The following is a 113,654-nucleotide window of genomic DNA, read 5'->3' as shown; positions in this document are numbered from 1 at the left end:
GCAGCCAGCCAGAGGAGGCAACCATGGGCGACAAGGATCGTTTCGGCGTCAGCATGGAAGAGCAGCTCGCTGCCTACAAGGCCAAAATCGAGGATGCCCGCGTGCAGGCCAAGGACAAAGGCCCGGATTTTTTTGACCGCTGGTCCGGCGACCTGGAACAACTCCTCGAAACCTATGACAAAGCTCGGTACAAGGTCACCCTTTTGCGCAAAGGCAGCGGCGACGCCCTGGTCGAACTGCGCCAGGGCGTGGAACACGCCCTGGCTGAACTGAAAACCGCTTTTGCCAAAGCCAAAGGGAAATTCTAGGTTCCCCGATAGTTTTGCCCCGCCCTGCCCCGCCGCCGCAGCGGGCGCTGCCCCCCGCCGGAGCGCGCCACCGCACCCGCAGTCTTTTGACGCGGACAGGCTGTGCGTTCTGCTGTCCCTGCCCTTTTGGCAGGCCTGGGCCTGTCGGGCCTCGGGACCACGAAAATTATTTGTGGGGGCCGTCCCTCCCCAGGGCCACGCCCGCGCCTGCCGGCCTGCCCGGGGTCTTGGCCCTGTGGCCCGACTGCGCTCCAGTCCCGCCCGCGCCTGCGGGTCTGCCCATGCTCGGCCACAAAAACATATCGACCACCCAAGTCCCGCCCGCGCCTGCGGGTCTGCCCTCCTCAAATAACGAAAAGGCGGTCCAGGGACCGCCTTTCTGCCAACATCGCATGTCTCACCAAGTCGCGCTAGGCTTCCACAGAAACGCTGCTGCTTTGCCCGGACGACTCGCTTAAAGCTTGTTGGGCAGCATAGCGGCTGGTTCCGTACCGATTGGCCGCATACTGGTCAATGACCCCCGTCAACCCCTCTTGGCTGCCCTGGGTGGCCCCGTAGGACTGGCTGTCGGCGGTGGCGGAAAACGGGATTTCCTTGGTATTCTGGCTGACGATCTTGCCGTCGGCGTCGGTGACGGTGGTGGTCTGCGTGATGCCTTCGGACGTAAACAGCGAGGTGACGGTGGTGGTGGTGTCACTGTCCTCCGAGGACGAGGAGCTGCTGTCGGAACTGCCGGACGCGGCAGCAGACGACGCACTCGTGCTGCTGGCCGCAGCAGTGCCGGAAGCGGACGCAGTCGTGGACGTGCCGGTGACAGAGGATGTGCTGGAAATGAGATTGCCGTCGGCGTCAAAGGATTCCGAATCAGACAGCGTTTGCCCGTCCGGCGTGGTGCGGGTCAGGCTGCGGGTGACGGACCCGTCGGCGGCGGTCAGCTCAGTCCCGGTCTCCAAGACAGTACCGTCGGCGGCGGTCAGGGTGTTTGTCACCGAAAACCCACCATCGCTGGTGTTTTCGCCAGTAACGGTCCGGGTGCTGGTCTTGCCGTCCGGGCCGGTCATGGTGGCGACGGAGGTAAACGATCCGTCGGCGTTTTGCGTGGTCTTTTCCGTACCGACCACGTTGCCGTCAGCGTCGGTGACCGTGACGGAGCGCGACAGACTGCCGTCGGCATTTTCTGTCTCGGTCATTTCCCGGGTCAGGCCGTCGCTATCCGCGACCGTGTCTGACGCCGATGCGTCCCCGGTGGCAGCCAGGTTGGTCAGCGTCCCGGTCTGCATGTCGTAGCCCAGCGCGCCGTTGCCGGAGAGAAGCGCGGCCAGGATGTCGTTAAAACTGCCAACACTTGACCCGCTGCTGGTTGACCCGGAAGAAGTTGCCGATGCCGCAGTGCCCGACGTGTCGCTTGCCACCTCGGTGAGACCGAACAAGCTGGACGCGCTTGTCTGGCTCGTGGTGGATTGCGCCTGCATGTTGGCTAAGAGTTGGGTCAGCCAGCTCGTGCTGCTGCTATCTTGCCCTATGGATTGGACGCTCATGCCCAGACCTCCTGGGGGCGGAAAATTTTGCCGGGCGAATCGCTCCCCTGCCCTTTTCTCGCAAGAGCCATGCCGGGTCCGGGGGGTTGCGCCGCGCGCAACCAGGAAATTTTCGCCGACGAAATGGGGCGGTCCAAGGTTACATGCAAGGGCCGGGCCTTGCCCGTGTACTCGGCCTGCAACAGCTCACGGACCAAGCCGGAATAACAGCTAGGCCACCTGCCGGTGGTGTGACGACAGACGGCCTGCAACCCCAGGAAGATCAAGCCTGAATCACGTCTCGGCCACGCCCTGGAAACACCAAACCGCCGGCCGGGAAGACTCCCGGCCGGCGGTTTGGTGTTTCCATACCTCGGGGCTTTCAAAACCCGAGGATTTTCATAATCCAGGGCGCGTCAGCCGCCCAGATAGGCCTTTTTCACTTCGGGATCGTGCTTGAGTTCCTCAGCCGTGCCCGAGGTTTTGATCTCCCCGGTGTCCAGGACATAGCCCCGGTGGGCGAAATTGAGCGCGATCTTGGCGTTTTGCTCAATAAGCAAAATCGTCAGGCCCAGCTCATTGAGCTTTTTGAGCGTGCGAAACATTTCATACATCAGAAGCGGGGCCAACCCCATGCTCGGTTCATCCAGCAGGATGAAATCGCACCCGGTCATAATCGCCCGGCCCACGGCCAGCATCTGCTGCTCGCCGCCCGAGAGCGATTCGCTGCGCTGCTTGCGCCGCTCGGACAGGCGCGGAAACAACGACAGCACCCGGTCCAGATCGCGGGAGATGACCTCCTGCCCGTCTTTGCGGGCGTAGGTGGCCAGCACCAGATTTTCCATGACGGTCAGGTTGCCGAAAATCCGCCGGCCCTCGGGGGAGAGATCCATGTGGAGCTTGCGCACCACATCGTGGGGCTCCATGCCGAGGATGGATTTGCCTTCATAGATGATGTCGCCTTCCACCACTTTGGGGGCTTCGGGCGGCGGCAGACGCATGATGGATAACAGCGTGGTGGTCTTGCCTGCGCCGTTGGACCCGATAAGGGCCACGATCTCCCCACGATTGACGTGAAAGGAGATGCCATGCAGCGCCTCGATGTTGCCGTATTTGACCCGGAGGTTTTTTACTTCGAGCAGCATCAGATTGTATCGTCTCCCAGGTAGGCTTTGATGACCTCGGGGCTGTTCTGGATGGCCGCAGGCCCTCCCTCGGCAATGGTGGCCCCGAAATCGATGACCTTGATCCACGAACACAGCGTCATGACCACGTCCATCTGGTGTTCGATCATCCAGACGGTGAGGCCAAAGTCCTTGTGGATGTCGCCGATGAGCTTGATAAGCCCCTCCACGTCCGACGAATTCAGGCCAGCGGCCGGCTCGTCGAGCATGAGCAGCGCCGGCCGGATGGACAAGGCCCGGGCGATCTCCACCATCCGCTGCACACCGTAGGGCAGGTTCTTGGGATATTCATGGGCCACCTCGCGCAGTCCCAGGCGGGTCAGCACGTCCATGGCGTGGTCCTCGATGGCCCGCTCGCTTTGCATGTAGCGCGGCGTGCGCAAAAAGCAGTCCCACAGCCCATAGCCCAGGGCGTGGTGCTGGGCGATGCGGATGTTGTCCAGCACCGTCATTTCGAACCACAGCCGGATGTTTTGGAAGGTGCGCGCAATGCCGCGCCCGGTCACCTGATGCGGTTTCAAGCCCTTGATGGACTCCCCTTTAAAAAGGATGTCGCCGCGGGTGGGTTTGTAAAAGCCGCTGATGAGGTTGAATACCGTGGTCTTGCCCGCGCCGTTGGGACCGATCAGGGCCACCATCTGGCCCGGCTCCAGGGACACGGAGAACTCCGACACGGCGCACAGCCCGCCGAAGTACTGGGTCATTTCCTTTACGTCCAAAAGCGCCACGGCCTACCCCTTGAACTTGTAGAATTTACGAAGCCCCGGGAACACGTCGGCCAGTTCGCGGCGTCCCATGATACCTTCGGGGCGAAACTGCATCAAAAGGACCAGCAGCAGCGGAATAAGCACCCACTTCCAGACTTGCGTCACCTCGTAGGAATCGGGGATGACGGAAATGTAGTGCAAAAAGGTGTTGATAAAGCCGAACGCGTCGCGCAGGTATTCAATGAGCAGCGTCATGAGGATGGCCGCCAGCACCGAGCCGGACAGCGAACCCATGCCGCCAAGATAGACCATGACCATGATCTCGGTGGATTTTAAGATGGTGAAGGTGCCCGGATTGACGTAGCCGAGAATGTGGGCAAACAGCCCCCCGGCCAGACCGGCCAACCCGCACGACACCATAAAGGCCACCAGTTTGACCCGGTCGGTATTCACGCTCATGATTTCGGCCGCAATCTCGTCCTGGCAGATGGCGTCCACGCCCTTGCCAAAGGTCGAATAGATGAAGCGGCGGATGACGCACACGGAAAAGACCGTGCCCAGAAACACCCAAATCAAAATCCAGGGCAGCTTGGCCGTGTCGTTCATGGCGTTCATGACCCCGGTCATGCCCATAAAGCCTCTGGCCCCGCCAATCACACCGATGTTTTCGATGGTGGATTTGACGATATAGCTGGCGGCAATGGTGATGATGGCCAGATAGTCGCCCCGGGTTTTAAAGGACGGGATGGCGACCAGCAGGCCCACCACCGAGGCGGCCAGGGAGCCGGCCAAAAGGACCAGCGGGAAAAGCCATACGGCCAGATCCGGCGAGAGGAGCGGGTCGCCGAACACCGCGCTTTTGGCGAACAGCGCCACAGAAAGCAGCGAGGACACATAGGCCCCGACGGCCATGAAGCCGGCGTGGCCGCAGGAGAACTCGCCCATGTTGCCGTTGATGATATTGAGGCTCGTGGCCAGGATGACGTTAACACCCATGAACATGATGACGGACTGCCAGTAGGCGTTTAAGACACCCGTCATGGTGGCCCATAAAAGCACCGCGAAAATGGCGGCCAGCAGGGCGGGAACAGTCAGGCGCTTCATGCGATATCCCCCTGTCTGGCCTTAAATTTTTGTCCGCCGGGCCACGCCGAAAAGGCCTGTGGGGCGGATGGACAGGATGAGCAGCAAAATGGAGAAGGCGATCAGATCGCGGAAGGTGGACGGGAAAAAGGCCACCACCATAATCTCCACAAATCCCAGTAAAAAACCACCGGCAAAGGCCCCGGGAATGGAGCCGATGCCACCGACCACGGCCGCGATAAAGGCCTTCCAGCCGATCAGTGCGCCCATGTAGGGATCAATGACCGGATAGGTCATGGCGAAAAAAAGCCCGGCCAGTCCGGCGAAACCCGAACCCAGGACAAAGGTGAAAACAATGATCGTGTCCGCCGGGATGCCCATGAGCGGCACGGCGAAGCGGTCGTAGGAAATGGCCCGCATGGCCATGCCGATCTTGGTCCGGGTGACGATGAAATGGAGCAGCAGGAAGGACAGAAAGGCCACACCAATGACCATGAGCTTGATGTTGGTCACGGTGATGCCGAAAAAGGTATAGACCTGGACCGGGATCAGGGTGGGAAAACTTTTGCGGCTGGCACCGAGCAGGGCCAGATTGCCGTTTTCGAGGATCAAACCGCACATGAGCGCCGTAATGACGACGTAGAGGCGGTTGACGCCCTTGCGGCGAAGCGGGCGGTAGGCAATGCGCTCAAGGGTCACGCCGACCACGGCGGTGAGGATCATGGTCAGCGGCACGGCCAGGGTCAGCACCAGCCAGCCCGGCAGGCCGGCCATGGCACCGTACTTGCCTAAAAGCACCATGCTGACGAAAAAGGCGATATAGGCCCCGACCATGAAGATGTCGCCGTGGGCGAAGTTGATCAGTAACAAAACGCCGTAGACCAGGCAGTAGCCAAGAGCGATAAGGGAGTAAAAGCTCCCCCATTGCAGGGCGTTTAAGATGTTTTGCAAGAAACTCTGCAGCAACGCGGACCCCCTTTGAGCGCAACGTTGGGGGCGTGCGGCCCGGGGAGTATCCCCGGACCGCACGCTTCTCAGGATCAGGCCCGATGGCTTACGGGCACACGGACTTGTAGAAACCGAACTTGCCGGCGTCGTCGATTTTAACGATCACGGCGCACTTGATGGGATCGTGGGGGCCGGAAGCCGGATAGGACATGTCGCCGGTGATGCCTTCAAACTTCTTGATGCCGGCCATGGCCTTCATGAGGGCCTCGCGGTCTTTGGCCATGTCGCCGGAGAGCGCGCCCATGGACTGGACAGCGGCGAGCATCAGGTTGGCGCTGTCCCAGGTCAGGGCGGCCACGTCGTCGGGGGTCTTTTTGTACTGGGCGGTGTAGGCGTCGATGAAATCCTTGGTCGCGCCCTTGGCACCGGCGGCGGCGTAGTGGGTGACGAAGAAATTGCCCTTGCAGTCGTCGCCGCAAAGGCCCATCAGATCGCCGGAACCCCAGGAGTCGCTGCCCAGCACGGGCTTGTTAAAGCCCATGGACTTGGCCTGCTTCACGATCAGCGGCACTTCATTATAATACTGGGGCACAAACAAAACATCGGCACCGGACTTGGCGATGTTGGTCAGCTGGGCCGAGAAGTCCACGTCTTTGGTGGTAAAGGTCTCAAAGGCCACCACGGAACCGGGGCCGTTGATCTTTTCAAAGCCGGCCTTGAAGTCTTCGGCCAGTCCCTTGGGATAATCGGAAGCGATGTCGTACAGGACGGCGGCCTTTTTGGCCTTGAATTCCTCGGAGGCGAACTTGGCGGCCGTGGGGCCCTGGAAGGTGTCGAGGAAGCAGCCGCGGAACACGAAGGGGCGTTCCTTGGTGGTGTTGGGGTTGGTGGACCAGGGGGCCATCATGGGGGTCTTTAACTCATTGGCGGCTTCGCCAGCGGGCACGGCCTGCTTGCTGGACTGGGGACCGACCATGCCCAGGACGTTATCCTGGGTGATGAGCTTGCGCGCGGCAGACAGGGCGGATTCCGCCTTGGACTCGTTGTCCTCGTAGATGAATTCGACTTTGTAGCTCTTGTCGCCGACTTTGAGTCCGCCGGCATCGTTGATCTTTTTCTTGAGCATCTCGGCGGCATTCTTCGAGGACTCGCCCACATCCGGGATGTCGCCGGTCAGCGGGATGTTAAAGCCCAGTTTGATGGTGTCGGCCGCCAGAGCCGGCGTTGCCAGCCCAAGAACGCAAAAAAGGGCAATGAGCCAAGACCTTTTCATGCACGCCTCCTGTTTGTAGTCAATTTCAGGTACTTACCGTGTGGTTCCAAGTGCTTTGCCAATACATGAACTTGGCCTCGAAGGGAATCCCCCGCGCGAGGTTAGGCAACATTTTTGTGAAATAGCCCAACCCGCCCCAGGGGCCGGCCCCTGGACCGACCCCCAAAACCATTGGCTATTTACGCCAAAACAGCCGAGCACGGCGTCAGATCGAGGCCGAACGCCTCGGCCACGCCGGCATAGGTCAACTTGCCGTCGATGGTATTAAGCCCCGCCGCCAGGGAGGCGTCTTCGCGCAACGCACCCAACCCTTTGGCCGCAAGCTTAAGGGCATAGGGCAGGGTCTGGTTGCACAGGGCATAGGTGGAGGTGCGCGGCACAGCCCCCGGCATGTTGGCCACGCCGTAATGCACCACGCCGTCGATGACGTAGGTCGGGTCGGCATGAGTGGTGGCCTTGATCGTCTCCACGCAGCCGCCCTGGTCCACGGCCACGTCCACGATGACCGAGCCTTCCTTCATGGTGGGCAGCATGTCCCGGGTGACCAGATGCGGGGCCTTGGCACCGGGGATGAGCACTGCGCCGATGACCAGATCGGCATAGGTGACGGCCTTGCGGATATTGGCCTCGTTGCTGGCCGAGGTGACGATGCGGCCCTGGTAGATGTCGTCGAGATACTGGAGCCGGGCATGGTTGACGTCCAGGACCGTCACCTGGGCACCCATGCCCACGGCGATCTTGGCCGCGTTGGAACCGACCACGCCGGCCCCGACAACCACCACCGAGGCCTGGGGCACGCCGGGCACGCCGCCGAGCAGCACGCCGCGTCCGCCCTGGGATTTTTCCAGGGCATGGGCCCCCACCTGCGGGGCCATGCGGCCGGCCACTTCGCTCATGGGAATCAAAAGCGGCAGCGCGCCATCGGGCATCTGCACCGTTTCATAGGCCACGCCCGTGACCCCGGAGGCCAGCAAGGCATCCGTCAGCGCCCGGTCGGCGGCCAGATGGAGATAGGTGAAAAGCAGCAGGCCTTTACGCAGATACTGGTACTCGCAGGCAATGGGCTCTTTGACCTTGATGACCATGTCCGCGCCCCAGGCCTCGGCGGCCCCAACAATTTTGGCCCCGGCCGCTGCGTACTGGGCATCGGGCAGGCCCGAACCCTGGCCGGCTGCGGCCTCCACCAGCACGGTATGGCCCCGGCGGACCAGCGTTTCCACGGCTCCGGGAGTCATGGACACTCGATTTTCCAGCGTTTTGATTTCTTTTGGAATTCCGATGATCATGGCGGTGCCTCACGGTATGGGGTTTTGCTCGTTTTACTGCTCGCTTCGGCCCGAACGCGCTTGCAACACGGGCGCGCTCGGTCAGGCGGCCAATCCATAAAATAATTTGCGGATTTTGACAATATTGTCCGAATAATATTTGGCAACACCCGACTGGCGTCCGCAACCGTTCTGCGGTAAGGGCTTTTTCCCGGTTTTCTCCGGACAAACGCTGCAAAAGGACCAAATTCCATGGCTGCAACCGCCCGCCTGCGCATCACCTGCCCGGACCGCCCCGGCATTGTTTCCGCTGTCACCACCTTTCTCTACACCCACGGGGCCAACATCATTGACCTCGACCAGCACTCCACCGACCCCGAGGGCGGCACGTTTTTCCTGCGCCTGGAATTTTATACGCCCTATATGGATGTGTCCCGCAGCGCCCTGGAAGCCGCCTTTGGCGAGGTGGTGGGCAACCGCTTCGCCATGGACTGGCGGCTGTCCTATTCCGACGAGCCCAAGCGCACGGCCATTCTGGTCTCGCGCCACGACCACTGCCTGATGGAACTGCTGTGGCGCTACACCCGCCAGGAGCTGCCCTGTGAACTGACCATGGTCCTTGGCAACCACGAAGAGCCGCGCGAGGCCGTGGAGCGTTTCGGCGTGCCGTATCACTGCGTGCCGGTGGGCGACGGCGGCATGGCCGAGGCCGAAGCCCGCATGACCGAACTGCTCGGCCCGGATGTCGATTTGCTGATCCTCGCCCGCTATATGCGGGTGGTTTCAGCAGAGTTCCTTGCGCCCTACGACACCCGCGTCATCAATATCCACCACTCCTTTCTGCCGGCCTTTGTCGGGGCCGATCCCTACCGCCAGGCCCATGAAAAGGGCGTCAAGCTGATTGGAGCCACGGCCCACTACGTCACGGCCGAACTCGATGCCGGTCCCATCATCGAACAGGACACGGCGCGGGTGACCCACCGCCACAGCGTGGCCGATCTCAAAGCCATGGGCAGCGAACTGGAACGCACCGTCCTGGCCCGGGCCGTGACCTGGCACCTCCAGGACCGGGTCATCGTATTTGGCAATAAAACGGTTGTTTTTCGCTAGGATAGAGAGAAGAGAAGGCAGAAGAGGCCTCCGGCGGCCGGGGGGGATAATCCCCCCCGGACCCCCTTGATGGGAAAAGTTTTCAGTGGGTTAACGTCGGTGGCTGGCAATTCTATCGGCTCACGACTGGGACAGCCGACAGAAGCGCTTGGCCGGGAACCGCCGTTGCACCGGCAGCCGGGAACAGGACGGCAACACCCGGCACTTTCCAGAGATTCTTGGCCGCTGCCGCAGCGGTCGCACCAAAATCAAAGCGCCCGGGGACGGCAATCCCCGGGCGCTTTGGCGTGGCGCATACAGATATTTGGCGTCAGGCAAACAGCCCGGCGATCTGGTAGATGGCCACGGCCACCACAAAGGCGAAGGTCATGGAGCCAAAGACCGAGAAGGTGGCCCATTTCCAGTTGGTTTCTTTGGCAATGGCCACCACCGTGACCATGCAGGGCGTGTAGAGCAGCATGAAGGCGAAGACGCTTAAGATGGCCGGCAGGCTCCAGGCCGGGTCGGCGGCCAGACGCTGGCTGAGCGACTCCGGGTCTTCCGGGTCCACCTCGCCCATGGAATAGGCCGTGGCCATGGTGGAGACAAAGACTTCCTTGGCGGCAAACGCGCCAAGCAGCGCCACGTTGGCCTGCCAGGGAAAGCCGGCCAGATCGGTGACCGGTCGCACGAACTGGCTGATGCGGCCGCCGACGGAATGGAGCAGGGCCGCTTCGTTCTGGTCGTCGTCAACACCCTTGGCGGCTTCCTTGGTCAGCTCGGCCAGTTCCGCTTCGCTGGCAGCGGGGTTGTCGGCCGCGACCTTCGCCGTCACCTCCTGGCGCTGGGCTTCAAACCCGGCCACGGTGTCTTCGGGCAACTTGGGATAGGTCATAACGGCCCACATGAGGATGGACACGGCCAGGATCACGGTGCCGGCCTTTTTCACATACTGCCAGACCCGCTCCAGGGTGTGGTCGACCACGCCGCGAAACGTGGGCAGGCGGTACGGCGGAATTTCCATGACAAAGGGGGTGGACTCGCCCTTGACCACCGTCCAGCGCAACAGCCGGGACACGATAAGGACAAATCCCCAAGCGGAAAGGACCACGAAAAACATGGCCTGGGTGGGATTTTCCGGGAAAAAAGCGGCCACCAGCATGAGATAGGCCGTGGTCTTGGCCCCGCAAACCATAAACGGTGCGGTGAGAATGGTGGCCAGGCGCTCCTTGGGACTGCGCAGGGTGCGCGCGCTCATGACGCCGGGTACGGCACAGCCGCCGGGGATGCCGCCGGACATGATCAGCGGCATGACCGACATGCCGTGCAGGCCAAAGATGCGCAGCACCCGGTCCATCATATAGGCCACCCGGGCCATGTAGCCGAGGTCTTCCAGAAAAACGAGCATGGCGAACATGATGCAGATCAGCGGAGTAAACCCCATGACCGCCCCCACGCCGCCGATAATGCCCGAGACGACCAGGGATTGCAGATTGCCTTCGGGAATGGTGGCCGTGCCGAGTTCCGCCAGCCAGGCAAAGCCGGCTTCGACCCAGCCCTGCGGGTAGGCCCCCAAAGAGAAGGTCACCTGAAACATGAGCCACAGCACGGACAGCATGATGACCGGGCCAAGAATTTTGTGGGTGACGATGCGGTCGAGGGAATCGGAAAAGGTGCGGCGCAGTTCATCACCACCGGTAACGATCCCCTGGCGCAGCACGCCTTGAATAAAACCGTAGCGCCAGTCGGCAATGACGGCGTCGGGGGTTGCGGCGCTGTGCTGGCGGGTATGTGCTTCGGCTTCCCGGCAAATGGCCTCCAGCCGGTCGGCAACAGTGGCAGCGGCAGCCCGGCCCTCGGTCATGACCTGCTCGTCGCTTTCCAGATATTTAATCGCCACCCAGCGGGGATCGCGGCGGTCCGTCAAAAATCCGGCCTCCTCGATGACTTCGGTCATGCGCGCGATGACCGGATCGAGTTCCGGGCCGTAGGACAGGCGGATGGGCTTCCAGACGCCACCGGTCTGTTTGTAGGTTTCGACCACGGCGGCCATGAGCGCCTCCCGGCCCTGGCCCACCCGGGCAACGCAGGGGACGACCGGCACGCCAAGCAGCTTGCCAAGCTTGGCCACGTCAAGGGTCACCCCGTTTCGCCGCACTTCGTCCATCATATTGAGGCCCAAAACCATGGGCGCGCCGATCTCCATGAACTGCACGGCCAGATACAGGCTGCGCTCCAGGGCGGTGGCGTCGATCATGTTGATGACCACGTCGGGATGCTCGTCCAAAATGACGTTTCGGGCCACCAGCTCTTCCATGGAATAGGAGGTCAGGGAATAGGTGCCGGGCAGATCCACCAGCCGGATGTCGGTGCCGCCGGCGTGATAGCTGCCTTCCAGGCGATCCACGGTGATGCCGGGATAGTTGCCCACCCGGGCCGAGCCGCCGGTTATGGCGTTAAACATCGTGGACTTGCCGCAGTTGGGCTGGCCGGAAACGGCCACGCGGATGGGTGACGCCATCTTAAAGGGCCTCCACCGTGATATAATCGGCTTCGCTGTTGCGCAGCGACAAGGTAAAACCCCGCATACGCAGGGCCACCGGATCGGCCAGCGGGGCCCGGCCGACGAGCATAATCCGGGTTCCGGGCACAAGGCCCATATCGCGGATGCGCCGCCCCATCTCGCCGCTGGCCGTGACCGCCTTGATGCACCCTTCCTGATTGACTCCCATCCTGCGTAAAGACATCGTCATACACATTCTCCTTTGCAAGGCCCCGCCGCTTGTTACGACCCGGCGGCCCGATAGCGTGAACCCCTGCCCGCCGGACCACGCTCCTGGCCGGCGTCCTGGCCGGCGTGGGCCGTTGCGTCCAAAGCAGTGCGCCCCACGTCGCACCCGTCGCCCCGTGGGCCTTGTCGCGCGTGCCGGGACTGTGTAATTGATTTTCAATATCAATGTCAACCGAGATTGAACACCTTTCCGCCCAAATGTGGCGGGGTGCCAACGCCCCAGGCTGGGGAAGGCCAGCACACCCCGTGCCGGACCGGGGCAGCGCGAAAAACAGTTGGCTCCGGCCTTGGGCCATAGGCACAAAAGTACCAGGATCGCCGGTCTCACGCGACAGAAAAAGACCGACCACCCAGGAGCAGCGGCCAAAAACAGGAGGTGCGACGCAGGGGGAAAAACAAAGCAGACGTGCCACGCCGTATTCGCGGCCTGCGTCGGTCAAGGCCAAGTGCGGCGGAGACGGGAAAACGGATCAGACGAGAGGGCAGTACGCTCCGGTGGCCATGTGCTCGGCCATGGAGGCCTCACCCGATTCCGGGTTGGCGGAAGATCGCGGCCCCTTGGTCTGGCGCAGGCGGTCGCGCAAGACACCGGCGTTGGACCGGGCGATGCCCTGGGCGTTCATCATATCTGTGAGATCATGCCGCCGGGAAAACCCCAGCCGGACATTGCCGCCGAAGTCGAGGGACACGCTGCAGCAGAGCTGCTCCACCAAGTAAGCAAGCGGATCGTGACACACTTCCATCATGACTGCCATCCACCCCTGGTTGCGGTTTGAAAGACAGAGGCAACAGTCGGATTCTGTTTTTTGGCTTTATGCCAAAGCTAGCATGGGCGCAAATGAAAAGAGTGTCATCTTTGACTGTCCGGGTGGCGTTCACAAAAAACATTTATGTTTTTTTAAAAAAAACCAATAAGTTCAGCATACTGATTCCAGACAAACCACAACAGCGATTACCGAACGCGACACGAGGTGGCCAGGGCGGCCAGCAAGGCCTCGACATCCCGGAAAATCCTAGCGCAGGAGCACTCGATCATGCAGTTGACCAGGGATTGGGCCGTGTCCCCGGCGCTGCGAAAATCCGTGCGCAGCCCCCACACTGGCAGCCCCCGGGCATAGGCATAGCCGGCTTCCCAGGCCGTGCCGTCGTCCACCGACGGGCCATCCAGCACCGCCACCACCAGATCGCAGCCGAGAAGCGCCGTCAGGCAGCCTTGAAAGATATGGCTCTTGGCCGCAGGCCCCAGGCCGGCCAGATCGTCGTTGACAAAAAGATCGCCCGGCCACAGGGGCGAAACCCCGGGCAAGGCTCCCGCGAGATCGCGCAGATGGGCCATGAAGCGCCGCTCGGCCAAGGTGAACAGCGGTCCGGCGAGATAGACGCGCATGGGTGGACTCCTCGGGGACTGGAATTGACGCGGGACAGCCGCGCCGGGTTCCCTATAGCCGAGGACAGGCCCGCCGGACAACTCCCACCTTGACCGCAAGCCCGGTATGGACTAATCAGGCAAATGACTGTGTCTGTATGACTTCCACGACCACTTGGCGGCCGCGTCCTTCCAGGACGGGGCCGCTGTCGTTGGTGCCCCGACACTCCAACATCCCGCGATTGCAAGGTATGACGATGGAAAGCATTCCTATCACTGTTGAAGGCTTCAGACGGCTCGAACGCGAGCTGGAACGGCTCAAAAAAGAGCGCCCGGGCGTTATCCTGGCCATCAAGGAAGCGCGCGAGGAAGGCGATCTGCGCGAAAACGCCGGCTACGAGGCCGCGCGCGAACGCCAGGGCATGCTTGAAGCCCGTATCAATTACATCGAATCCCGCATGGCGCGGTTTAACGTCATTGATCTCGCAACCCTTGGCGGTGACCAGGTCATCTTCGGGGCCACGGTGGAAATCGAAGACGTGGATACCGGCGACATCAAAAAGTACACCCTGCTCGGCCCTGACGAAGCCGTGCCGAGCAAGGGGTCCATCTCCTTGCTCTCCCCGGTGGGACTGGCCCTTTTGGGCAAAAGCGTGGGTGATGACATCGTGGTCGATGCCCCGCGCGGCAAGATCAACTACGAAATCGTCTCCATCGTCTTTAACGGCGTCGGCGTCGTCTACGACGACTGATTCCGCGCCCCGCACCAGAATAAGGCCCTGCCGCCACCCCGCCAGGGCCTTTCCCGACTTCCCGCCGCAGTTGCTGGAACATATCCCGGCATCCCTGCCGCTTGGCCGCCGTTTCGGCGACGGCCGGCCGCGCTGTGGGCCTGTGGACCGGTTGCAGCGCCCCCGCTGTCAACGCTTCCCCCCGGTCCGGCTTCCGGCCAACAGCCAGCCACGGCGTCATGCCTCCGTCGCCATCGGCCATCCGCTCCCATACGGTGCCGGCAGGCACGCTTGAACGCCACAGCGCCCCGCCATATCGGCGCATAAAAAGCCCCGCCGGTTTCCCGACGGGGCTTTTCCGCATTGCGGCAGGAATCGGTTAGGACGCAGCCTTGACCGCGTCCAGAGCGGCCTGCAACTTGGTCTCGTCGTCGTGGGACAGCGAGGTCTGGATCACCTTGCCGCCTGAGCCTTTGAGCTCGTCGAGCACCTTGTCCGCAGTCATCTTGCGGATGAGCACGAACAGCACCGAGGTGTCGGGCTGGAGCTGCTCGGCCACTTTCTTCATGAAATCGTCGTTGATGCCGACATCCGACAAGGCCCCGGCCGTTGCCCCGGCCCCGGCTCCGACCACGGCACCCAGGATGGGATTTAAAAACATCAAACCGATCAGCATGCCCCAGAAACCGCCGCCAACAGCCCCGGAGGCCGCCAGATGGTACATCTGGTTCAATTTGACCTTGCCGTCGGCCTTTTTCACGGCAACCACCGCGTCTTCCAGATCAACCAGATACTCTTTCTGCATTTTAAGCAATTTGAGCCGAACTTCTTCGGCCTTGAACATATCATCGTAGCCGACAACAATAAGATCGCTCATCGGGGATTCTCCTTGGATGGCAGTTTACGACAGACCGGGTAGCGGGTCGTTCGAGTCTTGCTTGTGACCCAATTCGACCGTTTAGGCAACCGTGAAACGGCGCAGGCGGCGGTGCCGTCAGCCTGTCTGCACAGTCGGCCTAAGCCATCGGCCTGCACTGTCGGCTTGCCACTGTCGGCCTGCGCCGACAGTATGCGCCGCCGGCCTTGACGCCAGCGTGGCAAACTCGCATAGTTTGGACGAAAATAACTGAACGAGGAAAGCATGAAACCAGTCGATCTGCTGTACATGGGCCTTGGCGCGGCTTTTTTGGCCAAAGACAAGTTTGGCGAAGCCCTTAATGACCTGGAAAAACGCGGCCAACTCTCCCGGGAGGAAGCCCAGGGCTTTTTAAACGACGCCAAAGCCCGGGCGAAACAGGAAGAGGAAGCCCTGGCTGCCCGCATCCGTGACGAGGTCAAAAAAGTCCTGACCGATATGGGTCTGGCCACCAAGGACGACATCGCGGAATTAAAGGCCCTGCTGGCGCAAAAATCCGCCTGATGTCGCCCCTTGCGGCCCCGCGCCGCCTCTGGCTGGCCTTTCGCTTCCTGCACACCGTCTTTGTGCTGGTGCGGCGAAAGGACAGCTTCCTCTTCCTTGCGCCCCTGCCGCCGCAAGGCCTCAAAGACGCCGTCCTTACCCTGGGCGTCTGTTTTATCAAACTGGGGCAGGTGCTGGCCACCCGGGCCGACTTTTTCACCGAAGACTACCTGAGCCAACTGCGCGCCATCCACGACGAAGTCGCCCCCATGCCCGAGGCCGACTTTACCGCCGCCTATGCCCTGGCCTTTGGCGACACGCCGCCCTTTGCCGAGTTTGACCCCATCCCCCTGGCCAGCGCCTCCATCGGCCAGGTCCACGCCGCCGTCCTGCCCGACGGCACCAAGGTCGCTGTCAAACTGCGACGCCTGGGCGTAGCAAAGCGCGTGCGCGCCGACATCGCCCTGGTGCGGGCCATGCTCGGCGTCTTCACGCCCTTTTTCTCCAGCGCCACCAAAAATTCCGTCGAAGCCGTGCTGGCCGAATTTTCCGCCATGATCGTCAAAGAAGCCGATCTGTCCGTGGAACTGGCCAATCTGGGCAAATTCACCGAGGCCTACAGCCACAGCCCGGTGCGCTTCCCCACCCCCTTCCCGGAACTTTCCAACGCCCACGCCCTGGTCATGAGCTTTGAAACCGGCTGGCGCATCGACGACAAGGCCGCCCTGGCCGCTGCCGCCATCCCCTTCCCCACCGTCCTTTATGCCCTCATCGACTTTTACATCGAACAAATGCTCGTACGCGGCTACTTCCACGCCGATCCCCACCCGGGCAACATCCTGGTGCGCGAGGGCGGCGGCCTGACGCTGCTTGACTTCGGCATGGTCAAACGCCTGCCCGCCGATACCCGGGTGGCCATGATCGAAGTGGCCAAATCCGCACACGACCGCGATTATGAGGGCTTCATCGCCGCCTGCAAGCGCCTGGGCATCGTCGCCGCCGGAGCCGACCCCACCGAGATGATGGAATTTGCCGAACGCATGTTCGACATCTTCGGCGACGCCAGCCTCACTGCCGCCTCCATGCAGGAACTCGCCTTCTCGGTCCTGGCCTCCATGAAAGACCTGCCCTTTAAAGTGCCCCAGGACGTCGTCTACGTCATGCGCGCCAGCACACTCATCGAGGGCCTGGGCACCTGCTCCATCGAAAACTTCAACGGCGTCAAAGATATCCTCCCCCGGCTGCGCCACAATATGTCCCGGGCACTCGGTGCCGAAGCCGGCCTGTTCCCCACCCTGCGCTCGGAACTGACCAGCCTGCCGCTGACACTTCGCCGGGCCAAAACCGTGCTCAACGATCTGAGCGAATCCAACCTGCGCGTCAAAGTCTCCCCCGAAACCCTGGAATACGTCGGGCAACGCCTGGGCCAACGGCTGCGGCCCGTGGCCACCGGGCTACTGCTGCTCGCCGCCGCCTTTCTGGCCGCGCTGACCGCCGGCGAATACGCCGGGCCACTCGCCTGGGGGTTGTTCGGACTCGGCGCACTGCGGGTGTGGACGGGGCTGAAGTAAGGGTGGAGGAGGAGTAGAGACGAAGGCGAAGGCGAAGAGAATCGGGGCTTTGCCCCGAACCCCACCGGGGGGTCCGGGGGGATCATCCCCCCGGCGGGTCCAGGGCAGAGCCCTGGCAGGGTCCGGGACAGCGTCCCGGCGGGGTCCGGGGCAGCGCCCTGGCAGGGTCCGGGACAGCGTCCCGGCGGGGTCCGGGGCAGCGCCCCGATTCTTCCGGCATCGCATCGCGTCGCGTTGCGCCCCGTCGCGTCGTACTTACTCCCCGCCCTGTCCCAGCCATTGCACCCAGATTTTGCGCGTGCGCGGTCCATCCCATTCGCACAGGTAGACGCCTTGCCAGGTGCCGAGTTGGATGCGCCCACCGGCAACGATCAGCGTGAGCGACGGGCCGACCAGGGTCGTCTTGACGTGGGCGTCGCTGTTGCCTTCGGCGTGGCGGTAGTCCGGGTCGCGGGGGACGAGTCGCCCCAGGATGGCGACCATATCGGTAGCCACGTCGGGATCGGCGTCTTCGTTGACGGTGAGTCCGGCGGTGGTGTGGGGGCAAAAGACCACCATGGCTCCGTCGCGCCAGCCTTTGGCCGTGACGAGTTCGGTGAGCGCCGGGGTGATCCGCACCAGGGCTTCGCGGCGGGGGGTGCGCTGTTCAAGGATTTCCATGGGCGTCGTCCTCTGGGGTGCTGCGGCCGGTGCGGCAGGCGTGGGTGAAGGCGGGGTCGTAGAGCTTGGAGGCGGTGGCGTGGCCCAGGCCCGGCAGGACCAAAAAGACGGTCTGGCGGTCGATGTTTTCGCGGCGCACGGTTTCGGCCAGGGCGGCTATCGTGGTCCAGAGGCGTTTTTCGCCGGGCCAGCCCAGACGGTGGGCCAGGGCGACCGGGGTTTCGGGCGGGTAGCCACCGGCCAGGAGTGCGGCAGCCACGCCTTCGGGATCGCCGGCCGAGAGATAGACGGCCATGGCGGCTTGGTGTCGGGCCAGATCGGCCAGCCCTTCGCCGGGCGGCATGGGGGTGCGGCCGGCCAAGCGGGTGAGGATCAGCGTCTGGGTGATTTCGGGTACGGTAAAGGAGACGGCGAAGGCGGCGGCGGCGGCCGAAGCCGAGGTGACACCCGGGATGATTTCGTAGGCGATGCCGTCGGCGGTCAAAAGGGCCGCTTGTTCGGCGATGGCTCCATAAAGGGCGGGATCGCCGGTGTGGACCCGGGCGACACGCTCCCCGCGCCGGGCGGCGGCGGCCATGAGGGCGTGGGTTTCATCCAAGGCCAGCGGCGCGGAATCGACGACCCGGGCACCGACTTTGGCCAGAGCCACGATGCCGGGGGAAACCAGCGACCCGGCATAGAGCACGAGGTCGGCGGCGGCGATGGCGCGGCTGGCCTTGACCGTGAGCAAGTCGGGATCGCCGGGACCGGCCCCGATAAACGAGACACGCGGGGCAACGGCTGGCGCGCAAGCGTCAGGCATGGGCAGGCTCCTTGGACGCAGTGATGATAAAGACGGGATTGTCGGCGGCCAGCCGCAGATCGTTGGCAAGCGGCGAAGACTGGCCCGCTTGCAACTGGGTCAGCGCAAAAGGGAGGCCCAGGGTCGTCAGCGTAGCCATGGCCCCGGTCAGGGAGCCGAGCAGCACGGCGTTTATGACCAGCCGGCCGCCGGGAAGGAGGCGCCGGCAGAGTGTTGGCAGCAGTTCGGGTCGGCTGGACAGGCCGCCGCCAACGAAGATGCGGTGGGGATCGGGCAGCGCCTCCAGACCGTCCGGGGCCTCGGCGCACAGGGGGGTTACAGTCAGCGCGCCGGTGCGCTGGATGTTTGCGATAAGGAGCGCATGGCGTTTGGGGTCACGCTCCAGGGCCAAGACCGGGCCGCCGGTGTTTAACAGCGAAGCTTCCAGGGCCACCGAACCGGTACCGGCACCAATATCCCAAACGACCTCGCCGGGCCGCACGGCCAGGGCGGCCAGAGAGACGGCGCGCACCGGGGCTTTGGTAAAAACGGCGTCGTGGCGCAGGAGCGCGTCGTCGGGCAGCCCCAGATGCAGCGGCACGGCCGGTGGCGTGGTGCGGTCGAGGATGACAAGGGTGAGCGCCGAGGCCGAAGCGGTGACCGCTTCGGCCAGGGGCAGCTGGCGGATGCGCTCGTCAGGCAAATCAAGGTCTTCGCAGATGGTCATGGTGAAGCCGTCGCCGCCGCGCGAAAGGACGCGGGCGGCGATGGCGGCCGGGGTGTTGGTGGCGTCGGTATAAACGGCCACAGCCCCCTGCCTGGCCAGGGCGGCGAACAGCGGGGTCATGTCGGTGCGGCCATGCAGCGACACGGCCGTTACAGCGTGCCAGGGCCGGCCGAGCCGGGAGCAGGCCAGGGCCACGGTGGTGACGTTGGGATAAAACGCCAGCGCCTCCCGACCGAAGCGAGCTAGCAGCGTGGCCCCGATGCCGAAATAGAGGCCGTCGCCGTCGGCCAGAACGGCCACAGACTGGCCGGCTTGGCGGGCCGCTTCGATGGCGTCCAGGATGCCGGCCAGGGGACCGCTGATGGGAATGCGGCGGCCGGGATGGTCCGGGAAGGCGGCGAGCAGGCGTTTCCCGCCAACGACAACCGCGGCGGCGTCCAGGCAGGCAGCGGCGGCCGGGGTGAGACAGGGGCGGCCCAGGCCGCAGCCGATAACGGCGAGGGGTGGGAGCGGGAACGTTTTTTGCGGCGTCATGGCTGTATGTGTACCCAGCGGCGGCCCGGCGGTCAAAAGGGCGCTTGCCCTTTTGGTCGGACTGGGTCAGGAAATAGCTTTGATAATACAGGGGGGGCGGCATGGAAGCACGACAGACAGGTGTGACGTTTACGGGCGGGGCGCTGGCCTCGTTTGGCTATTCCTTTCTTTTTCTGTTTTTGTTTCTGCTCATCCTGCCCGGTGCCTGGGGGGCTGTGCCGTTTGCGGTCTGGTGGACAGCCAATCTGGCCTTTGACGACGGAACCCAGGCCGAGTTTACGGGCCGGGCCGCAGATGTCTGGGTGCTGTTTGCCGTGCTGGCGCTTCTGGCCTGGCTGCCGGGCATTGCTGCGGTCGTTGGGGGCAAAAGCGACAAATCGAATCTGATGCAGTTTGTGCTCGCGGTGGCCCTTTTCCCCCTGGATGCAGCCGTCAAGCTGGCGCTGTATCGCTGGTTTTTTGGAAATGTCCGGCTGACGCCCGGCGGCAGTCCGCACTTTACCGCCACCTATCTCGGCTACCTGGGCTGGATTGTGCTGCTCGGACTCTCTTTCCTGACCATCATCGGCTGGGCCTGGGCCGCCGTGGCCATGGTGCGGTGGTTTTGCCGCCACATCGAATCCGACGCCTATAGCGTCAGTTTCGTTGGCACGGGCTGGGGCCTTTTGTGGCGCAGTTTCGTGTGGCTTCTCGGCACAGTCTGCATCATTCCAATACCCTGGGTGTATCGGTCGATGTTTGCCTGGGGGGCGGGCAATCTGGTCCTGACACATACCGCCCCGGCAGCCGTCGAGGACGATTTCCCGGTCGCCGGCACCGCTTGAACGGCCGGCCAGCGCCCGGGCCGGTGTCCGGGCGCTGGCCTGCTGCGGCCGGCTCGGCTACCATGGGGCCATGACGCACACCTTCCCGCCGGCCCTGGTGGTGGCCGGGACCAAAAGCGGCTGCGGCAAGACCTCGGTGGCTCTGGGCCTCATGCGGGCGCTGACCCGGCGCGGCCTGACGGTTGCGGCCTTTAAGGCCGGGCCGGATTTCATCGATCCCGGCCACCACGCCCTGGCAACCGGCCGGCCCAGCCACAATCTCGACGACTGGATGTGCGGCGAGGACGGCGTGCGGGCCATCTTTGCCCGCTTTGCCGCCGGGGCCGATGTGGCCGTTATTGAAGGTGTCATGGGCCTTTACGACGGACTCTCGGCCACGGAGGAAACCGGCAGCACGGCCCGGCTGGCCAAGCTGCTCGGGCTGCCGGTGCTGCTCGTCGTGGATGCGTCCTCCATGGCCCGGTCGGTGGCGGCCATGACGCTGGGCTATCTGGAATTTGATCCCGACCTTAGTTTTTGCGGCGTGCTCCTCAACAACGCCGGCAGCCCGTCCCACGCGGCCTTGCTGGCCGAGGCTCTGGCAGCAGCCGTACCCGACGTGCCGTTGTGGGGCGTGTTGCTGCGCCGGCCCGAGATCGCCACGCCCTCGCGCCATCTGGGGCTGGTCACGGCTGAGGATATGCCTGAGGCCGGGCCGCGCCTGGACGCCCTGGCCGACTGGATCGAGGCGGCCGTCGATCTGCCGGCCCGCCTGGCCGCCCTGCCCCGGTCAGCCGTCCCGGCTCCCCCAAAGCCCCTTTCCGACACTTCTCCCGGCTTTTCTCCCGACCCCTTTCCCGCGCCGTTCCAGCCTCCCGCCCTCTCGTCCCCACCCCAGCCCACCCTTCCAGGGGGTCCGGGGGGGATGATCCCCCCCGGCGGGGTGCAGGGGCAGCGCCCCTGCCGGGAAAGTCCAGAAGGGGCAGCGCCCCTTTTGGCCCCCGGAGGGGGGGAACCCCTCCTGGGAATCGCGCGGGATCGGGCGTTTTGTTTTTATTATGCCGAGAACTGCCGGTTGCTGGAGGCGGCCGGGGTGCGGCTGGTGGCCTTTTCGCCGCTGACCGACACGGCGCTGCCGCCGGGGCTGGGCGGGCTGTATCTGGGCGGCGGCTACCCGGAATTGTACGCCAAGCAGTTGGCCGGCAATGCGGCCATGCGCCGGGCGGTGCGGGCATTTTGCGCTTCCGGCCGGCCGGTCTATGCCGAATGCGGCGGGTTTATGTACCTTATGGAGTCGCTGACCGATCTGGACGGCCGGCAGTGGCCCATGGCCGGGTTTTTTCCCCTGCGGGCCGCCATGGGGCAGCGCTTTGCCGCTCTGGGCTACCGCGAGGTGGTCACCCGGGCCGACACCCTGCTGGGACCGGCCGGAACCACGGCGCGCGGCCATGAATTCCATTATTCGCGTCTGGTCGGCATCCCGCCCGGCATTTCGGCCGTATACGGCCTGACCGGGCGCAAGGGCGCAATTGATGCGCCCGAGGGCTTTACGGCCGGGGCGACCCTTGGCAGCTACGTGCATCTGCATTTCGGCAGCAATCCCGGTCTGGCAGCCCACTTTGCCGCTACCTGTGCGAGGCGCTCATGAAACGCGACGGCCCCTTGCGGGAAGGCTTTACCACCGGCACGGCAGCGGCCGGTGCGGCCAAGGCCGCAACCCTGCTGTTCTTAACCGGCCTCGCCCCGGCCACGGTGGACGTACCGCTGCCCGGCGGCGCGCGCATGATTCTGCCTGTGGCCGCCGCGCGCCTGGACGGCGACGGGGCGACGGCGAGCATCATCAAGGATGCCGGCGACGACCCGGATGTGACCCACGGCGCGGCCATCGGCTGTCGGGTGACGCGGCTGGCTGGTGCTGCGGCCGGGACGGTGTTGGTGGACGGCGGCGAAGGCGTGGGGCGCGTCACCTTGCCGGGCCTGCCGGTGGCGGTGGGTCTGGCGGCGATCAATCCCGCCCCGAAGGCGCAAATTGCGGCGGCCGTGGCCGAGGCGGCAACGGCGTGTGGCTATGCTGGTGGATTAGCGGCGGTGGTGACGGTGGCCGGCGGTGCGGAGCTGGCCCGAAAGACGCTCAATCCGCGCCTGGGCATCATCGGCGGTCTTTCGATCCTTGGCGCGTCGGGCATCGTGCGGCCTTTCAGCCACGATGCCTGGCAGACCTCCATTACCGAGGCCCTGGACGTGGCCCGGGCGCTTTGCCACGACACGGTGGGCTTTTCCACGGGCCGGCGCAGCGAGGCGCTGTTACGCATGGCCGAACCCGGCTTGCCGGAAACGGCGCTCATGCAGGCAGCGGATTTTTTTGCTTTTGCCCTGGCCGAAGCGGCAAAACGGCATTTTGGCCGCATCGTCTGGGCGGCCTTTGGCGGCAAACTGGTCAAGATGGCCCAGGGCCTGGAAAACACCCACGCCCACCGGGGCGACACGGATTTTTCAGCCCTGGCCGGCTGGTGCGCTGCGGCCGGCTGGCCGGCCGAACTGGCCCAAGCGGCGGCAGGTGCCAACACCGCCCGCCACGCCCTGGAAATGGCCCCGTCGCCCGCAGCCAAAACGGCCCTGGTCGACGTCCTGGCCGGGGAGGCCCTGGCCCACATGCGCCGTTTCGCCGGGCCTGGCCCTGCCCTCACCCTGCTGGTCTTCGACTTCGACGGCGCGTTGCTCGCCAGCCGTTCAAACGATTCTATTCGTCCTTGAGATCCCGGGTCATGAGATCGAGAACAGCCTGGGCCGGCTCCTTGTCCTTGTAAAGGATGGCGTAGACCTGCTCGGTCAGCGGCATCTCGACCCCCACTTTCTGGCGCAGGGCATGGACCGCCTCGGTGGTCTTGACACCCTCGGCCACCATCTTCATCTCGGCCAGTATGTCGAGGAGCTTTTGCCCCTTGGCCAGACGCAACCCGACCTGCCGGTTGCGCGACAGATCGCCGGTGCAGGTCAGCACCAGATCGCCCATGCCCGACAGGCCCATAAAGGTCTGGCGCTCTGCGCCCATGGCCTTGCCCAGCCGGCTCATCTCATGCAGGCCCCGGGTGATGAGTGCAGCCCGGGCATCGCCGCCAAAGCCCAGCCCGTCGGCCACGCCGGCCGCAATGGCGATAATATTTTTGATCGCCCCGCCAAGCTCCACCCCGCGCACATCCGTGGTCGTGTAGACCCGCAGATACGGCGTGGACAGGGCTTCCTGCACGTCCTTGCCGACCTTTTTGTCCTTGCAGCCAAGCGTCACGGCTGTGGGCATCTCGCGGATGACCTCGTAGGCGAACGACGGCCCGGACAGCATGGCGAAGCGCGGCTTGACCGCGGCCAACGCGTCGTCGCACACCTGGGACATGGTCATGAGGGTATCGAGTTCGATGCCCTTGCTGGCGCAGATGATGACCGGATTTTTCGGAAAATATTTGATGAAACGCTGATAGGCGTTTCGGATGAACTGGCAGGGCACGGCGAAAATGTAATGCTGTGCGCCGTTGGCCACGGTGGCCGCGTCGGTGCTGACTTCCAGCTTGTCGGAAAGCTTGCGGCCGGGCAGATACCAGGAATTTTCCCGGGTGGTACGGATTTCGTTCATCACCGTCTGTTCACGAACCCAAAGCCGGGACTCATGCCCCTTTTTTGCCAACAGATCGGCCAATGTGGTGCCCCAACTGCCGCCGCCTATCACCGCGATTTTCATAATGCTCCCTTTGGGCGCTGCCCCAACGCCGCGCCCATGCCGCCTGATGCGGCCGTTTGGCGATCACCCGCGACAGTTGCCTCTAGCACACAAAGCCGCTAAGGACAAAGGCTTTCCAGATGTGCCAACCAGGAGGCGACATGGCCGACGAATCGGGAATCACCCCGCTGACTGACCTTGACCGGGAAATACTCAGGCGCGTGCAGGGCACGCTGCCCGACTCGGCCACGCCCTATGCCGACATCGCCGCTGCGGTTGGAACCGACGAGGCCCATGTGCTTTCGCTGCTCACCCGTATGGCGGCCAGCGGCGAAATCCGCCGTTTCGGGGCCACGCTCAAACACCAAAAGGCCGGCTACGGGGCCAACGTCATGGTGGCCTGGTTCGTGCCGGAAGAGGACGTGGACCGGGTGGGGGCGCTCATGTCCAAGCGGACGGAAATCAGCCACTGCTACCACCGCGTCACCTGCATGGACTGGCCGTACAACCTCTACACCATGATCCACGGCCGCTCCCCCGAGGACTGTCAGGCCGTGGTGGCCGCCGCCGCCAAGGAAACCGGCCTGGATGATTATGCCATGCTTTTCAGCCTCAAAGAGCTTAAAAAAGTCAGCATGCGCTACTTTTAACCCGGCACTCCGGCGGCCGGCCGCCCCTCCCGGAGGCTGCGCTCCCGGATTGCCCGATCCCGGACTTGCCCAAGGGGCTGCGGCGTGCCATGGTCGCTGCAACGGTTTTTCCCTTGTTGCCACGGAGCCCTGCGACATGCCGACACGCCTCCCCTGCGTCACCGCCCTTTTTCCCTGGCCGCAGCCATGCCGGTGCAGCGCCACCGCCTGAACACCGACCCGTCCCATGCCCCGACACGACGCTTTGTGTGCGCTGTCGGCGGCAGCCTCATTGTGCTGTGCCTGTTGCTTGCGGCCACCCAGGTCGCCCGGACGACGCCTGCGCTCCTGCAACCAACCATCGTTTCCCTGGCCGCCCTGGACGATCCCCAGGGAACCGGGACAATAGCCTGGGCCATGGACCAGGAGCAGGCCGGCCGGTTTACAACGTTGCCGGCCAAGGCCTTCACAGCCCCGGGAGCCGCTGTCCATTGGCTGCGCCTGGTCGTGTCCGTGCCCCCCGGCGTCGATTCCAGCGACTGGACCCTTGACCTCAACTGGCCGTTTCTGCGCTGCCGCGACTGGCATATCCCCGGCTACGCGGCCTTCATCGCCCGGACCCACGGCGAATATAATCTCTACCTGTCCGCCCCCCTGGCCCTGCCGCCAGGGCTCACCGGAGACGCGACGGTCTATGTCCGCCTGGCCGGCTACGGCAGCGTCAATATCAATCCGGTCATCACCCCCGCCCTCGATGCGCAGGTCCAGACAGCCCTGCGGCCCTGGGTGCTCGGCTTTTTTTTCGGCACCATGGGGTCGATGCTGGCCTACAACCTGTTTCTCTTTTTGTCGCTGCGCGACGCCAGTTACGGCTATTACGTGGCCAACGTCGCCCTGCTCATCCTCTATTACGCCTTTTCCACCGGAATCATCGATGGGCTCATCCCGGCAAACTCCCGGGACGCCCACGGACTGCTGCTCCAGGGTTTTCATGGTGTAGCGGCCCTGCTCTTTGCCAATATGGGCCTTTTCACCCGCTCCTTTCTCCTCACCCGCAGTGCCAGCCCTGGCATCGACCGAATCCTCATCGGACAAATTCTGCTGGCGTCGTTGCTCGTGCCGATGGGCTTGTTCTTCTCTTCCGACGCCAGCCTTTTGTTTGGCCCACCCGTCGGCATGCTGACCGCCGCCGTCATCCTCCTGGCCGCCGTGGTCCGCTGGCGGCAAGGCTTTCGACCGGCCGCGATCTTTGCCGTCGGCTGGGGGTTTTACGTCCTGTGCGGGGCGACGCATTCCATGACCTGGGCCGGGCTTCTCCCGGCCACGCCCATCACCATCCACGCCCCGATGCTGGGCACTGTCGTGGAAATCTTTGTCATGTCCCTGGCCCTGGTCTACCGGGTGAAGCTGTTGCGCGAACACGCCCAACTGGCCGAAACCGAACGCTGCCGCCTGTCCCTGGAAAAAGCCCGCTCCGACGCAGCCCGGGAGGATCTGGCCCGGGAAAACACCCTGCTCGCCATGATCCTCGATGACCACCGCTTCGGTATCGGTGTGGTGCGGGATGGCCGGTTTCAGTTCGCCAACCGCCAACTCGCCCGGCACTTCGGCTGCGAGACATTGGCCGGGCAAATCCTGGCTGAGGTGCCCCACGCCCTGCGCTTTTTGGGCAACACGGCGGCCACGCCACCCCTCGACCGGGACAGCGAACGGGAAATGGTGATCGGCGACAACGGCAGCGGCCGGTCGCTGCGGGCCGTGGGCCGACTGCTCGACCCGGCCCGCCCGGACCAGGGGACCGTCTACATTGTGGAAGATGTCAGCGAAGCGAGACGGCTGGAAAAACTCAAAAACGACATCGATCAGGTCATGCGCCACGACCTCAAAAGCCCGCTGGCCACCATCGCCGGCATCCAGGAAGCCCTGGAACTGGCCGGACCGCTGACCGAGCGGCAACGCAGCCTGACCGGCATGCTGGAACGCACCGTGGCCGCCATGACCTCGCGCCTCAATCTGTCCCTGTACCTCTACAAAATCGAGGCCGGCAGCCTGCACCTGACGCCGCAACCCCTGCTCCTGGCCCGACTGCTGGAGGAAGCCCGGCTGGAACTGGCCCTGTTTCTGACGGCCGGCAACCGCCTCGACATCGTCTACGAGGTACCGCCCGGGACCTTTACCGTGCTGGGCGAACGGGTGCTCTTCGTGTCGCTGTGGGTCAATCTGCTGCGAAACGCCCTGGAAGCGGCCAAAGGCCTGGGGCCGGTCGTCGTGACCGTCTCCACCCCCGACGCCCCGCGCGTGGCCATCACCAATCCCGGCGAAGTGCCGGCCGGCATCCGCGACCGCTTCTTCGAGAAATACGTGACCGCCGGCAAATCAGGCGGCACCGGCCTTGGCACCTACTCCGCCCGACTCATCGCCCGGACCTTCGGCGGCGACATAACCCTCGACGCCTCGCGCCCAGGCTACACCACCGTCACCGTCACCGGCCTGCGCCCGGGCTGACGACGACAAAAGGCAGAAGATAAAGATGCCTCCGGCGGCCGGGGGGGATAATCCCCCCCGGACCCCCTTGATAGGAGAAGTTTTTTACGGGGTTATTGGGGTGGCGCAAGGCGGTTGGCTGGGGACCCGAACAGCGACGCAGATTGCCCGCCAGCGCCAAAACCCCTTGAACAACTTTTCCCGGTGGGGGGTCCGGGGGCCTCAGGCCCCCGGCCGCCGGAGGCACTCTTCTGCCTTCTGCCGCGTCGCTATGCCCCCTTGGGGTGGGTGGCACGGCGGGCTTCCAGGGCGGTGCGAAAGGCCGGGGAATTGACGCGGTTAAGGAGCAACATATCTTCGATTTCCAGGGACCGGCGCAGTTCGTTGAGATCGCTTTTGAGCAGTTTGCGCAGGGCCAGCATGGTTGCCACCTGCGGTTCCTGGTAATAATCGGCGATGGTCAGCGCGGCTTCTTCGAGTTTGGCCTGGGGCACGATCTTGTCCACGATGCCCAGGGTAAGCGCCTCTTCGGCGGAAAAGCGCGGCCATTGCAGCACCTCGGCCGCCTTGCCTGATCCGAGCATACGCGACAGAAAATAGCCGCCGCCGCCCTTGGGGATGGTGCCGAGTTCGGCAAAGGTGTTTTCAAAGACTGTGTTCTCGGACACGATGCGGTAGTCGCAGGCCAGGGCCATGCTGAGGTGAAAAAGCGAGATGCGCCCGGTGTCGGCGTTGATGGTCACTTTGTTCAGGCCCGCCATGGTGATGGCATAGCTGTTGACCAGATTGAGCAGCCGCTGGAGCAGATAGTCCTCGCGGCGGGAACACACCAGGGACTCAAAAAATTCCATGGTGTCGTCGCCGCCGGATTTTTCCGGCGATCCGATAAACGTCACCACATTGACTTCGTCGGTGCGGGCGATGATCTCCAGATGATCGAAAAAGGTGTCGATCTTTTTCAGATCCCCGGCGTGGCGCGTGAAATGCGGCTTGCCGCGAACGATAAGCATGCTGTCGCGGCGCTGGGCGGTAAAGAACTCGTTGTCCGTAACCAGGCTCGTAGTGGATTCCATGATCCCCTCCTGACGGCATCCCAGCCGATGCATCAAACCGTGCCAGTCGCGATACTTCCTGTCAACACGGCCGGCTGCGCCTCTCGTCGTGACCTGGGCCGGGACATGGGCCGGGACGCAAAACCCCTTGCGTTGGCCCCAAGAGGCCTCTATCCTTTGTCCAAACCGTCACGAAGGACAGGGGGGACTATCGCCTTGAGCGCCCGAAGCCTGGATGCCTTGTTTCGACCCAATTCCGTGGCCGTTGTCGGCGTATGCGCCGACCCCGGCCATGTTGGTTCGGTTCTCTTGCGAAACCTGCTTGGCGGCAAGTTCCTGGGACCGGTCATGCCCGTGGCCCCGGATCTGGCCGAGATCGACGGGCTGACCTGCTACAAGTCCGTGGACACCCTGCCGTTGACCCCGGATCTGGCGGTCATCTGCACCGGTCCCGAGGCTGTGCCGGACACCCTGCGGGAACTTGGCCGGCGCGGTGTCGGGGCGGCGGTGGTCCTGCCACCGGGCTACGCCAAGCTGACGCGCGAGGTAAAAAGCGAATTGCAAGGCCGTATGCTGGAAGCGGCTGCGCCCTCGGGCATTCGCATCCTCGGGCCTTCGGGCATGGGCCTGCTCGTCCCGGGCATTGGGCTGAACTGCTCCCTGGCCAACCGCGACGCCCGGCCCGGCCGCATGGCCTTTATTTCCCAGTCCGCCTCGCTTTTTACCGCCGTCCTCGACTGGGCGCACACCAAGGGCATCGGCTTTTCCCACATCCTGTCCCTGGGCGACCGGGTCGATCTCAAGTACGCCGACATCCTCGACTATATGGCCTCTGACCCCAACACGCGCTCCATTCTTCTCTATGTCGAGACGGTCACCGACGCCCGGTCGTTTATGAGCGCCTCCCGGGCGGCGGCCCGCAACAAGCCGTTGCTGGTGGTGCGGCCCGGCCACAAGCTCTGGACGCTCTTTCCGCCGGGACCGGACGAGGGCCGCGACGAGGTGTATGACGAGGCTTTTCGCCGGGCCGGTATGCTGCGGGTGGGGGCCATCGACACGCTTTTTGACGCCGCCCAGACCCTGGCCCGGGCCAGGCCGCTTTCCGGCGACAATCTGGCCATTTTGACCAACGGCGGCTCCATGGGCATCATGGCTGCCGACGCGTTGCTGGAAGGTGGTGGCCGGCTGGCCCCGTTCGATACCGAAAGCGCCGAGGCCCTTTCCGGTCTCCTTGGCCCCAACTGGCAGCGCCAGGGCGTGGTGGACATGGGCGTGGACATGGCCCCGGGCCTGTATGCCGAGGCCTTGCGCGCGCTGTTGCGCGCGCCCGGAGCCAACGCCGTGCTGGTGATCCATGTGCCCTTTCCCGGGGTGTCGCCCGAGGAGACGGCCCGGGCTGTGGCCGGGGTTGCCGCCAAAACCAGCCGCACGGTGCTGGCCTGTTTTATGGGCTATGATCCAGCCGGGGGCGACGCCCTTAAAATCTTAAACGAGGCCGGGGTTCCGACCTACGCCACGCCGGATCAGGCCGTCTCGGCCTTTGTCCAGTTGGCCCGCTACCGCAAAAACCAGGAACTCCTCATGGAGATGCCGGCCAGCCTGCCCGAGGCCTACGCCCCGGACCCCGAGGCGGCCCGGGCCGTGGTGGAACGGGCTTTTGCCGAAGGACGGCTCACGCTGACCGACCCGGAAGCCAAGGAAGTGCTCGGCTATTACGGCGTGGTGGCCGTGCCTTCCCACATCACCGAGGACATCGACGACGCCGTGGCCGCGGCCGAGGCCCTGGGCTATCCCGTGGCCGTCAAGATCATCTCCCCGGACATTCCCCAGCCCTTTGACGTGGGCGGGCTTGTGCTCGACGTCCCCGGCCCCGATGCCGTGCGCGAGGCCGTGGCCGCCGCCTCCCAGCGCGCTCTGGACAACATGCCCGGGGCGCGCATCGAGGGCTACGTGATCCAGGCCATGAGCCGCCGGGCCGGTGCTCACGAACTGACCATCCAGGCCCGGGTGGACCCGGTGTTCGGCCCCTACATCATCTTCGGCCAGGGCGGGCTGGCCGCCAGGGTCACCCAGGATAAGGCCGTGGCGCTCACGCCACTCAATATGTCCCTGGCCCGCGATCTCGTGAACCGCACCCGGGTGTCGGCCGCCCTGGCCGGCGGCGGCGGCCAGCCGGCGGCTGATCTCGACGCCCTGGGCCTGACGCTCAATCAGATTTCCCAGTGCGTGGCCGATCTGGAGCGCATCGCCGCCATCGATATCAACCCCGTGCTGGCCCATCCCGACGGGGTCACGGTCATAAGCGCCACCATCCGGCTTTCCCCCGAGGCCCAGCCCGATCCGCACCGTCTGGCCATCCGGCCCTACCCGCGCGAACTGGAAGAGAAAGTCGTGCTGCGAAACGGCCGGGAAGTGCTCTTGCGCCCCATCCGCCCCGAAGACGAGCCGGCCCATTTCGAATTTTTCAAAGGCCTGTCGGCCGAAGATCTGCGTTTCCGGTTTTTCGGCGTGGTGCGCGACCTGTCCCATGCCGAAATGGCCAAACTCACCCAGATCGACTACGAGCGCGAAATGGCCTTTATCGCCACCGCTCCCGGCCCTGACGGCCGCCCCGAGACCCTTGGCGTGGTGCGGGCCTCGACGAGGCCGGACAATGCCACAGCGGAATTTGCCGTCATCGTGCGCTCCAATCTCAAAGGCACCGGCCTTGGCCGGCTGCTCATGGAAAAAATCATCCGCTACTGTCGCGAACGCGGCACGAAGGAACTGACCGGACAGGCGCTTATGGAAAACGGCGGGATGCAGGGACTGGCTGAAAAGCTCGGTTTTTCAGTGGTGCGCAACTACGACGACGAAGTGGCGGAAATGCGCCTGCCGCTCCAGGAACAATCGACCGGCGAGGCAACCCGGCCATGACAAGCATGCCCGACGCCATAACGGCCCTGGAACTCAAAGCCTACTCCCCGATCAAGACCGCCTGCCTGCGACCCTGGGGCACGGGTCGATTTTCCCTGTACGTGCGCAAGGGCCAGGGGCTGGTCCTGTACGCCTCGCGCGGGGCGGCCTTTACCCAGGAGCAGGTGCGCCGGCTCAAGGCCGCAAACATCGAAACCGTCTACATCCACGCGGGCGAACTGCGCCATTTCGAGAATTACCTGCGTGACAACCTCGGCGAAATACTCCTCGACGAATCGATTCCGCTGACTGACCGGGCCGATGCCTGGCATGCCAGCGCCACCACGCAGGTGCGCGGGGTGCTGGAGGAAAAGCTGCCCCATTCCATCAGCCGCGCCCGGTTCGACCAGGTGGGCAAGCTCGTGCGCCAGTCCATCGGCTTTCTGCAAGCGCCCGGGGCCATGCAAAACGTGGCCCCGCTTATCAGCAAAGGCTACCAGGACTATCAGCACGGGCTGGCCTCCATGGTGCTCACTTCCATCATGCTCATGGATCACAAAGGCATGACCGAGGAACTGCTGGTCAAGATCGGGGTGGGGGCACTGTTGCACGACGTGGGCAAGACCGGGCTGCCCGAGGGGCTGATGGATCGCCGCCCGGATGCCTGGACGCCGGAGGAAGCAGCGCTGTTCCGGTCCCATCCGGCCATGGGGGTGGGGCTGCTTGTCAATCTGCCCTTGCCCACGGAAACGCTGCATTGCATCCTGTTTCACCATGAGCAGGAGGATGGCAAAGGTTTTCCGGCCGGGATGCCGGCGGCCGGCATCCCGTTTTTCGTCAAGGCGCTGATCGTGTGCAACACCTACGACGCCCTGACCCGGGCCTGCGTGTGGCGGCCGGCCTATCCGCCCTTTGAGGCGCTGCGCAAGATGGAAGCCAAAAAAGAGACCTTTGACCGGGCCATGTTCAAGCGACTGATCATGATCCTGGCCGACGCCGAGTTGCTCAAAAACGGCGGCACAGCGGCCCAAAAAGGGGAATTGCCGCCGCAAGAGCCGGGCACCGGCGCACAGAGCGCGTAGGGGAGACGAGAAGATAGGAGAAGAGAAGTCGGAAGAGGCCTCCGGCGGCCAAAGGGCTGAGCCCTTTGGAATCCCACCTGGAGGCAAAGGGTAAAGGGGGACGGCATTGCCGTGATGGGGGGATGGGAGGCACGCCTGCACGCCCTCCCCGCCGCCAGTCGCCCGGCCAGGCCCGGCGGCGGGATGTCGCGCGTGCCGGCCCGGCACACCGCACAAGAAAATCCACGGCGGCCTAGGCCGAAGTCGAATCAGTCCCGGACAGGGCATCGGAAATGATGCTGTCCATCTGGGACATGGGATTGCTGCCGCTGTTCTGGGTGTACTTCATGGCCGCCTGCCCCTGGGCTCCGGCCGCGCCAGTGGGCGGCTCGGGCGGGGTCAGCGAATCCATGCTGCCGGACGTGGCGGCCGAAGCGAATTTCCCCGCCATTTCCGTCAACATCTTGCTGGAATTGGAATCCGTGCTGTTTTTGGCAGCCTCGGTGAGCTTGTCGGAAATCTGCTGGGACACTTCCTTAAACTTCTCGGGGTCCGAAGAGGCCATATCGCTCAATTTCTGCATGGTCTGGGCACCCTTGGACACAGCGGTGGCATCGGAGCCCTGGGTATTGAGCGCTGCCGCCATGGTCGCGGAGGCCGAGGTCGAGGAACTGGTGCTGCCCGAGGTGAGGCTGGACAAGGCGGTGGAACTGGTGCCGTAGGACAGGCTGATCAAATCCGTGGACATGGTTGCTCTCCTTTTTCGTGGTTGCCGTCTGCGGGCTTATCGGCCGTCCTGGAAAGAAGTTTACATAGAAATTAATTATTTTCAGACGTAACCTTTTAAAAAAATATGCGTCATGGCGGGGAAACGCCAAATTATTCCCACAAATCTGGCAATGCAATCTTTCCCTGTAACGACCACGCCCACAATCCGTCAGCATTGGCGCAGGCTGAAATTCATTCCTATCATCGCATGATATTGCAAAGTGCATTCTCAAAGGCCAGCTTTCCGCGTTTTATTTCAGTACTGCAATAGATTTTTATCTGATACGCTGGCTGCACAGTCTTCAAACAATTCGGCGACAGCCCCGGGCGAAAGAGAGGAGAAGGCAGAAGATGCCTCCGGCGGCCAAAGGGCTGAACCCTTTGGAATCCCACTTGAAGACAAGGGGTTAAGGGGGAACGGCGTCGCCGCGCAGGGAGGCGGAGAAGCGGGAGAAGGCAGAAGATGCCTCCGGCGGCCGGGGGGATGATCCCCCCGGACCCCCCGACTGGAGAAGTTTTTAGGGGGTTCTTGGCGTTGGCGGGATACCGGCCTGGACAGCCGACGAAGGTGTTTGACGTAAGCCACCGTTGCTCGGGCGGCCAATCCGGGCCAACCGGGCCAAAGACAGGCCTGCCCCAGGCAAAACGCCGCCGCCAAAGGAGTCTCCCTGGCGGCGGCGTCAAATAACGGAGCGGCAAAAGCAGCGCAACGGCCTAGAACATCTGCTTGAGCAGATCCTCGCTCTTGCCCAGCGGCGCGTTGGGATCGGTCAAAAAGGCTTTTTCCTGCTCCTCGTCCATGATGGCCATGGAGCCCTTCTCGGTGCCTTCCTTAAAGGCCATGGGGACGCCGTCCACAGTGCCCATAAAGATGCCCGGCGGCCGCGAAAAGTCTTCCACCGGGTAGTCCTCTTCCACGGCCTTGCGGTAGGAAAGCCAGATGGGCAGCGAGGCCCGACCGCCGGTTTCGCCCTTGCCCATGGACTTGGGCTGATCGTAGCCGACATAACAACCGGTCAGCAGATAGGGCGTAAAGCCCATGAACCAGGCGTCCTGGAAATCGTTGGTGGTGCCGGTTTTGCCGGCAATGGGCCGGTTTAGGACCTTGGCCGCCGTGGCTGTGCCGGCCCGCACCACTTCTTTGAGCAGGGAGTCCATGACGTAGGCGGTCTGTGGGGAGATGACCTGCTTGATTTCAGGCTTGTTCACCCAGACTTCCTCGCCCCAGGGGCTTTTGACGTCCAGGACAAACCGGGGGTTTATGGTGGAACCGTCCCGGGCAAAGGCGGAATAGGCCCGGATCATGTCCAGGATGTTGACGGCCACAGCCCCCAGGCTCACCGGCAAAAACGGCACGAACTCGCCGCGAAGCCCCAAGGCCTGGGCCCGCTCCACGATCTTTTTCATGCCCACCTGCTGGGCCACGCGCACGGTGACGAGGTTTTTGGATTTGGCCAGGGCGGCCCGGATGCTCATGGGGCCGTCGTGCCCGCCCTCATAGTTGCCCGGACTCCAGACCTGCTTGCTCCAGGGATCGACGTAGGAAAACGGACCGTCCACCACCACCGTGGCCGGGGTCATGCCGTTGTCCATGGCCACGGAATACACGATAGGCTTAAACGACGAACCGGGCTGGCGAAAAGACTGGGTGGCCCGGTTGAACTGGCTTTTTTCAAAGGAGAAGCCGCCGACGCAGGCCAGCACCTCGCCGGTGCGCGGGTCCATGGACACGATGGCCCCTTCGATATGCGGCTCCAGCTGCATGGCCAGACGCCACATGGGCCGGCCGGCTTTGGCCGGGGCGGCTGGTGCGGCCGGCGGGGGCGTCGGGGCGGCCTTGGTCTTCTTGCCGGCCTGGGCCTCGGCTGGCTTGGCGGCGGCGGGTTTTTCCGCACCGCCCTTGTCCGGTATGGCGGTGACCGACGCCCAGACCAGATCGCCCGCCTCCACCTTGCCCTTGGCCCAGCTCATGTCCTCGGCCGGGATCAGGCCGTACTTGTCGCCAAAGCGCACGACGGCACCTGCCGGCCCGACTTCCTGCACCAGGGCCTTGAGCCAGCGGCCCGGAACCAACAGCGCCTCCGGCACGTTGGAACGCTCGTAAAATTCCTCGTACTTGTCCTTGTCCAGCTTCTCCAGGCTCGGCTTGAAGCCGCGCCGCTTCTCCGAGGCCACCAGCCCTTCGCGCAAGGCCCGCTCGGCCGCCTCCTGGTGCTTGAGGTCAACAGCCGAATGGACGTGCAGGCCGCCGTTATAGACCTGATCTTCGCCAAAACGGTCGATCAGTTCCCGGCGCACCTCTTCCAGGTAAAACGGAGCCACTTCCCAGGACGGATCGGCCATGCTCTTAAAGACCAGCGGTTCGGCCACGGCGGCGTCGTGTTGGGCTTGGGTGATCCAGTTCTGGGCCAGCATGCGGCCCAGGACGTATTTTTGCCGGCTCTTGGAGGAATCGAAATCGCGAAACGGGCTGTAGCGGCTGGGGGCCTGGGGCAGGCCGGCGAGCAAGGCCGCCTGGGCAATGGTCAGGTCGCCGACGTGGACGCCGAAATAGGTGCGCGCCGCCGCCTCGACCCCGTAGGCCCGGGAGCCCAGATAGATCTGATTGAGGTAGATGGTGAGGATTTCGTCCTTGGTCAGGTACTTTTCCAGGCGGTAGGCCAAGATGGCCTCTTTGATCTTTCGGGTATAGCTTTTTTCCGAGGACAACAGCAGGCGCTTTATGATCTGCTGGGTGATGGTGGAGCCGCCCTGCTTGCGGCTGCCCTTTTGCAGATTTTTAAACATGGCCCGGACAATGGCCGAAGGGTCCACGCCTTCATGTTGGTAAAAGGTGGCATCTTCGGCGGCCAGAAAGGCTTTGGGCAAAAAATCGGGCATTTCCGAAAGCGTCACCAGGAAGCGCTTTTCGGAATAGAGGTAGCCGAGCACCTTGTTGTCGCGGGTGTAGATGGTAGTGACCAGGGGCGGACGGTAGTCGGTGATCTTGCGAAAGCTCGGCAGATCGTTGGAGGCCCAGTAATACAGGCCCACGCCGCCGGCCAGACCGCAGATAAGGCCAACGAAAACCAAAATCGCCGAAAGGATGAGGAACTTTTTCACGGGCGAAATCTCACAAGGGAGGGAGTGACAAAGGGCATGCCTTCCTTCGGGGGCAGCCCCCAGGCCAGGCGTAATCGGCCATGCAGCTCGCGCACGCCGGCCTCGGAGTAGTCCAGCAGGGCCAGCATTCGGTGCACGGTGCGGCCCTGGCGGTGGATCAGGCAATCCGGGGAGGCAAACGCCGTCACCCGTGCCCCGGCCAGCCAGAACGGGAAGAGGCGGCAATAATACGGACGCACCGGGCTTGGCAAGCTGCATCCATCAGCCCGCAAAAACACGCAATTTCCAGCGCTATCCACGGACAGGCGCAGATGCTGCCCGCCATCGGGAAAAAGCCGGGCCAGCGTGTCCCGGTCGCGGGGGAAAAGCCGGGCCAGATTGGCCACAAAAGCCCTGGAATTGGCCTGGGGCGTAAACGCGCCGCGGACCAGGCCCACCTGCTCGACAATGCGGGTGCGCTCCATGTCAGAGACAGGGAAGCACAGTTCCTCCTGCCCCGGCGAGAGCGTGCAGCAGGTGGGACCGGCGGCGGCGCATTGGCCGCACAGCGCCCCACCAGACGGCAAACCGCCCGGCAGTGTCAACAGATCGGCATTCACGGCGACCTCCCGGGCCGCCGAAACCACCAGGGGTACATGCCCCTGGCCAGCCGGCCTCCCATCGCACCATAGTCCGGCCCGGGGCGGGCGTAAAGGGCCGCGCCCGCCCCGGGACCGGTCCTGCGTAAGAACGCGGTGGCGACAACCGGCTGCAACCGGACACGTTCGCCCGGGACCAGTCCGGCTCAAGAGCGCGGTGGAGCCAACCGGCTGCACGCAGGCCGCGCCCGCCCGGAATCGGTCCCGCTTGAGACGCGGCCGGCCAGCAGCGGGCGCGGCGACTTAGCGGGCCAGTTTTTCCCGGCCGTAGTCGGTCACGGCCAGACGGCCGTTGCAATCTTCCAGCAGGCCCAGGTTGACCAGATCGCGCACCATGGGCTGGACCTGGGAAAAATGCCGTACCACGGCCCGACTGATGTCTTCCTCGGTGGCCGGCGGATCGCAGACCCGCAGGATGTCCTTGGCAGACTGGGTGAGCGATCCGTCGGGCTTGACCTGGGGGGTGGCTTCGGCGGCGTCGTACATGTCGGCAGTCATGACAGCTCTCTTTTGCAAAAATACCAATCCGGGCAGTTCGGACCGGCGGCCTGGGCCTGTTCTTCGGCCATGGCCTGGGTTCGCGGCGGCGGCGCCAGCACGCCGTCACCGGGTTTCCAGCCGGCGGGGGTGGCCACGCCATGGGCGTCGGTGGCCTGAAGCGCCGCGACAAGGCGCACGATTTCCGCAACGTTGCGTCCCGTGGTCATGGGATAGGCCATAAACGCCCGGACAAACTGCCGGTCGTCGATGACAAAAACCATTCGGGCAGGCTCGGTGGGCGATTCGGCCGGCATGGTCATGCCGTAGCGTCTGGCCATCTCGCCGGTGGTGTCGGCGATAAGGGGAAAATCGATGGCAACATCGAATTTCTCCCGAAGCGAGCGCACCCAGGCGATGTGCGAGAAGATGGAATCGACCGAAAGGCCGAGCAACTCACAGTGCATGGCCCGCAGCGTCTCGCGCACCCCGGCAAAGGCCACCAGTTCCGAGGCGCAGACCGGCGTAAAATCCGCCGGATGGGAAAAAAGCACCAGCCAGCTTCCCCGGAAGTCTTCCAACCGCAGGATGCCGTGGGTGGTTTCGGCCTCAAAATCCGGGGCCGGATCGCCGATGCGCGGAACGCTAACGCAAGCGTGGTCGGTCATGCAGGCTCCTTGTCGGCTGCGGCACACTGCCGCAGCCCGGCTCTCACAACCCTTTTATTGCCGCTTCGACGCGGCGCGTCAAGCACCGCCACCACGACGCGTCGGTTAAAAACAGAAGATTGCGGCCCATTTGCGGAAACTAGCCCGTGGCGCACAAGGGCTCGGCCAGGCGGTGCAGCAAGGCCGCCTTGATCTCGTCGGCCTGCTCCTGGTCTTCAATGCGCCGCCCGTTAAGACCACGCACGTAAAACACGTCGCGCACCCGGCCGGCCGGGGTCATGACCTTGGCCAGATGCGTCTCCAGATGCAGTTCGGCCAGGGTTCGCGCGATGTCGTATAAAAGCCCCACCCGGTCGTCGCAGGAGATGTCGATAATCGTGTAGAGATCGGACGCCTTATTATTGAGGGCAACCGTAGGCGGCGATTTGGGACCGGCCGGAACCGTGGCCGATGCAAACGAAGCACGCTTCTGGGCCAGCCGGTAGGCCAGAAAAAGCTTGCCCGAGAGGGCGTAGCGCACGGCCCGGGCGACCCGGGCAAAAACCTCGTCGCTATACAGCACATCCGGCGGATTGCCGGTGCGAAGGGCCAGGATGCTCACACCATCCTCCCATTGAAAGATATCGGCGTCATGGATGGAGAGGTCGTGCAGGGCCAGGACGCCGGTGACGGTGGGAAACAGTTCGCGCACCCGCCGGGCCGCCACGGTGACGGCAAAGCCCTCGCCGCTCGGCAGGGGCTGTTGGGTCAACGCGGCCACATCCCGCCCGGCCCGCTCAACCGGCCGCATGCGCCGGTCCTCGGCGACGGTGGCGTCAAGCTCGGCCAGCAGATCGAGATGGCCGAGAATCGCCTCCACCGGCTGGCTGACCAGATAGCGCGGCGGCATGGCCAACAGCATCTGCTCCAGGGCCTCGGGGGTAAAGCGGTCCCGGGCCATTTCCCGCAGCCGGTCGCGGGTGGCCAGCATGACCCGGGCATCCCCGGCGTCGAAAAGCCGCCCCTGCTCGATGGCAGCGCGCACCTTGGCGGCCAGATCGTAGACCAGGCTTTCCTTCCAGCCCGTCCAGGCCTGGGGACCGGTGGCCAACCCGTCGCAGCGGGCAATAAGGACCAGCATGTCGAGGGTTTCCACGGTGGCGATGCGGCCCGCCGCCCGGGCCACGATGTCCCGGTCGGCCAGATCGCGGCCGGTGGCGGTTTCCGGCAGGATAAGATGCTCGCGCACCAAGGCGGCAATGGCATGGCGGGCTTCAGCCGGGGCCGAGAGCCGGGCCAGCATGTCCTCGGCCAGTTGCGCCCCTTTTTCGGCGTGCCCGCCCCCCAGCCCCTTGCCCACATCGTGGAGCAACAGCCCCCAGTAGAGCAGTTCCGGCCGGGCCAGACCGGCGAGCAGATCCCTGGCCCGGTCCGGGCCGCCAACACGGATTTCGGTTAAAAGGCGCACCGCCTCCAGGCTGTGCCGGCCCACGGGATGGACGTGGTAGACATCATAGGCCACCAAATCCTCGACCCGGGCGAATTCCGGCAGCACGGCCCGCAGGATGCCGGTGGCCATGACCGCGTCCATGGCCACGCCGGACACGTCGGCGGCCATGATCTCTCCCAGGCTGTCATAGATGAGACGTCCGGTACGCGGCGACACCCCGGCCAGCCGGCCAAGTTCCGGTGCCATGGCCCGCAGCCGGCGCAGGGTGTCGTGGGAGGGCGGCCGGCCGGTTGTGGCGCAGGCCGCAAACAGCGGGAAAATCAGTTCCCTGGCGGCCGTATCCGAGACGTGCGCCGCAAAACGCAGGCCCTCGGGCGCTTCTTCGATACCCGGGGCGAGGAGCTTGGCCGGGGCGGCCAGATCGATGGCCCCCACCCCGCCGGCCAGCAGCGGCCAGACCGACAGGCGCAGGGCCTTGATATCGGCCATGCGCCGCAGCAACTGGGCCAAAAAGCGTTCCACGCCCGCCCGGTCGCCCTTGGGGCCAAACCCCATGGCCTCGGCCACGCGCTCCTGAAATTCAAAATACAATTTGTCGTTTTTGCGACCGCAAAAGCGGTGCAGATGCATCCGGGCCGTGAGCACGAACCGGGCGTCAGCGTCAAGCGCCGCCAGATCGTCGGCCAGCACCCGGCAATCCTCGTCGCCGCACGGGTCCAGGCGCAGCAGCCATCGGACCTGCTGCCAGTCGCGAAGTCCGCCCAGGCCGTTTTTCAGATTGGGTTCGAGCATGCCGCCGGCATCGCCGTAGGAGCGGCCCCGGGCCGCGTTGCCCGTGGCCAGCCAGTCGGCCAAGCCGGCAGCGTGGACCGGGAAGACCTCGCGGGCAAGCCGCTCGGCCAGGAGTTGCGTCACCGCTGCATCGCCGGCCAGAAAGCGCAGATCAATCAGGGAAGCCAGCACCTTGGGGTCTTGGCCGGCCAGATCGAGGCATTGGCCGACGGTGCGCACGCCATGGCCGAGTTCCACGCCCAGATCCCACAAGGGGAAAAAAAGGAACCGGGCCAGTTCCGGGGCCGTCTGCGGCGCTGTTTCGCCGTAGAGCACCAGCACATCGATGTCCGAGGCCGGGCACAATTCCCGGCGGCCGTAGCCGCCAACTGCGGCCAGGGCGAAATCGGCCGGGTTGCCTGTCTCAGCCTGATATTCGGCCAGCCGTTCCCGGAAATACCGGTCGTAGACGTCGGCCAGGGCGGCCACATAGGCCACGTCCACCTGCCCGGCGGCCAGGGCGGCGTCGCACAGGGCCTTGCCCTCGACCAGCATGGCAGCGCTTGGCGGCCTGTCGCTAACGGACTGCATGGGGCGTACTCCCGGACAATTAAACAACCGGGAAGGAGGCTTCCCCCCTTCCCGGTTGTTCTGAGCGTTTGCTGCGCGCGGGGACACCGCGCCACATATTAGACAGCGGCGTTGCCGGTCTCGCCAGTGCGGATGCGGATGACCTCGTCAATGGTGGAGACGAAGATCTTGCCGTCACCGACTTCACCGGTCTGGGCAGCGGCCTGGATGCCCTTGATGACCTCGGCGGCCACGGCGTCCTCGACCACCAGTTCCATCTTGACCTTGGGCACGAAATCGACCTGATATTCGGCGCCCCGGTAGACTTCGGTATGCCCGCGCTGGCGGCCAAAGCCCTTGACCTCGGAGACGGTCATGCCCTTGATGCCCAGCGTGGTCAGTTTTTCCTTGATCTCGTCAAGCTTATACGGACGGGTGATAACTTCGATCTTTTTCATGATGACGCGCTCCTTTCCTACCCTAGAGCTGGTAGCCGACTTCGCTGTGCTGGCTGACATCCAGCCCCTTGTTCTCGTCTTCCTGGCTTACCCGAATACCGACCAGCACGTCCACGACTTTGAAAAGGATCAGCGTCATGACGAAGCAGAAGGCCCAGGTGGCGACCACGGAGACAAACTGGATCCACAGCTGCTCGGGATTGCCGTAGAGCAGGCCGTCGTTGCCCAGCTCATTGACGGCCTTGGTGGCGAAAAGGCCGGTGGCCAGCGCGCCGAAGGTGCCGCCAAGGCCGTGGATACCCACCACGTCCAGGGCGTCGTCATACTTGAAGATATTTTTGGCGAGCACGCCACCGTAGCACAACCCGCCGGCGATAAGGCCGATGAGGATGGCCGGCATGGGCTCGACAAAGCCGGCGGCCGGGGTGATGGCGACCAGACCGGCCACGGCACCGGAGGCCATGCCCAGCGTCGTGGGCTTGCCGCGATGGAACCACTCCACCACGATCCAGCTGATGGCGGCAGCAGCGGCGGCCAGATGGGTGGTCACAAAGGCCGAGGCGGCCAGGCCGTTGGCGGCCAGGGCGCTACCGGCGTTAAAGCCGAACCAGCCAAACCAGAGGATGCCGGCACCAAGGACGGTCAGCGGCAGGTTATGCGGAATAAAGGACTGCTTGCCGTAGCCGTGGCGGCGTCCCAGATAGAGGACGGCGGCCAGGGCCGAGGCACCGGAGCTCATGTGGACGACAGCTCCGCCGGCAAAATCCAAGGCACCCATCTTGGCCATCCAGCCGCCGCCCCAGACCCAGTGGGCCATGGGACAGTAGACCAGGAGCAGCCACAGGGTGGTAAAGAGCAGGAAGCCGGAAAATTTGATACGCTCGGCAAAGGCACCGGAGATGAGCGCCGGGGTGATCACAGCAAACATGCACTGAAAGATCATGAAGGCCGAGTGCGGGATGTTGTCAATGCCCTCTTTGGCCGCAGTGCCCACGCCCTTTAAGAACATGAAATCCAGGTTGCCGATGATGCCGCCGACGTCGCCGCCAAAGGCCAGACTGTAGCCGACAATGGCCCACAGGATGGACACGGTGCCAAGCAGGATGTTGGAGTGCATGAGCGTGCCAAGGATGTTCTTGGACCGGACCATGCCGCCGTAAAACAGAGCCAGACCCGGGGTCATGAGCATGACCAGGGCCGCCGAAATGAGCACGAATGCGGTATCTGCCGCGTTCATGGGTTCCCCCCCTCTGATGACGTTTTTGTCGAACTTGCCGTTGCCGTCGTCATGCCCATCCCGGTCGGACAAGGTCAGCCGCAGCCCTCTCCAAGGCCCGGCTTTCCGCCCGGATCGACCTGACGCTTTTCGGACTAATTCAAAGTTCACATTTTTGCAACACTAAAAACACGCTGCCGGCAATGTCCTCGCAAGCCCCCGCCGGCTGGCGGTTTTTCGCAATACGACGTATCCTTGACCAGAGGACCAGTGCACAGGAGGCCTGCCATGCCCGACAAAAACGCCAAAATCCTGGTGGTCGAAGACGACGCGGATGTCCGCCAGTCCGTCTGTGTCTGGCTTGCCCTGACCGGCTACGGCGTGCTCGAAGCGGCCGACGGCCTCCGGGCACTCGAGATTGTTGCGGCCCAGCGCCCCGATGTCGTGCTGCTCGATCTGCGTCTGCCCGCCCTTGACGGGTTCGGGGTCTTAAAGGCCCTGTCCCAGCAAGCCGGCCCGCCGCCGGTCATCGTCATCTCCGGCCAGGACGGCATCGAGGGCGTGATCCAGGCCTTTCGCCTGGGTGCGGCAGACTATCTGCAAAAACCCATCATCAGCTTTGATCTGCTCGGCCATGCCCTGGACGCGGTCCTGGAACGCGAACAACTGTCCCGGGCCGTGCGCTTGGCCCAAAACCGCTATTTCAACCTCGTGCAAAATCTGCCGCTTTTGGTCTTTGTCCTTGGCGACGACCTGGAACTGGCCTTTATCAACAAATTCTGCCGCTCCCTGCTCGGCTTTACCCGGACCGAGGCCCTGGACACCCCCGGGTTTTTCACGGCCCGCATGCATCCCGAAGACCGCGACCGTATTGTCGCCTGCCTGCGCCGCAGCCTGTCCCCCCTGGGCAAAGCCCATACCGAGGAGTGCCGGTTTGTGCACAAAAACGGCGCAACCATCCACGCCCTGCTCCGGGCCATCCCCTCGGCCCACAGTGAGCGCGACGGACAAGCAGCCGCCATCGAGGGCATCCTGGTCGACATCACCGACCGGGTGGAGCTTGAACGGTTTGTGGTCCAGGAGGAAAAGCTCAAGACTCTCGGGGCCATCTCGGCCGAGGTGGCCCATGAAATCAGAAATCCGCTGTTTGCCATTGCCGGCTTCGCCCATCGTCTGCAAGCCCGCATGCCCGAAAATCGCGAGGCCGCCATCATCCTGGCCGAGGCCCGGAGGCTGGAAGACATTCTCGACAAGATCAGCAATTACCTCCACCCCGTGGACCTGCGGCCGCGCCTGTGTTCCCTGCGGGCCATCGTCATCGCCGCCCTGGATTTCCTGGCCCCGGAGTTTGCCGCCCGGGCTGTCACCCCCCGCAGCGAACTGGCCGCCAGCCTGCCGGAACTGCGCCTCGACCCGGATCTGCTCACCCAGGTGGTGGCCTCGCTGGTACGGTTTGCCGTCAGCCGGGTTTCTCCCGGCGGCGACATCCGACTGGCCACCTCGCGCCACTCCCGCTACGCCCACCTGGATGTGGACTTTGTCCCGGGACGCGCCGTCATCGATCCGGAACTGCTCTTTTTGCCCTTCGAGGAAGGCGATGAGCGCCTGGGCCTGCCGCTGGCCTACCGCGTGGTCAAAAACATGGGCGGCTCCTTAACCTTTTCCCAACACGGCGGCGAAGCGGTCTTCACCGTGCAATTGCCCATCGATCCGCTGTCCGAGCCGCCAGAGGATAACGAGGACGACGAGGCGGCCGAGGACGACGCGGCCAACGCCCGGCCCGACCGCCCGGGCACCATTGGTGACTCCGGAGCGGGCCGGCCATGAGCACCGAAGCCTGGATCACGCGTCTTGTGGCCACCCGGCTGCCGGCTGCGCCGGTGGTGGTGGACGGCGGGGCCAACAAGGGCCGGGTGGCCGCCCGGCTGTTAACGGCCCTGCCGAGGGCCCGGCTCCATGCCTTCGAGCCCCAGCCCGAACTGGCCCGCAAGCTGGGCAAACGCTTTACCGATGACGCCCGGGTGACGGTGTATCCCCAGGCCCTGGGCGAGACGGCCGCCGTTTTGCCGCTGACCGTCATGTCGCGCCCCACCCTGTCGTCGCTCTATGCGCCGTCGGGCATCCAGGACAAGTACGCCGATCAGGAACTCGCCGTGACCGAAACCGTGGACGTGCCGGTGGTGCGCCTGGACGCGGTCTTGGACCGGGCCGATGTCATCAAGCTGGATTTGCAGGGCTACGAGTTGCCGGCCCTTCGCGGCGCGGCCGGCCTGCTGTCCGGGGTGCGGGTGGTGGTGGCCGAGACGGCGCTCTATCCGCTTTACGCCGGACAGGCCCTGTTGCCGGAACTTGCGGCCTATCTGGAAGGTTTCGGGCTGGAGCTGGTCGGGGTGTATGATTTTTTCCGGGACGCAGCCGGACGTATCGCCTCAGGGGATGCGCTTTTTCTCAGACGCTAGACCGGCCCCGGTGCCGGCCGCCAGGGTTTCCAGAAACCGGGCCGTCCCCCGGGCTCCGTCCAGATCGATACCCCCCGCAGGCGGCGGCGGTCCGCCAAGTGCCGCAACCATGCGCCCGGCCAGGACCGCCGGGGCCAGATCGGGCGGCCCAAGGACGCCCAAAAGCCCCAATTCGGCCAAGCGCGTGGCCCGCAGCCGCTGCTCCCGGTTCTGGTCAAACGGCGCGACCAGCCCCCGGCAGCCGGCGGCCAAAATACCCATCACCGTGTTGTAGCCGGCCAGACTCACCGACAGATCGGCCGCAGCCAGAATGTCGGCAAAGCCGTCGGTGAACCGGGCCACCCGGGCGTCCGGCAGCCTGCCGGCCGCCGCAGCCAGACCGGCAAAAGCCCCCTCGTCGCAAAACGGCCCGGAAAAAACCCGCACCGCCGCCGCAGACAGCCGTGGCTGCTCCTGGCAGGCGGCCAGGGTCGCGGCCAACACTTCCCAGCCCACCTTGCCGCCGCCGGCCGAAGCCACCAGCAGTTCCTGCCCGGCCGCCACACCAAGCGCCCGGCGCACCGCCGCAACCGACCGGGAGCGGATGGCCGGCGGGGCCACATACCCGGTATGCACCACCGGCACGGCAATGTCGCCGGCCCGGGCAAAGGTGGCCGAGAGCGGAAACAGCCCCGGGTCGGCATGGACGCACACAGCGTCGAAATACCGGGCCAGCCGCTCCAGCACCCGGGCCTCGTAGGCGGATTGATCGGTTTTTTCGACCAGAATGTCGCGCACGCCGCACACGGCGCGGCACGGTCCGAACCGCCCTTCGCGTACAGCGGTCAGGGCCGGGATCAGCTCGAATTCAAAGGCCTTACGGCCAAAGGGATAGAGTTCGACGAAAAAAACGTCCGGGGAAAAGGCGGCCAACGCCTCGAGAAGCCGCCCCCGCCGCGTGGCCTTGGCCGTTTCCAGGGCCGGCCCGGCCAGGGTCAAGGCCCGAAAGTCGGCGTCCATGGCCAGGGGGGGCAGGCGCAGCAAACGGACCCCGGCCGGAAGCGCGGCCGGCGTGTCCGGGCCGCCAAGGATGAGCAGCCGCTTATGCCCGTCCAGGGCGGCCAGGATTTCCAGGGTGCGAAACAGATGCCCCATGCCCAGCACATGCTGGCAGTAGAGGGCGATTCTCACAATGCGGCCGGATCGATGTCGAGCTGGCCAAGGGTCAGGACACCGCCCTGGCACACCACCTGCTGGATGAGGCGGCGGTCAAAGGCCGGCGGTTCGTCCGGCAGATAGGCCCGGCCGAGCAGATGGTAGACCACGGCCTTGACCACGCCCTGATGCGTGACCACCAGCACGTTGCGCCCGGCATTGGCCCGGGCGGCGTCAATGAGGGCGTGTTCGGCCCGGGAGCGCACATCGGCCCGGGATTCGCCACCGTGGGGCTGGAAATGCCAGCCGGCCGCCTCGGCGGCGGCAATGTCGGCGGCCGGGATGTCGCGCCAGTATTTGCCGGTCCATTCGCCGAAATGCTGCTCGCGAAGCCGCCGGTCCAGGGTCACCGGCAGGCGCAGGACGCGATTTAGGATGCCGGCCGTGGACTTGGCCCGGCCGAGATCGCTGGCCAGAATGCGGGACAGGGCCAGCCCGGCGAGCTGCGGGGCCAGGATTTCGCACGCGGCCAGACCGGCCGGGGCCAGTTCGCTGTCCCATTGGCCTTGAATGCGCCGCTCCAGGTTCCACAGGGTCGGGGCGTGGCGCACAAGATAGAAAACGCAGCGCGACATCAGCGTCCATCCTTTGCTCTGGATCGCCCGGCCAGCCTTTGCGGGAAGCCCGCCTACTCCAGCCGGCAGAGAAATTCGCCCATGCCCGTGGCCACGGCCTGACAGGCGTCGGTCAGGGCCGGAGCCAGGGTCCTGACCAGCTCCACATCACCGGCCGCAGCGGCCAGTTCGGCTTCGGCGGCCAGTGTGCGCATGGCCCCGGCCCCGAACATGGCGGCATTGCCCTTCAGGGTATGGGCCACGCGTTCGCATACGGCAAGATCGCCCTGGCCCATGGCGGCGCTTAAGGCTTCAAGCTGCTCCGGCACCGACGAGACGAACTCCCGCCCGACCCGGGTAAGGAGCCCGACCTTGCCCCGGTAGAGCGCAGCCAAGGCGTCGGTGTCGATGATCGGGCCAAGGCGGGCCGCATCGCAGGGGAGCGCCCCCACCGGAGGCCGGCCGCGCCGGGCCAGCACCCGGGCCACCACCGTAAAAAACAGCTCCACGTCGATGGGCTTTATGATGTAGTCGTCAAAACCGGCGGCCAGGAAACGCTCGCGCTCCTGATCCATGGCGTAGGCCGACAACCCCACCACCGGCAAGCCCGGATCGATGTCCATGTGGCCGGCCCGGATGGCCCGGGTGGCGGCCAGCCCGTCCATCACCGGCATCTGGATATCCATAAGAACCACATCCACGGCGTGGGCGGCCAAGTATTCCAGGGCCACCCGGCCGTTTTCCGCCAGAATCACTTCATGACCCCGGCTTTCCAGCAGATCCGAAGCAAAAATACGGTTGACCCGGTTATCCTCCACCAGCAGGATGCGCAGGCTCGGCGGCAGTTCGCGCCGGGGCACGGCAAAGGGGTCGAAACGCACCCCGGGCCCCACGGCCGGAGCCAGTTCAAAGGGACAGTCCAGCCAGAAAACGCTGCCCTTGCCCGGCACGCTGTCCACGAACACCCCGCCGCTCATAAGCCCGGCCAGCCGGCGGCAGATGGCCAGCCCCAGGCCCGTGCCGGCCTGCCGCTTGGTCAGCCCGCCGTCCACCTGGGTGAAGCTGTCAAAGATGGTGGCCAACTGCTCGCCGGGGATGCCGACACCGGTATCGACGACGGAAAAACGCAGCACCGCCCGCTCCCCACCCCCCCCCGGCACCGGGTCGCGCTCAAGGACGGTGGCTCGCAGGGACACGCTGCCCTGCTCGGTGTATTTCACGGCGTTGTTGACCAGATTGCGCAGGATCTGGCGCAGGCGCAAACCGTCGCCGCGCACATTTTTCGGCAACTCCGCACACAATTCCAGCCCCAGCCGCAGGCCCTTGTCCCGGGCCAGCACTTCCTGCTCCTTGACCACGGCGTCCAGACAGCGCGGCAGATCGAAGGACTCGGCCTTGATCTCCAGCCGGCCGGCCTCGATCTTGGAATAGTCCAAAATGTCATTGATGATGGAGAGCAGCGTGGAAGCGGACTCCTCAACCACGGCCAGGCGTTCGCGCTGCCGGGGTTCCAGGCGGTCGCGCAGCATGAGCTGGACGTAGCCGAGCACGGCATTAAGCGGCGTTCGGATCTCGTGGCTCATGTTGGCCAGAAAAGCGCCCTTGGCCTGGCTGGCGGCTTCGGCCCGCTCCAGGGCGGCGGCCAGTTCGGCTTCGAGCTTTTTGCCGGCCGTGACGTCGCGCACGATTTCGACCACGGCCGTCACCGCCCCGGTCGCATCCAGCAGGGGATAACAGAAAAGCTCCACCCAGCCGCTGGAATCGGCCGGATCGTCCTTGTGCACGACGCCAATGGCCAGCTTGCGGGTGGCCATGGCCCGCAGCGACGGGCAGTCCGGGCACGGTGCCGGCAGGCCGTGGTAGATTTCGTGGCAGCGCTGCCCGTCCAGGTCGCCCCGGCCGGCATACATGGCCCGCAGCGCCCTGTTGGCCGAAAGAACGACCATATCCGGGGACAGGACGCTCACGCCGTCCTGGATGCCGGCCAGGACGACATCAAGAAAGCTTTCCCGACTGCGCAGGGCCTCTTCCAGTTCTTCCCGGCGGCTGGTTTCCAGGGCCAACTGGCGGCTTACGCGACTGCTTTCGGCGGTCCGGGCCGCCAAGGACATTTCCAGTTCGTCGCGTACCCGCTTCGCCGCCGCTTCGACCCGCTTGCGTTCGGTGACGTCCAACACCACGCCGACAATGCCGCTTTCGGCCCCGGCCTCGCCCGCGTCCTGGCCAACCACGGTCTTGTGCATTTCCAGGGTGCGGGGACCGGCCAGACCGGCCACCACCGCCTCGACAATCTGGCCGCCGCCCCGGGCCAGCAGGGCCTGATCGCCCTCCTCGCATTCCCGGGCGAAATCAAATTGCGACACCAGGGCGTCCAGGGAACCGCCGGGCGACTGCCCGCAGGGCATGCCGAGCAGGCGCTCGAAGGCCCGGTTGCAGCCGGTGTAGCGCCCGGCCGCGTCTTTGAAAAAAACCGGCAGGGGCAGGGCTTCGAGCATGGCCCGGGAAAGGTCGTGCTGCTGGCGCAACCGGGCCTCGGCCAGCTTGCGCGAGGTGATGTCGCGGCCAACAGCCTGATATTCGACCAGTTCGCCGGCAGCATCAAAAATGGCCCGATGGGTCCAGCGCTGCCAGCGGATGCGGCCGTCGGGGCGCAACACCCGATGCTCGAACCCGGTGGTCGGGCGATGGGGACACAACGCGGCAATGCGCCGGGCCATCACCGCCGCATCCTCGGCATGGATTTCGGGCTGAAAATTCTCCTGCACGCAGGCCTCGGGACTCTTGCTCCAGTAGCGGGCGAAGGCGGCGTTGACAAACGTCAGGCGGCCGGAAGGGGCAAAGCGGCAGATCAGTTCGGTCTGGTGCTCGACAATGGACCGGTAGCCGGTTTCGTCGGCGACCAGGGATTCGGGGGGGACACCCACGGGAAAATCGGCGCAGGAGCCTTCGAGGAGCGTGGGCGTCCCCACGGCGTCGCGCACGGCCCGCATGACGCAGTAGACGCGCTTGGCGCTGCCGTCGCGGCCAAGCGCCTGGGTTTCAAAAGCCACGGCGTCAGGCTGGGACAGGGCACGCACGAGGGTCTCGCGGCGCTCCGGCCCGTCCAGGCGCAGGGGATGGGCGCTTTGCCGGGACTGGCGCAGACAGTCGGCCACGTCCCGGTAGCCGAAAAGCCGGGCCAGGGTCGTGTTGGCGGCCACCAGCCGGCCCTTCAGATCGAGACGGAAAAGCCCCTGGGAGGCACTGTCGTAAAGGTCGCGGTAGCGCTCGGCCTGCTCGCGAAGGCGCGTGGCCTCGGCATCGGCCAGGATGTGGGCCAGGGCGGCGGCCACGTCGGTCCAGGTGAGAAGCCCCAGCAGATAGCCGGCCGGATCGGTGACGGCCAGGCGTCCCGCGCCCGCGCCGTCCATGCCGGCCAAACCCTCGGCCAGACGCAACTGGGGAGACACCACGGCCACCGGAGCGCGCATGACCGCGTCCACCAGCACATCTTCGACAACCGTGCCGCCGGCCAACAGACGCACGGCGTCGCGGGCGGTGAACATGCCGCGCGGCTTGTCGTCTTCGGTGACCACCACGCCGCCCACGCCCATGCGCACCATGCGGCCGAGCACTGCGGTCAGCTTTTCGCCGACCGCCCCCGTGACCACGGACCGGGCCATGACGCTGGCCACGGTTCGGTCGGCCAACTCGTCGTTTGCACCGCACAACCGGGCCACGTGATACGGTGCCAGCATGCCGAGCGCCCGGCCGGTGGCATCCACCACGGCCAGACGCCGCGACGGCGCAGCCAGCAGATGGCGCAAGGCGGCTGGAAGAAAGTCGCTGGCCGGGGAAACGGCCACCGGGTCCATGACATCGCGCACGGCCAGATGGGTGGCCTGAACGGGGTTGCGGCACAGCACCCGGGCCAAGCCCCGGGTGGTGACCACGCCGAGCGGCCGGCCGCCGTCCAGCACCAGGGCCTCGCCGACCCCGGCCCCGAGCAAAGCTTCGGCTGCCTGGGCGGCCGTGGTCCACAGCCCCAGGGTGAGCAGCGTTGCCGGCGGCAGATCGCGCAGCGGCGTTTCGTGCAATTTGGCCATCAAGGCTCCCGCCTGCCCCAACAGGCAGTTCCGTCCGTTGGCCGGGGTTGCCCTCGGTCCCTCAAAATAGCGTACAGCCGTGCAACGTTGCGGATTTTTACCACACCCCCGCCGGGTTGGGCCAGGGCCTTTTTCACCCCTGCCCGGCGAGGCGCCGCAGCATCCCGGCCACAGCCCCGTAATTGCGGGAGCGGTCATGGTGCTCGCGCACGCTGGCCCGGGCCGCCTCGCCCAGTCCCAGGCGACGTTCCCGATCCCCGAGAAGCGCCGCCACAGCCTCACCGTACGCGGCGTCGTCGCCCGGAGGGGTCAGCAGTCCGGTGTGCCCGTCCTGAACCACTTCGGGTACGCCGCCGTCGGCCAGGGCCACCACCGGCAGCCCGGCAGCCTGGGCTTCGAGATAGACCATGCCCAGCGACTCCCGGATGCCCGGAAAAGCGAATACGTCCCCGGCGCTGAAAACGGCCCCCAGTTGTTCCCGGGGCACGCGCCCCAAAAAGCGATGCCGTCCCGGCAGCTCCTTGGCGGCCAGGGCTGTGAGCATGTCGCGCATCTCGCCGTCGCCGGCCACCACCAGATAAAAATCCAGCCAGGTCCGGGCCAATTCGCCCAGCCGGGCAAAAAGATAGGCCAGACTCCGGGTCTTGACGTCGTTGCGAAACATGGCCGCCGTGACGATGACCGGCCGCGCGCCCACGCCCCAGTCCTGGCGCAACTGCCGCCGGGCGGCGGCGTCAAAGGCAAAGGCTTCGGGATCAATCCCCGGGCGCACGTAGGCGATTTTTGCCTCGGGCAAAAGCCGGCGCAGGTTTTCCACGTCCAGGCGGCGATTGGAAATCACCAGATCGGCGGCCAGCAGCGAACGACGGTTCAGTTCATAGCCCAGCCGCGTTTTGAGGCTGCGCCGCTGTTTGGTGGAAAAAACGCCCTGAAAGATCACATAAGGGATGCCCAGCTCCCGGGCCACGTAGGGACCGATGACGTCCGGGGATTTGTAATAGGCGTGGTAGGTGAGAAAAGCCTGCGCTTTGGCCCGGGAGGCCGCTTCCAGGGCCTTTCGCCGGGCCAGAAACGCCTGGGGCCAAAGCCGGGGGCGGGCCGAGAGCCAGCGCGACCGGAAACGGCTGGCCACCGTCAGGGCCAGCCCCTTTTCCGCCAGGGCTGCGGCCAGTTCCCGGCCGATGGTGCGATCGCCCGAGGGATCGGGATGATCAAGGGGCTTAAAGGGCGCGTAGAAGGCGACGTTCACAGATTGATCCCGGCCGCGAAGAGGCCCGGCGGCGAGCCGGCGTAACGGGCAAAAATGGCGGCCAGCCGGCGGGTGTTGGCGGCGTTGTCGAAATCCTGGACCACGGCCGCCCGGGCCGCCCCGGTCAGGCGCTCGGCCAGGCCGGCCTCGGTGAGCAGCCGGGCGATGTTGCCGGCCAGGGCCGCAGGCTGGTTGGGCGGGCAGGTGAGCCCTGTTTCCTCGTTGCGGGCCAGCTCCGGCAGGGCCGAAACGTCAGTTGCCGCCACAGGCACCCCCATGGCCATGGCTTCCACCACGACATTGGGCACGCCGTCGCGGTCGCCGTTTGGCAACACCCGGCAACCCAGCACAAAGGCATGGGCGCTGCGGTAGAGGTCGAGCACTTTTTCATGGGGCAACGCGCCGTGAAACCGCACCCGCTCGGCCAGACCCAGCCGGGCCGCCAACCCGGCCAGCTCTTCGCGGTCCTCGCCCGCGCCCACCAGATCGTAGGTGAAGTCAAGGCCCTGCCCGGCCAGGATGGCCAAGGCCTCCAGCACCGTATCCAGGCCCTTTTTGGCGGTCAGGCGGGCCACGGAGAGCAGACGGTACGGCGGACCGGCGGCAGGGCGCGCCCCCTGCCCGTCAAACAGCGTCAGGTCGATGCCGTGGTAGACGCCAAAGACCGGCGTGCCGTTTGGCGAGAGCTTTTTTAAATACGACACGTTGGCCATGGTGCAGGTGAGCACGAAGGCGGCCCGGCCGATCTTTTCGGCCAGTCGGGCCGGATTCTGGGTCCAGACATCCTTGGCGTGGCCGGTAAAGCTCACCGGCGCGCCGCTCATAAGCCCGGCAAACACGGCGACGGACGTCGGCGAATGGGCAAAATGGGCGTGCAGATGGGGCGCTTCGCCAGGGCGCAGGGCCTGCTGGCACACAAGGCCGGCCTGGAGCAGATGCTTTATGGTGGCCGATTTGGGCGACTCGATAAAATGGCGCAGCATAAGCCCCGCCGCCCGCAGCCAGCCCCGGGGGTGGGCGCAAAGCGTGCGCCAATTGGCGGCCAGCAACCGTCCCAGGGCCGGCAGGATATATTCCGGCAGATAGACCACCTCGGCCCGGATGCGATCCACCGAGGCGTGGTTAAAATCCTCCCGGGGCTGGCGCATGGACACGATGCGCACCGTAAACCCCAGGCGCTCCAGGAGCAGAATCTCATTGGAAATAAACGTCTCGGAGATCCGCGGATACCCCTTGAGCACCATCACCAGCACCGGCTTGCCACATCCCGTCACAATCGTAATCCATCCCTCGGTAAAAACTTTCCCCTCAAAGGAGCCCGGCCCACCTGAGACACCTTGTTGCAAAGCCCCTTACCCCCTGTCAGGGAGGGTCCGGGAGGGGGTTACCCCCTCCCGGCCGCCGGAGGCATCTCCTGTCTTTCCTACCCGCGATACCCAAACACCAGCCGCAGTATCCGTCGCACCAGCGGCGAGAAGAGTTTCCTCTCCAGCGGCCGGCCGGCGGCGCGTTTGCCGGTTTCGGCCAGGGTCGGGTACGGCAGCGTCGTGCCGGCCAGGGTGGACAGGCCCACCTTGCCGGCCCGGGCCGTCAGCCACTGGGCCAGCAGTTCTCCGGCACCGGCCCCGGCGATGCCAACGCCCAAGAGCCTGCCGCGCCGGCCCAGGACCAGCTTGACCAGCCCGGCTGTCTCGCCGGCGGCCCTGGCCCGGTCGTTGCCGGAAAAAGGCTCGACCACCACGGTATGGGGCAGCCCGGCCGCCTTGGCCGCCTCTTCGGTCAGGCCGGCGGCGGCCAGGGCCGGATCGGTAAAGGCGCAGCGCGGCATAAAGGCGTAATCGACCCGGCGTGGCAGTCGAAAGACCGCCCCGGCCAGCACCACGCCGCCCTCGTAGCCGGCGGCGTGGGTAAATTGATGCTCGCCCGTCACATCCCCGGCCCCGAACACGTGGGGCGCGGATGTGCGCAGCCGCGCATCCAGCCCAAGCCCCTTTTGTGTATAGGCAATACCGGCCGCGTCAAGGCCCAGCCCTTCCAGGTTGGCGGTGCGCCCCATGGCCACGAGGATCGCCTCGGCCGCAATTTCCAGACGCTTGCCCGCATCAAGGACGGTCACCGTGCGCAGCCCGGCCGCATCGGGTCCGGCCACCGATTCGACCGTCGTGCCCAGACGCACGTCCACGCCGTCAGCGGTCAGGCCCGCCGCCACGACAGCGGCCAGATCAGCGTCCTCGCGGGACAGCAGTTGCCGGCTGCGCTGCACGATGGTCACCCGGCTGCCCAGGCGGGCAAAGGCCTGGCCCATCTCCACGGCAATGGCCCCACCGCCAAGGATTATGAGCGAGGCCGGCAGCTTTTCCAGCGAAAACAGTTCCCGGTTGGTCAGAAACCCGGCCTCGGCCAGCCCCGGAATGTCGGGCACGGCCGCCCGCGAGCCGGTGGCGATGACAAAGCGGTCGGCCGTTATCCGCCGGCCGTCAAGCTCCAGGGCATGGTCATCAACGAAGTGGGCCTGCCCGAAATGCACCTCGGCCCCCAGCCGGCGAAACCGGTCCGGCGCATCATGGGCCTGGATGCCGGCAATGACGCCCGTGATGCGCTGGCGCACGGCCGCAAAATCCACCGGAGCGGTTTGCATGGCCGGCAGCCCGAAATCCGTGGCCCGGCCGGCCAGATGGCGCACCCGGGCCGTTTCAATGAGGGTTTTACTTGGCACGCAGCCATAATGCAGGCAGTCGCCGCCAAGGGCGCCCTCGCTCTCGACCAGGAGCACCCGCACACCCAGGCGCGCCGCCCCGGCCGTAACCGTCAACCCGGCCGCACCGCCGCCCAAAACCACCAGATCGTACTCGCCCCGCTGTCCCATGCCGCCTCCTTTTTGCCAAATTACACCGGCCCCCCTATGGCGATCGCACAAATCATGGTAACGGAAAAATACTGAAAGCCAAACCGCTGCGGCGCCCGCGCCCGGCCTATGAGGAAATTTGTATGACAAGCTCTTACGATCTGGCCATCATCGGTGGCGGCCCGGCCTGCGGCCCGGCGGCCAGACGTTGCCGCCAAGCCGGCTGGTCCGTGGCTATCTTTGAATCCGGCCTTTTGGGCGGCGTGTGCCCGCACACCGGCTGCAATCCCAAAAAGGTGCTCATGGGACCGGCCGAGGCCGTGGGCATGGCCCGCCATCTGGCCGGCAAGGGCCTCACCGGCGAGCCGCAGCCCGACTGGCCGGCCATGGCGGCCTTTACCCGAACCTTTATTGACCCCGTGGCCCCGTGGCTGGCCGAAGACTACCGCAAGGCCGACATCGAGGTGATCCACGCCCGGGCCGCCTTTACCGGCCCCAATACCTTGCGCGCCGGCAACACGGACATTGCCGCCAAAAAAATCCTTCTCGCCGTGGGCGCAACCCATCGGCGCTTTGACTTCCCCGGGGTCGAACACCTGGCCACCAGCGACGATTTCCTGGCCCTTCAAAAGCTCCCTGCCCGCCTTGTTTTTATCGGCGGCGGGTTTGTGGCTTTTGAACTGGCCCATCTGGCGGCGGTGTGCGGCGCGCGGGCCACCATCCTCACCCACGGGGACGCCACCCTTCGCCGCTTTGACGCCGACGCCGTGGCCCGTCTGGTCGCGGCCACCCGGGCCATGGGCATCGCTGTGCATACCAACGCCCCGGTGACGCGCATCGACAAGGAGGCGCACGGCCTGTGTTTAAGCGTCCCCGACCTGGAGATTGCCGCCGATATGGTGGTCAACGCCGCCGGCCGGCCGCCGCACATACGGGGTCTGGCCCTTGATCTGGCCAATGTTGCCGCCGGCCCGGCCGGCATCCGCGTCAACGAATTCCTGCAAAGTATTACCAACCCCGCTGTCTACGCCGCCGGGGATTGCCTGGACGCGCCCTATGCCCTGACCCCGACGGCAGACCTGGAAAGCCGCGTGGCCGCCGAAAACATGCTCACCGGCAACACCACGCCCATAAACCGCACCGGCACGCCCAGCGTGCTTTTCACCCAACCGCCCCTGGCCATGGCCGGGCTGACCGAGGCCGACTGCCAGGCACAGGGCATCGCGTATACCAAAAAGGAATACGACTTAAGTGACGCCTTCCCCTGGCAACGCCTGGGCGAGCACCCGGGCTATTCCAAAACCCTTGTCTCGCCGGACACCGACCAGATTCTTGGCGCGCACATCCTCGGCCACGCCGCCGACGAGATCATAAACGTCGTGGCCCTGGCCATGCGCCAGGGGTTGCCGGCCAAGGCCCTTCGCGACGCGATCTGGGCCTATCCGACCTGCGGTTATTATTTGCGGTATATGTTTTAAGGGAGAATCGGGGCGCTGCCCCGAACCCTGCCGGGGGGATGATCCCCCCGGCCCCCCGCGACGGGGGGGCATTGCTTTAAAACGTCGTGGCAATTACCACGAGCTTGCATCTGACGAGGAGGATGGAGCAATGAGCGCCAATACCGTGATCTGGATTGCCGGCCTGATCTGTGTCGCCCTCTACCTCTATGCGCTCACACTGCCGCCTGACAAACCCAAGCGCCCGGGCGATTGCTGAGCCCGCGCCCTTTTTTCGCTGTTTGCGCCCTCCGGGAGACCGGGGGGCTTTTTTGCGCCCGCAAGTAGACAGGCACGGACGGCACTCCGTCGCGGTCATCATGCACACCCGACGATAAAGGCGGTCCTGGGCCGGGCCGCGCGAGGCACAAGTGGCACTACTTTGAGGTCATCACGCACACGCCCTTCCACGCCACGGGCGGCACGGCCAGACAATCGCGGCAGCGCACGACATAGGAGGCGGCGGCGGGATCGATTTTGTCAATTTGGCAAAACAGTTCCAGGGCCTTGGCAAAATGGCCGGCAATAAAGGCGTCCAGGGCCTTGGCGTAGACGGCGAGCATTTCGGCGCGCTCGGCGGCTTCTTCAGGCCACAGCGGTTCGGAGACCACCACGGGTTCGGCCCGGCCGACCACGGCCACCCGGGCCAGGGTGCGGGCGGCGATGGTCTCTCCCATGGCATCGCGGGTGGCTTGGGAAATCATGGTCTGGGTGCCGAACTGTTTGTTGATGCCCTCCAGGCGCGAGGCCAGATTCACGGCGTCGCCGAGCATGGTGTAGTCGAAGCGGGAATTGGATCCCATGTTGCCGACAACGGCCGGGCCGGTATTCAGGCCCACGCGCATGATGACTTCGCGATGCACCATGGTATCGAAAAGGGGGCGCATCTCGGCCAGTTTGCGCTGACAGCGAAGGGCCGTGCGTACGGCCCGGGTGGCGTGGTCGGGCTGGTCGAGTGGGGCGTTCCAGAAGGCGATGATGGCGTCGCCTTCGTATTTGTCCACGGTGCCGCCTTCTTCGAGAATGATGTCGGTCATGGCCGTTAAATAGGTATTGAGAAAAGCGGTCAGTTCCTGGGGACCGAGACCTTCGGAGATGCTGGTGAAGCCTTGGAGGTCGGAGAAAAAGATGGTGAGCTCGCGCAATTCGCCGCCAAGGGCCATGCGGTCGGGGTTGGCGATGAGCTGTTCGATGACGGCAGGGCTTAAATATTGGCGGAAAGCGGTTTTGATAAAGCGCTTCTGACGGCCCTCGGTGGCGTAGCCGATGAGCACGGCTGTGGCCAGGGAGGCGGCCACGGCGGTTTCCGGCAACGCCAGGGGCAGCCACAGGCCCAGGGCATAGGCGGCCACGGCCAGCAGGCCCGGCAGCGGCACGAGCAGGATAACGCAGGCCGCCCCGGCCATGGCCCCGGTGGCCAGGGACACGGCCAGCCCGGAAACAAGGGCCAGGACGGCGGTGACGACCCAATCGACGCGCGGCAGGGTGTCGCGCACAAAATCGCCGGACAAAAGGCTTTCCAGGGTCTGGGCGTGGATTTCGACCCCCGAGGTGACACCGGCCACCGGAGAGGGGCGCATATCCAGCAGGCCCGGAGCGGAAAAGCCAAAGAGCACAAAGCGGTCGCGAAATATTTCCGGGTCAAGGGCCGGCGTGCCGCCGTCGCGCAAGGCCAGTTCGCTTTGAATGACAGCAGCGGCAGACACGGCCGGAAAGGCGGAGGACGCCCGCCAGCGCGGGATAACCCGGCCCCAGGGATCAAGCGGGATGGTGGCCTTGCCCAGGTGCAACACACCCGGGGCCACATCCAGGGAAACGCCGGGGTGGCGCAGCATAAAAGCGGCCAGGGACAGGCTCGGCACGGGCCGGCCGTCAAAGACGCCAAACAGCGACACCCGGCGGTAGATGCCGTCGGGATCGGGTTCCTGGCTGACGTTGCCCAGTATTTTAGCTCCGGCCGCCACCTCCGGCACAGGGAAGGCGGCCTTGGGATAGACGGGGGCAACGTCCGGCGGCAGGCCGGCCAGCCAGGGGTTAAGGCCAGCCACGGCCAGGGACGGGGCCGGCATGGCGGCCGGCCAGGTGGTATCCTCGCCGGTTTCGCGGCCCAAAAAAACGGCCAGGGCCAATTTGTCCAGCCGTTGGCCGGCCTCGGCCAGGGCCGTGTCGTCGGCCACGCCGTAGGCTGAGGGTTCGGTGTAGAGCACATCGAAGGCCACACCGGCAGCACCACCCCGGCGGCAAAAATCCAAAATAAAACCATAGACTTCCCGGGGCCAGGGCCAGGACAGGCCATTTTCCTTGGCCCCCCAGTCCAGGCTGGCCTGATCGAGAAGGATCAGACGCACCGCGTCCGTGGCAGACGTTTTGGGAGCGAGCAGACGGGCGCGCCAGTCAAAGCTGCGGGCCTCGAAGGCGTCGGTTATGCCGGTTAACGAAAGCAGCCAGGCGGCGGCCAGTCCGACCAGTCCGGCGGTCAGGCCATGGCGCAGGCGTTTGCGAAAGATGTCGCGGTGGGCATCGGGCGGCGCGGCCGGGGAGGCCGGGGTTGCGGCGGCGGTGGTTGGCTGGCTCATGGGTGTTGGTATCCGGCTGGGTGTTGCCGGGGACCGGATACGGTCCCCGGCACGGGAAGCAATCGCAACCGTCGCGGCCGGGCTAGATATTGCCCAGAGCGGCCTTGAAGCGGGCGGCCCGGACCTCTGGTTCGTTAACCTCGGCCACCCGGGCCAGATTGGCCAGTTCGGTGATACGGTCGCCGGGGTTGGGATGGGTCTTGGCGAAGTCCGCACCGCCGGGGGTGAGGCGCTTTTGCATTTCGGCCAACATGGCGGGCAGCCCGGCGGCGGCGTAGCCGGTGCGGGTGAGGATGGCCACGGCAGTCTTGTCGGCCTGGTATTCCAGGGTGCGGGAGTAACCGTTGTTGACCATGGTGGTCATGATGTCGCCGATGGAGTCGGCAAACAGGTTGGTCAGCTGGGAAAGCTGCGCGCCGCCGGCGTGCTTGACGGCCTCGCCGCCGATAATGGCCAGGGCTTCGGTGGTGCGGGCGCGCTTGATGGCCCGCAGGGCGTCCTTGCCCTGGACATGGGCAATCTCGTGGGCCAAAACAGCGGCCAGGGCGTTTTCGCCGGAACAGCAGCGCAGCATGCCGCGGGTAATAAAGATCAACCCGCCAGGGGCGGCAAAGGCGTTGATCTCGGCCGAATCGACGATGAGGAAGTGGTAGCCGCCGTAGGTCTGGGGCATGTCGGAGAACATGGCCAGGGACTGGCCCACTTCGTTAACGTAGGTGTTGGCGGCGGCGTTGTTGTAGGGCTGGTACTTGGCCAGAAGCGACGCGCCAACGGCCCGGCCGATGTAGTATTCCTGCTGCGGGTTGAAGTCTTCGGCGGCGTGGGCCACGGCAGTGACCCCCTTGACGGCCGAGGCGGCATAGTCGCCGACCGGTGCGCCGCCGATGCTGCCAAACGAGCCAAGGGCCTGGGAAAGCCCCTCAGGATTGCGGCAGCCGTACAGAGCCAGGGCGGCCAGGACCAAAGCCGCGCAGGGAAGCAGCGTACGCAGTTTCATCGCCCGCCTCCTTGCGGCTTGACGTCGCCTTTGCTCAAAAAAGCCAACAACGCGGCGGGCGTGTAGCTGACCTGCTCCATGGCATCAACAGCAGCGAAGTTACCGCCATGGCTGCGCTTGTAATCGGCTTCGACCTCGGCGGAAAAACCCTTGCCGGCCAGGGCCATTTCCTTGCCCGACACGCTGCCGGGAGCGGCCGAACCGCCGGACATGGCCAATTTTCCCGTGGTAAGCGCGGTCTTGTGCATCCAGCCGGCCACGCCGCCGGACACGGTCACCTTGGACCAGTCCCCCTGCTCTTCCAGCACGTCCACGGACTGGCCGTAGGTGGCCTTGCCCACGATCTTGCCCAGAAACGACGGGGTCTCGCGGACCTGCCCGTCGCGCACCGATACGCTCATGACCTTGGCGGCTATGGCCCAGGCCGTGCCCAGGCACAAGGCCAGGGCCAGGACAAAAGCCAGTTTCCGACTGCGCATGCCTGTCTCCTTGGCGGCGTCCGGGGACGCCGGTTCCCGGCCTCGTCTCGCGTGCTGGCAGACGGGACCGCAATAGTGCCGAATATTCGTTACACCGCCGCATTACCGCGAAACCGTCACCTTGGCCTGTTTCTCAAAATACCGAATGATGCTGGCGTGGTCGTCTTCGCCGCAGCCATCGGCCAGCATGGCCTGCATGACTTCCATGACCGAGGCGGTAAACGGCAGGGGAACGTGCAACTCGTGGGCCGTTTGCAAGACGTTGGCCAGATCCTTGGCATGCAGCTTGATGCGAAAACCGGGATCGAACTTGCGATCCATGACCAGTCCGGCCTTGGCGTCCAGCACCGTGCTGCCGGCCAGCCCCCCCCGGATGGCCTGATAGACCAGCTCCGGCTCCACTCCGGCCTTGGCGGCCAGGACAAAAGCTTCGGACATGGCCGCGATGTTGAGCGCCACCACGATCTGGTTGGCCAGCTTGGCCACGTTGCCGGCCCCGACCTCGCCAACCCGGGTCACCGCCGCGGCCATGGCCGACAGCACCGGGGCGACGGCCTCGAAATCGGCCGCATCGCCGCCGACCATAACAGTCAGGGTGCCGTCGATGGCCTTGGGTTCGCCGCCGCTGACCGGGGCGTCGAGGAAACGCACGCCCTTTTCTGCCAGCTCGGCCGCGATTTCCCGACTGGCCAGGGGAGCGATGGAACTCATATCCACGACGTAAAGCCCGGCGCGCGCGCCCTTTGCGACGCCGGCCTCGCCCAGGACCACCTCGCGCACCTGGGGCGAATCCGGGACCATGGTGATGACCACATCGCTGGCCTCGGCCACGGCGGCCGGCGACGGGGCATAGGCCGCGCCGTGGCTGGTTACGGCCGCGACGTTGGTTTCGGAGCGGCTATAGACGGTCAACTGATAGCCGGCTTTGAGCAGATTGCGGCACATGGGTTTGCCCATGATGCCCAGCCCGATAAATCCGATTTTTTTCATTTTTCGTTCCTCGTGTATTGCGCGAGAGCGCTTCGCAAGCATTGAACGAGCAAGCAAAATACTCGGTTAAAAACTGTTCCCGTCGGGGGGTCCGGGGGGATCATCCCCCCGGCCGCCGGAGGCCTCTTCCGCCTTCATCCCCGGCCGCCGGAGGCTCAGAGTTGCAGCCTCAAAGGCGCAAGCCCATGGCTGATATCCAGGCCAGGGAGCTTTCGGTGTCCGGGGTGGGCACGTATTCCAGTCCGATGCAGCCGTCATAGCCCAGGCCGTCGAGGGTGGTAAAGAGAAAGGGGAAATTGATCTCGCCGGTGCCGGGCTGATGCCGGCCGGGATTGTCGGCGATCTGGATATGGCCGATGCGGCCGATGTTGGCGGCAAGGGTTGCGGCCAGTTCCCCTTCCTGGCGCTGGGCGTGGTAGACATCGTATTGCATGGCCACGTTTGGCCGCCCGACCCGGTCGAGCAGCGACATGACCTGGCTCGTGCGGCACAGCACGAACCCGGGGATATCGAAGCGGTTTATCGCCTCGATGACCAGACTGATGCCCTCGCCGGCCAGGAGATCGGCGGCGTAGGCCACGTTTTCGGCCAACGTTTGCAGGGCCTCGGCCTCGGTGACGCCGGGGGGCAGCTTGCCGGCCAGACAATTGAGGCGCGTGACGCCAAGGGTTTTGGCGTAGGCCAGAGCCAGGGGAACGCCGTCCCGAAATGCGGCCACCCGGGCCGGATCGGCGGCAATGCCCCGGTCGCCGGCGGCCCAGTCGCCGCAGGGGAGATTGAAAAGCACCTGGGTCAGCCCGTTGTCGGTGAGGAGCTGGCGCAATTGCCTGGCCGGGAAGGCGTAGGGGAACAGGTATTCGACATATTGGAAACCGGCGGCACGAGCGGCGGCAAAGCGCTCGGGAAAGGGGCGCTCGGTAAAAAGCATGGTCAGATTGGCGGCAAAGCGTGGCATACAAACCTCCGTTAAGGCGTCTGGCCGGCGGCGGCCCCGGAAAAGGCCTGGGCAGCGGCCGGATCGAAACAGGGCGCGCCGGACAGAAAGCAACCCACCATGGCCTCGATGCTGTCCTCGCTCACCATGAGCATGTCGGTCTGGCGGGTGAACTGCAACAGCCGCCCCATGTGTCCGAGCTTTTCGGCGATGACCTCGGGGGAAAACTTCTGGAACCGGCCGGACACCCGGTCGGAAACGGCTTCCACGGAAAAGCCCAGTTCGGCCAGGATGCGGCCGATGGCCCTGGCCCGGCGACCGCGCTTTACGTCGTCGGCCGCCCCCCCGGAAAAGGAAAAGGTGATGTAGTTTTTGTTGACGGTCTGGCCGCAGTAGCAGTCGAGCACGCCGTAATGGTAGCCCACCCGGGAGCTGAAATTGAGGTATTTATCCGAAATGATGGCGTAGGATTTCTCGCCAAACCGGTCGGCCCCGGCCCTGGGCTGGGCCACGAGCTGCTCGGACATGACCGATAGAAACCCGCCGAGGTTGACCGGACGCAGGGCTTTGGCCGCCTCGGACAGCACCAGCCCGGTTAAAAGCGCGGCAAAGGGTCGCGAGGCGATGTCGGCCGGGCGCACCCGCTGCCGCCCCGCCGCCGCGTCCTTGATGCCGCCGCCAAGGTCGATGATGTGGAGATCGAGGCCGGTGGTGGCGTCCAGGATAAACGTTGCCCCGCCGCGCCCGGCCACAAGATCGCTGACGGCGAACATGCAGCCGTACGACCATTCGTGCAGCAGCCGGGTCACATCATGCAGGCTCGTGCAGTTTTCCGGGCGAAACTCCGGGGCCTTGGGATTTAAAAGGGTGAGCGGCACAATGCGCCGGGCAACCTCGGCCAGGATGGCGTGGACCTGCGTGCCGTCCATGAGCGCCGGGGCTTCTGGGGCCTGCGCTAAAAGGCTCTCCACCCGGCCCCGGTAGACGCGCCCGGCCGCGACATCCACGGTCACCACCTCGCCCGGCGGCAACAAGGTCGTGGCCTGGGAAAGCCCCAGCAAGGTGGGCACCTGGAACTCCCGCGACAGCGAAGCCATGTGTCCGGTGACGCTGCCGTGGTCGGCGACGATGGCCGCCGCCCGCTTCATGACCACCATGAACTGGGGCGAGCTGTGGGCGGCCACCAGCACAGCACCCTCGGGAAAGCCGTCCAGATCTTCCTCATTGACCGCCCGGTAGACCGGGCCGCAGGCCACGCCACTGCAGGCCGCCTGTCCGCCCTGGGCCAGGATGTCGTAGCCCGGCACAGGGGGGGTAGCGGCAGCGGCCACGTCGAGCAGCGCGGTCAGCGGCCGGGACTGGAGGATAATCAGCTCATCCTTCGCGTCCAAGGCCCATTCCATGTCCTGGGGCCGGCCGAAATGCCGCTCCAGGGCCAAACCCCAGCCGGCCAGGGTCCGGGCCTGTTCGGTGGTCAGGCAGGGGGTGGTGCGCCGGTCTTTAGGCACGGGCATGTCCACCAGCCCGCCGGAGGATGCGGCGACCAGCATGCGGGGCTTGTCGGCCACGGTCACCGCAGTCGGGACGAGGCTCTCGCGGTCGAGCAGATAGGCGTCCGGGGTGATGACCCCGTCCACGGCGTAGGGACCAAGGCCCCAGACGGCGTTGATAAGCAGTTCGGGACGGCTGGAAGCCTCGGGCAGCCGGGTGTAGAGCACGCCGGCCGCCTGGGACGGAATGAGGGCCAGACAGGCCACGGCCATGGCCACATCGTTGTCGGGAATGCCCTTGAGCAGCCGATACGACATGGCCCGGGGCGTAAACAGGCTGGCGATGACAATTTTATACGACGAGGCCAGCCGGTCCCGGGAGACGTTTAACATGGTGAGATATTGGCCGGCAAAGGACAACTCGCCGTCCTCGCCGATGGCGCTGGAGCGCACGGCCAGCCGCATATCCGGCCCAAGGGCCGCCTCCAGCCGCCCGGCCGCGGCCTCGATGTCCCGGGTTACGGTATCGGGCAAGGGGGCGCGCAGGATGGCGGCCTGGATGTCTTCGGCGGCGGCGGCCATGGAGGCCGGATCGTCCGGGGCGATGCCCAGGCGGATGCTGGAGATGGTTTCAAACAGGCCGGCTTCCTCAAAAAAAGCACGAAAGGCGGCAGTTGTTACGGAAAACCCCGGCGGTACGGGCAGCCCGGTCCGGTTGGCGATTTCCCCGAGATTGGCGCATTTGCCGCCCACCTGATCGACCATTTCGCCGGTAATTTCGGCCATATCCAGGACGTGTTTGCCGCCATGGGGATTGACGCGGCCCGCAAGGATCGTCTTTATTTCGGTTGAAAGCCGCTCCACCAGAGCCAACAGCACCGGCTGGGGCTTGGCCGAGAGGCCCTCGAAGCTTTTGATCATGCGGATGGCGTGAAAGATGGCCCGGCTGGTGCGCGAGCGGATAAAGGCCATGCCAAAGACCTCGCGTCCGGTCAGCATGACTTCGATTTCCGAACAGATTTTGAGCAGTTCGGTATTGGACTCCAAGAGCGACTGAAACCGGTTGTATTTTTCCCGGAAAACGGCCGAGGTTTCCTCGCGGTTGACGGGCTTGGGTCTGGCAAAACTGGTCACCAGATTGCGCAGCCCCGACAAAACAGTGCCCATGGGCCTCCTCCGGACGCAGTCAGGCGCAGTGGCCTGCCGCCGGTTAGGGCGCTTTTCCCTTTTGCGCCCGGTGGACTTCCCCGCTATGCTCGCCCGACCCGCCCTCCCAGGCGGGACCGGGAGGCAATCATGGGAGCGAACCTGGCCATCGTCACAATCGTCGTCGTCCTGTCCATCGCCATTGGCCTGTATCTCGGCGGCAAACTGCGCCGCAAGCGGTAGGAATGCCGCCCACACCCCTTCTCGCATGAACACAAAAGCCAAGCGCAGCCGGCGCTTGTACAGCCCCCGCCGGCCAGCCCAGAACCTCCTGCGGTGATCCGGGTCGCCGGACGCGGCCTCAGCCCGGCTGGCCGGGCAGATCCAGCGTCAGGTCCAGGTCCAGCCCAACGGCCAGCCGCTTGAGCAGGTCCAAGGCCCGGGCAAATTCGTAGCGCTCGACCGCTTCGGATAAGGCGGCCACTTCCGGCGGGGCCAAACGCCCCACAAAAGCCTCGCGCACCACGGCCATGTCTTCGTCGGCCCGGATGCTGCCCTCGGCCAGATGACCGGCCATGGCGCGCAGCAGCGGGGCAAGCCCCGCCCCGGCTCCGCCCAGGGACCGGGGACCGGCCAAGGGCCGGGGCTTGCCCGCCTGGGCACCCATAATATGCGAAAGCTGCGCCAGCAGATCGCCCTGGTCAAACACCTTGTGCAGGCAGGCATCCATTCCGGCTGCCAGACAACGCGCACGCTCCGCGTCGGCGTCGTGGGAGGTGAGCGCCACGATTGGGATGCCCGGCGGGCACGGCGGGGTGACACTGGCGGCAAGCACCCCCCGGATGGTGCGGGCTGCGGTGGGGCCGTCCATCTCGGGCATTTCGATGTCCAACAGGATCAGGTCAAAGGGACGCCCGACAGCCTTTTCCCCAAAGAGCACGCGGCAGGCGTCCTTGCCGTTTTCGGCCGTGACCACCTCGTGGCCGGCGCTGCGAAGGATCTGGGCGAAAATAGCCCGATTGAGCTTGGCGTCGTCCACCAGCAGCACCCGCCAACAGCCGTCGCCGCATTGGGGCGGCGCGTCCTTCCGGGCCGCGGCCAGGGCGGCGGCGCTGGCCACGGTCTGCTCCAGGGCCTTGGTAAAATCCGCCAGGGCGGCGGCCCCGGGCTGCGTCCCGGCCGACAGGCTGCTTTCCAGAGCGTTGGCGGCCAGGGCCAGGGCGTCGGCAGCCAGATTGCCGGCCAGTCCTTTGAGGGTGTGGGCCAGACGCCGGGCCGCGTCCGTCTCGCCGGCCGCCACCAGGGCGGCCAGGGTGGCGGCGCTGCCGGCGTAGTCCCGGGCGAATTCCGCAGCCACGCTGACCAGCAGGCGCTCGTTGCCGCCAAGCCGCCGCAAGGCCGTATCCACATCCATGCCTGTGGCGGCGGCTCTGCCCCCCGCCGCCGTCGCGGCAACCGAAGCTGGCGAAGCGGCCGAAGCGGCCGTAGCAGCCGCAGTGGCGGCCTGGGCCGGCTGCTCCCGGGCCGGCAGGGGTGCTGCTGCGATCCACTGGCCAAGCACAGCCAGCAGCCGCGCAACGTCCAGGGGTTTGGTCAGGTAGTCGTTCATGCCCGCATTCAGGCAGCGCTGGCGGTCCTCGGCCAGGGCGTGGGCGGTGAGCGCCACAATGGGGAGAGCCCGGGTGCCGGGCAGGGAGCGGATGGCCCGGGTGGCGGCCAGCCCGTCCATAACCGGCATCTGCACATCCATCAGCACGACATCGTAGACGCGCCGCGCCACCATGGCCACGGCCTCGCGGCCGTTGGCCGCCACCGCCACCACCGCGCCCAGGCGCTCCAGTGTCTCGCGGGCCACCTGCTGGTTGATGGGGTTGTCTTCGACCAGCAGAATCAGGCTGTCGGCCAGGGGATGCCGGGCCAGGACGTCCGGCCCGGCCACGGCCGGGGCGGAACAGGACAACGTGCTGGTGACGGCGTCCTCGGCAAAATTGACGGCAAACCGAAAGCGCGTCCCCTGGCCAGGGGTGCTTTCCACCGCCAGGACACTGCCCAAAAGGGCCACGCCCCGGCTGGCCAGGGCCAGCCCCAGGCCTGTGCCGCCGTAGGGCCGCGACAGGGAACCGTCGGCCTGGGTGAAGGATTCGAGCATGGCCGGGATGGAGGCCTGGGCCATGCCGATGCCGGTGTCGGCCACGCAAAAGCCCAGGCGCGCCGTCGGGCCGTCGCAGCCGAGCCAGTCCACTTCCAGGCGCACGGAGCCGTGTTCGGTAAATTTGACGGCATTGCCGGCCAGATGCCCCAGGATGCCTTCCAGGCGGGCGCTGTCGCCCACAAGCCCCAGCGGGACGCGCCCATCCAGGCGCACCTCCAGGGCCACCCCCTTTGCCACGGCGGCAGGGCGCAGCCGGGCAACGACCCGGTCCAGGGCGGCCGCCAGATGAAAAGGCGCAACCGTGAGATCGACCTGTCCCTTTTCCAGACGGGAAAAATCGGTGATATCGTCCACGACTTCAAGCAGGCCCTGGGCAGACAGGGTTATTTTGTCCAGATAGTCTGAGATTTTGTGACTCCCGGCCAAGGGCTGGGCCAGACCGGCCAGACCGACGATGGCTGAAAGCGGCGTTCGCATTTCATGGGTCATGCGGGCCATGAAGTCAGCCTTGGCCTGATGGCCGGCCTGGGCGCTGGTGCGCAGACGCTCGATAACGCTGCCGGCATCGGAAAGCGCCTCGCGCAACCGGTCGCGCTCGGCCGACACGGCGGCCAACTCGGACAGCAAAGACTGGTCGCGCTCCTGCTCCATGCACACTCCGTGGGGGGGGGCCAGGCAGCCGTCACGGATGCGACGCCTGCCCGGATACACTTTAAAATTGGCCGTTTTGCCCTCTGGCGTCAAGGGTACCCGGGCGGCACCCGGGCCGGCGAGGCCGACTGTGGTGCCGGTTCCGGCGTTGGACAAGGCCCGGGAGAGCCGCTACACCGAAAAAAACCTCGGAGGCGCTATGCCCCTTGCCCCGGAAATGCTCATTGCTTTCGCTGTCACCGCCCTCGCCGTGGTCGCCGGCGCGGCCGTGGACGTCGTCTCCAAGCGCATTCCCAATCTGATAACCTTTGGGGCCATGCTGGTCCTCGTGGCCGTCCACACGGCGTTTTCCGGGCTGCCCGGCCTGACCGACGCCCTGTACGGCCTGGGCGGCGGCCTGCTTTTTTTTCTTATCCCGCACCTGTTTGGGCTGCTCGGAGCCGGCGACGTCAAGCTGCTGGCCGCCGTGGGGGCCGGCCTTGGCCCGTCGGCCCTGGTGACGGTGGTGCTGTTTACGAGCCTTGCCGGCGGGGTGCAGGTTTTATTGTGGCTGGCGTTGCAGCATTTTTCGCGCAGCGGCCGCACGCCCGGCTACCGCCTGTGCTACGGCCCGGCCATCGCCGCCGGCACCCTGGCCGCCATGGCCCTGCCCCTGTGCGGCCAGCCCTACCTCGCCCTGGCCCTGCCCCGTTTCTAAGCGGCAGGGATTGTCCCGCACCGCCGTTTGCCTTAATACTGGCCAAAGCCCACCCGTTACACCACCCCCGGAGGCCCACGCCCATGTCAGCCGTCCCGCCCGACGTTACGCCAGCCGTTTCGCCCGCCGTTTTGCCTGACGGTCGGCCAAACGACTGGCCCGATGCCTTGGCAGACGGCTTGGCAGACGGCCCGGCCGCCCTGCCTGCGGCCCGACAGGCCAGGTCCGGCACCCTGGCTGCCGTGGCCTACGGCCTGGGGCTTTTGGGCGCGCTGTGGCTGGTGGCCGCCAGTTGCGCCACCCCGGAACTGGGGTCCAGGCTCTACGATCAGGGCCAGACCGACGCCGCCCTGCCGCTGCTTGAGGCCGCAGCCGCCAACGGTTCCGTGGCCGCCTCCTACCGCCTGGGGCTGCTCCTGGCCGCCGGCGAGGGAACTCCCCAGGACAACCCCCGGGCGTTGGAACTTTTGAGCTACGCCGCCGGCAAAAACCACCGCCCGAGCCTGCTTGCGCCCGGCGATCTGACCCGCAGCCTCCTTGGCGACGACGCCGGGGCAGCGCTTTTTTACGAGAAAGCGGCCCAACAGGGCGATATGGCCGCTGCCGGCCGCCTGGGGGTCATGCGGGCCACCGGTGCCGGCGGGCCGGTGGATGTTGACGCGGCCCTGGACCTGCTTGGCCGGGCGGCCCGGGCCGGCGATATGCATGCCGCCACGGCCCTGGGCCAGTTGCTGCTGTCGCTGGGTGCGGCCGGCGACCCCCGGGGCGGTTCCCCGGACGCAGCGGCCCAGTGGTTCGAGGCAGCCGGCCGGGCCGGCGATGCCGAAGCGCTGACACGTCTGGCCGAACTGTTCGCCACGGGCCAGGGCCGGCCCGTCGATCTGGCCCAGGCCGCCAGACTGCGCCGGCAGGCCGCCGATGCCGGCTATGCCCCGGCCGCCTATGATCTGGCCCTGATGTATCTGGCCGGCCAGGGCGTTTCGGCCTATCCCCTGGAAGCCGGCCGGCTGTTCGAGCGGGCGGCCGAGGCCGGCCATGTGGGGGCCATGCTGCAATTGGCCGACCTCTATTTCACGGGCCTCGGCGTTTTCCGCGACCCGGGCCGGGCCGTGGCCCTGTATGACGCGGCGGCCGAGGCCGACGATCAGGCGGCGGGCGTGGCCTGCCGGCTGTTTGCCGCCGGTCCCGAAGAGCGGCGCGACGCCGGGCGGGCCGTCCGCTTTTGCGCCAAGGCGGCCGCAGCCGGCAACGCCCAGGCGGCCATGCTGCTGGGTCTTGGCATGGTGCGTGGCCGGTTGCCCGGGGATACGGCCCAGGGCGCGGCCCTGCTCTCCCAGGCTGCCTGGGCCGGCAACCCCGAAGCCATGTACGCCATGGCCCTGCTCCAATTGGCCGGCCAGGGCGTATCCGGCAATCCGGCCGAAGCCTTCCGCTGGGCGGCGGCAGCGGCCAAGGCCGGTCTGCCGGAAGCCAAGTCGCTGCTGGCCGCCTTGTCCGAAGAAGAATTTCCCAGCGCCGCCAATCTGGCCAAGGCCGTGGATTTTTACCGCGAGGCCGCCCTGGCCGGGGATTCGGAAGCCGGTTTCGCCCTGGGTTCCCTGCTCTCCAAAGGACTGGCCGGGCCGCCGGATTTTGCCGAGGCCCGCAAATGGTACGAACAGGCGGCCTTGGCCGGCGATGCCCGGGCGCAGTTTAATCTGGGCCTTATGTATCTGACGGGCAAGGGCGGGCCGGCCAGCGACGGCGAGGCCTTGCGCTGGATGCTTGAAGCCGCCAAACGCGGCGACGCCCACGCCCGGTGCAACGTGGCCACCCTGACGCTGACCGGCCGGGGCACGCCGTCCGATCCCCGCGAGGCCTTTCGCTGGTATCGGCTGGCGGCCGGCCAGGGCTATGCCCAGGCCCAGGCCATGCTGGCGGGTTTTTATTACGAGGGGCGGGTGGCCCCGCGCGATTTCGAGAGTGCGCTTTTCTGGCTGACCCTGGCCAGCCGCACCCCCGGGAACGATCCGCTGCTCTTGCGGGCCGGCCGGGCCAGGGCAGTTCTCGAAAAGCGGCTGACGCCGGATCAATTGGAGCGGGTGGCGGCGCGGCTGGCCGCCTACAAGCCGGCGGGGTTTGACCCCGAAGCGGAAAAAGAAGTGCTGGCCGCGATCAAATTCCTGCCGCCAAGCGCCCGTGGGCCGGGCTATCCGGCCACCACGGCGCAAGCCGGCACCACTGGCGCGCCGCCGCCGACGATCAGCGCGGCCGATCCCAAGGCGCTTTTTTAGCCGGCCCGCCTCACGGCACCGGCACCGCCCCCAAAAGCGCCGCCACCACGGCATCCGGGGTCAGGCCCTCGGCCTGGGCTTCGTAAGTGAGCAGAATGCGGTGGCGCAGGACATCCGGGGCCATGGCCTTGACGTCGTCGGGTGTGGCGTAGCCGCGCCCCGAAACCAACGCCAGCCCCTTGGCCGTGCGGGCCAGGGCAATGGCCGCCCGGGGCGACGCCCCATAGGCCACCTTGCCGGCCAACTCGGCCAGCCCGGCCGCGCCCGGATTGCGGCTGGCCCCGACCAGGGCCACGACGTATTCCAAAAGCCGCTCGTCCAAGCGCACCTGCTGGGCCAGGGCCGACAGCGCCAACACCTGCTCGCCGGAAAGCACGGGCGACACCTGGGGCTCCTGGTCGGCGCAGGCCCGGCGCACGATCTCGGCCTCCTCGGCCGGGGTCGGATAGCCCAGGGTCAGATGGAGCAGAAACCGGTCCACCTGGGCCTCGGGCAAGGGATAGGTGCCTTCCTGTTCGATGGGGTTTTGGGTGGCTAAAACCAGAAACGGCTGGGGCAGGGGCAGCGTCTCGCCGCCGATGGTCACTTTCCCCTCGGCCATGGCTTCCAAAAGCGCCGACTGCACCTTGGACGGGGCGCGGTTGATCTCATCAGCCAGCAGGATATTGGCAAAGACCGGCCCCCGGCGCACGACAAACGTGCCCGTGGCCGGCTGATAGATTTCCGTGCCGCAAATGTCGGCCGGCAGCAGATCCGGGGTGAACTGCACCCGGCGAAAGACGGCCTGCAGCGCCTGGGCCAAGGTCTTGACGGCCAGGGTCTTGGCCAGCCCCGGCACTCCCTCGATAAGCACATGCCCCCGGCAGAGCAGGCCGATAAACAGGCGGTCGCCAAACGCCTCGCGCCCCACCAGCACCTTGGCCATCTCGGCCCGAAACGCGGCCACAAGGCCGGCGGCCCGGGCCAATGCACCAGCATCGATCATGGCTGGACTCCCTTTGCGAGGCCACAGAAAAGCGCGCCCCGGGGGCTTTCTATGCCGGCAAGCGGGCCGGGCCGCAAGGGGGGAGTGCCACGCCCGCCGCCGGCTACTGGAAGTCCATCATCAGCGGCGCGGTTGATCCGGGTTCGCCCGGCCGGGTCACGGCCACGGCCGGCGGGGCGCAGGCATTGCCCTCGGGCACGGTCAAAACGCAGCCAACCGGCAACCGTTTGGGGTCCAGCCCCGGATTGGCCCGCTCCAGCACTTCCAGCGGAATGCCGAAGCGCTCGGCAATGGCGGCCGGGAAATCCCCCGGTGCCACCACATAGCGACGGCCCGGCGCTTCCTCGTCGGGCAGGCCGCCAGCGGCGGACGGGCTTGCGGTTTTGGGCGCAGCACTGTTTTTGGCCGAGGGGCCAGCCGAAGGGCCGGATGCGGGCGACGCAGCCGCAGGAGCCGGGGCGTCGGGCGTGTCCAGGCCAGAAGCAGCGGGTGTTGGCGGTGCAAGGGCGGCCTTTGCCGCGCTGCCGTTTGGGGGCAGCGGGCCGGGCGCGTCCGGGATGACAATGACGTCGCCGACTTTGATGCGGCCGGGATCAAGCCCTGGATTGCGGGCCAGGATGGCGGCCACGGGCACGTGATAGCGCTTGGCCAGGGCAGCCGGGTTATCCCCGGGCCGGGCGGTATGGGCGGTTTCGCCGGCAGCGGCCGGGCCGGACATCGCCAGAAGCGTCAGCGCGAAGAGCAACGCGCGCCAGGGCATGGCAGGCCTCCGGGTTGCGGTCATGATGCCTGCCACTACCAGCCGGCGCAAAATTTGACAATCCGGCCCGGCTTTGGGATAGCCACGGCATCTTAAGAATGCATCATCGGGAGGTGCCGCATGTCGCTTCGATCCTTCGCCGCTCCCGTGGCCCTGGCGACCCTGATCGCCTGCCTGCCCGGCTGCGGTGCCATGAAATTTGCCTCTTCCGAACCGGCCGGCCAGGACTCCGTGGCTGCCGGCAACGCCGCCTTTGACCAGAAAGACTACGGCCGCGCCTGCCAGGAGCTGTCCAAAGCCGGCGCTGGGGCCGGAGCCGAAACCCTGACCAGGGCCGGCGTGGCCTGCGCCAAGGCCGGCCAGGACAAGGCCGAGACATCCTTTAAAGCCGCCCTGTCCGCCAACCCGGCCTATGCCCCGGCCATGGAAGGCCTGGGCCAGACCGCCCTGTCCCTGGGCGACCCTGCCCGGGCCAGGGACGTGCTGGAAGCCGCCGCCAAGGCCGGCGGCCACGATCCCCGGGCGGCCATGGCCCTTGGCGACGCCTGGCTTTTGTCCGGCCAGTGCGACAAGGCGCAAGCCGCCTACCAGGACGCCCTGCGCCGCGATGGCGGCCTGTCCCAGGCCAAGTCGCGCCTGGAGGCCACCCGGCTGTTGTGCGGCACGAAAAAAGCCAGCGGCGCAAGCGCAGCAACCCCGGCCTCGGGTGCGACAAGCCCGGGCTATTCCGGCTCGACCCTGCCGTCCGGGAGTACCCAGCCGGCCGCACCGGCCAGTGCCAAAGACCCGGGCAAGCCGGCCAAACCAGCCACCAAGACCATTGATTTAAACGACATTTAAGCCGGCACCCGCGCAGTGCAGCCGCCTGCTTCCCGCTCCTGCGAGGGGGAAGCAGGCGGCGGTCAGGACGGTAGGACTTCGGCTCCGGGCCGATCTGCCGCCGGGGTCGGCCCGCCTTGCGCCCGGCCCGAGGCAGTCGGCAGTTCCACCACAAAGCTCGTGCCGTGGGGTATTCGGCCCTCGGCCCGGATGGACCCGCCGTAGCGCTCGACGATATGCTTGCAGATAGCCAGCCCCAAGCCTGTGCCGCGCCGGGCAATGGCCTGGGTGTCGCCCTGATGGGCCTGATAGAATTTATCGAAAATGCGTTCCCGCTCGCCGGCCTCGATGCCCGGGCCGGTGTCGTCCACCCGCAGCTCCACCCGCCCGGTGGGCAGGCGTCTGGCCGAGAGCGTCACCTCGCCTTCATGGGTGTGCCGCGCCGCGTTGGTGAGCAGATTGACCAGCACCTGGACCAGCCGGTCCGGGTCAAGGTGCACCTGCGGCAGCGGCCCGGGAATGTCCACCACCAGGGCCAGACGTTCGTTGAGGGCGTATTCGCCGCGAACGGCCTCCACAGCCAGACGCGCCACTTCGGCCGGATCGACGCTGCGGTCGTTCCAGTCCAGCCGGCCGGCCTCGATTTTGGACAGATCCAGAAAATCATTGACCAGACGGGTCAGCCGCGCCCCTTCGTTTTCGATGATGCGCAGATTATCGGCGATGCGCGCTCCCTTGCGGCGAAGAGCGGCGCTCACCTCGGAAAATGGCATGAATTCCTTAACAAACTCTCGCCGGGTCAGCTTGGCAAAGCCCATCACCGAGGTGAGCGGCGTACGCAGGTCGTGGGTGACGGTGGCCAAAAAACCGGATTTGAGCGCGTCGAGTTCGCGCAGCCGGGCATTGGCTTCGACCAATGCATCACTCTGGCGGGCCAGGGAGTCGGTACGCTGCGCCACCCGGCGCTCCAGGTCGCGGTTTAAGCTCTTCAGCCTGGCCAGGGCCATGTTGCGGTCGGTGACGTCTATAAGCAGCGAGAGCATGCACGTGGGCTGGCCCGGCAGCCGCAACGGCGCACTGGCCACGGCGAAATAACGGCCGTCCAGCGGGCTTTGGATTTCCATGGACACGGTGCGTCCGGCCAAGACTTCATCGGCCGGGCACCAGGGGCAGGGTTCGCCCCGGCCGTGCAGCGCGGCATAACACGACAGGCCGGCGGGATCGCCACCGGCCCGGTGGGCCAGGGGCGCATTGCCAAAGACCATGCGCCGTTTGGGATCGCACACGGCCACCAAGCCGGAAAAGCCGGTCAGAAGCGCCTGTTTCCAGGCCATGTTCGCTTCGGCCCGCCGGGTTTCGGCATCGCGCTCGGCCAGAATGTCCAGCACGGCGGCGATGCCTGCGGCGTCCAGGCCGCGCAGCAGCCGCACGTTACCATCTGGCACGGCGAAACCGGCATCGGCCGCAAACACGATATGGGCCGGCTGGCCGTCAAAGGCGGCCAACAGGCTGGGCAGCGGCTCGGGACCGGGCAGATCAAAAAGTGGAATGACGACGCTCTCCGGCAGGACAAACGGTCCGGCCTCAAGGGCGCGCCGGGGATCGAGCACGGCGCAGGAACTGCCGGGCGGGGCGATGCGGGCGGCGAGTTGGACGGGGTCCCTGTCCGGACCGCCGACAACGAGCAAGCGGCCGCCGGTCACGCCGACGCCTGCGTCCCAAAGATCCTGCAGGACAAAAGGGCCGGCCCGACAGGACGCGAGAAACCGAACCATGGCGATTTGATCACAACCATCGACTCCGTTCGGAACACGTCTGTTACAACGAAAAAAATGTCTTTTTCGACTGATTGTTGCCTAGCATACGCTGTCAAGGAGTACAATACGCCCAGGTGCCACGCCCCCAAAGGGGCTTCCCATCCGGGCGGGTCGGGCGTACAGACCGCCTCTTTCCCTGAAGGAGCCTTTTATCCGCATGTCTGCCACCCCCCACATAACGCGCCACCTTATGCGTCTGGCCCAGGCGGCCAGACGGTTTGGCCTGCGCCACGCCCTGCGCACCGCCGTGGCCGTGGTGGCTACGCAACTGCTGGTCACGGCCCTTCATCTGCCCCAGGGCTACTGGGCCGTGGTCACGGCCGTCATCGTCATGCAGGCCAACCTCGGCGGCTCCATGCGGGCGGCCTGGACCCGGCTGGCCGGCACGGCCGTGGGAGCCGTTTTCGGCACGGCTGCGGCCTATCTCGGCGGCCAATCCCTGCCCGCCTCCGGTCTGGCCGTTTTCGCCACCCTGGCCGCCTGTTCGGCCATCCCGCGCCTGCGCGAAAGCTCCCGGGTGGCCGGCATCACGGCCATCATCATTATCCTGGGCGGCCATCCCGACGTCCCGGCCGTGGTGCTCGGCTTCGACCGCTTTCTGGAAATCAGCGTGGGCATTGTGACTGCCCTGGTGGTGTCGCTTACGATCCTGCCCGCCCGGGCCAGCCGGGCGCTGTCCCATGGTCTGGCCAAGCTTTTTGAGGACGTGGCCTCGCTGTTTGCCGTGGTGGTGGAAGGCCGCATCCGCGAAGACTATCCCGAACGCCATGTTTTTGCCCTCAAAGACCGCATCCTGCGCACGCTGGCCCGCTGCCGGGAACTGCGGCTGGAGGCCGACGCCGAAAGCCGCGATCAGGGCGAAAGTGCCCTGCGGGCCATGCTGCTGTTTCGGGGCGAGCGGCTTTTTGAGCATGTGCTCGGCATGGATCACGTGGCCGAGGAATGGCGGGGCAAAGGCCTGCACCGCCATCTGCCGCAAGAGATGGCCGATCTCGAAACCGCCGGGGCCGCGCTGCTCACCGCTCTGGCCGCCCATCTGCGCGGCACCTCCCCCCTGCCCGAAGTGGCCGCCCTGGACGCCGCCGTGGCCAAGGCCCGGGAAAAACTCGGGGACATGCGCCGCGACCGCGCTCCGGCAGCTTATGATCTGAGCGAAGTCATGCACTTTTTCAGCTTCATGCACGGCATGCTGGCCTGCGCCGCCGACGCCCGGGAAACCGTGGCCCGCATCCGGTCCATGGAAGCGCTTTAGGCACCTCTCTTGCCGCCACGTCCCGGCCTTGATAGCCTCCCGGACAGTCCGCACCCGCGCCGTGGTGCGGCGGAGGCAATGTCGTGCTGACCATCCAGGCTTCCCAACTGCTGGCCCAGGCCCAGCGCGTGCGCCTGACCCCCTGCGGGACAGCGGCCGCCGCCCTGGCCGGCAGCTACCGCTCGGCCTTTCGCGGCTCGGGCATGGAATACGAAGAATCCCGGGAATACGCTCCGGGCGACGATGTTTCGGCCATGGACTGGAAGGCCACTGCCCGGCTGGGCCGCCCCTTTGTCAAACGCCTTCGCGAGGAACGCAGCCGCACCTTCCTGCTGGCCGTGGACATAAGCCCCTCCATGGCCTTTGCCGCCGCCGGCCCCTCCCCCTATGAAACCGCCGCCCTGGCCGCCGTCACCCTGGCCGTAAGCGCCGCCGCCAACCGCGACCGGGTGGGGCTGGTGCTTTTTTCCGACCGCGTCGAAGCCTTCCTGCCGCCCACGGCCGGGCCGGCCGTCCCCTTTGCCGTGGCCCGCGCCCTGGCCGAAACCCGCCCCACCGGCCGGGGCACCGATCCCGCCCCGGCCCTGGCCCTGGCCGGCGTGGCCCTGGCCCACCGGGCCGTGGTCTTTGTCCTGTCCGATTTCCTGGCCGGGGCCTGGAGCGCGCCTCTTGGCCGGCTCGCCGCCCAGCACGACGTGGCCGCTGCGGTCCTGACCACGCCTGACGACCGCGCCCTGCCCCCGGCCGGACTGCTCACCGCCACCGACCTCGAAACGGGCGGCCTGGCTGTTATCGACTGCGGCAATCCGGCCGTGCGCGCCCGCTACGCCGGCGCCCGGGCCGCCCGGCGCAGCCAGACCATGGCGAGCCTGAGTGCCGTCGGCGTTGATGTCCTGACCCTGGCTGCCGGCCTGCCGCCCGCCCCGGCCTTGCAGGCCTTTTTCCGCCGCCGAACCCACCCTGCCTATCATTCCGGGCGTGCCCGCCGCGCCCGGCCCGCCAGCATCCCGGCATGAACGACATCCGCGACATCAAAGGGCCGGTGGCCGTCACCGAGCCTGCCCCGCCCTGGCCGCTGTGGGCCGGAGCGGGTGGGCTGGCCCTGGCCGGGCTGACCCTGACCGGACTGGCGGTGTGGCGCTGGCGTCGGCTGCGCCACAGCGCTCCCCGACCGGTCGAGGCGATCCTGACCGCCCTGGCCGCCCTTGGCCCGGACGGCGGCACGCATGACGACCGGGAGTATTATTTTCAACTGACTGCCCTGGCGCGGGCCATCCTGCACACCCGCTCCGCCATCCCGGCCACGGCCCTGACACGCACCGAAATCGCCGCCGCCGTGGACCATTCGGCTCTGGCCCCGGCCCAGGCCGAGGCGCTGTGCGCGCTGCTGGCCCGAGCCGAACAGGCCTGTTTCGCGGCCGCACCCGTCACCCGGGCCGACCGGGCGCGCGACTGGCAAACCGCCGCCGCCCTGGCCGCCCCGGCCGCCCGCCTCGGTGGAGGCAGGCCGTGATGGTGGTGGCCCATCCCCTGGCCCTGCTCCTCCTGCTCGCCCTGCCGGCCATCTGGTTCGCTCGCAACCGTACGGCCCGCCTGGGAGCCTTGGGTCTGCCCGATCTCACAACGGCCCGCGCGGCCGGCCGGCCCTCCCTGACTGTTTTCCTGCCCGGCGTCCTGCGCGCCCTGGGCCTGACCCTGGCCATCCTGGCCCTGGCCGGTCCGGGACTGGCGCCGACCGAACCGGTCTATCGCGGCCAGGGCGTGGACATCATGCTGGCCATCGATCTGTCCGAATCCATGGCCGCCATGGACATGCGGCAAACCGAGCGCACCATCACCCGCCTGGAAGCCGTGGCCGAGGCAGCCGCCCGTTTTGCCTCCAGCCGCCCGGGCGATCGCATCGGGCTGGTGGCCTTTGGCTCCCGGGCCTATACCGTCATCCCCCCGACCCTCGACCGCAGCGTGCTGACCCAGGCCCTGGCCCGGCTGGAAGTCGGGGCGGCCGGGCGCAAGACTGCCATGGGCGACGCCCTGGGGCTGGCCGTCAAACGCCTGGCCCAAGGCCCGGGACTGTCCCGGGTGGCCGTCGTTTTTGGCGACGGGCGTTCCAATGCCGGCGAGATCGATCCGCAAACCGCTGCCGAGGCCGCCGCAGCGCACGGGGTGCGGGTCTTTACCGTGGGCGTGGGGGGCGACGAGCCGGCCGCCTTTCTGGTCAACCATCCCCTGCTCGGCCGCCAGATCGTGTACGAAAAAGCCCCGGTCGATACCGAGGCCTTAACGGCCATGGCCCGCCTGGGCGGCGGGGAATTTTTCCGGGCCGAGGACGCCGCCGGACTGGCCCGGGCCGGGGCCGCCATCGACACACTGGCCCCCAGCGACAGCGTGGCCGTGCCCCAGGCGGGCGTTTCCCTGGCCCCGGGACTGGCCGCCCTGGCCGTAGGGCTGCTCACAAGCTGGGCCGGGCTGGCCGCCACGCGCTTCCTGAGGCTGCCATGATCTTCGTGCGTCCCCAATGGCTGTGGCTGCTGGCCGCCGTGCCGGTCTGCCTCGCCTGGGCCGTCCTCGCCCACAAGCGTCGCCGCACCATCGCAGCCGCCTACCCCGGTCTGGCCGCCGCCCCGGGCCGGCGGGCGCTTAAAAGCCTGTGTTTCCTGGCCGCAATCTGCGCCCTGGCCCTGGCCGCTGCCGGTCCCCGCCTGGGCGCGCCCGAACAACCCGCCGCCCCGGTCGAACCCGCGCCGCTGACCCTTGTCATCGCGCTCGACTGCTCCCGCAGCATGCTGGCCCGCGATCTCGCCCCCGACCGGTTGTCCGCCGCCAAGGCGCTGGTTCTCGACGTTCTGGCCCGGCTGCCCCGGGTGCAGGCCGGACTCGTCGGCTTTGCCGGCCGGGCCTGGCTGGCCTGTCCGATCACCGCCGACCGCGCCGCCCTGGCGCTTTTTCTTGATGCGACCACCCCCGCCGACGCGCCCCTGGGCGGCACCAATCTCCACGCCGCCCTGGAAGCGGCCGGACTGGCGCTGGGCGCTGCAACTCCCGGCGCAATCCTGTTGGTGAGCGACGGCGAAGAGACCTTGCCGGACCGCGACGCCGCCCCCCGGCCAGCCAACCGGCCCATCTTTACCGTGGCCGTTGGCTCGGCCCTGCCGACACCCGTGCCGGACGCAACCGGCGCAACGCTTCGCACCACTACCGGCACACCGGTTGCCGCCGGCGTCGATGCCGCCGGGCTGGCCGCCCTGGCTCGGGAAAGCGGCGGCACCCCCTTTCGCTTAAGCTCCGACGCCCCCAATCCAGCCGACGGGCTGGCCCAGGCCCTGCTCGCCCTGCCCGGCCCGGAGGCCAACCCGGACGCCAGCCCATACCGCGGCGCGCTCCCGGGCAGCGACACCGACGCAATCCTGCTGGCGCTTGGCATCGCCCTGCTCCTGGCCGATTGGGTGCTCGCGCCAACAGCCCGGGAAAGACGGCCCGCCGGGTTGCTCCTGGCGCTCTCGCTCCTGGCCGGCTTGCTCCTGGCCCCAGGCCCGGCCCTGGCCGCTTCCTCGGCCAGCGAAAAGGTCGCCCAGGGGCTGGCCGCCGCTGCCTTAAACGACCAGCAAGCCGCCTTGGCCGCCTTTCTGGCCGCCCGGGCCAGAGATCCCGACGCGCCGGCCATCCTGTTTGATATCGGCACAGCCTATTACCGTCTGGGTCGCTTCGAGGCCGCCCGCGCTGCCTTTGACCGCGCCGCCCGCTCCGCCCTGCCGCCCCTGGCCGCCAAAGCCCGCTACAACCAGGGCAACGCCGCCTACCGCCTGGGCGACGTCGCCGGGGCCATAGCCGGCTACGAGGCGGCCTTGCTGCTTGACCCCGACGATGCCGACGCCAAAGCCAACCTGGACTGGCTGCGCGCCAACCCAACCCCGCCGCCACCGGCCGCCGAAACGCCCGATGCGCAGCGGCCCGGCCAAACCCCGGGCGACCAGGGAAGCGGTGCCGACGCGCCCTCCGGCCAGACGCCCGCAGCTCCGCAGGGCACCGACGACGGCAGCGGCAAACACTCCCCCGACGCGCCCCCCCAGCCCGGCCCGGCCGCTGACCCGGCCAAAGCCCAGGAAGCCAAGGTTCCCGTGGCCGCCAAGGACGGCGAAAAAAACGGCCTGCGCCGGGCCAGCGCCCCAGGCGCAGCCAATGATCCCGTCCTCAACCGCATCCCTGACCTCCCCGGCCCACCGGCCACGCCGGTCTACACCCGCCCTACCGTGGAAAAGGACTGGTAGCAGATGATGAAGAAGAGGAAGAGGCCTCCGGCGGCTGGGGGGGATAATCCCCCCCAGACCCCCTTGATGGGAAAAGTTTTAAAAGGGGAGAAAGTTGTAACGGGGCTGGGTTGCAGTGGGAAATGTCGTCTGCATAACCCCCTTGCCTTCCAGGTGGGATTCCAAAGGGGTCACCCCTTTGGCCGCCGGAGGCATTCTTTTTGGGGCTGGATGGCTGTATTGGCCATAGTCTTTACCGCGTGTCTTGGGCCGACGGCGCGCCTTGCCGCAGCGGACGCCGTGACCGCCGAGGTCGAGCCTCGGGAAACGGTCCTTGGCCGGCCGGCAACCCTGCGCGTCTTTGTGCCCGGCGACGCCCTGGCCGTGGTCGATACCACCCCGATCACCGATTTCACTGTCATCCCGCGCGGCCGGGTGGTAGGCGCGCGCACCGGCCCGGACGGCCAGCCCGGTGCCGTCACCGCCTACCGCTTCGAGCTTGCCCCCAGACGCGCCGGGGACTGCGTCGTGCCGGCCCTGGCGGTGGAAACCGGCGGCACGCAGCAGCGCACCAATCCGGTGACCGTGGTCGTGCGGCCGGGACCGGCCGTGCCACCCGGTCTGGCCGGCAAGACGGTCTTCCTGGACGCCACCCTGTCCCGGCCGACCATGTACTTGGGGCAGACCCTTGTTTACAGCCTGCACCTCTTTCGCTCGGTCGCTGCCACAAACATCATTGTCACCCCGCCGCCTTTCGACGGTTTTGCCGCCACGCCCCTGCCCGGCCAGATCGATGACGAGATCGAGGCCGGCGGCCGGCGCTATGCCGTCACCCGTGTGGCCTATGCCCTGACACCGCAGCGCGTCGGCCGGCTGGCCCTGGCCCCGGCCTCGGCCAGACTGACCGGCCTGCCCGGGGCGGCCAAGCCGCTGACCGTTGCCGGTCCGGCTCAAACAGCAGACGTGCGCCCCCTGCCGCCAGGGCCAGCCGGCGCGCACACTGCGGGACTCGTGGGCCGGATGGAGCTTGACGCCCGGCTTGAAGCCCAGACGACGCCGGTCGGCCAGGAAGCGTTCCTCGCCGTCACCCTGTCCGGCCAGGGCAACCTGACCGAAGCGGCCCTCCCCGTGCCCCTGGTCCCCGAAGGACTTTCCCTGCGGCGATTGCCGGCCGAGACGGACGGGATCATGGGGCCGGACGGCTTTTCCGGCCGGCGAACACTCCGTTTTGCCCTGCGCGCCGACCGGCCCGGCCGCTACGTCCTGGCCGGGATGCGTCTGGCTGTTTTCGACCCGGACCAGGGGGCCTGGCAAATGCTGGCCAGCCCGGATCTGGCCCTGACGGTCACGCCGGCGGCGAGCACCCCGGCCGCCCTGGCCCCGACGCTGCCGACCCTTGCCACCGGCGGTGCGGCCCTGGCCGGCGTCCGGGAAGCGTATGCCGCTGGACAGTTCACCGAGGCCGCCAAAGGTCTGGAGGCAGCCCTGGCCAACGCGGGGAAAAAAGCCGACGTGGAAGCCTGCCTTGATGCAGCCACGGTCTGGCGGCTGGCCGGTGATCCGGGCCGGGCGGCGTTGTGGCTGTATCGGGCCGAACGGGCCGATCCCGGCAACCCGCAGGTAGCCAAGGCCCTGGCCGCAGCCGGGTTGCCGCCCTTCGCGCCAGGGCTGTTCCTGGGCAGCCGCCTGCCCGGGGGCGTTGTCGCGACGGCGGCCCTGCTGGCGGCTGCCTCCCTGGGGCTGGCGGCCCTGCTGGGACGCCGGGTTGCCTTGCACCTGCCCCGCAGCGTATGGTGTCTGGCCTGGGCAGCCACCCTGTGGCTGGCGGTGGAAGCCGGCTGGCTGACACTTACCCCGGTCCTCGCCCCCCGGGCCGTTGTGACGGTCGAGACCACCGCCCGGTGCGCCCCGGAACTGGCGGCCGAAGCACTCTTTGTCCTCCCGCCCGGGACCATCGTCCGGCTTGGCCCGGCTCGCGACGGCTTTGTGCAAATCGACGCCGGCAACGACAAGCTGGGCTGGGTGGACCGCGACAACCTCGTCACAAACATGCTGTAGAAATCGCCTCGGCCGCCTTGCCCTCCCTTGCCAAAAGGCGACAGTCTGCTATCCGTTGGGCAAAAGTGACGCCAAAATCCATAGTGCAGGGTTGTATCGCATGAACGATTTTCTGGCTCCGGTCATCCAAACCAATCTTGACCTGCATTTCGGCCGCGTCGCTGCGCTGGACGCCCCGCCCGACGACCGGGAACCGCTCATCGCCGCCGCCGCAGCCCTCCTGCGCTCCATTACCCGAGGCCTCCTGGACACCGCTAAAAAAGAGACCGTCGATACGGCAGTGCAGCGCCACATTTTTGCCAAGGACGCGGCCCTGCCGCCCTGGCTGATCAACCGGGGGCTGGTGCTGTGCGAAAATGACCGGCAGCAATTTGAACCGACGCTGTGCACCCTGCTGGAGAATTCGTTTAACCGACGACGGTTTTTGGATTTTTTGAGCAACGAACTGCTCTATCACTGCTGGATGTGGGCAAGCGAAGACGACAAACGCCACTTCCCCGTCCGCTGCGCCAATGCCCTGCTGGACAACGGCTATTGCCTCAAACTCAATGACCAGCCCTACGTCGTCAAGCTCGGTGACAACGTCCTCGTTGCGCCCGGAAAAAAGGACGACGCCTTTCACTGGTCCATACGTTCCATCGGCACCGTGACCCTGATCGACCTTTCCACCAAGCCTGTTTTCGAATACACCGCCCGGCTGCTCACGGCCAAATACAAAACCACGTTTATTCTCGACACGTTCAAGGAACTTTTTAAGGCCGTGCGCCAACCAGCCGGCATCGCGCGCTACGGCGTGCTGGTCATGGGCGAAATTCCCAAGGTGTTCACCCTGGCCGACTATCAGGTCGCTGTCGGTGCCGCGCCGGACAGCTCCCCCCTGGCCCTGCTGCGCCGCCTCCTGGGCGATTTCGATAAAAGCACCCGTCGCCTGTATCCCGAATCACGCTTTCGCCTGGGAGCCGAACCGCCCCAAAGCCTGGCCAACCGGGTGGCGGCCATGCTCTGGCTGCGCGCCACCCTGGCCCGCGTCAAGACCCTGCAACAAAAACAAAACACCCCGAAACGGGGCTTGCAAGTGGCCGAACGCACCGTACTGCTCTCGGCCCTGGACCAGAAAAGCATCCTCTATTTCAACCTGTTCACCGACCCCGGCGACACGTCGATCAACCCCTGCCACATCCGGGCCGTCAACGAAGACTCCATGGTGGTGCAGTCGCCACGCGGCAACCGGCTCAACGACGCCAAACCGGACCAGGAGGTCCACGGTTATTTCGCCGTGGTCGGGGCCAATAAGAAAAGCACCTATTGCGACTTTCGAACGACCGTCGAGTCCATCACCTCCCCGGACCCCTCCCATTGTCTGGTGGAGCTAAGCGTCCCGGCCGCCTTCGAGCTGACCCGGCGCACCCACAAACGCCTGCCGCTGGGACCGGCCATGCTCGGCCTGTTCGAGATGTCGGCCCCGGCCCCGGACGCCGACTGGAGCCTTTTTAACAACCTCGACAAATGGCCTGCCCCGTTTTGCATCATCCCCGACAGCGCCCGCCACTGCGCCATAAAGGATCTCTCGGCCGGCGGCCTCATGCTGGAAATCCACCAGGACGCCCCGGCCTACGGCTATTTCATCGACACCAGCCGCGACTACCCGCTGCTGGTCCACCTCCATCTGATCCGGGGAGGCGAGCAGCCACCGCTTAGGCTCGGGCTGCGCCTGGAGGTCAAACGCATCCGGGATTTCCCGCCGCTGCGCAAAAAATACGTGGGCTTCCAGTTCACCGAGGCCGGCGAAATCCGAAACGAACACTTCGTACGGTTCGCACCAGTGGGCAAAGACGGACTCTACTGCATCACCGACTGGATCTTCCGCAACGGCCTGGGGCGTTAAGAGAGAGGGAGATGAAGAGGAAGATGCCTCCGGCGGCCGGGGGGGATAATCCCCCCCGGACCCCCTTGATAGGAGAAAATTTCAGGGGGGAGAAAGGTGTAAAGCGACTGGGTTGCAGTGGGAGATGTCCCCAGCATAACCCCCTTGCCTTCCAGGTGGGATTCCAAAGGGGTCACCCCTTTGGCCGCCGGAGGCATTCTTTTTGGGAGCCTCCGGCGGCCGGGGGCCTGAGGCCCCCGGACCGCCCAACGGGAAAAGAGCTTTTAACCCGGACCGGCTCCTTTATGCGCTGCGTACCGGTACTGTCTCGGCCGCCGGCATACCAGCAAAGGCGTTTTCGGAGGGTGCGGCCTTGTTGAAACGGTCGGCAAACCGTCCGGCCATGATCGAGCAGACGAAAAGCTGCAACTGATGGTAAAACATGATCGGCAACACGATCAGGCCCAGGGCCGGATGCGCCCCGAACAACAGGCGGGCCATGGGCACCCCCGACGCCAGGGTCTTTTTGGAGCCGCAAAAAATCGCCGTGATCCGATCCTCCTCGGAAAAACCCATCCAGCCAGCCACCCGCGAAGAGACGAACAAGGCCACGGCCAAAAAGAGCGCCGCCCCGGCCAGGGTCATGGCGATGACCGACAGGCCGTTGTCGCGCCACAGGCCCGAAGCCGTGGAATCGCAAAACGAACTGTAGACCAGAATCAAAATCACCAGCTTGTCAAAGGTGTTGATGTATTTCTTGTAGCGCGAGGCCAGATTGCCCAAGACCGGCCGGGCCACCTGCCCCAGCACAAAGGGCAACAAAAGCAGGGTGGCGATGTTGACCACGGCCTGACCGAAAGACAATCCGCCGGTGGAGCCGCCGGCCTGGATCAATTCGATTATCGCCGGGGTCAGCACAATGCCGAGCAGGCTTGAAAGCGTGGCATTAAAGATTGCCGCCGGCACGTTGCCCTTGGCAATGGCCGTCATGGCTACTGACGAGGAAATGGTCGAGGGCAAGGCGCACAGATAGAGAAACCCCAACATGAGCCCCTCGGGAATGATCCCGCCAAAGGCCCATCGGAAGGGAAAATAGAGCAGCGGGAAAATGACGAAGGTGAGCGCCTGGACAAGCAGATGCAGCTTCACCTTGGTCAGCCCGGCCACCAGACTGCGGGTGGAAAGGGCCAGCCCGTGCAGAAAAAAGACCGCGAAGATGCCGGCGTTGCTGACTACGTCGGCGTGCATGGCCCCGCCGGCCGCTCCGAAAGTCGGGAAGGCGGCGGCCAGCAGCACCGCCGCAATCATGCCTGCCAAAAACCAATCCGACGCCATTTTGCGCAAGACTCTGCCGATCATATCCGTCTCCTTGGCGAAATGTTCGCCCGCTTCTAGCCCTGGACGAAGAGTCTGTCTTGCGCCAAAATGACATTTTATAGCGAGAAACGGACATGCCGCAGGAACGCCAGCCCCCCCAGCTCGAAATCCTCCCCCGCACGGTCTACGCCCGCAGCGAATCCCTGCCGGCCGGCTCCCTGGCCCGGGCGCACAGCCATGGCTTCGGCCAACTGTCCTTTGCCGGCGAGGGCGTGCTCACAGTCACCACGCCCACAGGCAGCCATGTGGCCCCGCCGCAACGCGCCGTCTGGCTGCCGCCTGGCCTGCTCCACGAAGTGGCCACGTCCCAGCCGGCCGAAATGCGCAGCCTGTATATCCGGGCCGACCAGGGCATTTTTTGTCCGCCTCGCTGTCTGGTGCTGACGGTTTCGCCGCTGGCTCGGGAGCTGATCCTGGCCGCCGCCGCCCTGCCCCCGGACTATGACGAGGGGGGGCCGGCAGGGCGGCTCATCGCCGTGCTGCTGGACCAATTGGCCACCCTGCCCGAAGCCGGCTTCAGCCTGCCCTGGCCGGCCGAACCGCAGCTCGCCGCCATCTGCCGCGCCCTGGCTGACGCCCCAGACGACGCGCGACCCATGGAAACCATCGCCAAGAACGCCGGCATGACCGGGCGCACGTTGGGGCGTCGATTTGCGGCCGAAACCGGCTTGTCGTTTGGAAAATGGCGGCGCAGACAACGGCTGTTGGCAGCCCTGGCCCATCTGGAGGCAGGAGCCAGCGTTACGGCGGCGGGTTTGGAAAGCGGCTACGAATCCGTCTCGGCCTTCGTCGCCGCTTTTCGAGAGGCGTTCGGGACCACGCCCGGGGGGTTTATCCGAGGCCTGCGGGCCGGGTGTGGTGCGACATCTTGCGGCAAAACCCCCTAACCCCTATCAGGGAGGGTCCGGGAGGGGGTTACCCCCTCCCGGCCGCCGGAGGCATTCCCTCTCCCGGGTCTCTTTATAAATTCCCTACTCCGGCAACACTTTGATAGCCACCAGGGTCACGTCGTCTTCGGGCTGATCCTCGCCCAGAAACTCCCGCAAGCCTTCCAGCACGGCCGCGACGATGGCGGCGGCGGGCAGGTCGCTGTGGCGGCCGAGCAGTTCGCGCACCCGGTCCTTGCCAAACATCTCGCCCTTGGCGTTGCGGGCTTCCCACAAACCGTCGGTGGCCAGCAGCGCCACTTGGCCGGGGATAAAACCGGCAGCGCTGTTTTCGGCGTACCGGGCCTCGGTGACGATGCCCAGGGGCGGGCCGCCCTTGTCCGGGATGTCGTTGGCCAGCCCCGTGGCCGCGTCGTAGAGGATGATGGGATCATGGCCGGCGCGCACCCAGTGCAGGCGTTTTTTCTCGACATCAATGGCCAGATAAAAAAGCGTCATGAACCGGCCGGAATCGGCCAGATCGGCGCACAAGAGCTTATTGACGTCGTCCATGACCGAGGCCAAAGAGCCGGGCTGAAACGAGCGCATGCGCAAAAAAGCCCGGGCCGTGGTCATTAAAAGGGCCGCCGCGATGCCATGCCCGGTGACGTCGCCGATGATGACGCCGAACCGGCCCGGCTGGTCGTTGGGGGCATGGATAAAATCGTAATAATCGCCGCCGGTTTCATCACTGTATAAGCTCGTGCCGGCAATGTCGAAACCCGGCAGGCCCGGGGCGGCCTGGGGCAGCAGATTGCGCTGCACCTCCTCGGCCAGGGCCAGGGCTTGGCGCAACAGTTCGTTTTTCCGCTGAATTTCAAGCCGGGCCTCGTTGATCTCCCGGTTGATGACCCGCATAAGCGCCTGGGAACGGTCCTTCTGGGCCTCCAGTCGCTCCCGGGCTTCGGTGGCCCGGGACAGCGCCCGGGTGAGCGACCGGAGTTCCCGGCGAAGCGACTCGGTCTCCCCGGCCGGACAGGGCAGATCGACCGGGATAGCGTCCAGACTGGCAGCCGGCACCTCGCCGCCAAGGAGCAGAGCCACTAGGGAGCCGTTTTGCAGATGCAGGGGCAGGCCCGGGGCTGAGGGCGCGATTTCGCCGTAGCAGTAAAACCCAGCCAGGGGTGTGCCGGCAGGCAGGGCCTCGGCCAGCGCATTGATCTCTTCCACGGCCTTGGTGCCGAGAATGTCCCGGCGGGTGGAGCAGGAAAAAAGCAGCACCCCGGCCGGCGCCAGGCCGGCAGCCACCTCGCCGCCCAGCCCCTTGGCCGTGGTCCGGATGTCGGTGAGCATGTCGGTCCGGTTGGCCTCGGCCAGTTGCACCATGGACCCGTCGGGGATGCCGGCCGGGAACTGGATACTGCCGTCGCCTTCGCTGAAAAAGGCCGGGGCGCGCAGCATGAAATCCTTGTGCTTTTCGCAGGCCACGGCCAGCGGCAACTCCACGGCCGGCTCGGCATGGGGACCAAGATAGTGGCGGTAGAAATCCAGGGCCGTGCCGTCGCCGATGCGGCTGACCACGTTGCCTTCCACCCCGGTCACCCGGGCCAGCCCGCCAACCGGCCGCCAGCCCCGCGACAGGCGCATGGCCAGGGGCACGTCCCCGGCAAGAAGCAAAAACGGCGCGGCATGAACAAGCACTTCCCGGCCAAAAAACTGGCGGATCGGCCGACGGTCGGCCAGATGCCGCCCGGGTGCGCCGCCAAGGACCATGCAGGCCTCGCCAAGCGCCCGGGTCAGCCCCTGGCAGAAATCCTGGACTCCGCCCCGGCCGCCGTCAGGAAAGACCAGACACAGACCCGGCGAGGCTGCAAACCCGGCCCGGGCCGCTGCCACCGCAGCCGACGCCTGGGCCGGCAAATCGGCCCCGGGAGCAGCAAAATCCCGGGCCACCCCGGCGACGCAGGTGATGCCCTCCCCGCCAAAGGCAATGAGCAGTACAGCGTCGTCAGTGACGCCGCCGACCGAAGACAACTCGCCGCATGAGGTGCCGCCGACCAACGGCACACCCGGGAAGGCAGCGGCCACAGCCCGCAAGATGACGCCGTGGTCGTAGCTGACCCCGGCAAAAAGCAACAGCCCGGCCGGCCAGACCCCGCCCAGGCCCCGACGGCAGGAGTCCACCGCGCCGCGTATGGCGCACTCTGCGTCCAGACAATTGGCATGCCCGATAGCCATACGCAACATGGAAACCTCCTCGCGTCGCGGCAGCCCCGGCCCGCAGCCGAACCATCTGCCCAGACTGGCACTATGCCGCGAGGCCCAGGCAAAAGGCAAGCAGACAGGAGGCGTAAGAGGCGTAAGAGTGCCTCCGGCGGCCGGGGGGGATAATCCCCCCCGGACCCCCTTGATTAGAAGAAGTTTTTTAACGGGTTATCGGCGATGATGGGTAATCGGTCGGTTGCGGACCGGAACAGCCGGCGCTGGCTATTGACGGGAACCACTGTGGCAAAGGCCTGAAACGAGCCCGCCCCATCCACGGCAGCCCACGGCCCCCCTTTACCCCTTGCCTTCCAGGAGGGATTCCAAAGGGGCCACCCCTTTGGCCGCCGGAGGCCTCTTTTCTTCTTCCTCGCCTCGTATACTACACGCTAGGCGTTCAGTTTTTGCATGACCCAGGCCATGTTCTTGCCCAGGTTTTGCATGGTCAAGACGCCTTCTTCGTCGCTTTCCACTTCGCCCGGCTCCATTCCCCGTCCCAGGTTCCAGTAGCTCGAACCCGGCACCACCATCTGGTTGATGAAATAGAAGTGGTTGATGGAATTAAAGACGTGGATGGCTCCGCCGCGCCGCACGGCCACGACAGCCGCCCCGACTTTGCGGGCCAACATGGCGTCGTTGGCCAGGGCCACCATGCCGGCCCGGTCGATGATCGACTTGATATTGGTCGAGACGTTGGCGAAATAGGTGGGCGAGCCAAGTATCATGCCATCGGCCGCCACCATTTTGTCGATGATCTCGTTTAACATGTCTTTTTTGACGGCGCAGTGGCCGTCTTTATTTTCCCAGCACTTCATGCAGGCGATGCAGCCCCGAATGTCTTTGCCGTGGAGTTGGAGCATTTCCGTCTCGATGCCGGCGGCTTCGATTTCGGCCAGGGCCATACGCAGCATGGCAGCGGTATTGCCGTCTTTGCGGGCACTGCCGTTAATGGCCAACACTTTCATGGTGTTTCTCCTTTTTAAGCGCCTTGCCCACGCTCCAGGCGTCGGCCACCGGGCGGCCAAGCGTCCAGTAGCGGTTATCGGGCATGGTCAAGAGCAGCGGTTGGAATTTTTCCATGTCCACCTGGCCGTCGGCCAGGATGTCCCCGTCGGCCCAGGCCGCTTTGATCTCGCCGATAAAAAACCGGTTGGAGGGGAGTTCCACGGTCTGATAGAGCCGCATCTCCAGGCACAGCGGGCATTCCCGGATCATGGGGGCACCGGGGGTTTCGCCGTAAAAGACGTCGAACAGGGCCGACTTGTCTGCATTGCGACCGGAAACCAGCCCGCAGTAGTCGGTTTTTTCGACCAGCGCCGGCCCCGGGAAGCACAGGGAGAACGCGCCGGTCTCCTGGATGCCGCTGCCGGTCCACTGGCGGTGGTTGATGGAGACGCCGATCAGCGGCGGCTTGAAGCCCAGCCGCGTGATCCAGCCGGCGGCCATGAAATTGACCCGCCCCTCGACCATGGTTCCGGCCAGGGCCACGGGCATGGGCGGCAACTGGTTGGGATCAAGGCGTACCTTTTCCATTGCCTACGCTCCTTTAAGCTCCTTGCCGATGGAGAACGCCAGCCCCAGATCGGCTCCCAGACCGTAATAGTGCCGGTCTTCCGGGGCGAAAATGATCGGTTTGATGACCTGGGGATCAGGCTTGCCGTCACGCATGGCGGCCTCGTCCACTTTGACGTCCATGATTTCGCCCACGAACATGGTGTGCATGCCCAGATCAAGCACCTGGATCACCTTGCATTCGATGATAAGCGGGCACTCGGCCACATACGGCGCGTCCACCAGTTCGCTTTTCACCGGCGTAAAACCGCAGGCGGCAAACTTGTCGGTGCCACGGCCGGAGGCGATGCCGCAGTAGTCGGCCGCCACGACCTGGGATTCGGCGGGCACGCTCACGGTATAGGCCCGCCGTTCCATGATGGCGGCGTAGGAATGCCGGGGCTTTTGCAGGGAAACGGTCAGGCACGGCGGCTTGGAACAGCAGATGCCGCCCCAGGCGGCGGTCATGATATTGGGCTTGCCGGCGGCGTCGTAGGTGCCCACCAGCCAGGTCGGGGTGGGCAGGGCGATGGTCTTGGGACCAAGAGAAACTTTCATGCGTACTCCTTTTCGGGCCAACGGCTACCAGCCGTTGCGATGGATGCGTTCGGGTTTGAACCGTTCCACGCGCTTAAATTCCTGGGCCGGATAGCCCAGCGGCACCAGGGCATGGGGCAAAAAGCCTTCGGGCAGCCCCAGCAAGGCGGCCATGGGGGCCATGCGCTCCTGTCGCGGATAGAGGCCGCACCAGACCGATCCGATACCCAGGCCCCGGGCGGCCAGCAGCAGATTTTCAACGGCGGCGGAGCAGTCCACCATCCAGTTGCCGGGTGCTTTTTCCAGGGCAATCTCGGCCACGCTGACAATGGCGGCCTGGGCCGTGCGGCACATGGCCGCATGGGGATGGATGTCCGGGATGGGGTCCAGCATGGCCCGGTCGGTAATGACCACGAAATGCCAGGGTTGGGCGTTCACAGCGCTGGGCGCGTCCATGGCCGCCCGCAGGATGGTTTCCAGATCGGCTTCGCTTATGGGCTGGTCGGTAAATGCCCGGATGCTGCGCCGGGTATGCAGGGCCTCAAAAAGTTCCATGGGGCCTCCTTGTTTGGTTTCCGCTTTACGCTTTGGGGAAATTCTGCCAGTATACCCAAAAATGCAAGTAGGCACATTTAAGTTGTGTAGTATCCTTTTGGAAACCTACCTGCAGGAGCAACCACATGAGCGAACCGGGAACGCCGTGCAGCCGCAAACGCTGCCTGGGCAAGGAATACTCGTGCAGCATGGAGCTGTCGCTGGCGGTCATCGGCGGCAAGTGGAAGCCGCTTATCGTATGGCACCTTCGCGACATCGCCGCCATGCGTTTTTCGGCCCTGCGCCGGACCATGCCGGCCATCACCCAGAAAATGCTGACCCAGCAGTTGCGGGAATTGGAAGCCGACGGGCTGCTAACCCGCACGGTCTTTGCCGAGGTGCCGCCCCGGGTGGAATACGCCCTGACCGACCTGGGACGCGGCATCGTACCAATTCTGGAGTCCCTGTGCCGGTTCGGCCGGGAATTTGAAGCCCGTTTCGGGGTCGAGGATGCCGATGCGCCGACGGCCACGGCGGCGGTCCGCTAACGGGCCGGACACCCGCCGTCACTCCTCCCAGTCCAGGTCCACAATACCCAGGCGGGCGGCGTAATGCACGAGCTCGGCCAGATTGGACAGGCCGAGCTTGCCGAAGATGTTGCTGCGATGGTTTTCCACGGTTTTTTTGGAGACAAAGAGGTCGGCCGCGATGGCTGCCGGGCTTTTGCCGGCGGCAAGCAACCGCAGCACCTGCTGTTCGCGCCGGGTGAGTGCGGCATAGGCCGGATCGCCGGCCGGGGAACGCCGGGCCGCGTATGCGTCCAGGCCCAGGAGCACTTGGGGTGTGATGGCGGCGTCGAGATAGCGCTCGCCCCGCATGACGGCCTCGATAGCAGCAATCAGGCCCGAAGCGGCCGAGTCTTTGACGACAAAGCCTTGCGCCCCGGCCCGCAAGCACGCGGCCACAAGATCGAGCCGGGTGTGCATGGTGACGACCACCACCCGGGGACGCGGGGAAACGCCTTCCAAGCGGCCAAGGACTTCCACGCCGCTGCTGCCGGGCAGGCCGATATCCAGCAGCAGCACATCCGGACGCAGCTCCCGCACGCAGCCAACGGCCTCGTCAGCGGTTGCGGCCTGACCCACCACCATATAACGGGGGTGGCCGGCCAAGAGGGCGGCCAAGCCCTCGCGCACCAGTCCGTGGTCGTCGGCGATGACAAGGCGCACCGGTTTTTCGCTCATCCCCCACCCTTGCCGGCCGGTGCCACGGCCGTAATCCGCACCCCGTGGCCGGGACGCGACCGGATCGTTAACCGACCGCCGAGCAGCCGCAGCCGTTCCCCCATGCTCCACAATCCCATCCGCTTTTGCGCCCGGGCTTCGGGCAGCCGGACCTCGGGATCAAAGCCCTGGCCGTCGTCGTCGATGCGCAGGATCAGCAGCGGATGCGAGGCGGTCAGGCGCACCGTAATCGCGGTGCAACGGCCGTGGCGGCAGGCGTTGGCCAGCCCTTCCTGGAGCACGCGGTAGAGATTCAGGCCGGCCTCGAAATCAATGGGCCAGGCGTCCAGGCCACGCGTCGTGCACTCCACGGCAATACCGGTGCGGGCGGCGGTTTCCCGGCACAACGCAGCGGCAGCCTCGGCCAGCCCCAGCCGGTTGAGCATCGGCGGCAGCAGATCGCCGGCCAGATGGCGCAGGGAGGCGATAGCCGCCCCCAGGCGGGTGGCGCTTTCCCGCACAATGTCGAGCCCTTGCTGGCCGGCACCGGCCGGTCCGCCCGGCAGCGCGGCCAACCGGTCCAGGCCCAGGCTGACCAAGGCCAGATTCTGGGCCACGTCGTCGTGCAGTTCCCGGGCCAGGCGCTGGCGCTCGGTCTCCTGGGCCTTGATCAGTTCCCGGGAGAGCTGGCGCAGGTGCTCCTCGTTTTTGCGGGCCTCGATGATGCGGCCCAGATGCTCGGCCACGGCGTCGAGCAGGTGCCGCTCCTCGCGCAGAAACGGGCCTTCGTCGGCCTCGGGCCGTTTGTCCAGATAGCCCACCTCGATGCGCCCGACCACTTCGCCATGGGCGCGGATCGGGCTTTCCTGGCGACTGGCCGGCCGGTGCCAGTTGGCCGTGGCCTGGGCGCAACCGCCGACGGTCGCCCGGGCGCAGGCTGCCCCCGGATGCTGCCAGGCCCGCACCAGCACGGCGCAGGCTCCGGCCAGGAGGTCGTCCAGGGCCATGTCCTGGCGCTGGGACAGTCGGGTGATGGCGTAGAGGCAGTCCAGTTCCTTGACGCGTTCGCGCAGGGCGGCCACGGTGTTCTCGTGTTCGCCCTGGCCCGGGTCGTCCCTGGCGGTGGGGAGGGGGTGGGGGGTGACGGCTTCCATGGGCACAGCGTCCCGGACATAGCCTTTCCAGCGGTCCTTGTCAGCCCTGCCGCCCGGCCCGCCAAACAGGCCAAGGCGGACGAAAACCCAGGCCCGGGCGTGCGGGTCGCGGCCGGGCGGCAGGAATGCCCGCTTCGCCGTTTCGGCTGCGGCAGAATGTCTTTTCCTACCGCCATTTGGTCTTGTCAAACACCCCGCGTTGGACGATTTCCCGGGTCTTGTAGGCGTCGAAATTAAAATCGCCGGGCAACCGCTCCCGGTCCGGGCGCACCCGCCGGCTAGAGGCGAGGACGAGCAGGACAACGCCGGAAATGATCCACCACAGGGCGTTCATGGCTGCCCCTGGGCCGGGCGGCGTTTCCTGCCTCTCCGGGCCAGCCCCCGGCCAACGGCCCGGGCCAGGTGCGAGGCGGCCGGCTCCTCCCCGGTGATGCACAGTCCGGGCCGCCCCCCCTGGCTGGCGGCCAGACGGGCCAGACTCTCCAGCAACGCCTCGACAGCCAGCGGCAGCCGCTCCCCCCGGGTCGCCACGGCGATGCGGATGGAAGCAATGCCCCGGTCCAGGGCCTCCACCAGACAATCGCCAAGCGCGGCCACACCCGCTTCGTCCGGCAAGCCGCGAAGGCGGATAACGAGACCGTCGCCGTGCTCCATGACCCGGATGACGCAGTTCCCGGCAGCGTACACAGCAATCTTGAGATCCGGCCCCAGCGCCGGCAGCGCTGTTGTGACCAAATGGTGCCGGCCCGGGGCGGGCTGCGCCATGGGCAATGCGGGCAGGGCAGGCATCGGCGCGCCCTGCCCACCCCGGACAGCCGGGCCGGGCAGGCGGCGGCGTCCGTTTCGGGCTTCACCTGATTGACGGGCTGTATCGGACTGGGACATGGGCGACCTCCTCCCGGCTGGCCGGGCAGGCGTGCATCCTACGTCCCGAAGATGCCGACGAAATCGGGCGAAATCCCGAACTGGTGCGGGAAAAACGCCCGGTTTTCCGGGAGGGCGACCCGGGAGACCGGGAGCTCCCGGCCGCGTGGCCGGAATGGCCCGGCAAGTTCAACTTGCCCCAGGCTGGAACATCGCAGTACTGTAGCGGCATGAAAGAGAGGAGGCCCCCATGCGATTCTCACCCAAGTCAGTCGTAATGGTCATCGTGCTTGTTTTTGCTGCCCTCGTTTTAGCGCAAACCCTGGCCTTTGCCCAATGCCCCCCGGGCACCCGCTGGTCAAACAGAGCCTGGCGCTGCGTTCCGGCTGGCCCGCCGCCGCCGCCGCCAGGTGCGTACTATCCTCCGCCTGGCGGGTACTATCCTCCGCCAGGAGGGTACTACCCGCCGCCACCGCCGCCACCGCCGCCACCGCCGCCACCGGTCCGCGGAGGATGCAACCAATCCTACCAGAACTGCCTGTATGTTTGTGCGGGCGTGCCGCAGTGCATGAACAACTGTAACATCGGCTATTCCATGTGCGTTGGCGGCAGCTAGGCCGCCAACGACGCTGCCCCCAAACGCTCTTGCAGGCTGGCCCAGGAACGGCAGGGCCAGCCTGCATCGGATCGCCGGCCGGCTTCCAAGTGTTGCGTTCAATACTTGCCGCCATGGTTTGCCAAGCGGCAACACCGTACATTTATGCTCTTTATTCACCCAAAAGCAGAAATGCTTTTGGGCGTACGCCTTGCGAGACAGGCTCAAACCGCGCAGCACCCTGACGCGGCACAGGGCATTTTTGCGTCTTGCCAGGAGTACGCCGCAGGGGTAGAAACGGCCGTTGTCCTCAGGGCGGGGTGAAAGTCCCCACCGGCGGTATCCCGGGCAACCGGGGAGCCCGCGAGCGCCTGCGTCCGGTCACGGACACAGGGTCAGCAGACCTGGTGCGAGGCCAGGGCCGACGGTTACAGTCCGGATGGAAGAGGAGGAGACGGCATTCCCCGCCGCCGGATTTTCCGGCGCGAGGCCGGCAGGACGTTGTGTCCTGCCCGGTCGTCTTTTTTTTCCGCCCTGATTCTGGCCCAGAAAACCTCTTTTTCGGAGAGCGCCATGAATCAGCCATTTTCCAATGTCGACGCCGCCATTGCCCGGACCCGGGCCGCCATCGAAGCCATGCGCCAGGGGCACGGCATCCTGGTGGTCGATGATTACGACCGCGAAAACGAGGGCGACCTCATCTTCGCCGCCGACACCCTGACCGTGCCGCAGATGGCCATGCTCATTCGCGAATGCAGCGGCATCGTGTGCCTGTGCCTGACCGAGGACAAGGCGCGTGCCCTGGAGTTGCCGCCTATGGTTGCGGTCAACACCTGCGTGAACGGCACGGCCTTTACCGTCACCATCGAAGCGGCCACCGGCGTCACCACCGGCGTGTCTGCCGCCGACCGGCTGACCACGGTCAAAACGGCGGCCGCCGCCACAGCCAAACCCTCCGATCTGGCCCGGCCGGGGCACGTGTTTCCGCTGGTGGCCAAGGCCGGGGGCGTGCTCACCCGGCGCGGCCATACCGAAGCCACGGTGGATATGACCCGCTTAGCCGGCCATTCGCCGTGCGGGGTGTTGTGCGAAATAACCAACCCCGACGGCACCATGGCCAAGGGTGAGCAGTTGACGGCCTTTGCCGCCACCCACGGCCTGCCGCTCGTCAGCGTGGCCGACATCGTGGCCTACCGCCAAGCCACCGGCGATTTCTAACACGCCGCCGGGGCAGGACGCCCGCCCCTTCTGGCGATTGCTTGCAAGGCCCCTGACCGGAAAGGTCAGGGGCCTTTTTGAGGCGCTTGACGGCCTGCCTGCCCCACAGCCATGGGCAGAAGGCCAGACGTGACGGCAAGGCGGCAGGCAGGCCCGTCCCCCGGTCACTGGGTGGCGCGCATGGGCTTGAGCCATTCCACAAGCTGCGCTCCGCCAGGCGTAAAGCGCAGGACGGCCTTGCCGGCCAGCAATTGCGTACCACCCCCCTGTTTAAGATATTCGTAAATATCTGCCTCCGCCAACCCCTGGCCGCGCCACTTGGCAAACGACATCACCCATCGAACGCCGAGGCTATCCCCCTCATACGGCGCAAAGGCGTAGTTCCCGGAGCCTTTCGGCGTTTCCACCAGGGACCGGCCCGCAAAAACCGGTTCAAAAGCCTTCCCGGTCCAGCGGATGCGGTTAAACGCGCTGACGGAAACATCCGACTGGCCGACTGGCGCGAGGATTTCCACCTGCCCGCCGCCGTCGAGGTTGCCGACGAGTTCCGGCCAGGACACGCCGCTGTGATGGCAATAGAAAGCCAGGGGGTTTGCCGGCCCCCGCACGTCGTACACGTCGCCAACAGGCCCCAGCCAGAGGGTGTCACCCGCGCCGGACAACACCCGGATTCTCGCCCCGCCGCCAAAAAGGTCGGGAACATCCTCCAGCGCGACAACGCCACGCCCGGCAGCCCCGCCGAGATCCACCGCAAAACGCCGTGGCATCTCCCGGGCACAACGGAAATCGCCCGGATTTTTTTGTGCGGCGATGTATTGCCCAACCGGAACCAGGCATTTGGCATGCACGAAGCCGCGTGTGCCGTCGTAACGCTCCACCTCGGCCCAGGCGTTGTCCAAGCCAAGAACACGCACCCAATCTCCGGCGTCCAGCGTGCCGAGAATCCTGGCCGTCTTATAGTCACGGCCACCCGCCGCACGCAGATTGTTTCCATTATCGACGCTCACCGCCACCTGTCCCGGCTGCAAGGCCTGCCCCCAGGCGACGGTCGCCGCCAAGAGTATGGCGACACAGCCCACAGCCAGAAGCACACGGCGAAAGAGCGCGCCCGATGCTGCACAATACGCCAAGCGTCCCATAGACCCTCCTCGTTGTTCTGGTATGCGCCCAGACTTCACGAATTACGTGCTTCACACGCAGGCTGCAAGCAGGAGACATTCGCCGCACCGCAACCGGCCAGTCTGAACTGTGGTCCGTACGCCCGGGTGAAAAACCGCGCCAGCTGGCCCAGGCCGGCGGTCAGGCCGGCGATGATTTCTTCGAGCCGGTGTTCTCGCCGGACGATGGCCGCATTCTCTACCACGACATGCGCCAGCTCTACCAACTGGCCCCGGACGGTGCCGCGCTGGTTTTCACCGGGTACACCGACAAGCAAGCCGGCTTGGCCCGACCGTTTCGCCTGTGGCTGGTTCGTCCAGGCTAGCCCCCCGCAGACCTTGGCCCCGGCCAAGATCCCAGACCTGCCTCCGGGCCGTATCACGCCGGGGCCGTTTCCCGAACACCAGCCCAATATCCGCGCCTGCCCCTGTTCCCCTGGGCCGAGTGCCAAACCGCCACGGGCGGCAGACGGGACGCTTGGCAACCACGCCGCCATGGCCACAGCACCCAGGCCAACCACTGCTGCACACGTTAACAGTTGTCAGTGCAACTATATTGCCCGAGCCTTGACCGAGGCACACAAAGCAAATAACATGCTTTACCGTTGGACAAGTTATTATTGAAATTTCTTTCGAACAGTTCTCAGCAGCACCATCCGTACAGGGCTTATTTCCAAGCTTCCCTGCACAGCAGCGGCAGCGCGCACGCATCGCATCCTTTTATGGGGGGGCGAATTATGTACGTCGGTCTCAAGATGCTTAAGGACTTTAAAAAAGTCACGCCGCAAACCCCGGTCCTCGACGCGGACAAACTGCTGACGGGCAGCGATTTCTGGATGCTTCTTGTCGTTGGCGACGACAGAAAGCTCTTGGGCTACGTGCGCAAGGAAGACATCGCCCTGGCCCTGCCTTCCATCATGACCACCCTGGAAAAGCACGAGGCCCTCTACCTCCTGTCCAAGCTCACCGTGCAAAAGATCATGCGCAAGGACATCATTGCCGTGCACCCGGAAATGGAGATCGAGCAGGCCGCCGAAATCATGCACCAGAAAAATCTGGCCGGACTGGCCGTGGTGGGGGACCAGCAAAAGCTCGTCGGCTACATCACCCGTTCGGTCATGCTCGACGTGCTGGTCGAGGAAATGGGGCTCAAACAAGGCGGTTCGCGCATCGTCTTTGAGGTGGAAGACCGCACCGGCGTCCTCCATGAAGTCTCCGGCATCATTAACGAGCTTGGCGTCAGCATCATCGCCACCGGCACGTTTTACCACAACGACCGGCGCATGGTGGTCATCCGGCTGGCCGTGGACGATCCGTGTCTGGTGGCCGGGGCCATCGAACGCAAGGGGTACAAGCTCGTGTCCGCCGCCGACTTTGAAGAGGAGTGGACGAGCTGATGGCCTTTCTGGAAATCGACAACGTCACCCTGACCTTTCGGGGCATCGCGGCCCTGACCGGTGTCAGCTTCACCGTGGACAAAGGCGGCATCGTCTCGCTGATTGGTCCCAACGGGGCCGGCAAGACCAGCATGCTCAACTGCATAAGCGGCCGCTATACCCCGGACTCCGGGAGCATCCACCTCGGCGGGCGCGATCTGCTGGCCGTGCCGGCCCATGCCCGCACCAGCCTTGGCCTGTCGCGTACCTTTCAAAATATCGCGCTGTTTAAGGGCCTCTCGGTGCTCGATAATCTCATGGTCGGCCGCCACGCCCGCATGAGCTATGGCCTGCTGGCCTCCATCCTCTACTTCGGGCCGGCCCGCCGGGCCGAGGACGCCCACCGCCGCCGGGTGGAGGATGTCATCGATTTTCTGCGGCTTTCGCCCTACCGCCACCATCCGGCCGGCAAACTGCCCTACGGCGTGCAAAAACGGGTGGAACTCGGCCGGGCCATGGCGGCCGAATCCGACCTGATCCTGCTGGATGAACCCATGGCCGGCATGAACCTTGAGGAAACCGAGGACATGGCCCGCTATATCCTCGATATCAATGAAGAATGGGGCATGACCGTGCTGCTCGTCGAGCACGACATGGGCGTGGTCATGGATATCTCCAGCAAGGTGGTGGTCCTGGATTTCGGCCGGGTGCTGGCCGAAGGCCCGCCCGAAGCGGTCATGGCCGATCCGGCCGTGGTGGCCGCCTACCTCGGCGGCGAAGACGCGGTGTTTCTGGGGCGCTAGAATTGCGTCCCTTCAAAGTACTGCCGTATTTTAAAGGGAAAAAACGCTTTCAGGGGGTTGCCAGCCGCAGCGGCACAGCCTTTTTCGCGGACACCAAGCGCGGCGTCCGGCAACCGATAACCGATACGCGGATGTGACGATGGGCGACGCCCGAAAAATCTACGACGACACCCTGCCCGGCCTGCTGCTGCGGCGCGCCCGCGCCCATGGCGCAAAGACCGCCCTGCGCGAAAAGCAATGGGGCGTGTGGCAGCGCTTTTCCTGGAGCGACTACCTCGCCGCCGCAGCCGAATTTGCCGGCGGCCTCAAAAAATACGGCCTGGGCCGGGGCGATATCGTCATCCTTATTGGCGACAACCGGCCCGAGTGGCTCTTTGCCGAGCTGGCCATCCAGGCTCTCGGCGGCATTGCCCTGGGCCTGTACCAGGACGCCCCGGCCGAGGAAATCGCCCACATTTTCAAGCTGTCCGAAGCAAGGCTCGTCGTCGCCGAAGACCAGGAGCAGGTGGACAAGATCCTGGGCCTTCGCCCCGAGCTGCCGCATCTGGCCCACATCGTGTACCACGATGCCAAGGGCCTTGCCGGCCTTGACGAACCCGGACTGGTCAGCTTTGAGGCCGTGCGCGACCTTGGCCGCGAACTGGCCGGGGAGTTTGAAGCCTGGACCCGGGCGCTGTCCCCGGATGATCCCTGCCTTATTGCCACCACCTCCGGCACCACCGGCCGGCCCAAGCTGGCCCTGCTCTCGCACAAAAACCTCCTGGCCATGGCCCACAACCTGGGACTGGTGGACGCCAAGCGCGACACCGACGAGTTCGTCTCCTTCCTGCCGCTGGCCTGGATGGGCGAACAGATGATGGCCGCCGCCTCGGCGCTCCTTTTCGGCTTCACCGTCAATTTCCCCGAAGACCCGGACACGGTGCAGGAAAACATCCGGGAGATCGGTCCCCACGTCATTTTCTCGCCCCCGCGCGTCTGGGAGAATCTGGCCGCCCGGGTCCGGGTCAAGATCATGGAGACCACGCCGCTCAAACGCTTTCTCTATGAAAAACTCCTGCCCATCGGCATCCGCTACGCCGATGCCCGCTTTGCCGGCCGCAAGCCGGGCCTGGCCCTGCGTCTGGCCTATTTCCTCGCCTGGGCCTGTCTTTTCCGGGCGCTCAAAGACCGGCTCGGCTTTTCCAACGTCCGTTCGGCCAGCACTGGCGGCGCGGCCCTTGGTCCCGACGCTTTCCGCTTTTTCCACGCCATGGGCGTCAATCTCAAACAGATCTACGGCCAGACCGAAATCGCCGGCATCTCCTGCATCCACCGCGACGGGGCCGTGGATTTCACTTCGGTGGGCCAGCCCATCCCGGACACCGAACTCACCATTGCCGCCGACGGTGAAATCCTGTCCCGGAGTCCGTCGGTCTTTCTCGGCTATTACAAAAACCCCGAGGCCACGGCCGAAACGCTCACCGACGACGGCCGGCTGCGCTCGGGCGATGCCGGCTATTTCGACGACGCCGGCCGGCTGGTGGTCATCGACCGGGTCAAAGACGTCATGACCCTGGCCGACGGCTTCAAGTTCTCGCCCCAGTTCATGGAGAACAAGCTCAAGTTCTCGCCCTACGTCAAAGAGGCCGTGGTCCTCGGCCATACCCGCGACCATCTGGCCGCTATCGTCTGCATCGACGCCGAGATCGTCGGCCGCTGGGCCGAGTCCAAGGGACTCACCTATACCACCTACCAGGATCTGGCCGCCAAGGCCGAGGTCTACGGGCTGGTGCAGGGCGAGATCGCCGGCATAAACGCCGGGTTGGCTCCCCAGATGCGGGTGCGCCGCTTCGCCTTGCTGTTTAAGGAACTCGACGCCGACGACGGCGAACTGACCCGCACCCGCAAGGTGCGCCGCAAAGTGGTCGGCGAGCGCTATGCCGGCCTCATCGAGGCGCTCTATTCCGACGCCTGCAGCCTCAATCTGCGGAGCGAAATCACCTACCAGGACGCCAGCGTCCGGGAGATGTGCGGCGAACTGCGTCTGGAAAACGTGGCCGAGACGGCCGGTCCCGGCTGATTAGCTGCTGTTGCGAAGAATTTGGCCGCCGCGTGCGGCCAGGGCATGAGGAGAGAGCGTGGACTATTATCTGCAACTGCTTGTTTCGGGCCTCGTCATTGGCAGCATCTACAGCCTTGTGGCCCTGGGTTTTGTCATCATCTACAAGGCCACCAAGGTGGTCAATTTCGCCCAGGGCGAGCTGGTCATGGTCGGGGCCTACATCTGCTTTTCCTTGACCGTCCAGGCCAAGCTGCCCTTTCTGGCGGCCTTTTTCCTGACGCTCGCCTTCTCGTTCATTCTCGGCATCGCCATCGAACGGCTCATCCTGCGGCCCATGATCGGCGAACCCATCATAAGCGTCATTATGGTCACCATCGGCCTGTCCTCGGTGCTCAAATCCCTGGTCCAGCTGTTCTGGGGCACGCAGATCCAGGTCTTTCCGCCGGTGCTGCCCCAGGAGCCGGTGATGATCGCCGGGCTGCCCGTGGCCCCGGTCTATCTGGCCGCCTTTGCCCTCTCCATCATCCTCTTCCTCATCTTCTCGGCCTTTTTCAAATACTCGCGCCTGGGCATCGCCATGCGGGCCACGGCCTTTGACCAGCAGGCCGCCGCCAGCATGGGCATCGGGATTAAAAACATCTTCGCCCTGTCCTGGTGCATCGCCGCCATGGTCTCCTCCATCGGCGGGGTCATCCTTGGCAACATCAACGGCATAAACGCCCAGCTCGGGCATCTGGGCCTCAAGGTTTTCCCGGCCGTGATTCTCGGCGGCCTGGACAGCCTGCTGGGCGCGGCCCTGGGCGGCCTTATCATCGGCGTTTTGGAAAACGTCTGCGATGGCGCGGCCAAGGAGTTTCTTGGCCTTGGGGGCTTCAAGGACGTGGCCGCGTTTCTCTTCCTCGTCATCATCCTCATGATCAAACCTTACGGGCTCTTCGGCGCCCGGGAAATCGAGCGGGTGTAGCCCATGCACGGACAATGCGGACTGTTTTTCCGGACCTACGCCGGCGAGGCCCAGCTTTTCCCCGGCCGGTTCTTGAAAATTTCCATGCTCCTTTTTTTCGCGGCCCTGTGTCTGGCTCCCTGGGCCATGAACAAGTACCTCGTCTCCATCCTGTGCCTGATTAATATTTCCGTCATCGGCGCGGTATCCTTAAACCTGCTCACCGGTTCCTGCGGCCAGATCTCCCTGGGCCACGGGGCCTTTTTCGGGGTCGGGGCCTACTCGGCCGCCTATCTGGCCAACCTGGGCCTGCCGTTTCTGCTGGTTCTGCCCGGGGCCGGGGCCATCACGGCCCTGACCGGCATGGTCTTCGGCCTGCCCTCCCTGCGCCTGAAAGGCATCTATCTGGCCATCGCCACCCTGGCCGCCCAGCTCATCCTCGAATACGTCTTTCTCCACTGGGACGCCGTCACCGGCGGTTCCGGCGGCATGGCCCTTGATCCGCCGTCCATTTTCGGCTTCGCCTTCGATTCCGACCTCAAGATGTTCTACCTGACCCTGGCCGTGGCCGTCTTGTGCGTGCTGGCCGTGCGAAACGTCATGCGCACGCGCCTGGGCCGGGCCTTTGTGGCCATCCGCGACTACCACCTCTCGGCCGAGATCGTCGGCGTGGACCTTTTCGCCTACAAGCTGCGGGCCTTTGGCCTCAGTTCCTTTCTGGCCGGTGTGGGCGGAGCGCTCTGGGGCAGCTACACCATGTACATCACCCCGGAGCAGTTCGGCATCGGGCTGTCGGTCAGCTATCTGGCCATGATCATCATCGGGGGTCTGGGCAGCGTCATCGGCGGCGTCTTCGGCGCAGTCTTTATTACCATCCTGCCGGAACTGCTCAATTTTATCGCCCAACATGCCGGCGCGGCTTTCACAGACTTAAGCGGCGCGCTGCTGGCCATGAAGGAAGGCGTCTTTGGCTTGGTCCTGGTCCTGTTCCTGATCTTTGAACCCGAAGGGCTGGCCAACCGCTGGCGGCTCGTCAAATCCTATTGGAAGCTCTATCCCTTTGCCCATTAGCCAGGCGCAAGATGCGGCAACAGTGCCCAAGCGCTCCGCCAGCCGCATGGACAGCAAGGGATTTCCAGACATCCCGGTAGGCAAAGCCGGGACGCAACAAGCAACCGTGGGGGGAAAAATGAAACGACTGGCAAAACTGCTCACCCTGGCCCTGGCCTGGACCCTGGCTGTGCCCGGTGTCGTGCGCGCCGAGGAGTCCGTCAACATCGGCCTTCTCTCCGACCTGTCCGGCCCGACCTCGGCCGTGGGCGTGCCCTACTCCGAGGGCATCAAGGACGCGGCCAAATATTTAAATGAAAACGGCGGCATCGCCGGCAAGCCCCTAAAGCTCATCGAGGTGGACTACGCCTACAACGCCCAACAGGCCCTGTCCGCGTATAAGCGGTTCACCTCCCAGGATAAGATCGTGGCCCTGCAGGGCTGGGGCACCCAGGACACCGAAGCCCTGACCAAGTTCGTGGGCAAGGATCAAATCCCCACCCTGTCGGCTTCCTACTCCGCCCATCTGACCGATCCGGCCAAGGCCCCGTACAACTTCTTCGTGGCCGCCGACTATTCCACCCAGATCCGTGGGGCGCTCAAATACTTCAAAGCCAACTGGAAAGAAGCCCGCGCTCCCAAGGTGGCCTTTGTCTACCCCGACCATCCCTATGGGCTGGTGCCCATCCCGGCGGCCAAGGACTATGCCAAGGAACTGGGCTTTGAGATCGTGGGCGATGAGACCGTGGCCCTGGGAGCCATGGATGCCATGGCCCAGATGCTGCGCCTGCAAAAGCTGGCCCCGGACTACGTCTGGATCGGCGGCACCACACCTTCGGCCGCCGTCATCATGAAGGACGCCCAGAAGCTGGGCTTTAAGACCACGTTTTTCTGCAACATCTGGGGCGTGGACGAAAGCCTGTTCAAGCTGGCCGGCGATGCTGCCAACGGCACCTATTCGCTCCAGACCGCCGTGGTCTACGGCCAGAAGGTTCCCGGCATGGCCGTCATCGAAAAGCTGACCAACGGCGCGCCGAAAATGACCCACTACATCCGGGGCTTTGCCTCCATGCTGGTCATGGCCGAAGGCCTTAAGATCGCCGCCGCCAAAGGCCCGCTTACCGGCCCGGCCATCAAGGACGCCTTGGAAACGCTGCGCGACTACAATCCCATGGGCCTGACCCCGCCCATCAGCTACTTCCCCAACGACCACCGGCCCAATATGTCGGTCATCATCTACAAGGTCGATGCCGGCAAAATGGTCGAAGTGGTCACGGAAACCCTGGAACGCAAGCCCGAATGGCTGGGGAAATAGACGCCGTGGATCTGCTCGCCGTTGAAAACCTCGAAGTCGTTTACAACGACGTGGCGCTCACCCTCAAAGGGCTGTCGCTGCGCGCCGTGCAGGGTCGCATCACGGCCCTGCTCGGGGCCAACGGGGCCGGGAAGTCCACCACCCTCAAAGCCATCTCCGGGCTTTTGGCCGGCGAGGACGGAGCCATCACCGACGGGCGCATCGTCTACGACGGCGCGCCCATAAGCCGGCTCGCCCCGGAACGCATCGTGCGCCTGGGCGTGTTCCAGGTCATGGAAGGCCGGCGGGTGTTTGAGGACATGAGCGTGGAGGACAACCTGCGCTGCGGCGGCGTCACCCGCCCGGCCCGGGAGTTTCGGGCCAGCGTGGAGCGCGTCTACGACTACTTCCCGCGCCTGCGGGAACGTCGGCTGCAACTGGCCGGCTACATGTCCGGCGGCGAGCAGCAGATGCTGGCCATCGGCCGGGCGCTCATCGCCAAACCGCGCCTGCTGCTCCTCGACGAACCCTCCCTGGGACTGGCCCCGCTGCTCGTCGAGGAAATCTTTGACATCATCCGCCGGGTCAACCGCGACGATGGCGTGACCATCCTTTTGGTCGAGCAAAACGCCCGGGCGGCCCTGGGTATCGCCGATGTCGGCTTTATCATGGAAAACGGCCGCATCGTCCTCGACGGCACGTCCCAGGAGCTTTTAAACAATCCCGATGTCCAGGAATTCTATCTGGGCCTGTCCCACGGCGGCGAAAAACGCCGCTACCGGGACGTCAAACACTACCGCCGCCGCAAACGCTGGCTGGGGTAACAGAATAAATAAGAAAAGAGGCCTCCGGCGGCCGGGGGGGATAATCCCCCCCGGACCCCCTTGATGGGATGAGTTTTCAGAGGGGGTATGACGCTGGGGGGTGTGGTCGGTGTGGACAGGATGGCCGAGGCAGGCCCAACGCAATTCGAGAAAGAGGCGAAATATGGACGCAGCAAAGCCCGCTTCCGGCTTGTATTCCCCCCTGGAGGGCATGGACCGCGAGGCCGTGGCGGCCCGCAAATTCGACCGCCTGGGCGAGCTTTTAAACCATGCCTTCGCGCACAGCGGGGAGTTTCGCAGCCGCCTGGAGGCCGCCGGCTTGGTTCCATCGGACATCGCCTCCTGGGACGATTTCGCCCGCATCCCGCCGCTTGGTAAAAAACAGCTCCTCGCCCTCCAGGACGGCGGGGCCGGACTGGCCCGCCTGCTCACCGGCGGTGTTGCCGGGCTGCGGCGCATCTACCAGTCGCCGGGACCGCTCTATGATCCCGAAGGACCGGGGCCGGACTATTGGGGCTGGGCCGAGGCCTTTTACGCCGCCGGCTTTGCCCGGGGCGATCTGGTCCAGATGACCTTTAGCTACCACCTGACCCCGGCCGGACTCATGCTGGAGGAACCGCTGCTGGAACTCGGTTGCGCCGTCATCCCGGCCGGACCGGGCAACACCGACGTCCAGATCGACCTCATGACCCGCCTGCCGGTGACCGGCTTCGTCGGCATGACCAGCTACCTCGACGTCATCGCCGACAAGGCCCGGGAGCGGGGCCTCGACCTGCACCGGGATTTCCGGCTGCGCACGGCCTTTGTGGCGGCCGAGCGCCTGCCCGAGAGCCTGCGCCAGAAGGTGCAGGACGCCTTTGCCATGACCATCCGCCAAGGCTACGGCACGGCCGACGTGGGCTGCATCGCCTACGAATGCTCGGAACTCACCGGCATGCACGTCAGTTCCCGGGGCATTCTCGAAATCTGTGAACCAGGCACCGGCCGTCCCCTGCCTGCCGGCGAGATCGGCGAAGTGGTCTTTACGCCCTTTGTTAACGCCTATCCGCTCATCCGCCTGGCCACGGGCGATCTCTCCAGGCTGGATGACGCGCCCTGCCCCTGCGGCCGCACTTCGCCGCGTCTGACCGGCATCCTCGGCCGGGCCGACGATACGGCCAAGGTCAAAGGGCAGTTCATTTATCCGGCCCAGGCCGCCGAAGTCGCCGCCGGCTTCCCGGCCATCGCCGCGTGGCAGATCGTGGTGCGAAATCCCGACGGCAAAGATGCCATCGAGGTGCGCCTGTGCTGCAGCGAGCCGCTGGACACAGCCGCTTTCGCGGCCCGGTTCCAGGAGCGGCTCAAGCTGCGCCCCCAGGTGACGGTGCTGCCGGCCGAAGAAACCATCGCCCCAGGCGCGCCCAGACTCATCGACCAGCGCCGTTTCGACTAACTCCAGGGCGGCAGGCAGACCCGAACAAGGCCTATGGAAACGGTGGATACGCCAACACCTCAACGCGGCAGCAGCGCGAACGCGCCCCCGGTGGCGACAGGCATGAATACGGGAAAGGAAACGCTGGCCGTTTCATTTCACCGCCTCTCGATAGGCCTTCGTCCGCAGGCAACGCCGGCAGGTCACGGCGGAGGGGTCTATGGTCCCCGACGATCCATAGAGCCGCAGTTCTCCGCAAGCCACTACCCCAGACAAAGAAACGTCATCCTTAACGAGATCAAAATGAATTGTGTTCGTTTCAAGCTGTCGATGCGTCGGGAATATGCGAGTTGAGTCCATAAAGGCCTCTACAATTTGAGAGATGCGTGGGCGCCAACGCGCTTGTTATGAAGGAGGAACGAACGGCTTACTCAGAACCTGGTCTTGATAAAGCGCCACCCATTCATCATACAGTTCACTGATGGCAAGAGAACGCTCCGCAACAATCCGGGCGTCATCCGGCCTTTCGCGGGCCAATTTTTCCGAGACACCGTAAGCCCTTGATTCTTCCAAATAGGTTCCGACCATAACAGAACCGCTATCAAGGTCTCTGGATAAGTCCGGCCACATGGGGAACAAGTCCCGACAACGTTGTTTGAAATCTTCGCTATATTTCATATTGCGTACATCCCCACCTTCTTCCGCCCCAACCCCTCGGCACTGACGATGGAGCCAGGGCTGGTGTCGGTGATAGCGACGGCAGGTGAGCGTGAAGGATTCTTCCCAGGGCGACTGTGGCAAGTTGCGCCTGGAGCAACGCGACCTGGGCAAGCGACGGTGACGGCAGGCCTGGGGTTTCGGTTGTAACGATCCCCTTGCCGGCCAGGGTGGCAAAGAGCCTCGAAGCGGATGCGTCACAACGGCGGGGTGCTGCGCAGGAGGCGAAGTCGGTTCTCGTCACAGCCGGGCGCGGCCCTGCTGCACAGGGCACGAAATCCCCACCACCGTGGGACTCGATGACAAGGTAGCGCATGGTGTCGGCTTTGGCGAGAGGGCGGCCGTGGTTGCTGCGGGCAAATTTACGCTGAGTTGCCGTAGATGCCCCGGACCTCGGCAAACTTCACGAGGAATCACCCCATAGAATCCGAAAGCCGGGGACAGGTGCGGCACAAAATCGCCTTCCAAAAACAAAAGGTCGCGCCCGGCCGTCCTAGACCGTCGCAACCTGTTGATTCTACTGGTGCCCGAGGCCGGAATCGAACCGGCACGTCCCGAAGAACAAGGGATTTTAAGTCTCAAAAATCGCTCAATTTTAACCATATGTTACCACAAATATTCAAATAATATCAGACAGATGAACACTCACGAATTTTCATGAAAATGCACGTTTTTCCAGACCGAGTGGAGCAAAATTGGAGCAAATTGGAGCAACTTTTTTTGCTCCACCGACGAAAAATTTGCATTGCTTCCGGCCTTGGCGGAATGATCCTCCAATCCCGGGGAGAACTCGCGGCTGGCCGGCAAGCGCTCTCCGGAGTGTGCACTGCGACGCCGTTCCCTTTCTGCAGGAGGATGGAAAAGGCAGGACGCCAAGAAGCATCAGCAGGTAGGGCGCCCCTGATTTTCCCGAAGGATCGTGAGCGCGTCAGGCACGGCGTCCAGCACCTTTAACAGGTTGGTCACGGCCCGGCTGGTCAGGGCATCCCCCTTCTCATACTTGGTGAACGCTTTCGGTCCGCCGCCGATGAGGTCGCCGGCCGCCGCCTGGGTCAGCCCGAGCTTTTTGCGGATGCGCTTGACCTGCGGGCCGTCCAACAGCCCCTCGCACCTCGCCTTCATGGCGTTTAGTGCCCGGTCGGAGACCTTCATGTCCGCACGGGTATAGAGACCTTCCCCGCATTTCGGGCAATACCATCCGGGCATGGCGACAGTCATCGTCTGTCCCTTGTAGGAAAATTCCACCGGCCTCACGTCACGAACCATTTCGGTTCCGTCTTCGTGGCACATGGGAAGTGTTTCCATGCTATTTCTCCTTGAAAGAAAGCAGATCAAAGGCCGAAATCCTTCCAGCCATAAATTTCACGTACAAAATCCCAGCGGATGTCGGCACATGATACACATCCTGCCAAGCCGCGTTGTCCGCGTAGGCGGTCATGGATTTGTAAAAGTGCCTGCGGTTCATGCTCTCAATGACCGCCATCATGCCGTCGTAATCGAAGCCGAGGCCTTGGGCTGCCTGGGCGGCGGTTTTCGTCACAGCGACTTCGCCCCTTCTCGCCGCATCCTGGAAAGAGCCCAGGTCATACGTCGGCTTTCGTTTTTCCATGGGAAAAAATTACCATAAAGGTACTTTTCGTCAAGGCCATTTGCTCATGCCCCAGACAGCGCTTTTCCGCCCCCTACCTCCCACCCGCACGAAAACGAATCCCCGACCTTAGCGCGTAACCCGCCCCAGCCACCTCGCAGTCTGAAGCCTCCGAAGGCGTACTTCCGCCCCTCGCGGGGACTACCCCACCGCGGCGAAACCTGCCTTTCCTCCCTCTTCCTCGCTGGCAAGCCCCTGCCAGACGATGTCATTCCACTATATTGCACAGTAGCACTCAATGATACTGCCACGTCTTAACTGCGAAATAGCGGCATCATGGGTGCGCAAAATTTGCGGGGGGGGTACGCAAAATTTGCGTATGGGTGCGAAAATTTTAAGTAATTGACATTTTCTGGCGATATGTGCTTATGCTTGGCGCTCATAGTTTGCACTTCATAGAAGGAGTACCCATGGTCACAAAACGGTTTTACAACATCGAAGAATTGTCCATCATCCTTGGGAAAAGCATCGCTTCCATTCACGGCCATCTCGCTCGCAAGCAGTTTGACGCCGTTCCGCCGCCTATAAAGTTGGGTCGCCGCCTAGCCTGGCAGGTGGAGTCCGTCGACGCTTGGATCGACGACAAAGCCGCCCAGGCCGACATCAAGGCTAAGAATAACCTCGGTCATGCTCTGCCTCCTGCCAGGCGACGCGGCAGACCAACAAAGGCGGAACAGCGGGACAGGGGTGAAAAATGAGCGGCAGACCCTTGGTCGCTTCGCTGCCCTGCGCACGTCAAGAGGCCCAGCCGGATGATCCCATTGGCCTCAACCTCAAGGAGTGGCCTCGATTCTCGTTTGACGCCTGCCCGGGCATCCTGGGCGAGTTCGTGCGGCTGGCGACGCGTGACAGCGAAGCTGATCCGGCGGCGGTCTGCATCACGGCGTTGGTGCGTTTCGGAGCGGAGGTCTACGGCTATGCGCCCGATAAAGGCCCGCACCTCTATGTGGGCGAGACCGTCCACTCGCCGCGCCTCTTTGCCGTCATCTGCGGCAGCACCAGCAAGGCCCGCAAAGGAACCTCTCGACATCCCGTGGCGAAGCTCTTTGGGCGGGAACACTGCCTGCCCGCTGATCTGAAGGTCTGGGGCGTCCCTTTGCCCGCCAGAGAGAGTGGCGGCCCGCTCTCCACGGGAGAAGGGCTGGCCCATCATGTACGCGACGAAAGCGATGAGGAGCGGGAACGGAGACAGCGTCAGAACCCTGCTGAACCGGTCCGCGAAAAGGGAGACAAAAGGCTCGTCATCATGGACGAGGAGTTTGCCAGCGCCCTTGCCTGCACCAAACGGGAAGGCAACACGCTCTCCATGGGCATCCGCTGTTTCTGGGACTCCGGCGACTATGCCCCCCTGACCAAGAACAACCCCGTTCTGGTGCGCGGCGCGCACATCAGCATCATCACCCACATCACCATGCAGGAACTAGCCGTGTGTTTGGGCGAGGTGCAGGCCGTGAATGGCTTCGGCAACCGTTTCCTCTGGATATGCGCCCGGCGCTCGAAACTGGTCGCCCTGCCTTCACGGATGCCGGACGCAGAGCTTGCGCCCTTGCAACGTGAGCTTTGGCGGTGCGTGGGACAAGCCCAGCAACGCGGCGTCATGACCATGACGTCGAATGCCCTGGAGCTCTGGCGACACGTCTACCCAGAGCTCTCCCAGGAGCACACGGGACTGGCCGGGAGCATTATCAACCGGGCCGAAGCCCAAACCCTCCGTCTGGCTCTCCTCTATGCGCTCTTGGACGCTCAGGGGAAAATCGAGGAGCCCCACCTGCAAGCGGCCCTTGTCATGTGGCGCTATGCCCAGGATTCGGCGCGCTACATCTTCGGAGACCGGGCGACGGACCCGCTGGAAGATAAAATCCTGGAAGCGCTCAGGGCCGGCCCGCTCACGGCCACCGAACTAAGCACCGTCCTGAGCAGGCATGTCCCCCGCGACCGCCTCAAACCCCTGCTGCAACAACTCGAGGCACAACAGCGCATCACCATCACCAAGCTGAAAAATGCGGGCCGTCCCCGGATCATCCTGGCTCTGCGCGAATTAAGCGAAAAAAGCGAAATAAGCGAAGAAAGGAGGAATCTCGCGTGAACCTTATTTCGCTTATTTCGCTTTTTTCGCCATCGGTATGTTGTTGCGGGAAGCCTGCGCGCATCGGCGGCATGTCGCAGAGCCAGCCTACCCGTTGTGGGCACGCGCTGACGCGGTGCCCCCTGCCGGGGCTGGCGGGTGGGCTGCGCCCCCCTCGACCCCTGCCAAAGGCATCAAGGCAGGTGACGCCATGAAAGAAAAGGCTCCGAGCCGGACAGCCTGGATCAAACTTCGCGTCACCCCGGCTGAGAAGGAAGCGATCACGGCCAAGGCGCAAGCCCAGGGCCAGACTGTGACGGATTTCATCCGCCAACGCGCCCTGGACTACCGCCTTCGCCAAACACCTTTAGAGAAGGAGCACGTTCGCCAGCTTGCCCGAGTGGGCGCGAACCTGAACCAACTGGCTAGGTGGGCCAATACGTACAAAAGCCGGGCAGAGACCATTCAGGTCTTGGTTGCCCTCTTGAGTATCGAGAGGTCCCTCAAGCGAGGCGCAGGCGCTGGAGAAGGCGAGCGGCAAGAGCCCTCTTCCTCCATGGAGTCAAACGCCTTCAGGGAGACGCCATGTACATGAAGGTCTTCCAGCACGGTCAGGGGGCCGGGGATGGGCCGACGCGCTATCTGGTGCGGCCGGACTACCCGGACCGGGACAAATATCCGCCCGAGGTGCTGCGCGGCGATCCTGAGCTGACGCGAGAGCTGATCGACTCCCTGGACACCAAATGGAAGTTCACGGCAGGGGTCCTTTCCTGGCATCCGGACGAAGTCGTGACGCCCAAGCAGGAAACGCGCGTCATGGAGGACTTCGAGGCCGTGGCCTTTGCCAGCCTGGAGCCGGATCAGCGCAATATCCTTTGGGTGAGGCATCACCATGCCGGGCATCATGAGCTCCATTTCGTCATCCCTCGCGTGGAACTCTCAGGCGGCAAGGCCTTCAATCCCTGCCCGCCCGGCTGGCAAAAGCACTTCGACGTGTTCCGGGACCTGCACAATCACCGCGAAGGTTGGGCCAGGCCGGATGATCCAACCCGAGCCCGACTGCGCACGCCGGAACACGCGGACCTGCACAAAGCCCGTCTGATCCGATGGGGGACAGCGCCCGGCAAGGACGAACGCGCGGAGGCCAAGGACGCCGTCCACGCCTTCCTGCTCATGAAGATCGAAGAGGGACAGGTTACAAACCGCCCCGAGCTTCTTGCGGCGCTTCGGGAGGCCGACCTGGAGATCAACAGGGCAGGCAAGCACTACGTCACCGTCAAAGACCCAGCCAGCGGCGAAAAGCTTCGCCTCAAAGGGGGAATCTATGCCGAACACTGGCAACTCGCTGACCTCCCTGGCCGAGCGCATGCGGGCCAAGACCGAACAGGACCGACAGGAGCTCGAAGCCCTG

General features: G+C 65.4%; 97 protein-coding genes, 1 pseudogene and 1 riboswitch (1 of these 99 running past the window's edge). Of the genes and pseudogenes, 42 read left to right on the top strand and 56 right to left on the bottom strand.

All coding sequences use genetic code 11. The features are described 5' to 3' along the window. The first annotated feature begins 23 nt into the window (after positions 1–23). On the top strand, positions 24–308 hold the full coding sequence (locus GTA51_RS00710; protein WP_160957851.1) for a sll1863 family stress response protein: 285 nt from the start codon (positions 24–26) through the stop codon (positions 306–308). Between the two features lie 410 nt (positions 309–718). On the opposite strand, the gene GTA51_RS00705 is transcribed toward GTA51_RS00710, so the two are convergent. The 7 genes from GTA51_RS00705 to ald all read right to left on the bottom strand — a co-directional run bounded on the left by GTA51_RS00705 (position 719) and on the right by ald (position 8,306). Beyond that, positions 719–1,846 carry a hypothetical protein gene (locus GTA51_RS00705; RefSeq protein WP_160957850.1) on the bottom strand — a complete coding sequence of 376 codons (1,128 nt, stop codon included), beginning with the start codon at positions 1,844–1,846 and terminating at the stop codon, positions 719–721. 395 nt (positions 1,847–2,241) lie between these two features. Beyond that, positions 2,242–2,970, bottom strand: coding sequence for an ABC transporter ATP-binding protein (locus GTA51_RS00700; RefSeq protein ID WP_160957848.1), 729 nt, complete (start codon positions 2,968–2,970; stop codon positions 2,242–2,244). Then, the gene (locus GTA51_RS00695; protein ID WP_160957847.1) at positions 2,970–3,737 is read right to left on the bottom strand and encodes an ATP-binding cassette domain-containing protein; all 768 of its coding nucleotides are present in this window, start codon (positions 3,735–3,737) and stop codon (positions 2,970–2,972) included. Before GTA51_RS00695 ends, GTA51_RS00700 begins: the two co-directional genes overlap by 1 nt. A gap of 3 nt (positions 3,738–3,740) precedes the next feature. Then, positions 3,741–4,820: a branched-chain amino acid ABC transporter permease gene (locus tag GTA51_RS00690; RefSeq protein ID WP_160957845.1), complete on the bottom strand. Its 1,080-nt coding sequence runs from the start codon at positions 4,818–4,820 to the stop codon at positions 3,741–3,743. Between the two features lie 21 nt (positions 4,821–4,841). Further along, positions 4,842–5,765 (bottom strand): branched-chain amino acid ABC transporter permease, encoded by a 924-nt coding sequence (locus GTA51_RS00685; RefSeq protein WP_160957843.1) that lies wholly within the window; start codon positions 5,763–5,765, stop codon positions 4,842–4,844. An 88-nt stretch (positions 5,766–5,853) separates the two neighbouring features. Then, positions 5,854–7,020: an ABC transporter substrate-binding protein gene (locus GTA51_RS00680; RefSeq protein WP_160957842.1), complete on the bottom strand. Its 1,167-nt coding sequence runs from the start codon at positions 7,018–7,020 to the stop codon at positions 5,854–5,856. Positions 7,021–7,199: 179 nt separating this feature from the next. Further along, entirely contained in the window at positions 7,200–8,306 is a 1,107-nt protein-coding gene (gene ald, locus GTA51_RS00675; RefSeq protein ID WP_160957840.1) for an alanine dehydrogenase, read from the bottom strand. A 231-nt stretch (positions 8,307–8,537) separates the two neighbouring features. On the opposite strand from ald, the gene purU reads away from it, so the two are divergent. Beyond that, a complete protein-coding gene (purU, locus tag GTA51_RS00670; RefSeq protein WP_160957839.1) occupies positions 8,538–9,395 on the top strand; it encodes a formyltetrahydrofolate deformylase in 858 nt (285 codons plus the stop codon). A gap of 310 nt (positions 9,396–9,705) precedes the next feature. On the opposite strand, the gene feoB is transcribed toward purU, so the two are convergent. The 4 genes from feoB to GTA51_RS00650 all read right to left on the bottom strand — a co-directional run bounded on the left by feoB (position 9,706) and on the right by GTA51_RS00650 (position 13,552). Further along, positions 9,706–11,895 (bottom strand): ferrous iron transport protein B, encoded by a 2,190-nt coding sequence (gene feoB, locus GTA51_RS00665; protein WP_160957837.1) that lies wholly within the window; start codon positions 11,893–11,895, stop codon positions 9,706–9,708. A gap of 1 nt (position 11,896) precedes the next feature. Next, on the bottom strand, positions 11,897–12,127 hold the full coding sequence (locus tag GTA51_RS00660; RefSeq protein WP_211922373.1) for a FeoA family protein: 231 nt from the start codon (positions 12,125–12,127) through the stop codon (positions 11,897–11,899). Between the two features lie 508 nt (positions 12,128–12,635). Further along, on the bottom strand, positions 12,636–12,911 hold the full coding sequence (locus GTA51_RS00655; protein WP_246197870.1) for a hypothetical protein: 276 nt from the start codon (positions 12,909–12,911) through the stop codon (positions 12,636–12,638). 206 nt (positions 12,912–13,117) lie between these two features. Further along, the gene (locus tag GTA51_RS00650) at positions 13,118–13,552 is read right to left on the bottom strand and encodes a nucleoside 2-deoxyribosyltransferase (protein ID WP_160957834.1); all 435 of its coding nucleotides are present in this window, start codon (positions 13,550–13,552) and stop codon (positions 13,118–13,120) included. 236 nt (positions 13,553–13,788) lie between these two features. Between GTA51_RS00650 and greA the strand changes: the two genes are divergently transcribed. After that, entirely contained in the window at positions 13,789–14,283 is a 495-nt protein-coding gene (gene greA / locus GTA51_RS00645; protein WP_160957832.1) for a transcription elongation factor GreA, read from the top strand. 358 nt (positions 14,284–14,641) lie between these two features. On the opposite strand, the gene GTA51_RS00640 is transcribed toward greA, so the two are convergent. Continuing rightward, a complete protein-coding gene (locus tag GTA51_RS00640; protein WP_160957831.1) occupies positions 14,642–15,139 on the bottom strand; it encodes a DUF1269 domain-containing protein in 498 nt (165 codons plus the stop codon). Between the two features lie 264 nt (positions 15,140–15,403). On the opposite strand from GTA51_RS00640, the gene GTA51_RS00635 reads away from it, so the two are divergent. Together GTA51_RS00635 and GTA51_RS00630 are read left to right on the top strand one after the other, a co-directional pair. Next, complete coding sequence (locus GTA51_RS00635) at positions 15,404–15,682, top strand: phasin family protein (RefSeq protein ID WP_160957829.1); 279 nt, start codon at positions 15,404–15,406, stop codon at positions 15,680–15,682. Continuing rightward, a complete protein-coding gene (locus tag GTA51_RS00630; RefSeq protein ID WP_160957828.1) occupies positions 15,682–17,232 on the top strand; it encodes an ABC1 kinase family protein in 1,551 nt (516 codons plus the stop codon). The genes GTA51_RS00635 and GTA51_RS00630 overlap by 1 nt, the downstream gene beginning before the upstream one ends. A 255-nt stretch (positions 17,233–17,487) precedes the next feature. On the opposite strand, the gene GTA51_RS00625 is transcribed toward GTA51_RS00630, so the two are convergent. The 3 genes from GTA51_RS00625 to cbiE are packed head-to-tail and all read right to left on the bottom strand — an operon-like array spanning position 17,488 to position 19,934. After that, positions 17,488–17,892 (bottom strand): secondary thiamine-phosphate synthase enzyme YjbQ, encoded by a 405-nt coding sequence (locus tag GTA51_RS00625; protein ID WP_160957826.1) that lies wholly within the window; start codon positions 17,890–17,892, stop codon positions 17,488–17,490. Further along, a complete protein-coding gene (gene cobM, locus GTA51_RS00620; protein ID WP_160957824.1) occupies positions 17,879–18,694 on the bottom strand; it encodes a precorrin-4 C(11)-methyltransferase in 816 nt (271 codons plus the stop codon). The genes GTA51_RS00625 and cobM overlap by 14 nt, the downstream gene beginning before the upstream one ends. Then, positions 18,687–19,934, bottom strand: coding sequence for a precorrin-6y C5,15-methyltransferase (decarboxylating) subunit CbiE (gene cbiE, locus GTA51_RS00615; RefSeq protein WP_160957822.1), 1,248 nt, complete (start codon positions 19,932–19,934; stop codon positions 18,687–18,689). The genes cobM and cbiE overlap by 8 nt, the downstream gene beginning before the upstream one ends. A 101-nt stretch (positions 19,935–20,035) precedes the next feature. Between cbiE and GTA51_RS00610 the strand changes: the two genes are divergently transcribed. From GTA51_RS00610 to GTA51_RS00600, 3 genes are all read left to right on the top strand, one after another. Then, positions 20,036–20,758: a hypothetical protein gene (locus tag GTA51_RS00610; RefSeq protein ID WP_160957820.1), complete on the top strand. Its 723-nt coding sequence runs from the start codon at positions 20,036–20,038 to the stop codon at positions 20,756–20,758. 70 nt (positions 20,759–20,828) lie between these two features. Further along, positions 20,829–22,385 (top strand): cobyrinic acid a,c-diamide synthase CobB, encoded by a 1,557-nt coding sequence (locus tag GTA51_RS00605; RefSeq protein ID WP_160957819.1) that lies wholly within the window; start codon positions 20,829–20,831, stop codon positions 22,383–22,385. Continuing rightward, on the top strand, positions 22,382–23,491 hold the full coding sequence (locus tag GTA51_RS00600) for a cobalt-precorrin-5B (C(1))-methyltransferase (RefSeq protein ID WP_160957817.1): 1,110 nt from the start codon (positions 22,382–22,384) through the stop codon (positions 23,489–23,491). Before GTA51_RS00605 ends, GTA51_RS00600 begins: the two co-directional genes overlap by 4 nt. Here GTA51_RS00600 and GTA51_RS00595 read toward each other — a convergent pair. Continuing rightward, positions 23,478–24,470, bottom strand: a complete 993-nt coding sequence (locus GTA51_RS00595; protein WP_160957815.1) for an NAD(P)H-dependent glycerol-3-phosphate dehydrogenase — start codon at positions 24,468–24,470, stop codon at positions 23,478–23,480. The two genes, GTA51_RS00600 and GTA51_RS00595, sit on opposite strands and share 14 nt — an antisense overlap. A gap of 140 nt (positions 24,471–24,610) precedes the next feature. Here GTA51_RS00595 and ahbB point away from each other — a divergent pair, with 140 nt between their 5' ends. Both ahbB and GTA51_RS00585 read left to right on the top strand, forming a co-directional pair. Beyond that, the gene (gene ahbB, locus GTA51_RS00590) at positions 24,611–25,099 is read left to right on the top strand and encodes a siroheme decarboxylase subunit beta (RefSeq protein WP_160957814.1); all 489 of its coding nucleotides are present in this window, start codon (positions 24,611–24,613) and stop codon (positions 25,097–25,099) included. Between the two features lie 84 nt (positions 25,100–25,183). After that, complete coding sequence (locus tag GTA51_RS00585) at positions 25,184–27,583, top strand: 7TM diverse intracellular signaling domain-containing protein (RefSeq protein WP_160957812.1); 2,400 nt, start codon at positions 25,184–25,186, stop codon at positions 27,581–27,583. Positions 27,584–27,831: 248 nt separating this feature from the next. On the opposite strand, the gene GTA51_RS00580 is transcribed toward GTA51_RS00585, so the two are convergent. After that, positions 27,832–28,635 (bottom strand): enoyl-CoA hydratase/isomerase family protein, encoded by an 804-nt coding sequence (locus GTA51_RS00580; protein ID WP_160957810.1) that lies wholly within the window; start codon positions 28,633–28,635, stop codon positions 27,832–27,834. A 195-nt stretch (positions 28,636–28,830) separates the two neighbouring features. Here GTA51_RS00580 and GTA51_RS00575 point away from each other — a divergent pair, with 195 nt between their 5' ends. Beyond that, complete coding sequence (locus GTA51_RS00575; protein WP_160957809.1) at positions 28,831–31,530, top strand: bifunctional acetate--CoA ligase family protein/GNAT family N-acetyltransferase; 2,700 nt, start codon at positions 28,831–28,833, stop codon at positions 31,528–31,530. Continuing rightward, complete coding sequence (locus tag GTA51_RS00570) at positions 31,527–32,591, top strand: HD-GYP domain-containing protein (RefSeq protein ID WP_160957807.1); 1,065 nt, start codon at positions 31,527–31,529, stop codon at positions 32,589–32,591. Before GTA51_RS00575 ends, GTA51_RS00570 begins: the two co-directional genes overlap by 4 nt. 232 nt (positions 32,592–32,823) lie before the next feature. Here GTA51_RS00570 and GTA51_RS00565 read toward each other — a convergent pair whose 3' ends face one another. The 8 genes from GTA51_RS00565 to GTA51_RS00530 form a co-directional block, all read right to left on the bottom strand. Beyond that, positions 32,824–33,318, bottom strand: a complete 495-nt coding sequence (locus GTA51_RS00565; protein WP_160957805.1) for a hypothetical protein — start codon at positions 33,316–33,318, stop codon at positions 32,824–32,826. A 734-nt stretch (positions 33,319–34,052) separates the two neighbouring features. Further along, on the bottom strand, positions 34,053–36,440 hold the full coding sequence (locus GTA51_RS00560) for a PBP1A family penicillin-binding protein (RefSeq protein ID WP_160957803.1): 2,388 nt from the start codon (positions 36,438–36,440) through the stop codon (positions 34,053–34,055). Continuing rightward, the gene (locus GTA51_RS00555) at positions 36,437–37,039 is read right to left on the bottom strand and encodes a YkgJ family cysteine cluster protein (protein ID WP_343039415.1); all 603 of its coding nucleotides are present in this window, start codon (positions 37,037–37,039) and stop codon (positions 36,437–36,439) included. The genes GTA51_RS00560 and GTA51_RS00555 overlap by 4 nt, the downstream gene beginning before the upstream one ends. A 282-nt stretch (positions 37,040–37,321) precedes the next feature. Then, positions 37,322–37,576: a hypothetical protein gene (locus GTA51_RS00550; RefSeq protein WP_160957801.1), complete on the bottom strand. Its 255-nt coding sequence runs from the start codon at positions 37,574–37,576 to the stop codon at positions 37,322–37,324. Then, a complete protein-coding gene (locus GTA51_RS00545; RefSeq protein ID WP_160957800.1) occupies positions 37,573–38,223 on the bottom strand; it encodes a peroxiredoxin in 651 nt (216 codons plus the stop codon). Before GTA51_RS00545 ends, GTA51_RS00550 begins: the two co-directional genes overlap by 4 nt. A 139-nt stretch (positions 38,224–38,362) precedes the next feature. After that, positions 38,363–41,014 (bottom strand): [protein-PII] uridylyltransferase family protein, encoded by a 2,652-nt coding sequence (locus tag GTA51_RS00540; RefSeq protein ID WP_160957798.1) that lies wholly within the window; start codon positions 41,012–41,014, stop codon positions 38,363–38,365. Positions 41,015–41,112: 98 nt separating this feature from the next. Continuing rightward, on the bottom strand, positions 41,113–41,451 hold the full coding sequence (locus tag GTA51_RS00535) for a P-II family nitrogen regulator (RefSeq protein WP_160957797.1): 339 nt from the start codon (positions 41,449–41,451) through the stop codon (positions 41,113–41,115). 22 nt (positions 41,452–41,473) lie between these two features. Next, positions 41,474–42,688: an ammonium transporter gene (locus GTA51_RS00530; RefSeq protein ID WP_160957795.1), complete on the bottom strand. Its 1,215-nt coding sequence runs from the start codon at positions 42,686–42,688 to the stop codon at positions 41,474–41,476. A gap of 267 nt (positions 42,689–42,955) precedes the next feature. Here GTA51_RS00530 and GTA51_RS00525 point away from each other — a divergent pair, with 267 nt between their 5' ends. Both GTA51_RS00525 and GTA51_RS00520 read left to right on the top strand, forming a co-directional pair. After that, positions 42,956–44,494: an ATP-binding response regulator gene (locus tag GTA51_RS00525; RefSeq protein ID WP_160957794.1), complete on the top strand. Its 1,539-nt coding sequence runs from the start codon at positions 42,956–42,958 to the stop codon at positions 44,492–44,494. Further along, on the top strand, positions 44,491–45,126 hold the full coding sequence (locus GTA51_RS00520) for an FkbM family methyltransferase (protein WP_160957792.1): 636 nt from the start codon (positions 44,491–44,493) through the stop codon (positions 45,124–45,126). The genes GTA51_RS00525 and GTA51_RS00520 overlap by 4 nt, the downstream gene beginning before the upstream one ends. On the opposite strand, the gene GTA51_RS00515 is transcribed toward GTA51_RS00520, so the two are convergent. The 6 genes from GTA51_RS00515 to GTA51_RS00490 form a co-directional block, all read right to left on the bottom strand. Next, positions 45,097–46,296: a glycosyltransferase gene (locus tag GTA51_RS00515; protein ID WP_160957791.1), complete on the bottom strand. Its 1,200-nt coding sequence runs from the start codon at positions 46,294–46,296 to the stop codon at positions 45,097–45,099. The two genes, GTA51_RS00520 and GTA51_RS00515, sit on opposite strands and share 30 nt — an antisense overlap. Next, on the bottom strand, positions 46,293–46,895 hold the full coding sequence (locus GTA51_RS00510) for a histidine phosphatase family protein (protein WP_160957789.1): 603 nt from the start codon (positions 46,893–46,895) through the stop codon (positions 46,293–46,295). Before GTA51_RS00510 ends, GTA51_RS00515 begins: the two co-directional genes overlap by 4 nt. Positions 46,896–46,948: 53 nt before the next feature. Next, positions 46,949–50,959, bottom strand: coding sequence for a PAS domain-containing protein (locus GTA51_RS00505; RefSeq protein WP_160957788.1), 4,011 nt, complete (start codon positions 50,957–50,959; stop codon positions 46,949–46,951). Positions 50,960–51,092: 133 nt separating this feature from the next. Further along, positions 51,093–52,208: a glycosyltransferase gene (locus GTA51_RS21360; RefSeq protein WP_160957786.1), complete on the bottom strand. Its 1,116-nt coding sequence runs from the start codon at positions 52,206–52,208 to the stop codon at positions 51,093–51,095. Next, complete coding sequence (locus GTA51_RS00495; RefSeq protein ID WP_160958123.1) at positions 52,205–53,452, bottom strand: glycosyltransferase family 4 protein; 1,248 nt, start codon at positions 53,450–53,452, stop codon at positions 52,205–52,207. The genes GTA51_RS21360 and GTA51_RS00495 overlap by 4 nt, the downstream gene beginning before the upstream one ends. Before the next feature lie 179 nt (positions 53,453–53,631). Further along, positions 53,632–55,074, bottom strand: a complete 1,443-nt coding sequence (locus GTA51_RS00490) for a dihydrolipoyl dehydrogenase family protein (protein WP_160957784.1) — start codon at positions 55,072–55,074, stop codon at positions 53,632–53,634. Between the two features lie 122 nt (positions 55,075–55,196). Here GTA51_RS00490 and GTA51_RS00485 point away from each other — a divergent pair, with 122 nt between their 5' ends. Then, positions 55,197–56,531: a dihydrolipoyl dehydrogenase family protein gene (locus GTA51_RS00485; RefSeq protein ID WP_160957782.1), complete on the top strand. Its 1,335-nt coding sequence runs from the start codon at positions 55,197–55,199 to the stop codon at positions 56,529–56,531. A gap of 395 nt (positions 56,532–56,926) precedes the next feature. Here GTA51_RS00485 and GTA51_RS21170 read toward each other — a convergent pair whose 3' ends face one another. From GTA51_RS21170 to GTA51_RS00450, 7 genes are all read right to left on the bottom strand, one after another. Beyond that, complete coding sequence (locus GTA51_RS21170) at positions 56,927–59,125, bottom strand: CHASE2 domain-containing protein (protein ID WP_160957780.1); 2,199 nt, start codon at positions 59,123–59,125, stop codon at positions 56,927–56,929. Positions 59,126–59,207: 82 nt separating this feature from the next. Next, positions 59,208–60,122 (bottom strand): M48 family metalloprotease, encoded by a 915-nt coding sequence (locus tag GTA51_RS00475; protein WP_160957779.1) that lies wholly within the window; start codon positions 60,120–60,122, stop codon positions 59,208–59,210. Beyond that, complete coding sequence (locus GTA51_RS00470) at positions 60,119–60,601, bottom strand: SH3 domain-containing protein (protein WP_160957777.1); 483 nt, start codon at positions 60,599–60,601, stop codon at positions 60,119–60,121. The genes GTA51_RS00475 and GTA51_RS00470 overlap by 4 nt, the downstream gene beginning before the upstream one ends. A 102-nt stretch (positions 60,602–60,703) precedes the next feature. Continuing rightward, positions 60,704–61,633, bottom strand: coding sequence for a 2-hydroxy-3-oxopropionate reductase (gene garR, locus GTA51_RS00465; protein WP_160957775.1), 930 nt, complete (start codon positions 61,631–61,633; stop codon positions 60,704–60,706). Between the two features lie 127 nt (positions 61,634–61,760). After that, positions 61,761–62,546, bottom strand: a complete 786-nt coding sequence (gene hyi / locus GTA51_RS00460) for a hydroxypyruvate isomerase (RefSeq protein ID WP_160957773.1) — start codon at positions 62,544–62,546, stop codon at positions 61,761–61,763. Positions 62,547–62,557: 11 nt separating this feature from the next. Further along, positions 62,558–65,182, bottom strand: coding sequence for a PEP/pyruvate-binding domain-containing protein (locus tag GTA51_RS00455; RefSeq protein ID WP_160957771.1), 2,625 nt, complete (start codon positions 65,180–65,182; stop codon positions 62,558–62,560). 340 nt (positions 65,183–65,522) lie between these two features. Next, positions 65,523–67,964: a response regulator gene (locus GTA51_RS00450; protein WP_160957770.1), complete on the bottom strand. Its 2,442-nt coding sequence runs from the start codon at positions 67,962–67,964 to the stop codon at positions 65,523–65,525. A 199-nt stretch (positions 67,965–68,163) separates the two neighbouring features. Here GTA51_RS00450 and GTA51_RS00445 point away from each other — a divergent pair, with 199 nt between their 5' ends. Both GTA51_RS00445 and GTA51_RS00440 read left to right on the top strand, forming a co-directional pair. Next, positions 68,164–68,661: an A24 family peptidase gene (locus GTA51_RS00445; RefSeq protein WP_160957768.1), complete on the top strand. Its 498-nt coding sequence runs from the start codon at positions 68,164–68,166 to the stop codon at positions 68,659–68,661. A gap of 83 nt (positions 68,662–68,744) precedes the next feature. Further along, the gene (locus tag GTA51_RS00440) at positions 68,745–70,934 is read left to right on the top strand and encodes a tetratricopeptide repeat protein (RefSeq protein ID WP_160957767.1); all 2,190 of its coding nucleotides are present in this window, start codon (positions 68,745–68,747) and stop codon (positions 70,932–70,934) included. 10 nt (positions 70,935–70,944) lie between these two features. On the opposite strand, the gene GTA51_RS00435 is transcribed toward GTA51_RS00440, so the two are convergent. Beyond that, positions 70,945–71,919 (bottom strand): AAA family ATPase, encoded by a 975-nt coding sequence (locus tag GTA51_RS00435; protein WP_160957765.1) that lies wholly within the window; start codon positions 71,917–71,919, stop codon positions 70,945–70,947. A gap of 103 nt (positions 71,920–72,022) precedes the next feature. Then, the gene (locus GTA51_RS00430; RefSeq protein ID WP_160957763.1) at positions 72,023–72,679 is read right to left on the bottom strand and encodes a LysM peptidoglycan-binding domain-containing protein; all 657 of its coding nucleotides are present in this window, start codon (positions 72,677–72,679) and stop codon (positions 72,023–72,025) included. A 120-nt stretch (positions 72,680–72,799) separates the two neighbouring features. On the opposite strand from GTA51_RS00430, the gene GTA51_RS00425 reads away from it, so the two are divergent. Next, the gene (locus GTA51_RS00425) at positions 72,800–73,519 is read left to right on the top strand and encodes a tetratricopeptide repeat protein (RefSeq protein ID WP_160957761.1); all 720 of its coding nucleotides are present in this window, start codon (positions 72,800–72,802) and stop codon (positions 73,517–73,519) included. Positions 73,520–73,581: 62 nt separating this feature from the next. Here GTA51_RS00425 and GTA51_RS00420 read toward each other — a convergent pair whose 3' ends face one another. Next, positions 73,582–75,201 carry an ATP-binding protein gene (locus GTA51_RS00420; protein WP_160957759.1) on the bottom strand — a complete coding sequence of 540 codons (1,620 nt, stop codon included), beginning with the start codon at positions 75,199–75,201 and terminating at the stop codon, positions 73,582–73,584. 271 nt (positions 75,202–75,472) lie between these two features. Between GTA51_RS00420 and GTA51_RS00415 the strand changes: the two genes are divergently transcribed. The 7 genes from GTA51_RS00415 (at position 75,473) to GTA51_RS00385 (ending at position 84,754) form a co-directional block, all read left to right on the top strand. Then, positions 75,473–76,567 carry an FUSC family protein gene (locus tag GTA51_RS00415; protein ID WP_211922371.1) on the top strand — a complete coding sequence of 365 codons (1,095 nt, stop codon included), beginning with the start codon at positions 75,473–75,475 and terminating at the stop codon, positions 76,565–76,567. Positions 76,568–76,650: 83 nt separating this feature from the next. After that, positions 76,651–77,583 carry a DUF58 domain-containing protein gene (locus GTA51_RS00410; protein ID WP_343039414.1) on the top strand — a complete coding sequence of 311 codons (933 nt, stop codon included), beginning with the start codon at positions 76,651–76,653 and terminating at the stop codon, positions 77,581–77,583. Beyond that, a complete protein-coding gene (locus GTA51_RS00405) occupies positions 77,580–78,080 on the top strand; it encodes a hypothetical protein (RefSeq protein ID WP_160957758.1) in 501 nt (166 codons plus the stop codon). The genes GTA51_RS00410 and GTA51_RS00405 overlap by 4 nt, the downstream gene beginning before the upstream one ends. Next, on the top strand, positions 78,080–79,066 hold the full coding sequence (locus GTA51_RS00400; protein WP_160958118.1) for a VWA domain-containing protein: 987 nt from the start codon (positions 78,080–78,082) through the stop codon (positions 79,064–79,066). Before GTA51_RS00405 ends, GTA51_RS00400 begins: the two co-directional genes overlap by 1 nt. Continuing rightward, positions 79,063–80,832 (top strand): vWA domain-containing protein, encoded by a 1,770-nt coding sequence (locus tag GTA51_RS00395; protein ID WP_160957756.1) that lies wholly within the window; start codon positions 79,063–79,065, stop codon positions 80,830–80,832. The genes GTA51_RS00400 and GTA51_RS00395 overlap by 4 nt, the downstream gene beginning before the upstream one ends. 219 nt (positions 80,833–81,051) lie before the next feature. Beyond that, the gene (locus tag GTA51_RS00390) at positions 81,052–82,869 is read left to right on the top strand and encodes a BatD family protein (protein ID WP_160957754.1); all 1,818 of its coding nucleotides are present in this window, start codon (positions 81,052–81,054) and stop codon (positions 82,867–82,869) included. A 100-nt stretch (positions 82,870–82,969) separates the two neighbouring features. Continuing rightward, entirely contained in the window at positions 82,970–84,754 is a 1,785-nt protein-coding gene (locus tag GTA51_RS00385; protein WP_160957753.1) for a PilZ domain-containing protein, read from the top strand. A 282-nt stretch (positions 84,755–85,036) separates the two neighbouring features. Here GTA51_RS00385 and GTA51_RS00380 read toward each other — a convergent pair whose 3' ends face one another. After that, positions 85,037–86,092 (bottom strand): bile acid:sodium symporter family protein, encoded by a 1,056-nt coding sequence (locus tag GTA51_RS00380; RefSeq protein WP_160957751.1) that lies wholly within the window; start codon positions 86,090–86,092, stop codon positions 85,037–85,039. Positions 86,093–86,184: 92 nt separating this feature from the next. Here GTA51_RS00380 and GTA51_RS00375 point away from each other — a divergent pair, with 92 nt between their 5' ends. Then, positions 86,185–86,997 (top strand): AraC family transcriptional regulator, encoded by an 813-nt coding sequence (locus GTA51_RS00375; RefSeq protein WP_160957749.1) that lies wholly within the window; start codon positions 86,185–86,187, stop codon positions 86,995–86,997. An 84-nt stretch (positions 86,998–87,081) separates the two neighbouring features. Here the strand turns inward: GTA51_RS00375 and GTA51_RS00370 are convergent, their stop codons facing one another. The 5 genes from GTA51_RS00370 to GTA51_RS00350 all read right to left on the bottom strand — a co-directional run bounded on the left by GTA51_RS00370 (position 87,082) and on the right by GTA51_RS00350 (position 91,881). Beyond that, positions 87,082–89,223, bottom strand: coding sequence for a SpoIIE family protein phosphatase (locus GTA51_RS00370; protein WP_160957748.1), 2,142 nt, complete (start codon positions 89,221–89,223; stop codon positions 87,082–87,084). Between the two features lie 404 nt (positions 89,224–89,627). Continuing rightward, on the bottom strand, positions 89,628–90,203 hold the full coding sequence (locus tag GTA51_RS00365; RefSeq protein ID WP_160957746.1) for a flavodoxin family protein: 576 nt from the start codon (positions 90,201–90,203) through the stop codon (positions 89,628–89,630). Next, positions 90,184–90,771: a flavin reductase family protein gene (locus tag GTA51_RS00360; RefSeq protein ID WP_160957745.1), complete on the bottom strand. Its 588-nt coding sequence runs from the start codon at positions 90,769–90,771 to the stop codon at positions 90,184–90,186. Before GTA51_RS00360 ends, GTA51_RS00365 begins: the two co-directional genes overlap by 20 nt. Positions 90,772–90,774: 3 nt before the next feature. Beyond that, positions 90,775–91,347, bottom strand: coding sequence for a flavin reductase family protein (locus GTA51_RS00355; RefSeq protein WP_160957743.1), 573 nt, complete (start codon positions 91,345–91,347; stop codon positions 90,775–90,777). Positions 91,348–91,371: 24 nt separating this feature from the next. After that, complete coding sequence (locus tag GTA51_RS00350; protein ID WP_160957742.1) at positions 91,372–91,881, bottom strand: nitroreductase family protein; 510 nt, start codon at positions 91,879–91,881, stop codon at positions 91,372–91,374. A 125-nt stretch (positions 91,882–92,006) separates the two neighbouring features. On the opposite strand from GTA51_RS00350, the gene GTA51_RS00345 reads away from it, so the two are divergent. Next, on the top strand, positions 92,007–92,408 hold the full coding sequence (locus GTA51_RS00345) for a winged helix-turn-helix transcriptional regulator (protein ID WP_160957740.1): 402 nt from the start codon (positions 92,007–92,009) through the stop codon (positions 92,406–92,408). Between the two features lie 18 nt (positions 92,409–92,426). On the opposite strand, the gene GTA51_RS00340 is transcribed toward GTA51_RS00345, so the two are convergent. From GTA51_RS00340 to GTA51_RS00330, 4 genes are all read right to left on the bottom strand, one after another. Beyond that, positions 92,427–93,104 (bottom strand): response regulator, encoded by a 678-nt coding sequence (locus GTA51_RS00340; RefSeq protein WP_160957739.1) that lies wholly within the window; start codon positions 93,102–93,104, stop codon positions 92,427–92,429. Further along, on the bottom strand, positions 93,101–94,237 hold the full coding sequence (locus GTA51_RS00335) for a sensor histidine kinase (protein ID WP_160957737.1): 1,137 nt from the start codon (positions 94,235–94,237) through the stop codon (positions 93,101–93,103). Before GTA51_RS00335 ends, GTA51_RS00340 begins: the two co-directional genes overlap by 4 nt. Before the next feature lie 166 nt (positions 94,238–94,403). Continuing rightward, positions 94,404–94,571 (bottom strand): hypothetical protein, encoded by a 168-nt coding sequence (locus GTA51_RS20540; RefSeq protein WP_170300315.1) that lies wholly within the window; start codon positions 94,569–94,571, stop codon positions 94,404–94,406. Further along, positions 94,568–95,122 (bottom strand): hypothetical protein, encoded by a 555-nt coding sequence (locus GTA51_RS00330; protein WP_160957735.1) that lies wholly within the window; start codon positions 95,120–95,122, stop codon positions 94,568–94,570. The genes GTA51_RS20540 and GTA51_RS00330 overlap by 4 nt, the downstream gene beginning before the upstream one ends. An 876-nt stretch (positions 95,123–95,998) precedes the next feature. Continuing rightward, positions 95,999–96,151, top strand: a riboswitch (FMN riboswitch). Between the two features lie 118 nt (positions 96,152–96,269). On the opposite strand from GTA51_RS00330, the gene ribB reads away from it, so the two are divergent. Then, complete coding sequence (gene ribB, locus GTA51_RS00320; protein WP_160957732.1) at positions 96,270–96,914, top strand: 3,4-dihydroxy-2-butanone-4-phosphate synthase; 645 nt, start codon at positions 96,270–96,272, stop codon at positions 96,912–96,914. A gap of 164 nt (positions 96,915–97,078) precedes the next feature. Here the strand turns inward: ribB and GTA51_RS00315 are convergent, their stop codons facing one another. Beyond that, positions 97,079–98,053 carry an SH3 domain-containing protein gene (locus GTA51_RS00315; RefSeq protein ID WP_160957731.1) on the bottom strand — a complete coding sequence of 325 codons (975 nt, stop codon included), beginning with the start codon at positions 98,051–98,053 and terminating at the stop codon, positions 97,079–97,081. A 188-nt stretch (positions 98,054–98,241) separates the two neighbouring features. Here GTA51_RS00315 and GTA51_RS20820 point away from each other — a divergent pair, with 188 nt between their 5' ends. From GTA51_RS20820 to GTA51_RS00270, 9 genes are all read left to right on the top strand, one after another. Beyond that, positions 98,242–98,397, top strand: a complete 156-nt coding sequence (locus GTA51_RS20820) for a hypothetical protein (RefSeq protein ID WP_246197866.1) — start codon at positions 98,242–98,244, stop codon at positions 98,395–98,397. Positions 98,398–98,808: 411 nt separating this feature from the next. Further along, positions 98,809–99,468, top strand: a complete 660-nt coding sequence (locus tag GTA51_RS00305; RefSeq protein WP_160957729.1) for a CBS domain-containing protein — start codon at positions 98,809–98,811, stop codon at positions 99,466–99,468. After that, entirely contained in the window at positions 99,468–100,250 is a 783-nt protein-coding gene (locus GTA51_RS00300) for an ABC transporter ATP-binding protein (RefSeq protein WP_160957728.1), read from the top strand. Before GTA51_RS00305 ends, GTA51_RS00300 begins: the two co-directional genes overlap by 1 nt. Before the next feature lie 139 nt (positions 100,251–100,389). Then, on the top strand, positions 100,390–102,309 hold the full coding sequence (locus tag GTA51_RS00295) for an AMP-binding protein (RefSeq protein ID WP_170300314.1): 1,920 nt from the start codon (positions 100,390–100,392) through the stop codon (positions 102,307–102,309). Positions 102,310–102,367: 58 nt separating this feature from the next. Beyond that, a complete protein-coding gene (locus GTA51_RS00290; protein WP_160957725.1) occupies positions 102,368–103,255 on the top strand; it encodes an ABC transporter permease subunit in 888 nt (295 codons plus the stop codon). Positions 103,256–103,258: 3 nt separating this feature from the next. Further along, on the top strand, positions 103,259–104,305 hold the full coding sequence (locus tag GTA51_RS00285) for a branched-chain amino acid ABC transporter permease (protein WP_160957723.1): 1,047 nt from the start codon (positions 103,259–103,261) through the stop codon (positions 104,303–104,305). A gap of 118 nt (positions 104,306–104,423) precedes the next feature. After that, positions 104,424–105,599, top strand: a complete 1,176-nt coding sequence (locus tag GTA51_RS00280; RefSeq protein ID WP_160957722.1) for an ABC transporter substrate-binding protein — start codon at positions 104,424–104,426, stop codon at positions 105,597–105,599. Beyond that, entirely contained in the window at positions 105,584–106,402 is an 819-nt protein-coding gene (locus GTA51_RS00275) for an ABC transporter ATP-binding protein (protein WP_160957720.1), read from the top strand. The genes GTA51_RS00280 and GTA51_RS00275 overlap by 16 nt, the downstream gene beginning before the upstream one ends. Before the next feature lie 163 nt (positions 106,403–106,565). Continuing rightward, positions 106,566–107,834, top strand: a complete 1,269-nt coding sequence (locus tag GTA51_RS00270) for a phenylacetate--CoA ligase family protein (protein ID WP_160957719.1) — start codon at positions 106,566–106,568, stop codon at positions 107,832–107,834. A gap of 384 nt (positions 107,835–108,218) precedes the next feature. Here the strand turns inward: GTA51_RS00270 and GTA51_RS00265 are convergent, their stop codons facing one another. The 3 genes from GTA51_RS00265 to GTA51_RS00255 form a co-directional block, all read right to left on the bottom strand. Further along, positions 108,219–108,491, bottom strand: coding sequence for a hypothetical protein (locus GTA51_RS00265; RefSeq protein WP_160957717.1), 273 nt, complete (start codon positions 108,489–108,491; stop codon positions 108,219–108,221). Positions 108,492–109,412: 921 nt separating this feature from the next. Then, positions 109,413–109,835 carry a type II toxin-antitoxin system MqsA family antitoxin gene (locus GTA51_RS00260; RefSeq protein WP_160957715.1) on the bottom strand — a complete coding sequence of 141 codons (423 nt, stop codon included), beginning with the start codon at positions 109,833–109,835 and terminating at the stop codon, positions 109,413–109,415. A 1-nt stretch (position 109,836) separates the two neighbouring features. Beyond that, positions 109,837–110,139 (bottom strand): type II toxin-antitoxin system MqsR family toxin, encoded by a 303-nt coding sequence (locus GTA51_RS00255; protein ID WP_160957714.1) that lies wholly within the window; start codon positions 110,137–110,139, stop codon positions 109,837–109,839. A gap of 449 nt (positions 110,140–110,588) precedes the next feature. Between GTA51_RS00255 and GTA51_RS00250 the strand changes: the two genes are divergently transcribed. From GTA51_RS00250 to GTA51_RS21590, 4 genes and pseudogenes are all read left to right on the top strand, one after another. Next, positions 110,589–110,876 (top strand): helix-turn-helix transcriptional regulator, encoded by a 288-nt coding sequence (locus GTA51_RS00250; RefSeq protein WP_160957712.1) that lies wholly within the window; start codon positions 110,589–110,591, stop codon positions 110,874–110,876. Beyond that, entirely contained in the window at positions 110,873–112,264 is a 1,392-nt protein-coding gene (locus tag GTA51_RS00245; protein WP_160957711.1) for a DUF3987 domain-containing protein, read from the top strand. The genes GTA51_RS00250 and GTA51_RS00245 overlap by 4 nt, the downstream gene beginning before the upstream one ends. Positions 112,265–112,454: 190 nt before the next feature. Next, a complete protein-coding gene (locus GTA51_RS00240; protein ID WP_160957709.1) occupies positions 112,455–112,838 on the top strand; it encodes a plasmid mobilization protein in 384 nt (127 codons plus the stop codon). Beyond that, a pseudogene (locus GTA51_RS21590) lies at positions 112,829–113,176 on the top strand (relaxase/mobilization nuclease domain-containing protein); the annotation flags it as partial. The gene GTA51_RS00240 and the pseudogene GTA51_RS21590, both read left to right, overlap by 10 nt. 6 nt (positions 113,177–113,182) lie before the next feature. On the opposite strand, the gene GTA51_RS21585 reads toward GTA51_RS21590, so the two are convergent. After that, on the bottom strand, positions 113,183–113,578 hold the full coding sequence (locus tag GTA51_RS21585; RefSeq protein WP_439333310.1) for a hypothetical protein: 396 nt from the start codon (positions 113,576–113,578) through the stop codon (positions 113,183–113,185). 31 nt (positions 113,579–113,609) lie between these two features. Here GTA51_RS21585 and GTA51_RS20810 point away from each other — a divergent pair, with 31 nt between their 5' ends. Beyond that, positions 113,610–113,654: the beginning of a hypothetical protein gene (locus GTA51_RS20810; protein WP_246197864.1), read on the top strand. It continues 444 nt past the right edge of the window; the window shows 45 of its 489 coding nt (coding positions 1–45); its start codon is at positions 113,610–113,612; its stop codon lies off the right edge, out of view.

The sequence above is a fragment of the Solidesulfovibrio aerotolerans genome (assembly GCF_009856865.1).
GTDB lineage: Bacteria > Desulfobacterota > Desulfovibrionia > Desulfovibrionales > Desulfovibrionaceae > Solidesulfovibrio > Solidesulfovibrio aerotolerans.
The sequence above is the reverse complement of the archived record's forward strand: the minus strand, read 5'-3'. Positions and strand labels throughout refer to the sequence as shown.

What these genes read in the sequence shown, in the direction of transcription:
- GTA51_RS00365 (WP_160957746.1), bottom strand. Translation starts at nt 90,203, where the DNA reads ATGAAAGTGTTGGCCATTAACGGCAGTGCCCGCAAAGACGGCAATACC.
- GTA51_RS00505 (WP_160957788.1), bottom strand. Translation starts at nt 50,959, where the DNA reads ATGGCCAAATTGCACGAAACGCCGCTGCGCGATCTGCCGCCGGCAACG.
- GTA51_RS00305 (WP_160957729.1), top strand. Translation starts at nt 98,809, where the DNA reads ATGTACGTCGGTCTCAAGATGCTTAAGGACTTTAAAAAAGTCACGCCG.
- GTA51_RS00470 (WP_160957777.1), bottom strand. Translation starts at nt 60,601, where the DNA reads ATGCGCAGTCGGAAACTGGCTTTTGTCCTGGCCCTGGCCTTGTGCCTG.
- GTA51_RS00370 (WP_160957748.1), bottom strand. Translation starts at nt 89,223, where the DNA reads ATGTTGCGTATGGCTATCGGGCATGCCAATTGTCTGGACGCAGAGTGC.
- GTA51_RS00680 (WP_160957842.1), bottom strand. Translation starts at nt 7,020, where the DNA reads ATGAAAAGGTCTTGGCTCATTGCCCTTTTTTGCGTTCTTGGGCTGGCA.
- GTA51_RS00345 (WP_160957740.1), top strand. Translation starts at nt 92,007, where the DNA reads ATGAGCGAACCGGGAACGCCGTGCAGCCGCAAACGCTGCCTGGGCAAG.
- GTA51_RS00545 (WP_160957800.1), bottom strand. Translation starts at nt 38,223, where the DNA reads ATGACCGACCACGCTTGCGTTAGCGTTCCGCGCATCGGCGATCCGGCC.
- GTA51_RS00570 (WP_160957807.1), top strand. Translation starts at nt 31,527, where the DNA reads ATGACAAGCATGCCCGACGCCATAACGGCCCTGGAACTCAAAGCCTAC.
- GTA51_RS00625 (WP_160957826.1), bottom strand. Translation starts at nt 17,892, where the DNA reads ATGGAAATCCTTGAACAGCGCACCCCCCGCCGCGAAGCCCTGGTGCGG.
- GTA51_RS00525 (WP_160957794.1), top strand. Translation starts at nt 42,956, where the DNA reads ATGCCCGACAAAAACGCCAAAATCCTGGTGGTCGAAGACGACGCGGAT.
- ribB (WP_160957732.1), top strand. Translation starts at nt 96,270, where the DNA reads ATGAATCAGCCATTTTCCAATGTCGACGCCGCCATTGCCCGGACCCGG.
- GTA51_RS00280 (WP_160957722.1), top strand. Translation starts at nt 104,424, where the DNA reads ATGAAACGACTGGCAAAACTGCTCACCCTGGCCCTGGCCTGGACCCTG.
- GTA51_RS00490 (WP_160957784.1), bottom strand. Translation starts at nt 55,074, where the DNA reads ATGGGACAGCGGGGCGAGTACGATCTGGTGGTTTTGGGCGGCGGTGCG.
- GTA51_RS00710 (WP_160957851.1), top strand. Translation starts at nt 24, where the DNA reads ATGGGCGACAAGGATCGTTTCGGCGTCAGCATGGAAGAGCAGCTCGCT.
- GTA51_RS00330 (WP_160957735.1), bottom strand. Translation starts at nt 95,122, where the DNA reads ATGTCCCAGTCCGATACAGCCCGTCAATCAGGTGAAGCCCGAAACGGA.
- hyi (WP_160957773.1), bottom strand. Translation starts at nt 62,546, where the DNA reads ATGCCACGCTTTGCCGCCAATCTGACCATGCTTTTTACCGAGCGCCCC.
- GTA51_RS00350 (WP_160957742.1), bottom strand. Translation starts at nt 91,881, where the DNA reads ATGGAACTTTTTGAGGCCCTGCATACCCGGCGCAGCATCCGGGCATTT.
- GTA51_RS00640 (WP_160957831.1), bottom strand. Translation starts at nt 15,139, where the DNA reads ATGAGCGATCTTATTGTTGTCGGCTACGATGATATGTTCAAGGCCGAA.
- GTA51_RS00400 (WP_160958118.1), top strand. Translation starts at nt 78,080, where the DNA reads ATGGTGGTGGCCCATCCCCTGGCCCTGCTCCTCCTGCTCGCCCTGCCG.
- GTA51_RS00300 (WP_160957728.1), top strand. Translation starts at nt 99,468, where the DNA reads ATGGCCTTTCTGGAAATCGACAACGTCACCCTGACCTTTCGGGGCATC.
- GTA51_RS00440 (WP_160957767.1), top strand. Translation starts at nt 68,745, where the DNA reads ATGTCAGCCGTCCCGCCCGACGTTACGCCAGCCGTTTCGCCCGCCGTT.
- GTA51_RS00405 (WP_160957758.1), top strand. Translation starts at nt 77,580, where the DNA reads ATGAACGACATCCGCGACATCAAAGGGCCGGTGGCCGTCACCGAGCCT.
- ald (WP_160957840.1), bottom strand. Translation starts at nt 8,306, where the DNA reads ATGATCATCGGAATTCCAAAAGAAATCAAAACGCTGGAAAATCGAGTG.
- GTA51_RS00395 (WP_160957756.1), top strand. Translation starts at nt 79,063, where the DNA reads ATGATCTTCGTGCGTCCCCAATGGCTGTGGCTGCTGGCCGCCGTGCCG.
- GTA51_RS00240 (WP_160957709.1), top strand. Translation starts at nt 112,455, where the DNA reads ATGAAAGAAAAGGCTCCGAGCCGGACAGCCTGGATCAAACTTCGCGTC.
- GTA51_RS00610 (WP_160957820.1), top strand. Translation starts at nt 20,036, where the DNA reads ATGGAAGCACGACAGACAGGTGTGACGTTTACGGGCGGGGCGCTGGCC.
- GTA51_RS00415 (WP_211922371.1), top strand. Translation starts at nt 75,473, where the DNA reads ATGTCTGCCACCCCCCACATAACGCGCCACCTTATGCGTCTGGCCCAG.
- GTA51_RS00315 (WP_160957731.1), bottom strand. Translation starts at nt 98,053, where the DNA reads ATGGGACGCTTGGCGTATTGTGCAGCATCGGGCGCGCTCTTTCGCCGT.
- GTA51_RS00255 (WP_160957714.1), bottom strand. Translation starts at nt 110,139, where the DNA reads ATGGAAAAACGAAAGCCGACGTATGACCTGGGCTCTTTCCAGGATGCG.
- purU (WP_160957839.1), top strand. Translation starts at nt 8,538, where the DNA reads ATGGCTGCAACCGCCCGCCTGCGCATCACCTGCCCGGACCGCCCCGGC.
- GTA51_RS00270 (WP_160957719.1), top strand. Translation starts at nt 106,566, where the DNA reads ATGGACGCAGCAAAGCCCGCTTCCGGCTTGTATTCCCCCCTGGAGGGC.
- GTA51_RS00495 (WP_160958123.1), bottom strand. Translation starts at nt 53,452, where the DNA reads ATGGTGCTCAAGGGGTATCCGCGGATCTCCGAGACGTTTATTTCCAAT.
- GTA51_RS00275 (WP_160957720.1), top strand. Translation starts at nt 105,584, where the DNA reads ATGGCTGGGGAAATAGACGCCGTGGATCTGCTCGCCGTTGAAAACCTC.
- GTA51_RS00540 (WP_160957798.1), bottom strand. Translation starts at nt 41,014, where the DNA reads ATGCAGTCCGTTAGCGACAGGCCGCCAAGCGCTGCCATGCTGGTCGAG.
- GTA51_RS00700 (WP_160957848.1), bottom strand. Translation starts at nt 2,970, where the DNA reads ATGCTGCTCGAAGTAAAAAACCTCCGGGTCAAATACGGCAACATCGAG.
- GTA51_RS00655 (WP_246197870.1), bottom strand. Translation starts at nt 12,911, where the DNA reads ATGATGGAAGTGTGTCACGATCCGCTTGCTTACTTGGTGGAGCAGCTC.
- GTA51_RS00260 (WP_160957715.1), bottom strand. Translation starts at nt 109,835, where the DNA reads ATGGAAACACTTCCCATGTGCCACGAAGACGGAACCGAAATGGTTCGT.
- GTA51_RS00355 (WP_160957743.1), bottom strand. Translation starts at nt 91,347, where the DNA reads ATGAAAGTTTCTCTTGGTCCCAAGACCATCGCCCTGCCCACCCCGACC.
- GTA51_RS00450 (WP_160957770.1), bottom strand. Translation starts at nt 67,964, where the DNA reads ATGGAGCAGGAGCGCGACCAGTCTTTGCTGTCCGAGTTGGCCGCCGTG.
- GTA51_RS00580 (WP_160957810.1), bottom strand. Translation starts at nt 28,635, where the DNA reads ATGGAATCCACTACGAGCCTGGTTACGGACAACGAGTTCTTTACCGCC.
- GTA51_RS00535 (WP_160957797.1), bottom strand. Translation starts at nt 41,451, where the DNA reads ATGAAAAAGATCGAAGTTATCACCCGTCCGTATAAGCTTGACGAGATC.
- GTA51_RS00475 (WP_160957779.1), bottom strand. Translation starts at nt 60,122, where the DNA reads ATGAAACTGCGTACGCTGCTTCCCTGCGCGGCTTTGGTCCTGGCCGCC.
- GTA51_RS21170 (WP_160957780.1), bottom strand. Translation starts at nt 59,125, where the DNA reads ATGAGCCAGCCAACCACCGCCGCCGCAACCCCGGCCTCCCCGGCCGCG.
- feoB (WP_160957837.1), bottom strand. Translation starts at nt 11,895, where the DNA reads ATGGCGTCACCCATCCGCGTGGCCGTTTCCGGCCAGCCCAACTGCGGC.
- garR (WP_160957775.1), bottom strand. Translation starts at nt 61,633, where the DNA reads ATGCTTGCGAAGCGCTCTCGCGCAATACACGAGGAACGAAAAATGAAA.
- GTA51_RS00650 (WP_160957834.1), bottom strand. Translation starts at nt 13,552, where the DNA reads ATGCGCGTCTATCTCGCCGGACCGCTGTTCACCTTGGCCGAGCGGCGC.
- GTA51_RS00455 (WP_160957771.1), bottom strand. Translation starts at nt 65,182, where the DNA reads ATGGGCACTGTTTTGTCGGGGCTGCGCAATCTGGTGACCAGTTTTGCC.
- GTA51_RS00445 (WP_160957768.1), top strand. Translation starts at nt 68,164, where the DNA reads ATGCCCCTTGCCCCGGAAATGCTCATTGCTTTCGCTGTCACCGCCCTC.
- GTA51_RS00245 (WP_160957711.1), top strand. Translation starts at nt 110,873, where the DNA reads ATGAGCGGCAGACCCTTGGTCGCTTCGCTGCCCTGCGCACGTCAAGAG.
- GTA51_RS00510 (WP_160957789.1), bottom strand. Translation starts at nt 46,895, where the DNA reads ATGTCGCGCTGCGTTTTCTATCTTGTGCGCCACGCCCCGACCCTGTGG.
- GTA51_RS00605 (WP_160957819.1), top strand. Translation starts at nt 20,829, where the DNA reads ATGACGCACACCTTCCCGCCGGCCCTGGTGGTGGCCGGGACCAAAAGC.
- GTA51_RS00375 (WP_160957749.1), top strand. Translation starts at nt 86,185, where the DNA reads ATGCCGCAGGAACGCCAGCCCCCCCAGCTCGAAATCCTCCCCCGCACG.
- GTA51_RS00530 (WP_160957795.1), bottom strand. Translation starts at nt 42,688, where the DNA reads ATGAACGCGGCAGATACCGCATTCGTGCTCATTTCGGCGGCCCTGGTC.
- GTA51_RS00430 (WP_160957763.1), bottom strand. Translation starts at nt 72,679, where the DNA reads ATGCCCTGGCGCGCGTTGCTCTTCGCGCTGACGCTTCTGGCGATGTCC.
- GTA51_RS20540 (WP_170300315.1), bottom strand. Translation starts at nt 94,571, where the DNA reads ATGAACGCCCTGTGGTGGATCATTTCCGGCGTTGTCCTGCTCGTCCTC.
- GTA51_RS00635 (WP_160957829.1), top strand. Translation starts at nt 15,404, where the DNA reads ATGAAACCAGTCGATCTGCTGTACATGGGCCTTGGCGCGGCTTTTTTG.
- cobM (WP_160957824.1), bottom strand. Translation starts at nt 18,694, where the DNA reads ATGCCTGACGCTTGCGCGCCAGCCGTTGCCCCGCGTGTCTCGTTTATC.
- GTA51_RS00485 (WP_160957782.1), top strand. Translation starts at nt 55,197, where the DNA reads ATGACAAGCTCTTACGATCTGGCCATCATCGGTGGCGGCCCGGCCTGC.
- GTA51_RS00425 (WP_160957761.1), top strand. Translation starts at nt 72,800, where the DNA reads ATGTCGCTTCGATCCTTCGCCGCTCCCGTGGCCCTGGCGACCCTGATC.
- GTA51_RS00380 (WP_160957751.1), bottom strand. Translation starts at nt 86,092, where the DNA reads ATGATCGGCAGAGTCTTGCGCAAAATGGCGTCGGATTGGTTTTTGGCA.
- GTA51_RS00705 (WP_160957850.1), bottom strand. Translation starts at nt 1,846, where the DNA reads ATGAGCGTCCAATCCATAGGGCAAGATAGCAGCAGCACGAGCTGGCTG.
- GTA51_RS00435 (WP_160957765.1), bottom strand. Translation starts at nt 71,919, where the DNA reads ATGATCGATGCTGGTGCATTGGCCCGGGCCGCCGGCCTTGTGGCCGCG.
- GTA51_RS00340 (WP_160957739.1), bottom strand. Translation starts at nt 93,104, where the DNA reads ATGAGCGAAAAACCGGTGCGCCTTGTCATCGCCGACGACCACGGACTG.
- GTA51_RS00690 (WP_160957845.1), bottom strand. Translation starts at nt 4,820, where the DNA reads ATGAAGCGCCTGACTGTTCCCGCCCTGCTGGCCGCCATTTTCGCGGTG.
- GTA51_RS00250 (WP_160957712.1), top strand. Translation starts at nt 110,589, where the DNA reads ATGGTCACAAAACGGTTTTACAACATCGAAGAATTGTCCATCATCCTT.
- GTA51_RS00335 (WP_160957737.1), bottom strand. Translation starts at nt 94,237, where the DNA reads ATGGAAGCCGTCACCCCCCACCCCCTCCCCACCGCCAGGGACGACCCG.
- GTA51_RS00660 (WP_211922373.1), bottom strand. Translation starts at nt 12,127, where the DNA reads ATGACGATGTCTTTACGCAGGATGGGAGTCAATCAGGAAGGGTGCATC.
- cbiE (WP_160957822.1), bottom strand. Translation starts at nt 19,934, where the DNA reads ATGACGCCGCAAAAAACGTTCCCGCTCCCACCCCTCGCCGTTATCGGC.
- GTA51_RS00550 (WP_160957801.1), bottom strand. Translation starts at nt 37,576, where the DNA reads ATGACTGCCGACATGTACGACGCCGCCGAAGCCACCCCCCAGGTCAAG.
- GTA51_RS00565 (WP_160957805.1), bottom strand. Translation starts at nt 33,318, where the DNA reads ATGTCCACGGATTTGATCAGCCTGTCCTACGGCACCAGTTCCACCGCC.
- GTA51_RS00385 (WP_160957753.1), top strand. Translation starts at nt 82,970, where the DNA reads ATGAACGATTTTCTGGCTCCGGTCATCCAAACCAATCTTGACCTGCAT.
- GTA51_RS00265 (WP_160957717.1), bottom strand. Translation starts at nt 108,491, where the DNA reads ATGAAATATAGCGAAGATTTCAAACAACGTTGTCGGGACTTGTTCCCC.
- GTA51_RS00520 (WP_160957792.1), top strand. Translation starts at nt 44,491, where the DNA reads ATGAGCACCGAAGCCTGGATCACGCGTCTTGTGGCCACCCGGCTGCCG.
- GTA51_RS00295 (WP_170300314.1), top strand. Translation starts at nt 100,390, where the DNA reads ATGGGCGACGCCCGAAAAATCTACGACGACACCCTGCCCGGCCTGCTG.
- GTA51_RS00360 (WP_160957745.1), bottom strand. Translation starts at nt 90,771, where the DNA reads ATGGAAAAGGTACGCCTTGATCCCAACCAGTTGCCGCCCATGCCCGTG.
- GTA51_RS00600 (WP_160957817.1), top strand. Translation starts at nt 22,382, where the DNA reads ATGAAACGCGACGGCCCCTTGCGGGAAGGCTTTACCACCGGCACGGCA.
- GTA51_RS00595 (WP_160957815.1), bottom strand. Translation starts at nt 24,470, where the DNA reads ATGAAAATCGCGGTGATAGGCGGCGGCAGTTGGGGCACCACATTGGCC.
- GTA51_RS00630 (WP_160957828.1), top strand. Translation starts at nt 15,682, where the DNA reads ATGTCGCCCCTTGCGGCCCCGCGCCGCCTCTGGCTGGCCTTTCGCTTC.
- ahbB (WP_160957814.1), top strand. Translation starts at nt 24,611, where the DNA reads ATGGCCGACGAATCGGGAATCACCCCGCTGACTGACCTTGACCGGGAA.
- GTA51_RS00285 (WP_160957723.1), top strand. Translation starts at nt 103,259, where the DNA reads ATGCACGGACAATGCGGACTGTTTTTCCGGACCTACGCCGGCGAGGCC.
- greA (WP_160957832.1), top strand. Translation starts at nt 13,789, where the DNA reads ATGGAAAGCATTCCTATCACTGTTGAAGGCTTCAGACGGCTCGAACGC.